Below are 91,159 nucleotides of genomic sequence, written 5' to 3'. Positions count from 1 at the left end.
AACTACTCGCCGGCATCCGTTGAAATCAACGGCAGCAAGCGCGCGTCTTCGAGCGCCGCAACGCGATGACCGATGCCGGCCAGATACGCCTCATGCGACGCGAACGCCATGAACGATGCGACGCTTTGCTGCCGCACCAGCATCACCATGTCCCATTGCTCTTCCGGCGGACCGATCAGAAAGTGGCCGCCGTAGCCAAGAAACAGCAAGTCTCCGCCGCTTTCGCGCAAGTACGGCAAGGTGTGTTCGATATAACACTGAAAGGCTTGCGCACCGCTGATCGCTTTTGCAGGCGCAAGATGCGGCGTGCTGGAGTAATCGGCAATATCGCGAAAGCGCAGCAGATTGAGCATCACCACACTGCCCTGCAGTGATCGCGCCATGAAGGCTCGCCCTGCTTCCCAGGTCGGTTCCAGGTAATTCGTCATGATGAATCCCGTCACTCGCCGAACGCGAGCTGCATGGCGTAATCGCGAACGTCCGCCGGCCATGCGGCAATCAATGCGCTGAATGTCGTGCGGTCGTTTGCGAACAAGGCACGTGTTGCTTCTTCGAAGCCGGGCATATCGCCCGCCATCGCCGACATGAAGTGATACGCACGTTCCTGTGCATCGCGCGTTCTGTCGCGCTCACTGTGTGCGCGGCGCGCTTCTTCCACCAGCTTGCGCAGCGTGACGGACGGTCCGCCCGGCTGGGATTCCAGCCATTCCCAATGGCGCGGCAGCAGGGTTACTTCGCGCGCCACTACGCCGAGTTTCGGACGACCGCGACCACGCGAGGGCTCGGTCGCTTCGGTATCTCGAGCAGACGCGGCACCGTAACGGGCCAGCACGTCTTCATCGCTGCCACGTGTGTCGAGGTCGATGGCACGACCGGTGCTGTCGTCGAAGACCAGGACGGGCTTGGCGCCGTCTCGTTCGGCAGCCAGCTTCACCGCCAGGGCAACGACGTGCGGGGCTCCGGACGCCAGGCGCCGGTGGCCCTGGAAACTGGTGTAGGAAACGGATGGCGGAACGGTCATGGCAGGCACCTGGCGGAGGGTGCCAAATAATACCCGGATAAAAATACGCTTCGCAATATTACCCGGGTAAATATTTTCCATGTTGCATAAAAAACGCCGGGCCCTTAGACCCGGCGTTCGCGACACTCAAAACTGGCTTAGATCCGGCTCTGCGTGGCGGGGTCACCCACCTTCGCGCCGGCATCGCCCCCACGCGGCGGCGGCGGCGGCACCGACTGCCCCATCGACGAGGTCTTGGACCAGTCCGCCGGCGGGCCGGGAATACGGCCGGCCATGATGTCATCGATCTGGCGCGCATCGATCGTTTCGTACTGCAGCAGGGCGTCCGCCATCATGTGCAGCTTCTCGATATTCTCGGTGAGCAACTGCTTGCTGCGCCCATAGGCGCGGTCGAGGATCTCGCGCACTACTTCGTCGATCTTGCGCGCGGTCTCGTTGGAGACGTTCTTGTGCTGCGTCACCGAGCGGCCCAGGAAGACTTCATCCTCCTCCTCGCCGTAGGTGACCGGGCCGAGCTCGTTCGACAGGCCCCACTTGGTGACCATGTTGCGCGCCATCTTGGTGGCGCGCTCGATATCGTTGGACGCGCCGGTGGTGACCTTGTCGGTGCCGAAGATCAGCTCTTCCGCCACGCGGCCGCCATACAGCGAGCACAACTGCGATTCGATCGCGGTCTTGTTCATGCTGTACTTGTCGCCTTCCGGCAGATACATGGTGACGCCGAGCGCGCGGCCGCGCGGAATGATCGTCACCTTGTAGACCGGGTCGTGCTCCGGCACCAGGCGGCCGACGATGGCGTGGCCGGCCTCGTGATAGGCGGTGAGCTTTTTCTCATCCTCGCTCATGGCCATCGAGCGACGTTCGGTACCCATCAGGATCTTGTCGCGCGCCTTGTCCATGTGTGTCATGCGCACTTCGCGGGCATTCTCGCGCGCGGCGAACAGCGCCGCCTCGTTGACCAGGTTGGCGAGATCCGCGCCGGAGAAACCGGGCGTGCCGCGCGCGATCACCATCGCGTCGACGTCGCTGGCGATCGGCACCTTGCGCAGGTGCACCTTCAGAATCTGCTCGCGGCCTTTCACGTCCGGCAGACCGACCACCACCTGGCGATCGAAACGGCCCGGACGCAGCAGCGCCGGATCGAGCACGTCCGGACGGTTGGTGGCGGCGATGACGATGATGCCCTCGGTGCCTTCGAAGCCATCCATTTCGACCAGCAACTGGTTGAGCGTCTGCTCGCGCTCGTCGTGGCCACCGCCCAGGCCGGCGCCGCGATGGCGGCCGACCGCATCGATTTCGTCGATGAAGATGATGCACGGCGCGTGCTTCTTGGCTTGGTCGAACATGTCGCGCACGCGCGAAGCGCCCACGCCGACGAACATTTCGACGAAGTCGGAACCGGAGATCGAGAAGAATGGCACTTTGGCCTCGCCGGCGATCGCCTTGGCGAGCAGGGTCTTGCCGGTGCCGGGCGGGCCGACCATCAGCACGCCGCGCGGAATCTTGCCGCCGAGGCGCTGGAACTTGCCCGGGTCGCGCAGGAATTCCACCAATTCGCCGACTTCTTCCTTGGCTTCGTCGCAACCGGCGACGTCGCTGAAATTGACCTTGACCTGGTCCTCACCCTGCAACTTGGCGCGCGAACGGCCAAAGCTCATCGCGCCGCGTCCGCCACCGCCCTGCTGCATCTGGCGCATGAACCAGATGAACACGCCGACGATCAAAATGACCGGCAGCCAGTTCACCAACAGGCCAATCAGCGAGAAGCCGGTGCCGGAATCCTGCGTGACGGTGACGTTCTTGTCCTGCATCTGCTTGACCACCGAGTTGGTGGAGAAGCCGAGCACCGGCGCGACGGTGCGGTAGTTGCTGCCGTCCTTCAACTTGCCGGTGATGGTGGCGGGGTTTTCCGCGCTGATGTTGGCGGTGGCGACGTTGCCGCTGTCCACACTCTGCACGAAGCTGCTGTAGGGCAGGTCCGAAGAGGCGCCACCGTGCGGATTGAAGCTCTGGAACACGGTGATCAGCACTACCGCGATCACCAGCCAGAGCAACAGAGTTTTCCATGTTTCGTTCATGCGCGGTTCTCGCCAGTTTGCGGGCCGGCCGGTCGAAAGCCGGTGGCCAGCGCGTACACCTCACGCGAACGCGCGCGGGAGGCCTTGGGTTTACGCATACTTACGCGCGAGAACTCAACGCGCAAGGTACGCAGGTAATCGTCGAAGCCGGTGCCTTGGAACAGCTTGATTAGAAATGCTCCGCCCGGTTTGAGCCAGTGCCTCGAGAAATCAAGCGCCAGTTCCGCCAGGTCCATCGCCCGGATCTGGTCGGCCAGTGCCACACCGCTCATATTGGGGGCCATGTCCGACAGCACAAGATCGAGCTTGCGGCCATCCAGGCGTGCCTCCAAGGCTCGCAGAACGGTTTCTTCACGGAAGTCGCCCTGCAGGAAATCGACACCGGCAATCCCCTGCATCGGCAGGATATCCAGCGCCACCACAGTACCACTATCACCCAGGCGTTGCCGGACCAGCTGCGACCAGCCGCCCGGCGCGGCTCCCAAGTCGACCACGCGCATGCCCGGCTTGAGCAGGTGATCGCGCTCGATCAGTTCTTCCAGCTTGAACACCGCACGCGAACGCAGGCCCTCGGCCTGGGCCTTCTTCACGTAGACGTCGTCGAAATGCTCCCGTAGCCAGCGGGAACTGCTCTTGCTGCGGGGCATGGGTCAGTTAGCGGACCGGGAACAGGGGTGGGCATGATACCCTTTACGGCTTACTTGCAGTGCATCCTGGACTGAACGCATGGCCATTTCCCCCTCGCAGCGACGCTATTTGCGAAGCCTCGCACACGACCTCCACCCGGTGATCCTGCTGGGCGCCAAGGGCGCCACCGAGGCGGTGGTGAAGGAGCTGGATCTGGCGCTGTCGCATCACGAACTGGTGAAGGTGAAGCTGTCCGGCGGCGACAAGGACGAGCGCGAGGAGCAGATCCAGTTCCTGCTCGACGGCACCGGCGCGGAAAACGTGCAGCAGATCGGCCACATCGTGGTGCTGTTCCGCCGCAACGAGGACGACCCGCGGCTGGCCCTGCCGCGCTGAGGAGGCCGCCGTGGATCTGTCACTGGACCGCCCTGGAGATTACTTGTTCGTCCGCCGCGTCACCGAGCGCGCCATCACGGTGGTCGATCGTGAATTGACCGCCAGTTTTCTGCTTTCGCCCCAGCGTGCGGTGGAGCAATGGCCCGTCAGCAGTGCCCAGGCCTTGGGCGACGATCATGTGCAGGCCGTGCTGGAGCTGCAACCGGAAGTGGTGCTGCTGGGCACCGGCACGCGCCAGCAGTTTCCGCCGGCGGCATTCATGGCCGGCTTCCTGCGCCGCGGCGTCGGTATCGAAGTAATGGACAACGCAGCGGCTGCGCGCACCTACGACCTGCTCGCCGGCGAAGGGCGGCGCGTGGTGGCCGCGTTCATTCTTCCCGCTGCCTGAGCGCCCTCGCCCCGAAAACGCTGGGGTGAGGGGTCAATCTTGCAAGCGGCACGATCGAGCCAAGACGCGCTCTAGGCAGCCCCTACGCCAGATTGTCCCCTCACCGCAGCCCTCTCGGACGCGGCGCCAAGCTAACGCGACGGCAAATACTCCAGCGGATCGACCGGATTGCCGTCCTTGCGAATCTGGAACTGCAACTCGTCGCGCGAACTGCCGCTCGAGCCCATCTCCGCAATCTGCTGCCCGGCCTTCACCTGCTGCCCTTCCGTGACCAGCCGCTTGCGGTTGTGGCCATAGGCGGAAAGGAAGCTGTCGTTGTGCTTGATGATGATCAGCTCGCCATAGCCCACCAGGCCGTTGCCGCTGTACACCACCGTGCCATCGGCGGCGGCGACCACCGGATCGCCGGCCTTGCCGGCGATGTCGATGCCCGGAATCGCCGCATTGGCCTGGAAGCGCCCGATGATCTGGCCGGAGGCCGGCCAACGCCATTTCACGCCACCTGCGCTGCGCGTGCCTCCGCTGGCGGCTGCTACGGGCGCCGGCGTTGGCGTAACCGCCGCAGGCGCTGGCGATGGACTGGTAGCAGTTGCGGCGACCGGCGCCACATGCGGCGGCACGGGATGCACGGTCGCCGCGGAAACCGCGGCTGCGGAGCTTGCATGCGCCGGTGTCGGCACCGATGAGGGTTTCGCCGGCGCAGGCGTAGTTTCTACCGTCTGGAAGACCGGTGCGTTGGTCGGCGGCGGTGCGGGTGCCTTGGTGGCAGCGACCGATGGCGACGCGTGCGCCGCCGCAGGCTCGGCGCCTGCGCCCCTACCTGGTAGCTTCAATACCTGGCCGGGCCAGATCGTGTACGGCGCATCGATGCCGTTCAAGCGGGCCACTTCGCGAAAGTCGGTGCCATTGCGAAAGGCGATGGAATAAAGCGTATCGCCCTTGGCCACCGTGTAGGAGCCCGGTTGCTGCGGCGGTGCCGGGCGCGAAGTGGCGGCCGATGCGTTCGACGGCGGCTGCACCACCACCGTGCTGCAACCGGTCATGAGTAACGACATAGCGGCAAGTAGTGCGGGCCATCGCATCCATTCATTCATGCGGGCCAGCATAACGGGGCGGCGCAGAGTTTTCATGCGGTGCACACGAAACGATCTCCCGCCATTAATGCTTCAGCAGCCACCAACCCGCCAGTCCTGCAAGCACCACCAGCGCGGCCCAGCCGATCCATTCGATGTGCTTGTGCAGGATGCGCTCGGCACGCTCGCCGAACAGGCGGATCAGCAAAGCCAGTAACCACACGCGCTTGCCGCGGCCGATCAGCATGCACAGCAGGAACGGCAGCACCGGCACGCCGACGATGCCCGAAGCCCAGGTGACGAACTTCATCGGCACCACCGGCTGCAGCGCTGCTAGCGTCAGCACCAGCAGCATTTGCAGCCAATGCTGGTTCATTTCCGTGCGCAGGCTTTCCACGCCACGCTCGATCGAATCGTACAGGTGCAGCGATTGCAGCAAGGGCGTGAGCGCGTGGAACGCCCAGTGTCCTAGCGCGTAACCCACCAGCGAGCCCAGCAGCGAAAAAAGCAGGCTGATATTTGCGTAGAAAAACGCCCGGTGCCGCTTGCCGAGCATCATTGGCGCCAGCATCACCTCGGGCATGATCGGGAAGATGAAGGCTTCCACAAAGCTCAGGCCGCACAGGTAGTACACGGCCCGTCGATCGCGCGCCCACACCAGAACGCGCGCATAGAGTTTTCCGAAGAGCTGCATCAGCCGATGCCGCCCAGCAGAGGTACGAAGCTGACCGCGCCAAGTTCTTCCTGCATGAAATCGCCTTTTCCATCGCCGCGCATGCGGATCAAGGTTTGACTGCTGGGGGAACCCACCGGCGCCACCAGCACGCCATCGGGAGCCAATTGATCGAGAATCTGGGTGGGAATCGCATCGCCCGCCGCGGTGAGGATGATCGCGTCGAACGGCGCTTCGGCCGCCCAGCCGAGCTTGCCGTCGTCATGCCGCGAACGGATGTTCTCCAGACCAAGCTGGCGAAAACGGCGGCGCGCCTGGCGCAGCAGTTCTTCGATGCGCTCCACGGTGTAAAGCTGCGGCACCAGTTGCGCCAGCACCACCGCCTGGTAGCCCGAACCGGTGCCGATTTCCAGCACCTTCTGTGGACGGCCGGATTTGGGAGCGAACGGTTCGAGCAGCGCTTCGGTCATGCGCGCCACCACCCACGGTTGGGAAATGGTCTGGCCGTGGCCGATCGGTAGCGCGGTGTTTTCGTAGGCGCGCGAATGCAAGGCCTGGTCGATGAAGTGATGGCGCGGCAGATTGCGCATCACGTCCAGCACGCGCTGGTCGTGGATGCCCTCTTCCTTCAACTTGGCAACGAGCCGGTCGCGTGCGCGTTGCGAGGTCATGCCCTCGCCCTTCAATGCCGATGGCGGCAACGGATGGATCATGCGGCCTTACCGTTTTCCTGTTGATGCATGCCGTCGCTCAAGCCGCGCACCCAACTGCTGACTTTTTCCAGCGCCTGGAAACGGGTGAGATCGACGTGAATCGGCGTGACCGAAATGTAGCCGCGCTGCACCGCGTCGAAATCCGTGCCGGGGCCGGCATCTTCCACGTCACCGGCCGGGCCGATCCACCAGATCGGCTTTCCGCGCGGATCGGTCTGCTTGATGCACGGCGCGGAGCGATGACGCTTGCCAAGCCGCGTGGTCTCGAAACCGCGGATGTCCGCCCACGGACGATCCGGCACGTTGACGTTGAGAATGGTGTCGGCCGGCAGCGGATCGACCAGCAAGCGCTCCATCAGCAACTGCACGGCCTTGGCCGCCGACTCGTAGTGTTCGCCCTTGTGATCCTTGCTGACCAGCGACACCGCGATCGCCGGCAAGCCCAGGAAACGCCCTTCCATCGCCGCCGACACGGTGCCCGAATAGATCACGTCATCGCCCAGGTTGGCGGAGTTGTTGATGCCGGAGACGACGATGTCAGGCTCGTAGTCGAGCATGCCGGCCAGCGCGATATGCACGCAATCGGTCGGCGTGCCCACCACGCGGTAATAACCGTTGTCCATGCGCGAGACGCGGATCGGCGCATCGAGCGTGAGGGAGTTGCTGGCGCCTGAGCGGTCGCGGTCCGGCGCCACCACCGTAACCTGGCCCACCGCGCCAAGGCGCTCGGCGAGCACGCGGATGCCCGGCGCGTCTACGCCATCGTCGTTGCTTACCAGAACTCGCATCATGATCCGTTCGAGATTGAATTGCCGGCGCGCGTCCGTGTTGGCGAACGCGCGCGCCCTAGACATCGGAGTCTAACCGAGCCGCCCCGCGGTTTCATCGGCGTTTGCCCGATCCTCGCCATGCATACGCCGCTTTCGCTACGATCACGGTCATGAAACGCCGCCATCCTGCCATCGTGAGCGACGAGGACAGCCGCCTGTTCCGCGAGGCGATCGGCGAGATACGCCAGTTCGACCCCGTGGCGCCACCGCCAGAAAGCCCCAAGCCGGAACCGCACCCGCACATGTTCGAAGCGGACGAAGCCGCCGTGCCGCGCGAACTCTTGGACATGGCCTTCGATCCCGGCCTGATGGAAGTGGGCGAGGAACTCAGCTACCTGCGCGATGGCTATCCGCCCAAACTGCTGCGTCAGCTCAAGCGCGGACAGTTCAGCGTGCAGGACGAGATCGACCTGCACCAGATGAACGCCGCGGCGGCGCAAGCGACCATTGCCGACTTTCTTGCGCATGCCGCCGAGCAAGGCATGCGCTGCGTGCGCATCGTGCATGGCAAGGGCCTGCGTTCCAAGGCCGCCGGTCCGGTGCTGAAAGTGTTGACGGATCGTTTGTTGCGCCGTCGCGACGATGTAATCGCGTTTGCTTCCGCGCGTCCCATGCAGGGCGGCACGGGTGCGGTTGTGGTCTTGCTCAAAGGATAGGCTCCATGCCCAAGCTCTTCTCGTACGGCACGTTGCAGCAGGAAAACGTGCAACTTGCGACTTTCGGCCGCCGGCTTGCGGGCCGGGCCGATCAGTTGACCGGATTCGTCCAGACCGAAATCAAGATCGAAGACCCCGACGTGGTCCGCGCCAGCGGAAAGACCCATCACCCCATGCTCGTCTTCACCAACCGGCCGGAGGACTGCGTCACCGGCACGGTCTTCGACATCACCGACACCGAACTGGCGCAGGCGGATGATTACGAAGTGGACGACTACAAGCGCGTCGCGGTAACCCTGAATTCCGGATTACAGGCCTGGGTGTACGTGGATGCGCGTCAGGCTGCTTCGTACGACACATCGCCGGCTCACGCGACGAGCAGCTAGGCGATTTTCATTCCGCGCAAGAAAGGTACGAGATAGCAATGTTGGGGTTTGCACCCCAACCTACGCGATCAGCTCTCGCGCGACGACGGTGGCATACGCGCCCGCGGGCAATTCGAAGCTCAATTCCAGCGCTTCGTCATCCAGCCAGCGCCAGCGAAGATCCTTCGGCAACAAGCGCAGCGGACGGCGTTCCTGTTCCATACGCGCGGCGGCCAGCCCTTCGGCGAGATCGATGTATTGCGCAGCCACTCTGCGTTCCAACTCACCGGCGACTTCGGTGGCGGGCGGTTCGCCCTGCCCCCATAGCGGTCCGGACGGATGAATGTCGCCTTGCGCCAGTCGCGCAGCGAGCACATCGTCGAACGGTTCCGGACCGAACCAAGAGCGCGAACCGGCCAGCGACCAGATCTCGCCCTCCAGCGGTTTGTCCCAGGCATCACGTTCCACGCGCGCGGCCAGCACGCTGTTGAAGATTTGCGAGCGTGCGGCGGAAAGCAATATGGAACGCTTGTCGCGATCCACGCGGCGTCCGGCGAACATCGCCCGCGCCTGCGCCACGTTGCCGCCCTCGCGGCCGAAACGCTGTTCGCCGAAATAGTTCGGTACGCCGCGCGTGGCGATGCTGCCCAGCACGGCTTCCGCCTGCGCGCGATCACCGCGAACGTCGCGCAAAACCAGCACGAAACGGTTGCCACGCAGAGCGCCGCGCTTGAGCTTGCGCTTGTGGCGTGTGCTTGCGAGTACTTTGACCTCCGAATGCGGAAACGCATTCCAATCCGGATCGGCCTTGCCCGGCAACTGCACGGTAAAGGCTTGGCGCGTAACGGCATGGCGATCTTTCAAGCCGGCATAGCCGACGTTCATCGGTGATACGCCGGCAAAACGCGCCAGCTCCCGCGCCACCCAATCGGTATTCGTCTCGCGCTTTTCCACCCACAGCAAGGCGTGTTCGCCTTCACCATCGGCGTCGTAGCCGAGGATTTCTTCCACGCGGAAGTCTTCGGGTGTGCTGCGAAGCGTGGCCGTCAAAGGCGGCGTGCCGTAGGCGCGGGGGAGTTCGGATTCAGGAGAAGTCATTCAGCGCGACGCTTCGCTCCCTCCCCTGCTTGCAGGGGAGGGCTGGGGTGGGGTTGCATGGGCTTGCCGCATTGATTGGACTCGCCGCGAGATTGCTTCACCCCACCCCAATCCTCCCCTACTACACGTAGGGGAGGGGGCAGTTTTCGGCGAGGTAAACATCATCATCAACGACCGCTCGTTCCGGTCGCCGCCGGCACAGCGGTACTCGCCGCCGACTTCGGCACCACCTGATAAAACGTCTCGCCCGGCTTGATTAGACCCAGTTCACCGCGAGCACGCGCTTCCACCGCCTGCTCGCCGTGCTTGAGATCGTTCACGTCCGCGGCCAGCGCCTGGTTGCGCTGGGTAAGCTTGTCGTTTTCGTCCTGTTGCTTTTTTACTGCAGCGCGCAAGCTGGACACCTCGGACATGCCGCCGTGACTGGACCACAGTTCGAACTGCAGTCCAATCAGTATCAACAGCAGGACCAAGGCGACCCAACGCAGCATGATTTAAGGTGCGACCTCAACCGGGCAGGTGGGAGAGGCTGGGGAACGCGTTGCGGCCGGCGTAGACGGCGGACGAACCCAGCGCTTCCTCGATGCGCAGCAACTGGTTGTACTTGGCCACGCGATCGGTGCGGCACAGCGAGCCGGTCTTGATCTGCGTGGCGGTGGTCGCCACGGCGATGTCGGAAATGGTGGTGTCTTCGGTTTCGCCGGAACGGTGCGAGACGATCGCGGCGTACTTGGCGGCGTCGGCCATGGCGATCGCCTCGAGCGTTTCGGACAGCGTGCCGATCTGGTTCACCTTGATCAGGATCGCGTTGGCGATCTTCTTGTCGATGCCTTCGCGGAAGATCGCCGGATTGGTCACGAACAGGTCGTCGCCCACCAGCTGCACCTTATTGCCGATCTTGTCGGTAAGCAGCTTCCAGCCGTCCCAGTCGCCTTCGGCCATGCCGTCTTCGATGGTGACGATCGGGTACTGCTGCGCCCAACTGGCCAGCAGATCAACGAACTGCGCCGGCGTGTAGACCTTGCCCTCGCCTTCCAGATCGTATTTGCCGTCCTTGAAGAATTCGGAGCTGGCGACGTCGAGGCCAAGCAGGATGTCGCTGCCGATTTTGTAGCCGCTCTTGTTGACCGCTTCGAGAATGGTGTCCAGCGCCTCGATGTTGGAGCGCAGGTTCGGCGCGAAGCCGCCTTCATCGCCCACGGCGGTGTTGAGGCCCTTGCCCTTGAGCACGCTCTTGAGCGCGTGGAAAATTTCGGTACCGGCGCGCAACGCTTCGGCGAAGTTCGGCAGGCCGACCGGCAACACCATGAATTCCTGCACGTCGACATTGTTGTCGGCGTGCGCGCCGCCGTTGATGATGTTCATCATCGGAACCGGCAGTGCGCCCGGCTTGCCGTGCGAGAGGTACTTCCACAGCGGTTCCTTGCGCGAGGCCGCGACGGCGTGCGCGGCGGCCATCGAAACGCCCAGCAGCGCGTTCGCGCCCAGGCGGCCCTTGTTCGGCGTGCCGTCGAGCTCGATCAGCTTCTTGTCCAGGCCTTTCTGGTCGGCGGCATCAAAGCCCTTCAGCGTGTTGGCGATTTCGCCGTTGACGTTGCCGACCGCCTTCTTCACGCCCTTGCCCAGGTAACGCGACTTGTCGCCGTCACGCAGTTCCACCGCTTCGCGCGTGCCGGTCGATGCGCCGCTCGGCACGGCCGCGCGGCCGAAGGCGCCGCCTGCCAGAGTTACTTCTGCTTCGAGCGTGGGGTTGCCGCGGGAGTCGAGGATTTCACGGGCGTGGATATGGGTGATCTGCGTCGTCATGGAGGTCGTATCCCTAATCGGTTAGTGCTTGAAGAGCCAAAACATCATGGCCGCGATGGCTGCGAACAGCACCGCGATCACTATGCGGTAGAAGGTCTGGTAGCGCCGGGTCACATCGAGCGCCTGGTCCTGCTTGGCAATGGCCGCTTCGCTGCGTTTCCGGTACAGCTCCAGGTGCTCGCGTTGGATATCGCGAATGTCGGTGAGCAGTCGGATCAGCGATTCGTCTGTGGCCATGCGTATCCTTAAGGTTGCAGCGTGCTCTCGAGGAAACCGTGGCGCTTGGTGACCTGGTCGAGTTCGAGCAGGGTCTGCAGCAGCGCTTCCATTTTGCCAAGCGGCCAGGCGTTCGGGCCGTCGCTCAGCGCCTTGCTTGGGTCTGGATGCGTCTCGGCGAACAAGCCGGCGATGCCAACGGCGACCGCCGCGCGCGCCAGCACCGGCACGAATTCGCGCTGGCCGCCGGAACTGGTGCCCTGCCCGCCCGGCAACTGCACCGAATGGGTGGCGTCGAACACCACCGGGCAGCCGGTATCGCGCATCGCGCTCAGCGAACGCATATCGGAAACGAGGTTGTTGTAGCCGAAGCTGGCGCCGCGCTCGCACACCAGAATGGCGTCGTTGCCCACGTCCTTGGCCTTGGCCACCACGTTCTTCATGTCCCACGGCGCCAGGAACTGGCCTTTCTTGATGTTCACCGGCTTGCCAGCGCGCGCCACGTTCTGGATGAAATCGGTCTGCCGGCACAGGAAGGCGGGTGTCTGCAGCACGTCCACCACCGCGGCCACTTCGTTCATCGGCGTGTATTCGTGCACGTCGGTCAGCACCGGCACGCCCACCTGGCGCTTTACTTCGCCCAGGATGCGCAGGCCCTCTTCCATGCCGGGGCCGCGAAAACTGCCGCCGGAGGAACGATTGGCCTTGTCGAAGCTGGATTTGAAGATGAAATTGACGCCGAGCCTGCCGGTGATTTCCTTCAGCGTGCCGGCGGTGTCGATCTGCAGTTGTTCCGATTCCACCACGCAGGGGCCGGCGATCAGGAACAGGGGCTGGTCCAGGCCGACCTCGAAACCGCACAACTTCATGCGACCGCCCCCTTCGCCGCCAGCTTCTCGCCGTCGCGCACTGCCTTGTATTCGCGCGCGGCGCGCACGAAGCCGATGAACAGCGGATGGCCGTCGCGCGGCGTGGAGGTGAACTCCGGATGCGCCTGGCAACCGAGGAACCACGGATGCTGCTGCAGCGGCAGCTCGACGATTTCCACCAGCAGGTCGTCCATCGACTTGCCGGAAATCACCATGCCCAGATCCTCGAACGACTGGCGATAGCGATTGTTGAATTCGTAGCGATGGCGATGGCGCTCGCGCACGATGTCCTGGCCGTACAGCTGGCGCGCGAGCGTGCCTGCCTTCAGGCGGCATTCCTGCGCGCCCAGGCGCATGGTGCCGCCCAGATCCGAGCGCTCGCTGCGCTGCTCCACCTCGCCGGTGGCGGTGGTCCACTCAGTGATCAGCGCGATCACCGGGTTCGGCGTGTGGCGGTCGTTTTCGCTGGAATCGGCGTCGGTGAGGCCGGCCACGTTGCGCGCGAAATCCACCACCGCCGCATGCATGCCGTAGCAGATGCCGAAGTACGGCACGCCGTGCTCGCGCGCGTATTTCGCCGCCAGGATCTTGCCCTCGAAACCGCGCTTGCCGAAGCCGCCCGGCACCAGGATCGCGTCCATGCCGCCCAGCACCTTGGCCGCGCCTTCCGCCTCGATCTGCTCCGAATCGATCCATTGCAGGTTCACGCGGGTCTGCTGTTTGATGCCGCCGTGGCGCAACGCCTCGCCCAGGGATTTGTACGCATCCTTGTGCTCGACGTACTTGCCGACGATGGCCACATTGACCTCGTCCTTCGGGTGCTCCACCGCCTCGACCGTGCGCTGCCAGCCGGACAGATCGGCCGGCTTGGCATCCAGCCCCATCTTCTTGACGACGATATCGTCCAGGCCCTGCTGGTGCAGCCACAGCGGCTGCTTGTAGATGATGTCCACGTCTGCTGCGCTGATTACCGCCTGCTCCGGCACGTTGGTGAACAGGGCGATCTTGCGGCGCTCGCTGTCCGGCAGCGGCTGCTCGCAGCGGCACAGGAGGATATCCGGCTGGATACCGATCGAGCGCAGCTCCTTCACGGAGTGCTGGGTCGGCTTGGTTTTGATCTCGCCGGCGGCCTTGATGTACGGCACCAGGGTCAGGTGCATGAACAGGCACTTCTCCGGGCCATGCTCGATGCGCAGCTGGCGGATCGCCTCCAGGAACGGCTGGGATTCGATGTCGCCGACCGTGCCGCCAATCTCGACCAGGGCCACGTCGAAGCCCCGGGTGGCCTCGTGGATGCAGTGCTTGATCTCGTCGGTGATGTGCGGAATCACCTGCACGGTGGCGCCCAGGTAGTCGCCGCGGCGCTCCTTGCGGATCACCGATTCGTAGATCTTGCCGGTGGTGATGGAATTCTTGCCGGTCAGGCGGGTGTGGACGAAGCGCTCGTAGTGGCCCAGGTCCAGGTCGGTTTCCGCGCCGTCGTCGGTCACGTAGACCTCGCCGTGCTGGAAGGGACTCATCGTGCCCGGATCCACGTTGATGTAGGGATCGAGCTTCATCATGGTGACCGAAAGGCCGCGTGCCTCAAGAATGGACGCAAGCGACGCCGCTGCGATGCCCTTGCCGAGAGAGGACACCACACCGCCAGTGACGAAAATCAGGGGGGTCATGGAAAGCAGCCGTGCTGGAAATCGGCATTTTAGCGGCAGATCGCTCCTGCCGCGAGATGGCTGCGCCGAGAAAGGCTGAAAAATGTTGCGGCGCGCTGGGATGCCAACCGTAGATGGGGGTGCAAACCCCAACATTGCCATACCTATCGCGCCCAGCTGTTGGGTTTTCACCTCAACGGTATTGCTGCCGGGAGCCGAAAACGAAAAAGGCCCCCATGCGGGGGCCGTGATCCGGCCCGCCATGCCGGCGGGCAGCATGGCGGGCAAGCGCGTCAGCCTATACTCGAAGACATGGACTGGCTCGCCGGGTGCATCATGTACAGGTTCATGTTGTGCATCACCCACAGCGAACCCACCACCACGATGGCGATGATCAGCAGGGTGAACACGCCAATCGACAAATTGTCGCGCTGGCCCGGCGCAGCGCTCATGTGCAGGAAGAACACCAGTTGCACCAGCAACTGCGCCACGCAGAACACCACGATGCCAGGCACCACCAGGTGCTGCGGCACCGCCCCGCTCATCACGCAGCCGAACGACAGCAGCGTAAGGATCAGCGACAGCGCAAAACCGACGACGTAGCTCTTCAGGCTGCCGTGCGCGTTGTGCGCGTGCGCATTCGAATGACCATGCTGGCTCGACATCAGAGCACCCCGAACAGATAGACAAAGGTGAACACGCAGATCCACACCAGATCCAGGAAGTGCCAGAACAGGCTCAGGCACGACAGGCGGCGCTGCACTGCATCGTTGAGGCCGAACTTGCCGACCATGTGCATCATCGTCAGCAGCCAGATCAGGCCGGAGGTGACGTGCAGGCCGTGCGTACCGACCAGGCCGAAGTACGCGGACAGGAACGCGCTGCGGCTGGGACCGGCGTGCTCGGCCACGATCAGGTGGTGGAATTCGTAGACTTCCATGCCCACGAAACCCGCACCGAACAGGAAGGTGACGAACAGCCAGGCGATCACCTTGTTGCGATGGCCCGCATGCATGTTGAGCATCGCCAGGCCGAAGGTGAAGCTGCTGATGAGCAGCAGCATGGTTTCGCCGAACACGAATTTCAGATCGAACAGCTCCTTGCCGCTCGGACCGCCGGCGGTGGCGTGTCCCAGCACGGCGAAGGTGGCGAACAGGCCCGAGAAGATCAGGCAGTCGCTCATCAGGTAGATCCAGAAACCCAAGAGGGTCTTGGAGCCGTCGTCGTGATGCTCGTGGGCGCCGCCGTGCGCGACGACGCCGTGGTTTGCGGTGATAGCAGTCATGGAGAACCCACCCCCGCCATCCGCATAGTCCGCGTTGCCCCTGAGCGGTCGTCAGGTGGTAGCGCGTGGCGCAGCGCCAGACTGGCCGTCTGGTCAAGCCGCGCGCTGCCGCATGACGGCCGCTCAGCGGCAACCCGAAGGGCCGCATCTATTTGCGCGCATTGCTGCGTCATCACTCGTTTATGTATCGACATACACTTCTCTCGTTCTTCCTTGCCCTGCACGCAAATAGATGCGGCGCGGGCTATGCGGATGGTGGGGGCGGGTTCTTACGCCACCTTCTCGCCGGCCGAGGCCGGACCCACGTTTTCGATCAGCTTGTTGAGCGGCACCAGGCGTGCGCGCTCGATCTTCTCGACCTCGGCACCTGGCACGTAGTAATCCACGTCGGTGTCGTAGGCGCGCACGATGAACGTGCCGATCATGCCGAGCAGGCCAGCGGCGGCGAGCCACCAGATGTGCCATACCATGGCGAAGCCCAGCACGGTGCCGAAGGCCGCCATCACCACGCCGGCGCCGGTGTTGCGCGGCATATGGATGTCGTCGTAATGCGCGTGCTGCGGGTAGGCGCGCTTGTGTTCCTTGTCGGCCCAGAACTGATCCAGCTCTTCCACCTTCGGCAGCACCGCGAAGTTGTAGAACGGCGCCGGCGAGCTGGTCGCCCATTCCAGCGTACGGCCGCCCCATGGATCGCCGGTGAGATCGCGGTTCTCGGCACGATTGCGGATGCTCACCACGAACTGCAGCAGCATGAAGCCGATGCCGAGCGCGATGATGCCGGCGCCGACGGCGGCCACGATCAGGTACGGCTGCCAGGCAGGATTCGCATAGTGGTTCATGCGGCGCGTCATGCCCATCAGGCCCAGCACGTACAGCGGCATGAAGGCCATATAGAAGCCGACTACCCAGCACCAGAACGATGCTTTGCCCCAGCGCTCTTCCAGCTTGAAGCCGAACGCCTTCGGGAACCAGTAGTTCATCGCGGCGAACAGGCCGAACAGCACGCCGCCGATGATCACGTTATGGAAGTGCGCAATCAGGAACAGACTGTTGTGCAGCACGAAGTCCGCACCCGGCACGGCCAGCAGCACGCCGGTCATGCCGCCGATGGTGAAGGTGACCATGAACGCCACCGTCCACATCATCGGCAAGGTGAAGCGGATGCGGCCGCGATACATGGTGAACAGCCAATTGAACAGCTTCACGCCGGTCGGGATCGAGATGATCATGGTCGAGATGCCGAAGAAGGCATTCACGTCCGCGCCCGAGCCCATGGTGAAGAAGTGGTGCAACCACACTACGAACGAAGCCACGCCAATGCCCGCGGTGGCGTACACCATCGACTTGTAGCCGAACAGCGGCTTGCCCGAGAACGTGGCCACCACTTCGGAGAACACGCCGAAGCACGGCAGGATCAGGATGTAGACCTCCGGGTGGCCCCAGATCCAGATCAGGTTGACGTACAGCATGGCGTTGCCGCCAAGCTCGTTGGTGAAGAAGTGCATGTCCAGGTAGCGGTCGGCCGCCAGCAGCGCCAGCGCCACGGTCAGCAACGGGAACGCCGCCACGATCAGGATGTTGGTGACCAGCGCGGTCCAGGTGAACACCGGCATCTGCATCAGCTTCATGCCCGGCGTGCGCATGCGCAGGATGGTGACGATGAAGTTGATGCCGCTGAGCGTGGTACCCAGGCCCGACAGCTGCAGCGCCCAGATGTAGTAATCCACGCCCACGGTGGGACTGAAGCCGGGCTCGGACAGCGGCGGATAGGCCAGCCAGCCGGTGGCGGCGAAATCGCCCACGAACATCGAGATCATCACCAGCACCACGCCCGAAGCGGTAAGCCAGTAGCTGAGCGAGTTCAGGAATGGATAGGCCACGTCGCGCGCGCCGATCTGCAGCGGCACCACCAGGTTCATCAGGCCCACCACGAACGGCATGGCCACGAAGAAGATCATGATCACGCCGTGCGCGGTGAAGATCTGATCGTAGTGATGCGGCGGCAGGTAGCCGGCCGCGTCCGAGGCGGCGACCGCCTGCTGGGCGCGCATCATGATGGCGTCGGCGAAGCCGCGCAGCAGCATCACCAGCGCGAGGATCACGTACATGATGCCGATGCGCTTATGGTCCACGGTGGTGAACCACTCGCTCCACAGGTAGCCCCACTTGCGCTGCAGCGTCACCCAGCCGAGCAGCCCGGCACCGCCGAGGCACACCATCAACAGGGTGCCCATGATGATCGGCTCATGGAAAGGAATGGCCGATAGAGAAAGTTTTCCGAACATGGCCTACTCCGCAGCCTTGGCGTGATCGTTGTGCGAGGGAATGGCGCTGGCCTGCGCAGGGGCGGTGCCGATCTTGTCCATGGACATGTCGCCCATGTACTGATTGATGATGCTGTCGAACATGCCCGACTTGACGTTGCCGTAGTAGCTCACCGGCACCTTGATGCTCGGCTGCGCCAGCGCGTGATAGGCCACATCGTCGAGCTTGACCGGGCTGGCCTTGGCCTTCTTGATCCAGTCCTCGAAGCCCTGCTGCGAAGTCGCGATCGCAGTGAAGTGCATGTCGGAGAAGCCAGCGCCGCTGTAATTGCTCGACAGGCCCGCGTACGTGCCCGGCTCGTTCGCGATCAGGTTCAACTGCGTCTTCATGCCCGCCATGGCGTAGATCTGGCTGCCCAGCTGCGGAATGAAGAACGCATTCATCACCGAATCGGAAGTGATCTCGAAATGCACCGGCACGTCGGTGGGCATGGCCAGCTCGTTGACGCTGGCTACGCCGTACTCCGGATAGATGAACACCCACTTCCAGTCCATCGATACCGCCTGCACGGTGATCGGCTTGGCGTGGTGATCCAGCGGCTTATAAGGATCGAGCGCATGCGTGGTGCGCCAGGTGATCGTGCCCAGGACCGCAATGATGATGCACGGAATGATCCACACCACCGCTTCGATCGCGGTCGAATGCGACCACTTCGGCGCGTAGGTAGCCTTGGTGTTGGAGGCGCGGTAACGCCAGGCGAAAATCAGGGTCATCGCGATGACCGGGACCACCACCAATAGCATCAATCCAGTGGCAATCAGGATCAGCGACTTCTCCTGCATACCGATATCGCCTTTGGGCGAAAGGACTTCCATGTTGCAGCCGCTGAGCAGCACAGCAAGGCTAGCGCACGACCAGCGCGCAGCCGAAACGAAGGAACGATAGTTCACGATCGACTCTAAAAGTACTGACGGGGACGTTGTCGGGGCAGACAACCGGCATAGCATATCGCGCTGCAGCAAGTCGTGACTAGTCTGAGGGCTGCCGCAGCGGTTAGACAGAATGTCGCGGGCGTCGCGTAGGTCGGGTTAGCGCAGCGTAACCAACACAATATTCGAGGCGGCCCCGTTGGGTTACCCCCGGATCAAGTCCGGGGCAACCCAACGTACAATGCGCCGATGAGCACTCCGATTTCCGCCCGCATTGCCGCGTTGCGCGACACCATGGCCAAGCACGGCGTCGCCGCGTGCATCACGCCGACTGCCGATCCGCATTTGTCCGAATACCTGCCCGCGCACTGGAAGGCGCGCGAATGGTTTTCCGGCTTCGACGGTTCTGCCGGCATCCTGGTGGTCACCGCCAAGCAAGCCGGGCTGTGGACCGATTCGCGCTATTTCTCGCAGGCCGAACAACAGCTTGCCGGCACTGGTATTGCGCTGATGAAGCAACGACCGGGACAGGCGAACGAACACCTGACTTGGTTGCAACACCATCTACATAAGAATGATGTGGTGGCGATCGCCGGTGACAGCGTGGCGGTATCGGCAAAGCGGCAGATCGAACGCCAGCTTGCCGCGGTCGGCGCGAACGTGCGCGTCGACCTCGATATCCCGGGCATGGCCTGGCGCGATCGCCCCGCCCTGCCCCACGCGCCGGTGTACGAACATCCGCTCGACTACGCTGGCACCTCGCGCGCGGGAAAACTCGGCAAGCTGCGCAACGCGATGCGCAAGCAGCACGCCACGCATCACCTCGTCTCCAGCCTGGACGACATCGCCTGGCTTACCAACCTGCGCGGCAGCGACGTGGAATGCAATCCGGTGTTCCTGGCGCACTTGCTGGTGGAAGCGTCCGGGCAGGCCACGCTGTTCGTCGATCGGGACAAGCTCAAGGACAATGTGGTCGCCGCGCTCGACGCCGACAGCATCCGCATCGCCAACTACGCCACGCTGGGTGACAGCCTTGGCGAGTTGAAGGCCGGCGACACCTTATTGTTTGACCCCGCCCGTGTCGTGAGCGATGTGCTCAAGGCCGTCGCCGCCGACGTGACGCGCATCGAGGGCTCGAACCCCTCCACCGCCTTCAAGGCGGTCAAGACCGAGAGCGAACTGGCACACATCCGCGAAGTGATGCGCCGCGATGGCGCCGCGCTGGTGCGTGCCTTCCGTCGGCTGGAAGAGCGACTCGCCGCTGGCATGACCCAAACCGAACTGGATGTGGATGCCTTGCTGCGCGACGAGCGCTCCGCCCAGCCCGAATTCGTTGGCGAAAGTTTCGCCACCATCGCCGGCTATATGGAGAACGGCGCACTGCCGCACTATCGCGCCACGCCCGGGGCCCACAACACCTTGCAGCGCCACGGCCTGCTGCTGGTCGATTCCGGCGGACAGTACTTGGGTGGCACCACCGACATTACCCGCGTGCTGGCGCTGGGACCGACCACCACCGAGCAACGGCGCGATGCCACGCTGGTGATGAAAGGCATGATCGCGCTCTCCCGTGCCCGCTTTCCCAGGGGCGCAAGCGGTCCGCAACTGGACGCCCTGGCCCGCGCGCCGCTGTGGGCTGCCGGCATGGATTACGGCCACGGCACCGGCCATGGCGTGGGCTACTTCCTGAATGTGCACGAGGGCCCGCATAGCGTACGGCCGCCCGTTTCCGGCGGCACGCTGGTAGCGCTCGAACCCGGCATGATCACCTCGATCGAACCCGGCTTATATAAGCCTGCACGCCATGGCATTCGCCACGAGAACCTCGCCGTGGTGGTCGAAGCCGACCAGACCGAATTTGGCGAGTTCTACGCCTTCGAAACGCTCACGCTGTGCCCGTTCGATCGCCGGGCGCTGGAATCGGGCCTGCTCAGCCCCGATGAGCGCGCGTGGCTGGACGATTACCATGCCACCGTGCGCGCCGCGCTATCGCCGCTGCTGGAAGATGCGGATCTCGCCTGGCTCGAAAAACACTGCGCGCCGCTTTAATTTTTTTCTGCATAGGTCGGGGTGCAAACCCCAACATGGATGGCGACGTTGGTGTTTGCAATCTACGGTGGCCACTGTTGCGCACCGTGCAGCACGCGGAGGATCTCCATGCGCTTTGCCAGCGATCGTTCGCGATAGAGCACAATAAAGGGCGTGCCCGCAATCACCAGCTCGCGCGTCCCGCGTACTCGTCCCTGTCTTCCCATGCGCGGATGATTCGATAAACCGGCGATCGTCTCATCGAGCAGATCGCCCTGCTCGATGGCCGCGTGTGGATTGCGTTCGGCGAGGTACTCGATCTGAGCATCACGGTCCTGCAATGCCCTGGGCAACCAGACAAGTATCAAGCATCCGTTCCTTTATGCCTTTTTTGCACGCTTCAGCAGTTCGGCACGTTTTTTCGCCCAGCTTAGCTTGGCGTCTTCGAGCGAAACCCACGGCGTCGCCGGATCGTTCGCGTCAGCCAAGCCCTGCTCCACTTGCGCGCGAAACCAGGTGTCGTGCTCCATCGCTTCACGCGCGCGCTTCATGGCTTCGGCGCGATCGGGGCGAACGCGCACCGCGCGCTTTTGCTCCGGCTTCCACTCCGTGAGATCGAAGGTGCCGGCGTCGATGCCCAGACTGTGCAGTTCCTTCATCGCCAGCATCAGGTTGGAAAAGGCGCGCGGTTCGGTGCTGCGCGCCCGCGCCAGCACGGCGTCGGCGCGTCCCTTGGTCTTGACGTGCAGGAAGAACTCGCCGCCCTTCGCCTGTAAGCTCACGGCCGATACCCCGCCGGTGGCTACCGCCGTGCGAAGCTGTTCGAGCGTAAGCGTCTGCATGGACCTGCCTTTCGGATACCTGAACCAATGATATGATTGTGCATAACTAACGTTATCTCTGCAAACGGAGCCTGCCGTCTTGACCTCCCTGGCTTCACCACCCATTCTCCCGCGCTCACTTCCGCAGCAAGCATCCACATGAGCAGTCGCTATAACGCCGCCGACATCGAAGTCCTCTCCGGCCTTGATCCCGTCAAGCGCCGCCCGGGCATGTACACCGACACCACTCGCCCGAACCATCTGGCGCAGGAAGTGATCGACAACTCCGTCGACGAGGCGCTGGCCGGACATGCCAAGTCGATCGAGGTGGTGGTGCATACCGACGGCTCGGTGGAAGTGTCCGACGATGGCCGCGGCATGCCGGTGGACATCCATCCGGAAGAAGGCATTCCCGGCGTCGAGCTGATCCTCACCCGCCTGCACGCGGGCGGCAAATTCTCCGGCAAGAACTACAACTTCTCCGGCGGCCTGCACGGCGTGGGCGTATCGGTGGTGAATGCGCTGTCGAACCGGGTGGACGTGACCATCCGCCGCGACGGCAACGAATATCGCATGAGCTTCGCCAACGGCGACCGCGCCAGCGAGCTGGAAGTGATCGGCACGGTGCCCAAGAAGAAGACCGGCACCACCGTGCGCTTCTGGCCCGATCCGAAATACTTCGACTCGCCGAAGATTTCGCTGCCCAAGCTCAAGCACCTGCTGCGCGCCAAGGCGGTGCTGTGCGCCGGTCTCAACGTGAAACTGTTGGACGAAGCCAGCGGCGAAACCAGCGAGTGGTACTACGAAGACGGCCTGCGCGATTACCTGCGCGGCGAACTGGATGGTGCCGAATGCATTCCCGCCGACCTGTTCGTGCATCACGTTGCGCGCGACACCGAAGGCCTGGATGTCGCCCTCACCTGGCTGCCCGAAGGTGAGCTGGTGCAGGAAAGCTACGTCAACCTGATTCCTACCGTGCAGGGCGGTACGCACGTCAACGGTTTGCGCACCGGTCTCACCAATGCCGTGCGCGAGTTCTGCGATATCCGCAACCTGCTGCCGCGCGGCGTGAAGCTGGCGCCGGAAGACGTGTGGGAACGCCTCGCTTTCGTGCTTTCGGCGAAGCTGCAGGATCCGCAATTCGCCGGCCAAACCAAGGAACGCCTGTCCTCGCGCAACGCCGCCGCGTTGGTGGAAAGCGTGGTGCACGATGCTTTCAGCCTGTGGCTCAACCAGCACGTCGATCTCGGCGAGCGCATCGCGCAACTGGCGATCGAACGCGCTAGTGCGCGCCTGAAGGCCGCCAAGCAGGTGGTGCGCAAGAAGATCACGCAAGGCCCCGCCCTGCCCGGCAAGCTGGCCGATTGCACCGCCACCGATCTCACCCGCACGGAGCTCTTCCTGGTAGAAGGCGATTCGGCCGGCGGCAGCGCCAAGCAGGCGCGCGACAAGGAATTCCAGGCGATCCTTCCGCTGCGCGGCAAGATCCTCAACACCTGGGAAGTGGAATCCACCTCGGTGCTCGCTTCCGAGGAAGTGCACAACCTGGCGGTGGCGATCGGCTGCGATCCGGGCAAGGACGATCTTTCCGGCCTGCGCTACGGCAAGGTCGTGATCCTGGCCGACGCTGATTCCGACGGCCTGCATATTGCCACCCTGCTCAGCGCGCTGTTCCTGCGCCACTTCCCTGCACTCGTGCGCGAAGGCCATGTGTTCGTCGCGATGCCGCCGCTGTTCCGCGTGGATGTGGGCAAGCAGGTGTTCTACTGCCTGGACGAAAACGAAAAGCAGGCCATGCTGCAACGCATGGAACGCGAAAAGATGAAAGGCCAGGTCACCGTCACGCGCTTCAAGGGCCTGGGCGAGATGAATCCCGCGCAGCTGCGCGAATCCACCATCTATCCCGATACGCGCCGCCTGGTGCAGCTCACCGTGGATGACAGCGAAGGCACCACCAAGCTGATGGACATGCTGCTGGCCAAGAAGCGCGCCGGCGATCGCAAGAGCTGGCTGGAAGAAAAGGGCGACCTGGCTACCCTGGAAGTGTAGGTTGGGGTGCAAACCCCAACGTGGAATCTTCACACATCGCGACGTTGGGGTTGCACCCCGACCTACCGACCGAGCGGCAGTCCGATCTTCCCACTGGCGCCATGCCGGCGTTATGGTGACGCCCTGCCCCAAGCCGGACTTGCCGCATGTCCCTGCTGACGCCCATCGACCTGCAACGCTGGATCGCCGAACACCGCCACCTGCTGAAGCCGCCGGTGGGCAACAAATGCATCGTCGATGGCGATTTCATCGTGATGATTGTCGGCGGTCCGAATGCGCGCACCGATTATCACTATGACGAGGGCCCGGAGTTTTTCTACCAGCTCGAAGGCGAGATGGTGCTGAAGGTGCAGGATGATGGCGCCGCTCGTGATATTCCCATCCGCGCCGGCGAACTGTTCTACCTGCCGCCGCGCGTGCCGCATTCACCGCAGCGCATGCCCGATTCGATCGGACTGGTGATCGAGCGCCGCCGCTTGCCGCACGAAAAGGATGGTTTGCTGTGGTTCTGCGAAAACTGCAACCACAAACTTTACGAGGAATATTTCGTACTGCAGAGCATCGAGACCGATTTCCCTCCGGTATTCGATCGCTTCTACACGTCAAAGGAAATCCGCGCGTGCAAGGTGTGCGGACACCTCAATCCCGCACCCGCACGCTACGGCTAGCGCATCGTAGGTTGGGTTAGCGCAGCGTAACCCAACGATTGCCAACGGCAGTTGCTGGATTTGTTGGGTTACGCTGCGCTAACCCAACCTACTCCGCTACGGTTGAGCAGGTCGCGCCAGCCATTTGCGCGCCATGCGGCGCATGGATTCATCCGTATCCGGCGCGTCGGCCAGCTGCCGAATGGACACCCACGCCAGCTCCAATGATTCGTCGCTGATCGCGAACTGCTCGCTGCCGCCCGTGCGCACGACGTAACGCACGTCGTAATGCCAATGGCCGGGTTCGTTCTTGCGCTCCGGAATCCAATGCCGGTCGACGTCGAAGATGTCCGGCTCGACGCGCAGGTCTGCAAGCCCCGATTCCTCGCCCGCTTCACGCAAGGCGACGGCCGCAAGGTCGCTATCGCCATCCGCATGGCCGCCCAATTGCAACCATCGCTGCAACTTGCGGTGATGCGTGAGCAAGACGCGCTCGCCGCTGCCATCGACCAGCCAGGCCGATCCCGTGAAATGGCCGGCCAGGGTTTCGCGATGGAATGGCCGTTCGACTTCATCGAGGAATTGCATGCATGCAGCCACGTGCATGTCATCGCCATGGTTTTGTGCGTACCGGTCCAGCGACATTCTCAACATCATTCATCTCACTCCGTTGTCCGACTTTTCCAAGTTATACGATGGATCGCAGGAAAGCCCGCCGATAGCTTGAACGCTCTCCTTTTCCGGCGCGCGTCCGATGATCTATTCCAAGCATCGTCTCGGCTTTCTTGCTGCTTGTACATTCGGCCTCGTCCTGTGTGGGGGCCAGGCCAGTGCGCAGGATGCGTCCGCCAATTTTACCGGTCCGCTGCTTACTGCGAATGCCGTGACACTTCCCGCTGGCACCTGGCTGGTCGAGCCGTATCTCATCTATTACAGGAGCAACGCGTATTACGACGACCAGGGCAAGCGTCACGCGCAATCGCCGGGCACTCGCCAGTGGCAGACAACCATACCGATCTTTTACGGCGCCACCGACCGCCTGCAGTTTCGCTTGGGCTTGGGCGGCGCACACGCCATGTCCGGCGGTGCGCATACCGATGGCCTGCGCGCCACCGACACCACACTGGGCGCGCAGTACATGCTGCTGGCGCCGGGCGCGGACAAGAAAAAGCCTGCCGTGTCGCTGGCCTATACGCACCGCTTTCCTACCGGCGTCTACGACCGGCTGGACCAGAATCCATTGAACGCGATCGGCAACGGCGCCAATGTCGATACGTTCTCCGCCCTGCTGCAACAATACGTATGGCTGCCGAACGGCCGGCCGATGCGTTTTCGCGCCACGGCTTCCTACAGCCTTCCGCCGAGCCGCGTGGACGTGCGCGGGATCAGCGCCTACGGCACGCCGCGAGATTTCCGTGGCGGCGTGCGGCTGGGCAACTCGCTGGGCATTTCCACCTCCGTCGAGTACAGCATCAACCCGCAATGGGTACTGGCGATGGATCTGGCGTACGACCGCAACGCAGCGTCGCAGCTCAAGGGCATCGCCGGACAAGGGTTTGATGTCACGCCGTTCGCGCGCCGCGATGCCTCGCGCGACGTTTACAGTCTCGCGCCGGCGGTGGAATACAACTTCAACGGTCGCATCGGCATCTTGGGCGGCGTGCAATTGAGCTTCGCCGGACGCAACAACAGCGCGTTCGTCACACCCATGGCCGCCATCAACATCGTCCTTTGATGCAATCAGCAAAAGTCGCCGTCCAACGCAAGTGCCATCTGCCAGCACGGACACACCCGCAAACCCTTCGTGCAACGGCAAATTCAGCCGCAATGCAGCTTGTACCGTCGCCCTCCGCTGGGCTATGGTTCGCGGATGCCTCGGGCCCTAGGGTCTATTCCACAGCGCTTTCGATAAACGAGGCATTCGTTTTCACGGGGAGCATTCAATGCTATTCAAACGCGTCAAGCCACTCGACCAGATTCTAGCCACCGCGGAAAAAAAAGGCCTCACGCGACAGCTTGGCGCATTCCAGCTCACCATGCTCGGCATCGGCGCCATCATCGGCACCGGCATTTTCGTACTCACGGCGGAAGCCGGACAGAAATCCGGTCCCGGCATGATGATCGCATTCGTGATCGCTGCAGTGGTCTGCGCGTTCGCCGCATTGGCCTACGCGGAACTGGCATCGATGGTGCCGGTCGCAGGCTCGGCATATACCTACACCTATGGCGTGCTCGGCGAAGGCACTGCCTGGGTGGTGGGCTGGGCACTGGTGCTCGAATACACCATCGCTGCGAGCACGGTCTGCGTCGGTTGGGCCGGTTACGTCAACGGACTCCTCTCGCGTGCAGGATTGGGCTTACCGCATTTCCTGCAGGCGGGTCCGATGGACGGCGGCAGTTTCAACTTGCTGGCCTGTCTCATTGGCCTGGTCATTACCGGCCTGCTGGTCATCGGCACCTCGAAGTCGGCCAAGGTCAATACGGTATTGGTGCTGATCAAGATCGCCGCCCTCACCGCTTTCATCTTCATCGCGCTGCCGGCAGTGAAGGATCAGAATTTCACGCCCTTCGTGCCGAATGGCTGGGGTAGCCCGATGGGCGGCATCGGCGTACTGGGTGCGGCGGCTTCCATCGTGTTCGCCTACATTGGCTTCGATGCCATTTCCACCGCGTCGGAAGAAACGAAGAACCCGAACCGCAACATCCCGATCGCCCTGATCGCCTCGCTGACCGTATGCACCATCTACTATCTGTTGGTGAGCTACGGCGCCGTGGGTTCGATAGGTGCGCAACCCATTCTGGACGCGAACGGTGTGGCGCTTGAGCCCGGCACGCCGTCGTTCGCCGCAGCCTGCAATGGTTCGGAGGCCCTGGTGTGCAGCAAGGAGGCGCTGGCCCACGTGGCAAATGTGCTCAACCACCATACCATCGGCGGCTTCATTGCCTTTGCCGCCGGCATCGCACTGCCGTCGGTGATCCTGACGATGACGTACGGCCAGACCCGCATCTTCTTCACCATGTCGCGCGACGGCCTGCTGCCGACCTCGCTGGCCAAAATCCATCCGCGCTTCCACACGCCGCACGTGATCACGCTGATCACCGGCACCTTCGTGTCGCTGTTCGGCGCTCTGTTCCCGGTAGGCATCCTTGCCGACATCACCAACTCCGGCACGCTGTTCGCATTCATCATGGTGGCCTTGGGCGTCCTGATTCTGCGTCGCACCCAGCCCGAGCGTCCGCGCCCGTTCCGCACCCCGATGCCGTGGCTGATCTGTCCGCTGGCGGTGATCGGTTGCGTACTGTTGTTCCTCAACTTGTCGAAGGAAGCCAAGATCACCTTCTTCGCGTGGGGGCTGATCGGCCTGGCGGTATATTTCCTGTATGGCTACCGTAGGAGCCATCTGGCTCGCGGTGTTGAGGTGGACTGATTCGCGCACCCGCGCATCCCATCCAAAACGTTACGCCGCCGGCACGACGATCTCGTGCCGGTTTCACGTCAGGAAGCCCTATGCTCAAACAGTTGTTCGCCCGCAAGACCGATTTTTCCGAAGACGAAAACGCGCACGGTCCCAGCCTGCGGCGTACGCTCGGTCCCTGGGGCATTACCGCATTGGGTATCGGAGCCGTCATCGGCACAGGCATTTTCGTGGTGACCGGGCAGGCCGCAGCCGAGAACGCCGGGCCGGCGGTGCTCATCTCGTTCATGCTTGCAGCGATCTGCAGCGGCTTCACCGCGCTGTGCTACTGCGAATTCGCCACGCTGATTCCGATTTCCGGCAGCTCCTATTCCTATGCCTACGCCACGCTGGGCGAACTGGTGGCCTGGTTCATCGGCTGGAACATGGTGCTGGAGTACGCCATCTCCGCCTCGGCCGTCGCAGTGAGCTGGACTGGCTATTTCACCAGCCTGCTCGATCACGTCGGCCTCCATCTGCCCGCCGCGCTGACCGGCGCACCATTGGAATTCAAGGACGGCCACCTGGTCGCCACCGGCACGCTGTTCAACATGCCGGCGGTCGCGATCGTGCTGGCGCTTACCTGGGTCTGCTACATCGGCATCAAGGAATCGTCCGGCATCAATTTCCTGATGGTGCTGCTCAAGGTAGGTTTGATCGTGGTGGTGGTGGTGGCCGGCTATCGTTACATCGACCCAGCCAACTGGCATCCCTTCATTCCCGAATCGCAGGGCGGCCACAAATACGGTTGGGCCGGCATCATGCGCGGCGCCGGCATGGTGTTCTTCGCCTATATCGGCTTCGAGGCCACCTCCACCGCCGCGCAGGAATGCAAGAATCCGCAGCGCGACCTGCCGTTCGGCACGCTCGTTTCACTGGTGATCTGCACCGTGCTGTACCTGGCGATGGCGGCGGTGCTGACCGGCCTGATCTCGTACACGCAACTGGGTACGGACGAACCGGTGGTTACCGCCATCAAGGTGCACCCCGAACTCGGCTGGCTGCGCCTGATCGTGGAAGTTGGCGCGATGATTGGCCTGTCGTCGGTGATCCTGGTGATGATCATTGCGCAGCCGCGCATCTTCATGATCATGTCGCGCGACGGTCTGCTGCCGCCGGTGTTCAGCCGCATCCATCCGCGCTACCGCACGCCGCACTTGAACACCATCATCACCGGCTTCGGCATTGCGGTACTGGCGGCGGTGTTCCCGCTCGGCGTGCTCGCCGACCTCACCTCCATGGGTACGCTGATCGCCTTCGCGGCCGTATGCGTGGGCGTGCTGATCCTGCGCTACACCTCGCCGGAACTGCCGCGCACGTTCCGCGTACCGTGGGCGCACTTCGTGTGCATCGCCGGCGTGCTGAGCTGCGGGGCGCTACTGGCCACCATGGGCTGGTACAACTGGGCGCTGATGGTGGTCTGGACCCTGCTCGGCTTTGCGATTTATTTCACCTATGGCCTACGCCATAGTCACCTGCATACCGCCAATGGCTCGGCAAAGCGTGGAACGCCCGCGACCTCCGGCGAACTTCCTTGAATAGCGATAAATTGAACGGAACTCGCCGCTAACGCCCTTTTAATGTATCGAAGGTGATGCTTTCAGTTTTGAAAGCATCCTTTTGATTCACAAGGGAAAATATTTTCAGGGAGATAAATTTCCGACCCCGGCCCGCCGTATTTCGATCAACCGGAGTATCATCGGTGGCCCGGGTTGATCACTTGGCAGTGGGCCCCGGATCGCGACCCGGCGCGTCAGGCCAGCTAGCTCCTCGACCTGACGCGTCCGGGTAGCACTTTTCGGTAACACCCCTTCGTTTCTTTTATAAACGCCTGTCTCGTACAGGCGTTTTTTTATGCACGCGCCCTGCGCAAACAAAAAGGCCGGCGCAAGGCCGGCCCTTCATGCAACGATTTAAGGCAACACTGATCAGGCTTGCTTGGTCGTATGCGAGATGCACCAGCCTTTCGCGCTCACCGCTTTGCCGGGGAACAAGTCGCACGGTCCGTAACCTGTCGCCGCACCCGAGTAGAACTTGCAGTTGGCGCAGGTATCGCCAGGTTTGTAGTTCTTGGCCGTGGCCTTGCTGGCGTCTTCGACGTATTGCAGCGCCTTGGCGGTGGGATCGGCTTCGGAAACATGCGGCAGATCATCCGCACGCGCTACGCGCGGCAATCCGCTCACCAGCGCGGCGGCGGCAGCGGTGCCGGCAGCGAGCTTGAGGAAACGACGACGTGACTCGATCTTCTCTTGTCCTGACATAACCACCCTCATCGTTGTTTTCGCCGCGGGAGCTGCGGCGACGCAGCGCGCATCCTAGCGCGACGCCGTGCGGAGAGGCCTGTTCGCGAATAACTCGCATTTAGCGCTTTCCCCGCCGTGCTATAGTCCCGACTCGTTTGGACGTCCATTTGCCATGAGCCAAAACCTGCCCGCCTCCATTCCCGCAGCACTGTTTTACGAGCGCGCCGATGCGATCGCCGACGCCGCGCGCGAACTTGCGCAACATGGCTGGACGCCAGCCACCAGCAGCAATTTTTCAATGCGCGTGGACACCGATCACGCCGCCATAACAATTTCCGGCCGCGACAAAGGCAAGCTCGGCCGTGACGACATCATGCTGGTGGACATGCACGGCAAAGCCGTTGGTACCAGCTCGCGTCCCAGCGCGGAAACCGAATTGCACACGCAGGTGTATCGCCGCTGGCCGGAAGTGAACGTTGTATTGCACACGCATTCGCGCACGCAGAGCGTGGCGTCCCGCCTGTTCGCCGCCGATCGCCTGATCCGCCTGCAAGGCTGGGAACTGCAGAAGGCGATCCGCGGCCACACCACCCACGAAAGCACGCTCGACATTCCGGTGTTCCCCAACACCCAGCACATGCCCGAGCTGGTGGACCAGGTCGACAGCTGGATCGATTCGGGCAAACCGCTGCATGCGTACTTGATCAACGGCCACGGCATCTATACCTGGGGTCATGACATGGCCGAAGCGCGCCGTCACCTGGAGGCGCTGGAGTTTTTGCTCGGCTGCGAACTCGATCTTAGGGTCTGCTTAGGGTCCCAGCGTGGCCCGCGTCGGGATCTGTTTGCCTGACGGGCAAGGAGGAACGAAGGCGTGTATGTCGATACACAACTGAGTGAGGACGCCGCCCGGCGGGCAAACAGACCCGACCCTTCGGGTTGCCACGGTGCGTCCACCATGCGGCAGCGCGCGGCTGGGTTTGCCAGCCAGGCAAGCGCTGCGCCGCGCACTACCACCTGGCGGACGCACCGTGACAACGCGGGCTACGCTGAGACCCTAAGCAGACCCTGAGGACTGAACGCATGAGCCGCCTGCGCATCTTCGACGAACAGCGCCCGCACAGCCCGCTCTCGATGCATGAGGATCATGCCGGCATCGCGCGCGAGCTGGCCAAGGTCGGCGTGCGCTTCGAGCAATGGGCGGCCAGCCAGCCGGTGGTGCCCGGCGCGAGCCAGGATGAAGTGATCGCTGCCTATCGCAGCGACATCGATCGCCTGATGCGCGAAGAAGGTTACCAATCGGTCGACGTGATCAGCCTCAAGCCCGATCATCCCGAGCGCGCCGCGCTGCGCCAAAAATTCTTGAGCGAACACACCCATAGCGAGGACGAAGTGCGCTTTTTCGTCGCCGGCGCGGGACAGTTCACCCTGCACATCGATGGGAAGGTTTATGACGTGCTGTGCGAACAGGGTGACCTGATCGGCGTGCCGGACGGCACCCGCCACTGGTTCGACATGAGCGAGGCGCCCTACTTCGTGGCGATCCGCCTGTTCACCAACAAGGACGGCTGGGTGGCGAATTTCACCGGCTCGGATATCGCGCAGCAGTTCCCGCGCATGGAGCCGCTGGCAAGCACAGCTTAGCCTCGGTTGTAGGCTGGGATGAAATCCCAGCATTCACATATGCTTGGCAATGCTGGGATTTCATCCCAGCCTGCAACGCTACGGACCCTTGCACCCGCCCAGGTGCACGCTAAGCTTGAGAGCCCCTTACCCCATCGGCTCCCATGACCGCCATCCGCGCCATCGTCACCGACATCGAAGGCACCACCAGCTCGATCAGCTTCGTCAAGGAGGTCCTGTTTCCTTACGCCCGCGAGCGCCTTCCGGCTTATATCGAAACACACGGCGACCAGCCGGAAGTACAGCACTGGTTGCATGAGGCGGCGAAAGAGGCCGGCATCGTCGAAGCGAGCCGGCAGGAAGTGCTGGAGCTCTTGCTGCGCTGGATCGACAAGGACCGCAAGTCCACCGCTCTCAAGGCCTTGCAGGGCATGATCTGGCAGGAGGGTTTCGAAGCGGGCGACTACCGCTCTCATATGTATCCCGAAGTCGCCGGCCGCCTGCACGCGTGGCGCGGCGAAGGCTTGCATCTGTACGTGTATTCGTCCGGTTCGGTGCAGGCGCAGAAGCTGTTCTTCCGCTACAGCGACGCGGGCGATCTTTCGCCCTTGCTCGCCGGCTATTTCGACACCGAGACCGGCCCGAAGCGCGAGCGGGTTTCCTACGAGCGCATCCTGGAGGCGATCGGCGAACGCCCCGAGCATGTGCTGTTCCTCTCCGACGTGGTGGAGGAACTGGACGCCGCCCGCGCCGCCGGCCTGCATACCGGCTGGCTGCTGCGTCCGCCGCTGGAAATACCGCCCCAGCCGCGGCACCCCGCCTACGCCAGCTTCGACGCCATCTCGCTCTGAGTCCGCCCATGCGCACCACACTGACCGCCCTGCTCTCGTTCGCCGCCGGCGTACTGCTGATGCTGGTGGTGACCGGGCATCGGCCGCCTCACAACGACGAAGTGCCGAGCGCGATGAACAACACTTCGCCGGCCGCTTCCGCCTCCACCACCGACGCCGACGACAGCGAAAGCGGCGACAGCTGGCCTGGCCAGGGCCCCTCGCCCGAACAAGTGATCTACACGCAGCCGGCCATGGTGCATAAGGCGCTGGCCGCGCTCACTCCGCGGGTCGCGGACAAGCCCAACCTCTACCTGGTGGCCTTCGCAGGCGATGGCGGCGAAGACGTGTTCCGCAACGAAGCCGAATATGCAGCGCAGCTTTTCACCAGGCGTTTCGGCCCCAGCGCGCATGCGCTGGTGCTGGAAAACAATCCCACCACCTTGCAGGCGCATCCGCTGGCAAGCTGGAGCAACCTGGAAGACACGCTGGATCAACTGACCAAGGTCATGAACCCAGAGCAGGACATCCTGGTGCTCTACATGACCTCGCACGGCGACGAAGACCACAACCTGCTGGTCGACTTGGACCCACTGCCACTGGACCAGATCGGCGCACCCGATCTCGCCGGCATCCTGAAGAAGCGTCCGTTCAAGTGGAAAGTAGTGGTGGTGAACGCCTGCTATTCCGGCGGTTTCGTGCCGGACTTGAGCGGCCCCGGCACACTGGTGCTGACCGCCGCGCGCAGCGATCGCAGCTCGTTCGGCTGCGGCAGCGATTCGGATATCACCTACTTCGGCAAAGCCTGGCTGGTGGATGCGCTGAACAAGACCGACAACTTCGTCGATGCGTTCCATCTGGCCAAGAACGATATCGCCAGCTGGGAACGGCAGGACAAGCTCACGCCTTCCGAACCGCAGATCGATATCGGCGCAGGCATTACGCAGCAGCTTGCGCAATGGCGCAAGGATGTGAGGCCGGGGCCGGCCGTGCCGTTCGCGCCGCCGGCATCGGCAAGCAGCACAAGTTCGGCAACGCAATAACGTAGGTTGGGGTGCAAACCCCAACACCGTCATCCATACGTGCACCACGATGTTGGGGTTTGCACCCCAACCTACGATCGATCAACCGTGGCGCGCCACCAACACCTTCGCGACATCGGCAAGCCCGTATCCACGCGCACGCAGCAACACGGCCAGGTGAAACACCAGATCCGCCGCCTCGCCCAATAACTCTTCGTCACCCTGCGCGACGGCTGCGAGCGCGGTTTCCACGCCTTCCTCGCCCACCTTCTGCGCAATCCGCCGCGTGCCGCCATGAAACAGCTTGGTGGTGTAGCTGCCTTCGGGGAGTTCGGCCTTGCGGCTTTCCACCAGTGCGTCCAGTTGCGCCAGAAATCCCAGCGGCGGCCGCACTTCGTTACCGAAACAGCTGCGCGTTCCCAAATGGCAGGTCGGGCCGTGCGGATCGGCCAGCACCAACAACGTATCGCCATCGCAATCGACGCGGATCGATTTCAAATGCAGCACGTGGCCCGAGCTTTCACCCTTGGTCCACAAGCGTTGCTTGCTGCGGCTGAAAAACGTCACCCGGCTGCTGGTCTGCGTCAAGGCCAGCGCGCGCTCATCCATATAGCCCAGCATCAGCACTTCGCCCGTCAGCCAGTGCTGCACGATCGCGGGCACCAGCCCTTCCGTCTTGACCCAATCGATCTGGCTGAGATCAAGCGCGTTGAATCCGGCCACTGTTTCACTCATGACGGGCTGCCTCTTGCAAGCGAACGGTTATGCCTTCGTGCTGCAGGTAACGCTTCAAATCGGGAACCGCGATGGTGCCGCTATGGAAAACACTGGCCGCCAAGGCACCATCAACACGAGCGCGCGTGAATGCGTTGCGAAAATGCTCCATCGTGCCCGCCCCGCCGGAGGCGATCAGCGGCACCGTGCAAATTGCCCGCGCCGCAGCAAGCTGCGCCAGATCATAGCCTTGGCGCACGCCATCGGTATCCATGCAGTTGAGCACGATCTCGCCGGCGCCGCGGCGTTGCGCTTCGGCCATCCAGTCCAGCGTACGGCGCGCCAGCGAGCGCGTCTTGGAAGGATCGCCGGTGTATTGGCGCACGCGCCATTCGCCATCGGCGTCGCGCATCGAATCGATGCCGACCACCACGCATTGCACGCCGAAGGCTTCAGCCAGTTCATCGATCAGGTCCGGGCGCTCCAAGGCCGGTGAGTTGATCGATACTTTATCCGCGCCCGTATGCAGCACCTCGCGCGCATCGCTGACCGAACGGATGCCGCCGGCCACGCAGAACGGAATATCGATCACGCGCGCCACACGCTCCACCCAGCCGCGATCCACGCTACGTCCTTCCGGGCTGGCGGTGATGTCATAGAACACCAGTTCGTCCGCGCCTTCGTCGCGGTAGCGCAAGGCCAGGTCGACGATCTCGCCCATCACCACGTGATCTCGAAAACGCACGCCCTTGACGACCTTGCCGTCGCGCACGTCCAGGCAGGGAATGATGCGTCGACTCAGCATGCCAGTGCATCCTCCAGCGTAAAGCGGCCTTCCAGCAAGGCGCGGCCCAGAATCACGCCACGCGCGCCGGCCTCGCGCGCGCCGCGGATATCTTCCACCGAACGCACGCCGCCGGAGGCCTGCACCGCCAGTTGCGGCACCGTTTGCGCCAGGTGCCGGTAAAGCTCGAGGTTGAAACCGGCCAGCATGCCGTCGCGCTCGATATCCGTGCACAGCAGATGGCGTGCGCCATGCGCGGCATACCACGGCGCCAGTTCGTCCAACGTGCGTGCTTCGTCTTCGGTCCAGCCGGCGCTGGGCAGCGTCCACGTGCTGTCGCGGCGACGCGTATCCAGCGCAATGGTGAAGCGTTCGGTACCGTGCTTGGCCAGCCACTGCGCCACCTGTTCCGGCTCCCGGATCGCAACGCTGCCTACGACGACGCGGCTTACGCCCGCATCGAACAAACGCAGCACATCTTGCTCCGCGCGCACGCCACCGCCGGCCTGCACCTGCATGCCGGCCTTCACCAGCGCTTCGATCACGGCAAGGTTCGCCAGATCGCCCGCACGTGCACCATCAAGATCGACGACGTGCAACCAGCGCGCGCCGGCCTGCGCGTAACGCGCCGCGAGTTCGGCGGGCGCATGGGCATATTGCGTTTCCTGCGCGTAATCGCCTTGCTTGAGGCGGACAACCTGGCCACCGCGCAGGTCGATGGCAGGTATGACTTCAAAGTTCATGGCGTTCCAGAATTACTCCCTCCCCTGCTTGCAGGGGAGGGTTGGGGTGGGGTTGCACGCGCTTGCCGCGAGGTTGAAGGCTGGCCCAGCGCACATGGCTCAAAGCTCAAGAAAATTCTTCAACAGCTTCGCGCCCACTTGCGCCGAGCGCTCCGGATGAAACTGCATGCCGTGGAAATTCCCCCGCGCAATCACCGCAGAAAACGCGCCGCCATAATCGCAGCTCACCAGGGTGTAATCGCCCACCGGCACGGCATAGCTGTGCACGAAGTAAGCCCAGTCGCCTTCCGTCAGATCGTTCAACAACGGATGCGCGCCCGCCGGCGACAACTGGTTCCAGCCCATATGCGGCACGCACAATTCCGGCGTCTCCTCGAAGCGGCGCACCTTGGCGGGGATCACGCCCAGGCATGGGGTATCGCTTTCCTCCGAATGCTCGCACAAGAGTTGCATGCCCAGGCACACACCGAGCACCGGTTGCGTCAAGGAACGAATCACATCGACGAGCTGCAATTCCCGCAGGCGCGTCATGCCCGGCGAGGCAGCGCCGACGCCCGGCAAGATGACCTTGTCGGCGCCACGAATGCGTTCGGCATCGGCAGTCAAGGCCGCATCCACACCCAGCCGCTGCAAGGCGTAACGCACCGAGCCGATATTGGTACCGCCGGCATCGACCAGAACGACGCTCATTACAATGCTCCTTTCGTGCTCGGCAATTCGTCACCCTCGCGGCGAATCGCCTGGCGCAAGGTTCGCGCGGTCACTTTGAAGCAGGCTTCCACCATGTGGTGCGCGTTTTCGCCCCTCACCGCAAGATGCAGATTGGCGCCCAGCGTGTCGCACAGCGAGCGGAAGAAATGCGGCACCAATTCGGTTGGGATATCGCCCACCCGCTCGCGCGGAAACTGGCCTTCGAACACGAAATACGGGCGGCCCGAAAGATCCAGCGCGGCGCTGGCGTAAGATTCATCCATCGGCAAGGTAAAGCCATATCGGCCGATGCCGCGCTTGTCGCCCAAGGCCTGGCGCAAGGCCTGCCCCAACGCGAGCGCGCAATCCTCGATGGTGTGATGTTCGTCGACGTTGGTATCACCATCGCAGGTGATGCTGAGCGCGAAACCGCCATGCTTGCCGATCTGCTCGAGCATGTGGTCAAAAAAGCCCAGCCCGGTGTGCGCGACCGGTTCTGCTTGCGCGTCCAGATCCACGCGCACCTTGATGCGGGTTTCCTTTGTATTACGCACCACTTCGGCCACGCGCGGACGATCGAGCAATTGATGGGCAACCTCTTCCCAACTGATGCCCTTCGGCCCGACCTTGAAACCGCGCACGCCCATGTTGGCGGCGAACTGCAGGTCGGTGTCGCGATCGCCCACCATGGCCGAATCCGCACGCGTCCAGCTGTCATCGGCCAGATACTGCCGCATCATGCCGATGCCGGGTTTGCGAGTATCCCGGCCTTCGTGCGGAAAACTGCGATCGATCAGCACCTCGCGAAAGCGCACGCCCTGCGAGGCGAAGATGCGCATCAACAGATCGTGCGGCCCTTCAAAATGCGCTTGCGGAAAGCTGTCCGTACCCAGGCCGTCCTGGTTGGTGACCATGACCAGCTCGTAGCCGGCCGCGACGATACGTTGCAAGGCGGCCATCACACCGGGCAGCAAGGACAGTTTCTCGAAACTGTCGATTTGCTCGTCGGCGGGCTCTTCGATCAGGCAGCCGTCCCGGTCGATGAATAGTATCTTGCGTCTCATGCCTGTACCTTGTCCGCCGTCATTTCGTTCAGTACGGCAAGCACTTTTGCGTTCTCCTCCGGCGTGCCGATAGTGATGCGCAATGCATCCTGCAAGTTGGGATAACGACGTACATCGCGCACCACGATACCCGCCTGCTGCAGACGCTGATAAACCGCCCCGGCGTCATCAAACCGCACGGCCAGGAAATTGGCATCGGACGGCAGCACTTCACGCACGCCCAGCACCGCAGACAACGCGTTGCGCATGAACGCGCGTTGCTCGCGCACGACGGCGATATGCTCGCGTGCGGCCAGCTGGCCGGATGGCGACAGGGCGGCCAGCGCCGCGGCGACGCACGGCGTCGGCAGCGGATACGGCGGCATGATGCGCCGGATCAGGCCGATCACGTCCGGATGGGCGATCAAGGTACCGATACGCGCGCCGGCCAAAGCCCAGGCTTTGGACAAGGTACGCAGCACCGCGACGTGCTCATAGCGCCCGATGAGTTCGATCGCGCTGGGCTGCTCGGAAAATTCGATATACGCCTCGTCCACCACCAGCAACGCCTTGCCCGCCAGCGCCTGCGCCACGCGCTCGATATCGTCGCGCCCAATCGACTTGCCGCTCGGATTGTTGGGCGTGCACAGGAATACCAACTTCACCGCCGATGTGATCGTCGCAAGCAAGGCATCACAGTCGAGAGCGAAATCCTGCGCCAGCGGCACTTCGATCACCGCCGCATTCTGGATGCGCGCCGACACCGCATACATGCCGAATGTCGGCGGCTGGATCACGATCGCATCCTGGCCTGCGCGGCAGAACGCGCGCACCAAAAGGTCGATCGCCTCATCACTGCCGCGGCCTACGCACAATTGCTCACGTTGAACGCCGTAGAGTTTCGCCAGGGCCTGCAACAACGGTGCAGGCTGCGGATCGGGATAACGATTGCAGCCAGATCCAGCATCACCGGCGGGTTCCCACGCCGATTCATTGGCATTGAGCATGATCTGCCCACCGCCGGCCTCCATGCGCGCCGACGAATACGGCTGCAGCGTGCGAATTTCCGGCCTGGCCAGATCGAGCACGCTCATAGCTGTGTCCCCAGCGCGGCCAGACGCAAGATCACCGCACGACGATGCGCTTCGAGTTGTTCGGCCGCCGCCAGCGTGGCGGTGCATGGGCCGATCGCGCGCAGGCCGTTGGGATCCAGTTCCTGCACGGTGATCTGCTTCTGGTAGCTGGCCACCGATACGCCGCTGTAGCTGCGCGCGTAACCATACGTTGGCAGTACGTGGTTGCTGCCGCTGCAGTAATCGCCCACCGATTCGGGTGTCCACGCACCGACGAAGATGGAACCGGCGCTCTCGATGCTGGCCACCAGTTCGCGCGCGCCGCTGACCTGAAGGATCAAATGCTCCGGTGCGTAGCGGTTGCTCACTTCGACCGCCTGCGCCAAAGACGTCACGGCAATCAACCGGCTTTGCGCGAGCGCCTGCTCGGCAATCGCGCCGCGCGGCAATTGTGCGCACTGGCGATCCACTTCCGCAGCGACCTTATCGAGCAAGACCGTGGAATCGGTAACCAGCACCACTTGCGAATCCGGACCGTGCTCGGCTTGCGACAGCAGATCCGCCGCCACGAACACCGGATTGGCTTGCGCATCCGCAATCACCAGCACTTCGGAAGGGCCCGCCGGCATGTCGATCGCCGCGCCATCGGGATCGGAAGATACCTGCAGCTTCGCTTCAGTGACCCATGCGTTGCCGGGGCCGAACAGCTTGTCGCAACGCGGCACGCTTTCGGTGCCATAGGCCATGGCGGCGATCGCCTGCGCACCGCCCAGCTTGAATACGCGATGCACGCCCACGAGCCGCGCGGTAAACAGCACGGCTTCATCGCAACTGCCGTCGGCACGCGCCGGCGAGCACAGCACTACTTCGCGGCAGCCCGCGATGCGCGCCGGCACGCCCAGCATCAACGCGGTGGAAGGCAGCGGCGCACTGCCCGCCGGTACATATAAGCCGACGCGCTGGATGGGACGCAGCACGCGCTCCACCCGCACGCCCACCGCCGTGTTGACACCCACTGGCTGCGGCGCCGCGGCGCGGTGGAAGGCCTCGATACGTTCGGCAGCCTCGCGAATGGCGGTTTTCAGTTCCGGTGCAAGTTTGGCTTCGGCGGCCTTGAACTCCGCTTCGGTGACTTCGATGGCGTCCAGCGTGCAGCGATCGTAGCGCGCGGAAAGTTCGCGCAAGGCCGCGTCGCCGCTGGCGCGCACTTCGGCAATGATGCGCTCAACGCCGGTGCGCAAGGCTTCGGCACGCGATTGCGCCGGTCGCGCCAGCGCTTCGTTGCGCTCCGCTTCGCTCAATGTGTTCCAGTCGATTCGTTTCATGGACGTCTCAGGCCAGCATTTTTTCGACTGGCAACACGAACATCTCGCGTGCGCCGGCTTTCTTGATTTCTTCCAGCTGCCGCCAGCTCACCTCGCCGGCGCACAGCGCCTGCAACATCAGCTGATCGGGCTGTCCTGCCACCGGCAACAGCGTGGGCTGCGGGCCACCGGGCAGCAGGCGCGTGACCGCCTCCAGCGAGGTGCGCGAGGTTTGCAGCAGCAGCAGGCGCGATTCGCGCACCTGGATCACGCCGTCCAGGCGCTTGAGCAACAGCTCCACCATGTCGCCGCGCTCATCGATCGGCAGCGTTTCCGGACCGGCCAGCACCGCTTCGCTTTCCAGCAATACATCCGTTTCGCGTAGCTGGTTGGCCACCAGCGTGCCACCGCTTTGCACCAGATCGCAGATCACGTCGGCGGTGCCGAGCTTAGGTGCGATTTCTACGGAACCGGCCAGCGTGATGATGCTCGCGTTCACCCCCTGCCCGCGCAGCCAGCCGCCGAGCAGGCCCGGATACGAAGTGGCGATGCGCAGGCCGGCCAGGTCTTCCGGCCCGTTGTAAGCCATGTCCTGCGGCACTGCGACAGACAAGCGGCAACGCCCGAACCCGAGCGAACGCCATTCGGTGAGCGGCGCCGCGGCTTCGCCGGCGCCATTCTTGAATTCATTGAGCACGTTGCGGCCGACGATGCCCAGGTCGCAGACGCCCTGGGCGATCAACCCCGGAATGTCGTCATCGCGCACCAGCAGCAGGTCCACCGGCTCGCCTTCGCCGAAGCAGAACAGCTTGTCGCGGCTCTGGCGGAAGGTGAGCCCGCAACGGTTGAGCAGATCCAGCGCCGGCTCGGTCAGCCGGCCGGATTTCTGCATGGCGATACGCAAACGATCCCTGGGTTTCATGCCCGTGCCCTTTTTGCCGCTGCGCGGGCACGCGTCGCGCGCGCAGCCGCCGCGAGGTACCCCCCGCTGCCCTGGTTCAGATAGCGCGCCACGCGCCCGATGGTGGTGATGCTGACGGCCGTGCGCTCGTGAATTTCGCGGTAGGACACGCCTTCGAGCAGATACGGCACCACCCGCCAGCGATCCACCAGCACTTCCAGCTCGGCCGGCGTGCACAGGTCGTTGAGGAAGGCGTTCATTTCCTCGGCGTTCTTCAACGAAAGCAAGGCCCGGCACAGGCTGAGCCTGGCGGATTCTTCCGGGGTTTCGGGGTCGATCGATCGGCGCTTCATAATGTACTAACGCGTTAATACAGTGGAGCGCATTGTAGAGGGTGGTTGCGGTTTGCGCAACCTGGCGGTTTTTAGCGTAAACGGGGCTATCCGGGACGCTGGGTTTTGGCTGCGGCTCGCACTCTACGCTGCGGGTTGGGCCTCGGGCACGATCCAGGCAGATCTGCCCCGGGGTGCGCATGGCAACGCTGTCTTTCAGCTGCGCGAACGATGGCTCCCTCCCCTGCTTGCAGGGGAGGGCTGGGGCGGGGTCAGGCAACCTCGCGATGAATCGTGTCCCGCGGCAAGCTCGTGCAAAACCCCACCCTGACCCTCCCCTACTTCGCAGGGAAGGGAACACCTTCGGGCACGCTGAGATTCGACACTAGGTCCCGAAGAGCGAAGGCGTCACGAAGCGCGCTAAACGCCCGCAAACGCCCGCTGCTGCACCAGCTCGCACACCGTGCGCACGTCGCCATCCATTGCACGATCGCGATGAATGAAGCTGATCCGTTCACGCAGGACGTCATAGGCCCTGCGCACGGCTTCACCGGCGTGGAACTCGCCCACTTGCGCCAACGCGGCGGTGAGCTGTTTCACCTCGTCCACGAATTGCGCGTAATGCGGATGGCCTTCGCGCGGCGCATTGGTGACCTTCGACGCTAGCGCCTGCCAATCGCCGCGTGCAGCGAGACGGCGCGCGGCGTTGAGCATTTCCTGGCGGTAATCCAGCGCCTGCGCGGCGGTGTACAGCTCCAGCGCCAGCACATGGCTCAGGTCTTCGGTCATTTCCAGCACGTGGCGCGCTTCGTTGGCGCCCATGGAAACGTGGTCTTCCGCGTTCGCGCTGGTCGGCACCGAATACACGCTGGCCGGATGCGCGCGTGTGGCCAGGTCGTTCACCAGCGCCGCCGCCGTATACTGCACGATCATGAAACCGGAATCGGTACCGTCTTCGTTGCCGGTAAGGAACGCCGGTAAACCATCGTTGGTGGCCGGATCGACCAGCTTGTTGAGGCGGCGCTCGGAGATCGACGCCAGCACCGGAATGGCCGCCTTCACGTAGCTCATCGCCAGTGCCAGCGGCATGCCGTGGAAATGGCCGGCGGAGATCACCTGCTCCTCGATGTGCTGGGCTTCGGTGTTGTCCGGGAAAATCAGCGGGTTGTCGGTGACCGCGTTCAATTCGATATCGATGATGCGGCAGGCCTGCGCCCAGGCATCGCGCACCGCGCCGTGCACCTGCGGCATGCAGCGCAGGCAGTAGGCATCCTGCGGCTGATGTTTCTTGCCGCCCTTGAACGGCAGGAAACGGCTGTAGAACGCTTCGCGGCCATGCCGCTGGTTGGCCGGCACCCAATCCCAGCCGATGTCGAAGCTGAGTGCCTGGTCTTCCGGCGTGCTCCATGCGTCCGCGCTCCATGGGCGGAAGCGCGGCACCAGGTGATACGGAATATCGACCAGGGTGGAACCGGTGAGCAGGCTGCGCACATGATCGGCCGCCTGCACCTGCCCCGGATGCGGACGCAGCGCGTGCACTTCCGGCCGCAACGCGCCGCTGCGGCCGGCGAACGCATCCAGCGTCATCGATGCGGCGAGATCCGCCACGTGGAGCAGGTGCTCCAGCGTATCCAGCGCCAGCACGGCCGTGGCCAGCATCTGCGCGGTGCCGTTGTTGAGCGCCAGGCCTTCCTTGAAGGAAAGCCGGATCGGCGTGAGGCCCGCGCGCTTCAGCGCTTCGGCGCCCGGCAACCGCTCGCCTTTGTAGAACGCCTCGCCGCCGCCGAGCAGCACGATCGCCAGATGCGACAGCGGCGCCAGGTCACCGCTCGCACCGACCGAGCCTTTTTCCGGCACCACCGGGATCACATCGCGGTTGAGCAATTCGGTCAGCGCTTCCAGCGTCTCGACGCGAATACCGGAATGGCCGCGCATCAGCGTGTTGATGCGAATCACCAGCAGCGCGCGCACCACTTCCGCCGAAAACGGCTTGCCCACGCACACCGCGTGCGTGGTGATCAGGTTGTGCTGCAATTCTTCCAGCAGCGTGCCTTCGGGCTTGTGCGGATTACCGCCGGGCAATTCGTCGCGCAGACGATAGGCGCCCAGCAGCTTGTCCGCATTACTGCCGAAGCCGGTGGTGACGCCATAGATCGGCTCGCCGCAGCTCACCTTCTCCGCCAGGAAATCCGCCGCGTGCTTTACGCGCGCCAGTTGCCCGGCATCGAGCCGCACGCCATAGCCCTGGCGCGCCACGGCGACGAGTTGCTGGCGGCTGAGGCTGTTGCCATCGAGAAGAATGGTTTGGTTCACAAAGGCTCCACGTGTTGTCATGCCCGCATATGCGGAAACCACAATTCAATCCTGCAAATTTTCCCAGAGATCGCGCCATGTGGGGTTGGCTGTTTCGATCAGCTCCAGCTTCCATGCACGAGTCTATTTCTTTAGTTCTTTTTTCGCGGGCGATGGCAGAAGGGAAATCGAGGTGATGTTCGAACCACACCAGATGTTTCACGCCATAACGTCTCGTAAAACCATCGGTCAATCCCTCGCGGTGTTGCCATACGCGAAACTTAAGATTTCCTGTCACACCGATGTACAGCGTGCCGCGTTCGCAACTGGCCATGATGTAAACGGCAGGTTGTTTCGAAACCATCCCTGCTTCCTTTCCTCCCTGATGTACGGCGCTGCCGATCAACCTGCCCCTCCTCAAGGCCGTCATTCCCGCGAAAGCGGGAATCCATCTTGCTCTTCGCACATCCTTAAAATGGATTCCCGCTTTCGCGGGAATGACGACCAAAGGGTTGAGGCGTATTCCAATCTCACCCCATCACCGCCGCCTGCTCCAGCTCCACCCGCAGCGTCTTTACCAGTTCCGTGCGCGCCACTTCGAACTGGTCTTCGCGGCGCAGATCCTTCACCGTCACCACGCCCTTGGCCAGCTCGTCCTCGCCCAGCACGATCACGAAGCGAATGCCCGCGCGATCGGCATATTTGAACTGCTTGCCGAGCTTGCCGCCGTCCAGCACCACTTCGGTGGCGATGCCGGCCGCGCGCAGCTCGCTCGCCAGCGCCAGGTAGGCCGGCAACTGCGCGGCATCCATCTGCGTGACCAGCACATCCACCGTGCTGCGCGCCGTGCTGATCAGGCCAGCTTCGCGCAACTGCCAGTAAAGACGCGTCAAGCCGATGGAAATGCCTACGCCCGGCAGGTGCGACTTGGTGTATTGCCCGGCCAGGTTCTCGTAGCGGCCGCCCGAGCAGATGGAGCCGATCTGCAGGTGATCGTTGAGCGTGGTCTCGTAGACCGTGCCGGTGTAGTAATCCAGGCCGCGCGCGATCGACAGGTTCAGTGCGTAATGCGTTTCCGGCACGCCAAAGGCGTGGATCAGGCTCAGCACTTCCTTCAGTTCCGCACGCCCTTGCTCCATCGCCTCGGGACCCTGACCCAGCGCATCGAGCTTGGCCAGCGCATCCTGCAGCGAGGTGGAACGCACCTGCACGAAATCCAGGATCTTCTGTGCAGCCTGCGCACTCAGGCCGAACGCCGCACCCGTCAAGGTATCGCGTACGTAATCGGCACCGCGCTTGTCCAGCTTGTCCACTTCGCGCAGCACCAGCGTCTGCTGCTCCGGATCGGTCACGCCGAGGCTTTCGAAATAGCCGCGCATCAGCTTGCGATTATTGAGCTGGATGGTGAACGCGCCGATGTCCAGCTCGCGGAAAACGCTGTAGATCACCGCCGGGATCTCGGCGTCATAACGAATCGACAGGCTGTCCTTGCCGATCACGTCGATGTCGCACTGGTAGAACTCGCGGAAGCGTCCACGCTGCGCGCGTTCGCCGCGGTACACGCGCTGCATCTGGTAGCGGCGGAACGGAAAGCTCAAGTCGTGCTCGTGCTCGGCCACGTAGCGGGCGAGCGGAACGGTAAGGTCGAAGCGCAGGGCCAGTTCCGGCTTCTCCCCCTGCTCCAGCGAGCCGGTCGACTGCACGAAATACACCTGCCGCTCCGTCTCCCCGCCGGTCTTGGTCAGCAGCACGTCCGAATGCTCGATCGCCGGCGTCTCCACCGGCAGGAAACCGAAGCGCTCATAGTTGCGACGGATCACGTCGAGCATGCGCTGGAAAGCAATCTGGTCGAGCGGCAACAGCTCGAGCACGCCGGGCATGGTGCGGGCCTGGGTAAGCGCCATGGAATCCTCTGCTTGGGGTGGAAAACGGCAGCCCAATAGGGTAACAGATGCAACCGTTCGGCCCTGCCCCATCGAGGTGCGAAATCCACATCCGCAACCACTCCCGGCCTGTTGCCAACCTCACCCGTCCCCGTTAAGATACGCGGCTCCCGCGGGGTGTAGCTCAGCCTGGTAGAGCGCTACGTTCGGGACGTAGAAGTCGCATGTTCGAATCATGTCACCCCGACCAAAGTTCCTGAAGAAAGCCGGCCTTGCGCCGGCTTTTTTCGTTTGGCATTCGAACTAAAGCTGAGCAATCGGCAGCGCGGCGGCGTCTCCCAGCCAGTTGGCGAGGGCAAGCGCGTGCTGGCGCTTGGCCTCTTCCGTATGGCCCATCGCCTGTTGGCAATCGGCCAGGATGCGCAAACTCTGTGGATCCAACGGCCAGCGCGCGAGCGCCGCATTCACCTCAACTTCCGCAGCCCCCGGATCGCCCTTGGCCAGCAGCGCGGCGGCGACGCTTCTGCGCACCGGATACCACCAGGTCGGCGGATCGTTGAACACGCCCAGCTTCGCATCCTGGATATCGGCAGCCTTGCGGTAATCGGCTTCGGCGTCGCTCCAGCGCTGCTCCATCATGGCGACGCGGCCATTCAGTACTAGCCGAGCAATGTCGACCATTGCCTGGGCTTGCGCGGCGGAGTCACCGAATTTGGCCAGGCCGTCGTGATCGATCGCGATGCCCTGGGCTTCCCGTTGAACGCCCTTGACATCACCACTGCGCGCATCGGCCTCTCCTCTGGCGTAGTGCCACATGGCCACGGCGTACGGAAGCGTTTTGTCCGGCTGCGGCAAGGAGTCCACCGCCTGCAATGAAGCAAACCGGCCGAAGACGAAATACGCCGTAGCCAATCCAAACTGATGCAGGAAGCCAGCGGAACTGGCCGATGACAACTGCTGCAACTGCGCTGACGCCAACACCAGCCCTTGCTTCGCATCGCCGTCCATCAGCGTGGCGGCCTCGCCGTACTGGACGTTGTGCCCGTGGTACGGCAGTCCGAAAACGCCATCCTTTGGCTTCAGTCGAGCGGCGTTTTCATTATCGACTTTCACCGCGGCGAGATTCGCGTCTTCCGCAGCCCGGTATTGTCCAATCCAGAAATAAGTGTGGGACGGCATGTGCAGCAGGTGGCTGGCAGCGGGCGCCAGCGCGGGCAGTTTCTGCGCATAGGGAAGCGCCTCCCCTGCGACGCCTTCCATCTCAGTGGCGTGAATATAAAAATGGATGGCGCCGCTATTGTCGGGTGCACGGTGCAGCACCTGCTCGAGAATCTGCACGGACCGATCCAGATGGTCGCGATTATTCGCCTGCGAAGCGGGAATCATCCAGGCATCGGCCGTCAATACCGCAACCTCATCATCCGAAGGGTCGCTTTCGTACAAGGCATCCATAGCCTGCGCAAACGCCTTGTCACCGGGACCATTGCCACCGCCCTGGTGATAGCGCTTCTGCAATGCGGCGATCAATGCCCGCTCCTTGGGTGGATTGTCTTTCGCGAGCGCAGCCGCGCGATCGGCCAAACTGGCCAGCTGCGCTTGCACCGAATCGCTGATCGGGTAATTGATCGTGGGCCCGCGAGCCCATGCCTCACCCCATACACACATGGCGCAATTAGGATCGAGCTGCTCGGCTCGCCGAAACGCCGCGATGGATGCCTTGTGCGCGAACGCATGAGCAAGCTGCATGCCATTATTGAAATACGCCTGCGCTTCCTGGCTGGAGGTTTTTATCGGAAACCCTCCCGCGCCATAGCCCGGCAAAAGAGCCGTCGCCGCCGGCACCGAACTGGCGGGAGTCATAGCCATCATATGCCCCGCCGATTTCATCGGCGAAGCTGTCGCAGTATGGGTATCGGCAAATGCCAGCGACGAAACAAGAAGCAGAAGCGATGGCGCAATCAAGCGCATCCGCGCTGCCCTTGACAGGACTGATTCGACGGCCTTCATAGACTGCATTTCACACTCCAAGTGCGCCTGGCAAACGGAAAGTGGATAGCTACGCCTGATAATGGTGACGCGGCGTTAAACACTCGCATCATTAAGCATGAGCAAAAAATATCGTCGCCAGCAGAACGACGATGCGATGCAACGTAGGTCGGCATGCCACCTCGAACCAGTGCTGGACGTCATGGCAAAACAAGTTCATTGCTTGAACCGGGAACAGTCCGGCGGCGCCCGCCCGTAACCAACCTACTTGCCCAGCTTCAACGATAGCGGCAACTCCACACCTTCGATCACGCTGTTACCGGCTTCCTTCGGCGCCGGCCCATGCAGGCGGACACGCAGGGCGAGGTCCGTGCGCGAATCGGCGTGTTCCAGCGCTTCGGCGTAACTGATGGTACCGGCGGCATAAAGCGCGTACAGCGACTGGTCGAAAGTCTGCATGCCGACCTCATTGCCCAGCTTCATGGCTTCCCGGATCGTCGCGATCTCGCCCTTCTCGATCAGGTCGGAGATGTAGGGGGTAACCAGCAGCAGTTCCACGGCGGGTACGCGGCTGCCGTCCAGGGCGTGCAGCAGCCGTTGCGAAACCACCGCCTTGAGATTGAGCGAAAGGTCGATCAGCAACTGATGCCGCGCCGTGTCGGGAAAGAAATTAAGGATGCGATCCAGCGTCTGGTTGGCATTGTTGGCGTGCAGCGTCGACAGGCAAAGATGGCCGGTCTCGGCATAGGAGATCGCCTGCTGCATGGTTTCGCGATCGCGGATCTCGCCGATCATGATCACGTGCGGCGCCTCGCGCATGGCGTTGCGCAATGCATTGGCATAACTCAGCGTGTCGATGCCCACCTCACGCTGGTCAATCACCGATTTACCGTGCTGATGCAGGTATTCGATGGGATCTTCGATGGCGAGAATATGCCCGCCGCGCTGGTGGTTGCGATAATCGAGCATCGAAGCCAGCGTGGTGGACTTGCCCGAACCGGTCGCCCCCACCACCAGCACCAACCCGCGCGGCAGCATCACCAGATCACGCAGGCGCGACGGCAAACGCAGTGTGTCGATATCGGGAATGTCGGTGGTGATATACCGGATGGCAATCGCCACTTCGCCGCGCTGTCGATAGATATTCACGCGAAAGCGACCAATGCCCGCCGGCGCAATGGCCAAGTTCATCTCCAGCGTGGATTCGAATTCCTTCTGCTGCCGGTCGCTCATCAGTGAATACGCGATGGAATACGTATCCGAAGGCGCCAACACCCTGTCCCCGATATAGCGCGGCACACCGGCCACCACCATCAAAGGCGCCGCGCCATGGCTCAGGTAAAGATCGGAGGCATGCTCTCTCGCCATGTCTGCGAGCAGATTGGAAATCTCCATGTGTTTCACCTCTTTCGTAGGAAGAGAAACTGGCACATACACGCGGGTCATTGAAGCAGCAGGCGGGTTACTCCACCAGGTGATACGCGACGGCTCGACTCCCAGGCCCCTCGGCGTGCCAGCCGCGCATGGGCGAAGTGTAATCCACAGCCTTCGGCGACTCAGGCCCGTTCATCGTGAATTCGCAAGTCATAAATCACGAAATTTGCAATGAATTGCACGCTCCCAAAAGGGTTGCGTTATGAGCATAAACACGCCACGGAAACGAATTACTAACATTAACGCACGCATAAGTCCGGCGTTATGAAGCGCTCACCAGTACGGCAAGGCAAGCGTCGCCCTCGCTGCGAATACCGTTGTGTCAGGACGCGTCGAAAAAGGATGTCATGTTATGGATACCAGCGGATTTCTACGTCGAGTTTCGCAATGCGCCGGTCTTGCCATCGCTGTTTCCGCAGTAATGCCTGTGCACGCTCAAGCTTCAACTGAGTACCTATGCATCCGTGAAGGGAGTATTGCTGGGAGACGGCAGGCCTGCTGTAAGCAATAAAGTCAAACTTCAAGCCCGATTTCCGGGGGCTTCGGACAGCACATGGGCTGAGGGCACTACCAACTCCAAAGGAATTTTTAATTTGACGGGCCACCGTGTGAATACAGGCCAGCCCGATATTGTGGTCGTTATTTTTACTGATGAGTACGACGGAATCAAACCGTGTCAAAGGAAAATCAGACTCAACGTACCGCCCGATTACGTAACTTCTGGCACGTCTGAAGCGCCCACTTACAATATGGGAAATATCGACTTGAGCAAGATGTTTCCTGATGAAGAGCGAGATTGCGTTCATTAGGGCAGTTCGCCGTGCCGGTGGGCGGACGCACTGCCCATTTTGGATACGGTCTTTGCCAGTAAGGACCTGGGAACACCCCAAAGCACATAAACGTTTTAATCGTTGCGCTACTCAAAAGTGGGGGGACGTCAGTCACCGCGTAAGTGGGATGCATATACATGCCACGCTGAGCCTCGTAGTTGAGGCGGCACAGACCTTGGATGTTTTGGCCGTTGAAATCCTACTCGGTGGTGTCTTGGATGCATAGCACCAACGGTTGCTCCGCCATGCGTTGCGCACTCGCCCGCCAATGCGGCGCCAGAATATCCTGCCAATCGATAGCTTCATGCGCGAAGAAGCGATACGCACCCTGCGTGTCACCCCAGCCACCGCACGCCGCCGGGATACTCGCCATCGTTTGGCGTGCAGAGCACTCGGCCAACTTGCGCAACCGCCGGTTGAGGCGTTCGTCGCCAAGATCCAGATCCACGAATTCTTCCGCTGCCCAGCCCATCAATGACCAACATCCGTCGATAGATCTGTACATCACGGCATGCTGGTCGAGATGCTAGAGTTGAGTGTAATCGGAAGGCTTCAAGGCAGGCGGATGCAGCGTTAATGCATAACAGCTTCGAACGAGCCATTGAGCAGTGTGATACTGCCATCTCTAATATCTTCTTTTCTTGGTCTCCACGATTTGAGGGGCTATGAATGTTCAAGCGGCTCAACGGTTCGGCCTTGACTTTAGGTGATTCGAGCAGGATCAGGCTTGAAATCGTGAAAGCGAAAATGGCGGCGCGAACGATGGGGTGCATGGTTATTCTCCTGCGGATATATTTCGAGATGATCTCTGGTTAAAACTCGTATCCACATGCTTTAACTCAGTTCGAGCTTGTTCGATGGCAGCCGCGTCGATGATTACGCCGCACACGGAAGCTGGAAATTCACGGCGTCGTTTCGCCAGCTCCGCCAGCTTCTGCCATGTCGCTGTCAGCCCACGCAAGTTCAAGGATTGAACGAAGATGTTGGGGAGCTGCATCGGCTAATGGGCGGCGCCTGAACCTTGCACGCGGATGCCAGCGAGAGCGCGCGCGCCGGATCTATAGGGATGCCTGTAGGAGAGCCGTTTGCGCCAAGGGCCTGGCACAAACACTGTGGGTCCCCATTGACGATTTTTTTTAAATTCGCACAAGCATTCGGAGGCGGCGAGCCCTTCGCATCGCTTGACGTGCTCATCCATATCAATGCTGGACTGAGACTGACAACTACGCTGGTACAACCGCCATAGCCACAAGCTAACGCGGGAAGCCCAAGCAGCGCAATCAGCATGCAGGCCTGGATCACACGCGAGCGTCGGTAGCTTGGGCAAGATGGCCGGTTTGCAAGCAATGAGGATGAGCGCGGTGCCATGGTTGATCTCCTTGGAGGGCTTGTCAGCGATGCCTCGCATCTGTATTTCGAATGGGGTCCACCGGTAACGAAAGCACTACTCGTGCTTGATGCATAGATCAAGGAAGCGATGCCTCAACGGCATGCGAGCCGTGGCCGGCCACTTCGCTGCGGCCGACCGCATAAGCACCGCTGGGCGATTCCGCGACAAAACCATCATTGCTGCCTCCCGGCAAAGGAGCATCGTCTACGGGTGACGCCCCCTGCAATGAATGAAAGCCGTTGGCATGGCCGTCGCGCGTTTCCGAGATGCCCACTATCTCGCCGTTGTTGCCGATCGCCACGGCCTCCGCCGTCGATCCGTCCGTCAACGGGGTTATGTCGACAGCATCGGTACCGGTGGACGGATCCCACTCGCACGCACGGTTGAAACCGTTACCGTCCGAATAGTTACAGGCTACCTGGCCGCTTGCATTGATGTCGACGCCGCTGTTGTGAGAGTTGGCAATGCCTGAAATCGATTCAAGCACTATCGGCGTACTTGTCCACGGATAGGCCCAGCGCACTGTTTTGTTGACATCATTGGCATAAAGGCACGAGCCCAGGACGTCGCCTTCGCCATTGATCTCATCGGCCGAGCAATACTGCGCATCCGCTGGCACAGAGAGCACTACCGAGGTTGTTGGGCTCGTCCAGAGGATAGGCACGGGTTTTCCGGTATTGCTGCCATCATTGGGACAGCTGCCGACGATGACGGCCCTGGCGCCAGGATTGGCGGGGGTGTTGATACTTGTCGGTATGCAATTGGTGGACGCAAGCCCGAGCAGGCCGGCACCCAGTTCGGTCGGGGTGGTGGAGCCGGCGGCCCAGAACACAGGCCGGCCAGTGCCATTGCTGCTGAAGCTTTCTCCTACCACCTCACCAAGATCATTTTGGGCTGTGGCAACGGTACGCACGTCGGCGCCGATACCCAAAAGACCGCCGAGCGCGCCTAGCTGGGCAAGTGCCACAGCCGGTTCGCTGATGCTCCAATCATTCGAATTCCATCGTACGGCTTGACCTACCCCATGGGCGTCATCGCAGCTGCCGAGAATCTGCGATGTCTTGCCCGTATTGGTAATGGCACTCGCCGAACAGGCGCCATCGGCCAGCGCTGGCAATACCCGCTCATTGCCCATGCCTGCGTCAAAAAAAGCGATGGCCTTGTTCGTTGCAGACAACCCATCGCCAATAACTATGCCGGCATCGTTGACCCCAACAGCGGTGCTCTGCGTGCCGGCGCCCTGGCCTTCGTCCACTACCGAGGCATGGGCCGCCGAAATGAAGATCATGCCAGCGGCCAGGCCTAGCGGCGTACAAAAATAGGCGGAAAGCTTCATGAACGTTTCTCCTTGTTCGCAAAGGCACCGCCCGCGGGCGTAACGTGTGCGCCACGCGGTGCGACATGGCGCAACGGCGATAAAAAATTCCCGTGTTGCGAGAACGGATCTAATCGCGTTGGACGTTGGTGGCGCGTTGTTTAAAAAAACGTGTGGATCATGGCTATCAGGCGCGATGGGCTAAGGGCATCTGGATGCGTCATGCGTTTTTGCCCGGTAAGAATGACAAACACTTCCGCAGCATTCGGCTTGCGCGCCTGGGTTAATACTCTTCGTTTGGATTGTTCGCCATGAAGAATGCGCCATGTGCGCACCATATTTTCACCTCGCATCAAGTTTCCGGCCTACTTGTTTAACTTGCCTCCGGCTAGGGTCCGCTCATAGGTTGAGCCACATGGATCGCCTAGGCTGTTCCTGCAAGAAGAGCCGCGCGATGTAGGGGGAAAGGGTGAGGCCTTGGAGCATTCGATCGAGATCGTGGCAGTTTTAGTAGCGCTCCAATCCACGCAAATTTTCTGCTCAACAAGTCCCTTACCGAGGTCGCTAGAGCGGATGGGAGTTGCGGACGATGTGTGCATGCCAAAAAGCATGAGCACCGTTGCACTGGCGGTAATGATCAGATAGCGCCTGTGAATTGTGAACATAGGTGGCCTCCTTTCTGTGGCTGTAATGGGTAAAGGTCATGCTCGCCCATGTCGAGCCAAGCCTTTGCCGACGTTTTCATCGCATCCGTGGACAGACCGTAATCAGCTGCGACTTACTAAGATTTTCGTTAGTAAGGTCAATCGATCTTGCTCGAATCGCCTGGAAAACAGCTGTTTTTGGCTCTACAGAAAGAAACTTTAGTAGTACCCGACCCGTCACCTCGGCTGCACTGTTCCGCTCAGTTGGATGTCTCAAGCGCGTCCTCGTTCCCCGCACTGTCTTCGCCAGTGCCGGCTGCGTAATTTCCACTTGGCGATATCGTGGTGACGCCGCTTTGCAGGCCCCCGCCAACATCGCCATAAGGAACTGTACCTGTGGCTACCGTCCATTTGGCGGCCTGAACACGCTGGCCCCCGTCCTCGCTATTTAGGATGACGGTGTCATTATTAGCTAATCCGTAAACTGCGGTCCGTGTTCCGCCCGGCACGGGCGAAATCAGATAAAGCAAGCCGGCGCCGGTATTCCAGAAGGCTGATTGTTGTTTGCCAGCGGCGTCCGTGTATTGCACAACGACATTGCCATTGTTGTTTAGGAACGTTCCTTCCGTGTGCGTTCCGGCCGGTAAGCCGCCCCCGCTCAGCAGTGTGGGTGCGCTGGTTGAGTTCGGCCAGAATGCCGCCTTTTCGCCGTCAGAGAAGAGACAGACGCCTGCCGCTTGGACGCTATCGTTGATGGCAGTCACAACGCAGTGGCCTCCGGACGGTGAGGGCAACTGTGTTTCAACGAAGCGATTGTACTGTGTGTTGTACTGCGCAATATAGCTGGTTTTTTTTAGACTGCAGGACATGGCCACGCTCGGGAAACCATTAACATCACTGTTGTTGATGTCACGGGGCCAGCAGTCCTCTACGTCTATCGGAACTACCCCGATTCCTTCTCGCCAGATCAGGGGCTGGCTGCTTGACTTAACAGTCTTTACACCTGTGACGACGCCGGTCTGATTGTAGCTGGTGAGAATGTTTAAGGAGCCCAATTCCCGGATCGAGTTCGGATTGCTTAGCGACCAGGTCACTGTTGTATCCACGTCGACCGTATCCAGGCAATGACCGATGATGGTGCCACTATTGGTAACCGCCTCTGCAGTGCACGGTTGTCCGGACACTAAAGCAGGTAAACGAACGTAAGAATTGTTGGCCACCCAAGCGAACTTCGGTTGTCCGGCATTGGCGGGAGTGCAGTACCCCACCACGACTCCGTTGTCGTTAACGCCGGTGGAGACGCATTGGTCGCCTGCCTCCGACCCTACGTTGATCCAGCCGGCATGCGCCACGTTGGGCCGGCCAAAGCTGGTCAGTGCAACCGCGCCCACGGCAAGAAACAGGAGGTGACGCGAATGGCTCGTCGTTGAATGCATGATCGTTTCCTCTTGCATAAGGTCGATGGACGTAAGCGCTCCGTTTTGAGCACTCAGTTGGGGCTGACTAGCGCGTTCTCGTTCTCCGCACTGTCTTCGCCATCACCCGCCGTGTAGTTGCCGGTCTGCGATATATCGATCGCCACGCTTTCCTGGCCGCCGCCGTAATCCTCATAAGCTTCGGTCCCGCCGCCTATGGTCCATTTGGCAGCCTGGACATGCTCATTGCCGTCCTCGCTGGTCAAAATGACGGTGTCATCGTCGGCCAGTCCGGCTGCCTCAGTCTGCGTGCCGCCGGGAACAGGAAGAATCAAGTTGAGTTGAGCAGCGCTGGTGTTCCAGAAGGCTGATTGCGTTTTGCCACTGGTGTCTTGATATCGCACGACCACATTGCCGTGGTTATTGAGAAAAGCGCCTGCTGTACGCGTGCCGTCCGGCAAACCTCCTTCGCTCAGCAGGGTGGGCGCACTGCTGACGCTGGGCCAGAAAGCCGCTTCCGGCGAGCTACCTGGGAAATAGCAGGTGCCCAGTGCTTGGACGCTGTCGTTGACGGCTACCACTTCGCAGTCGCTGCTGCCAGATGGCAGGGGCAACGGCGTTTTGACGTAGGCGCGCAACAAACCCGTGCCCAGCAACCCTCCCGTGGCTTGCGCGATGTAGGGTGTCGTAGTGCCGGAGTCATTGGGGCAGTTCAATGCAATGCTGGGCGCCCCATTGACATTGCTGTTGTTGATATAGGCGATATCACAATTCTCGCCACGCTCCGATACGGCCACTGCAGTGCTGCTGCCAGGCGTCCAGAGTGCGGCCGTACGACCGCCATTGGCATTAAAACTTACGCCACCGATGAAGCCGCTCTGATTGAAGCTGGTTGCTATTGTTGATATGTCGGGATCGATCTGAATAATGCCGAGCAAAGTAACAGCCGCCAGCGGCTGCAGGACCGTGGCCGACCCCGGATTATCGATAGTCCAGAACGTCCCGAAAGCGTTTTCGTCATTGTCCACGCAATTGCCAATGACGTCGCCGCTATCGGAGACTCCTCCCGCCGAGCACGGTTGTCCTGCAGCCAGGGAGGGTAACGGGGTCTGCACGCCATTTATCGCCACCCAGGCGGTGAGCTGCCCGCCTGGGTCGATGGACGTGCAGGTACCCGCCGCGACACCGTTGTCGTTAACGCCACTTGTTCCGCACTGAGCACCTGCCGCATGCCCTTCGCTGGACCAGGAAGCATGCGCGACATTGGGCCGGCCAAAGCCGGCTAATACGACGGCGCCGATGGCAAGAAACAAGAGGTGGTGCGAGGTTTTTGTCATGGGACGCATGATCGTTTCCTCTTCTCTGGATAGATGAAAGGGACCGCTGTCGACCTATTCCGCGCCTCGGCGCAGGCCCGACAGAAAAGCTGGACAAAGCAACGCGATGCCCTCCGAATACTCGGAGCGAGCGGGTGCGCGTTGGATGCAACATGACAGCGTTGAAACAGCTTCCCCAATGAAGCGAAACCATGAAGCAAGTACTGACGTGGAGCGAAAAGCGTTGCGGCGGAAAAAAACGTTCGCTGGCACGGCGTGGGACTATATAAATCCGGACGTATAAAGAAGGGATGAAGAAAGCAGGCCATTTTCTGTCATTTAACCTGTCCCCGTTTTTTTTGATTTGATTCAACGAGCGCGTACGTTAAATCGAAGGGCGCTTGGCAGGTGGTAATGCCACGGAAGCGAGGCTCACTCACGGCCTTATGCTCTCGCGAAAGCGGGCATCCATCTTGCTCCGCTGCGTAATGAAAATGGATTCCCGCTTTCGCGGGAATGACGGCGAGGAAAAATTTGACACTACGGAATTTGAGTCACCAAAGTACTTTTAAAGGCAGGACCTGAGCTTCCGCACCCCATCCCGAATCTCCGCCACGCTCGCTCCCGAATAACCAAGAATCACCCCGCCCCGCTTCGGCGGCTTCGCGTAGCAAATGGACAACGGCCTGGTGGAAACGCCCAGCTTGGCGGTCTTGATGGAGAGCGCGACGTCATCCACGCCGCGCGCCAATAGCGCGGTGAGCTGCATGCCGGCGTGGGTGCCGATCACTTCGAGCTTGCCGTCCATGTGTTGATCGATCGCATCGAGCAGTGCGGTGCGCCGTTCCAGGTACAACGCGCGCATGCGGCGGATGTGCCGGGCGAATTGGCCTTCGGTGATGAAATCGGCGAGTGCGGCCTGGTAGAGCGTGGAGGAGAACGTGTCGAAGGCGTCTCGGACGGTGGCGAAGGCTTCGATGAGGTCTTTCGGGGCGACGATATAACCGACGCGCAATGCAGGGAACATGACTTTGCTGAAAGTGCCGACGTAGATGACGCGGTCGTCGGCGTCCATGCCCTGCAACGATGCGAGCGGGCGGCCGCCGAAGCGATATTCGCTGTCGTAGTCGTCCTCGATGATCCAGGCGCCGGTGCGTGCGGCCCAGCTCAGGAGTTGCATGCGCCGCGCGGCGCTCATGGTGACGCCGAGCGGGAATTGATGCGACGGGGAGATGTATATAGCGCGTGCGTTTTTGCCCAAGCGAATGCCAGCGTCGACGTTCAGGCCTTCGTCGTCGACGGGTACCGGCACGATCTCCGCACCGGCGGTGCGCAGCGCTTGCCGCGCGCCGGGGTAGCCGGGGTCTTCCATCCATACGCCATCTTTCGCTTCCAGCAGGGCGTGCGCGCAGATCTGCAAGCCTTGTTGCGAGCCGGTGGTGATCAGCACCTGCGATGCATCGCAACGCACCGCGCGCACAGTGCTCAGGTATTCGGCAATCGCTTCGCGCAACGGCAGGTAGCCCATGGGGCTGCCGTAGACCATATGGCCGATCGGCGGGTTGCGCGCGTGACGATGCAGAAGCTTGGACCATGCCGTCGAGGGAAAATGATCGAGCGCCGGCAGGCCGATACGGAACGCGCCCTGGTTGTCCGCCCAGGTTTGCGGGGCGGTTTTCAACGCGGCGACGCGGCGGGAAATTCTGCGCGGCGCGCCCTGCGATTTTTTCGGTTGCGTGGTGCGCTGGGCTGGCGCGAATGCTTCGCCCGGAATGGCGCGCGCGACGCAGGTGCCGGCGCCGACGAAAGTTTCCAGATAGCCCTCCGCGTACAACTGCTCGTACGCGCTCAATACCGGTATGCGCGAAATGTCGAGCTCCTTCGCCAGGCTGCGGGTGGAAGGCACACGCTGCCCCGGGCGCAGGCGGCCATCCATGATCGCGCGGCGGAACCATTCGGAAAGCTGGTCATACATCGGCACGCCGCTGGCGGCATCCAGGGCAACCGGAGGAAGGAAACCAGCGGATAGTCGTTTCATGGCGCAAGCCCTAAAGTCACCGGGTGACCGCCGAAGTGGTCATATCGGATCATACCCAAGTGGCTATTCCTGCGAACCACTGACGAAGGTACTTTTTGCCTCGCACGGCCGGGCCGCTGGGAGGCTTTTCCCAGCCACTTTTCGACGATAACGGCGATACATGGAAATCGAATTTCGTAGTGAATCGCACCCGCATCAGCTTCCTATGACCAATGCATGGCGACGCGCCAGCCTAGGCGCGCTGCTCGGCATGCTTGGTTGCCTGATGCACTCCACCCCTGCACATGCGCAGACGACGCCAACCCCGCCGCAGGAGTCGATGAGCGATGCCTGGTGGACCGGCCCGATGCTGGCGAACTCGGCCGAAACCTTGCCGCCCGGGCATTTCCTGTTCGAGCCTTACCTTTATGACGTTCGCCATGCGCACACCAGTACGTTCGGCTCGAACACCTACATGCTTTACGGCCTGGCCAACCGGTTATCGATCGGGATGATTCCGGTGATCGGTTACAACCAGGTCAGCCATGGACCGAACAGCTCCAGCATCGGCGTGGGCGACTGGACCTTGCAGGCGCAATACCGGCTGACCGAATTCCGGCAAGGCAGCTGGATGCCGACCACGGCCATTCTGTTGCAGGAAACCTTGCCCACCGGCAAATACGATCAGCTGGGTAATCGTCCTGGCGACGGCATGGGCAGTGGCACCTACACCACCACCCTATGGCTCAATTCGCAGATGTACTGGTGGTTGCCGAATGGGCGCATCCTGCGCACGCGCTTCAATATATCGAAGTCGTTTTCGCGCAGCGCACGCGTAAGAGGCGTGAGCGTGTATGGCACGGATGAAGGTTTTCGCGGCAGGGTGAAGCCCGGCAACGGTTTCTTTGCCGACCTGGCTTTCGAATACAGCCTTACGCAGCGGTGGGTGCTGGCGACGGATTTTACGTATAGCCACAACAGCAATACGCGCCTGGCGGGGTTGGATTTTGTTGATCCCGGCAATGTGCTCGTGCCGCAGAACGTGCGCTCGAATTCGGGTTCCAGCACGTCGTTCGGCGTGGCGCCGGCGATCGAATACAACTGGTCGCCGGCGATCGGTGTGTTGCTGGGGACACGGGTGATTTTTGGTGGGCGAAACAGTAGCGGGAGCGTGACGCCGGCTGTGGCGATCAATTATGTGTATTGAGCGCCGTTACACAGGTTAGGGTGCAAACCCCAAAATGACGTGATGACAGGCATCACGATGTTGGGGTTTGCACCCCAACCTACGCGAGCGCCAGTGCAGTGAGCTGATCGAGCTCGGCATCGTCGAACCCTGCTTGCAAGCGCGCGGGACGATTGAACGGGCCGCGCAGGTTGCGGCCCATATAGTCGCGCACCAGGTCGAGGAAGGTTTCGCGCGGGTCCACGCCGTCGCGTTCGCAGCACCAGCGGAACCAGCGCGTACCGGCGGCAACGTGGGCGACTTCTTCGCGCAGGATCACTTCCAGTATCGCGATAGTGGGTTCGTCGCCGACGCCGCGCAGGCGCTCGATCATGCCCGGCGTGACGTCCAGCCCGCGCGCTTCGAGCACGCGCGGTACCAGGGCCATGCGTGCGGTGTCGCAATGGGCGGTTTTTTCGGCCATTTCCCACAAGCCGTTGTGCGCGTCGAAATCGCCATAGGCATGCCCGAGCTCGGCGAGGCGCTGCGACAGCATGGCGAAATGACGCGCTTCATCGTTGGCGCAGCTGGCCCAGTCGCGGTAGTAATCCGAGGGCATGTTGCGGAAGCGATAGACCGCATCCCACGCGAGGTTGATCGCGTTGAATTCGATATGCGCGACGGCGTGGACGAGTGCGGCGCGGCCTTCGGGCGTGCCGAGGCCGCGATGGGGCACCCGGCGTTGCGGTACCAGTTGCGGGCGTGCCGGGCGGCCGGGTGCGCCGATCGATTCTGGCGGGGGAGACGTCGAATCCGGATGCAGTTCACCGGATTGCAGGGCGTTCCACGCTTCTTGCGTGAGCCGCAGTTTTTCGACGGGATCGGTCGCGTCAAGGCAATGTTTGGCGACGGCGTACAGATCATTCATGGCTGAAGTCACCCCCGCCCCTGCTTGCAGGGGAGGGCTGGGGTGGGGTTGCACGAACTTGCAGCATTGTTTGAGTTCAACGCGAGATTGCTTCACCCCACCCCAACCCTCCCTACTACACGTAGGGAGGGAGCAGACCAGGCACCATTACATTAAGCGCTACGGCGTGCCGCCTTCGCATCATCCGAACGCAGCATTTCGATCTGCTCCAGGTAATGCTGGTCCAGGCCGGTGATGTATTCGCCGGAGAAGCACGAGGTGTCGAAATGCTTGAGGCTTTCGTTGCCGTCCTGCACCGCCCAGATCAGGTCTTTCAGATCCTGGTAGATCAGCCAGTCGGCGCCGAGCATCTTTTCCACCTCGCCTACGGTGTGGCCCGCTGCCACCAACTCGGCAGCCGCGGGCATGTCGATGCCGTACACGTTCGGATAGCGCACCGGTGGCGCGGCGGAGGCGAAAAACACGTTCCTGGCGCCGGCGTCGCGCGCCATCTGGATGATCTGGCGCGAGGTGGTGCCGCGCACGATGGAATCGTCCACCAGCAGCACGTTCTTCTTGCGGAATTCCAGCTCCACCGCGTTGAGCTTGCGGCGCACGGATTTCACGCGCTCGCCCTGCCCCGGCATGATGAAGGTGCGGCCAATGTAGCGGTTCTTGACGAAGCCCTCGCGGAACGGCACGCCCAGCATTTCGGCCAGTGCGCTGGCCGCGGTACGCGCGGTATCCGGAATCGGGATCACCGCGTCGATGCCGTGATCGGGACGTTCGCGCAGGATCTTCTCGGCCAGTTTCTGGCCCATGCGCAGGCGCGCCTTGTACACCGACACGTTTTCTATCATCGAATCGGGGCGTGCCAGATATACGTATTCGAAAATGCACGGCGCGTGCACCGCGCCTTCCGCGCACACGCGCGTGTGCAGCTGGCCGTCGTTGGTGATGAACACCGCCTCGCCCGGCGCCACGTCGCGCAGGCGCTTGAAGCCAAGGATGTCCAGCGCCACCGATTCGGAAGCGAGCGCGTATTCGCGCCCTTCGGCGGTGATGCGCTCGCCCAGCACCAGCGGGCGGATACCGTTGGGATCGCGGAAACCGAGCAGGCCGTAACCCAGCAACAGTGCAAGGCAGGCGTAACCGCCGCGCGCACGCGCATGCATGCCGGCCACCGCCTTGAAGATGTGATCCGGCGTGAGCGCCATGCGGTCCTGGATCTGCAGCTCGTGCGCCAGCACGTTGAGCAGCACTTCGGAATCCGAATCGGTGTTGATATGGCGGCGGTCGTCCTCGAACATCTCGCGCCGCAGCGTTTCGGTGTTCACCAGGTTGCCGTTGTGCGCGATGGCGATGCCGTAGGGCGAGTTCACGTAGAACGGCTGCGCCTCGGTGGCGCCTTCGGAACCGGCCGTGGGATAGCGGCAATGCCCGATGCCGACGCGTCCGCGCAGGCGGTTCATGGCAGTCTGGTTGAATACGTCGCGCACCAGGCCGTTGTCCTTGTGCAGTCGCAGGCGCGCACCGTCCACGGTGGCGATACCGGCTGCATCCTGCCCGCGGTGCTGCAAAACGGTAAGGCCGTCATAAAGCGCCGATGCCACCTCGGTGGTACCGACGATGCCGATGATTCCGCACATGGTGTTGCTACCCGTTAGTGTGATGCGTTGTGCCGGTCGCGCTCGAAGCTGCAGCCGGAGAAGAGGAACCGTGCGCCGGCGCGCTGCCGGGCAGGTTGGGCAAATGCAAGGGGATGTTTTCCGGATGCAGATGCTGGCGTACGTTCGGCGGCATTTCGCGCTCCAGCCAGGCCGCCAGGTTGTTGAATTGCGGCAGCAGCGTCGATTGCTGCCACATCGGTTCGCGCGCGAATGGTGTCTGGTCGACCAGGAACACCAGCAGCGCCACCAGCAACAGCCCGCGCACAAAACCGAAAATCATGCCAAGCAGACGATCCGTGCCGCCCAGCCCCGTGCTGTCCACCAGCGTGCGGATGGCAAATCGCACCAGTGCGCCAAGAATCAGCACGCCGATGAAGCACAAGCCGTAGCCGACCAGCAAGCGCAACAGCGGCGTCTGGATCGAGTGCTCGAAATGCGCCGATACGTCCGGCCCGTACGTCCAGGCCACCCAGAACGCCGCAATCCACGTCGCCAGTGCCAGCACCTCGGATATGAGGCCGCGCCACAAACCCACAAGGACCGACAATGCCAGTACCGCGATGATGATGAGATCGACCGCGTTCATGGCGTCGTTTCCGGCGTCGATGGATTCAATGGGCGCTCACTACGTTGCCGTCGAGGCCCAGCTTGGCCTTGATCTGGTCGCGCAGCGATACCGCATCGGCGCGCTGGGTCTGCGGCCCCGCGCGCACGCGCCACAGCTGGCGGCCGCCGGCGCTGACCGAATCGACGAAACCGTCGAAACCATTGGCGCGCAGCTTGTCGCGCAAGGCCAGCGCATCGGACTGGCTGCCCATGGCCGCCACCTGCACCGCCCAGGCGCCTGCCTTGGCGGGCGTGCCTGCGGCCGGCGCCGGCACATCGCCCTGCGGCGTGGTGGCGCCGCTTTCCAGGCGCGCCGGCACGCTGGGCATGGCCTGGGCAATCTTCAAACGGGCAGCCTCGGCCTGGGCGCGGGTTTCGAACGGGCCGGCGCTTACCAGCGTCAGCGACTTGCCGGCGCGTTGAATGCTCTGGCCGCGCACCGGATAGCCCATCGCGCGCACCTTCTGCATCAGGCGGTTGGCGCCGTCCGTTGCATAGGCGCTGAGATTCACCGCATAGATGCCGCGCGCGGCGGTGGCGGGCGGCGTATCGGGAATCACCGGTTGCGGCGGCGACTGAACCTGCGGCGCGGCCGGTGGGCGGCTGGTTGCGGCGGCCGTCTTGGGCGGCGTGGCGGGAATCACCGGTTGCGGCGCCGGCTGTTGCTGCGGCGGGGCCTGGACGACCGGCGTGGCGGGACTTGGCGCGGCGGTGTTCACCGGCGTCATGCCCTCCACGTTGGCCGCCGTGCTGGCGGGCGTCGGCGCCGCGCTGGTGGCGGGGGCCGCGCCGGAAAGGCTCATGGTCTTGGTTTGCAGGTCGCGATCGGGCGCCGGGGGAATGGCCAGGCTTACCGATTGATCCGCGCTCGCTGTGGACGGCGGCTTGCTCGAAAACATCATCGGCACGAACAGGATAGCCAACGCAACGAGTACGGCAGCTCCCAACAGGCGTGTGTTCAAGACGGACTCCAGACGACCAACTTGTGCGTGACGCGGCGGATTATACCCGCCCGTGCCGGGTTACATGACAGATGGATGATTTGGAATGGGCCTGCGGGAAATTGCCCTCCCCTGCATGCAGGGGAAGGTTGGGGTGGGGTTGCGCGAGCTTGCCGCACCATTGAAATCCATCGCGAGGTTGATTACCCCACCCTAGCCCTCCCCTACTACGCAGGGGAGGGGACAGATCGCGGCACGCCGATCTTCTCGCTGAGTGAGAGTCAGGCATCAACTTCCCTCAACACCGCCGACGCCACAAAGAACGAGCCGAACGCCAGCATGCACTCGCCGCGCCGTGCCGAAGCGCGCGCCGCCACCAGCGCCTTGTGCACGCTGTCGTGTGTATCGAACGCGGCGCGCGGCAGTGCCTGGTGCAGCACGCCGGCGAGCACGGCAGCGGGAAGTCCGCGCGGGGTGTCCTGTTCCAGGCCAGCCAGATGCCAATGGCCGATGCGCGAACCCAGCGCCGTCATCACGCCGCCCACATCCTTATCCGAGAGCGCGCCGTATACCGCATGCACGCGGCGGGCGGGCTGCGCATCCAGCCACGCGGCCAGTGCGCGCGCGGCCTGCGGGTTGTGGCCCACGTCGACAATCAATTCCGGATCGCCGCCCAGCGATTGCAGGCGCGCCGGCGCGCGCGGAAAGTGCATGCCCACCGCGGCGATGCGTTCCAGTTCCACCGGATTGACCATCTGCAAGGCGTGCAGCACCGCAATCGCCGAGGAAGCGTTCGCGTATTGCACCGGCGCCGCCAGTTCCGGCGCGGGCAGATCCAGCAGCGTGCCGTCGCGGTGATGCCAGCGCCAGCGATGCGCTTCGCGCTCCACGTAGAAATCGCGCCCGGCCCGCTCGATGTGCGCGCCTTGCGCGGCAAGTGCATCCAGCAAGCCCTGTGGCGGTTCGGCTTCGCCGACGATGGCCGGACGATCGCGCCGTGCGATGCCCGCCTTCTCGCGGCCGATGGCATCGCGATCCGGCCCCAGCCATTCCACGTGATCCAGGTCCACGGTGGTGACGATCACCGCATTCGCATCGATGATGTTGACGGCATCCAGCCGTCCGCCAAGGCCCACTTCGAGCACGGCGGTATCCAGGTCGCTGCGCGCGAACAGATCGAGCGCGGCCAGCGTGCCGAATTCGAAATAAGTCAGCGAGATGTCCCCGCGCGCCAGCTCGATGCGTTCGAAGCTCTCGATCAAGGCCGTGTCGTCGGCATCGACGCCGGCGATGCGAATGCGTTCGTTGTAGCGAAGAAGATGCGGCGAGGTGTAGCAACCCACGCGCTGTCCCGCCGCGGCCAGCATGGCTTCGAGAAAGGCCACCGTGGAACCCTTGCCATTAGTGCCGCCCACCGTGATCACCTGCCGCGCGATCTCCGGCGCGCCCATACGTCGCCACACGGCACGCACCCGATCCAGTCCCAGATCCACGCCGAGCGCGTGAACACGTTGTTGGTAGTCCAGCCATTCGGCAAGGTTGGTGGGTTTCACGCGCAGCTCCGGGCTCAGGCCCGCGGACCATAAAGGGAGTGGTGTGTTTGCACAATCCTCAATGTAGGTTGGGTTAGCGCCAGCGTAACCCAACGATCCCCGCCGCGATTAGATTATGTTGGGTTACCCCCGGATCAAGTCCGGGGTAACCCCACCTACAAAACATGTATGCCGCTCGCGTGCAGCGCCCAATACATGCCAAACGCCATCCAGAACATGCGCTTGAGCGCCTTGCCGGCCAGGAACGCGCCCAGCAGGGCGAGCATCCAGGGCATGTATTTATCCAGCGTGCTGCGCGTGTCGTTGATGGTGTTCATGGCGTGTTCCTCCCGTTGGTGTGGGAGGAATCATCCGCGGTAGGCGCAAGCGGCGGCAGGCGCAGGCGTCACGGGTCGTATCTGACATCCGTCATGCCGATTTATCGAGCAACGGCTTCAACAGGTCCAGCGGCAGCGGAAACACGATCGTGCTCGATTGCCCGCTGCTGGACATGCTCGCCAGCGTCTGCAGATAACGCAATTGCAGCGCCTGCGGTTGCTCGGCCAGCTTGGAGGCGGCGTCGCGCAATTTTTCGGCGGCCTGCAGTTCGCCCTCGGCATGGATCACCTTCGCGCGGCGTTCGCGTTCGGCTTCGGCCTGGCGGGCGATGGCGCGCACCATGGTGTCGTTGAGGTCCACGTCCTTGATCTCGACGTTGGTGATCTTGATGCCCCAGGGGTCGGTGGCTTCGTCCAGGATCTGCTGCAGGCTGTGATTGATCGAATCGCGCTGCGAAAGGATTTCATCCAGCTCGTGCTGACCCAGCACCGAGCGCAGTCGCGTTTGCGACAACTGGCTGGTGGCCTGGTAGAAGTTTTCCACCTTCAGCACCGATTTGTCCGGCTCCATCACGCGGAAATACACCACCGCGTTGACGCGTACGGAGACGTTGTCGCGGGAGATCACGTCCTGCGGCGGCACGTCCATCACCGTCACGCGCAGGTCCACGCGCATCATCCGCTGCACCATCGGCACCAGGATCACCAGGCCCGGCCCCTTGGCGCCGGTGTAGCGGCCCAGGGTGAGCACCACGCCACGCTGGTATTCGGGCAGCACCTTGATCGAGGACGACAGCAGCGCAATCAGGAAGATCACGATGACGCCAGCAAAACCGATCATGACGTTTCTCCTTCGCCTTTTTGAAATGCAGTCACGCGTAGCAACAAGCCGTCGCGGCCGGTCACCCGCACCCGCGCGCCAGCCGGAAGCGCCGCCTCGCTTTGCACGCGCCAGCGTTCGCCGCCGATGCGCGCCCAGCCTTCGCCACCGGCCGCCACTGCCTGCAGCAGTTCGCCGGCGTCCTGCAGCATCTGTTCCTTGCCATTGAACGCACGCGTGCGACGCGCGCGCATCACCAGCCGCAGCAGCATGGCGAGCAGCGCCATCGCGCAAAAGCCCAGGCCGGCAATCACGCCCAGGTTCACTGTATAGCCCGGCACGTCGCTACGAAACAGCATGATCGAACCCAGCACGAACGCGATCACGCCACCCACTCCCAGCACGCCGGCCGTGGGAATGAACACCTCCGCCAGCAACAAGGCCACGCCCAGCGCCATCAGCGTCAGGCCGGCGTAGCTCACCGGCAGCAGTTGCAAGGCGTACAAGCCGATCAACAGGCAGATGCCGCCGGTGACGCCCGGATAGAACGAACCGGGATGGAACGCTTCCAGGATGAGGCCGTAAATGCCGGCAAGCAGCAACAGGTAAGCAATGGTGGGATTGGTGATGATGCCGAGAAAACGCGCGCGCCAGTTCGGCGGATAGTCGTGCAGCGGCAAACCGCGCAAGGCCAGCGTGAGCGTGCCGCCATTGACGTGCACGGCGCGTCCATCGGCCTGCGCCAGCAGTGCTTCGCTGTCGGATGCAACAAAGTCGACCACGTGCTGCGCCGCCGCTTCGCTTGCGGTCAAGGTCGCCGCACCGCGCACCGCCTGTTCGGCCCACGCCGCGTTGCGTCCGTGCAGTTGCGCAAGCGAGCGAATGGTGGCGATCGCATCGTTGAGGATCTTGTTGCTTTCCGCATCCGTGCCGGAACGTGTGTCGGCCTTGTCGCTGGACTTACTCGATGAAGGCGCGCTGTCCAGCGGCGACGGCATCGGCGTACGTCCACCCATTTCGATCGGTGTGGCGGCACCCAGATGCGTGCCCGGCGCCATTGCCGCAATCGGGCACGCATAAAGAATGTACGTGCCGGCCGAAGCGGCGCGTGCACCGCTCGGCGCCACATAGCCGAGCACCGGAATTTTCGCCGCCAGGATGCCGGCGATGATGTCGCGCATCGATTCCAGCAAACCGCCGGGCGTATCCATCTGCAGCACGATCGCTTTGGCGCCATCGTCGGTGGCGCGGTGGATGGCGCTGGTTACGTATTCGGCGGCGGCCGGGCCGATCGGGCCATTCAATTCGATGCGCGCGACGAATGCCTCGCTTGCCGGCGCCTCGACGGTCGAGCGCGTCCAGGCCAGGGCCAGTGCGGCGCACAAGATGGCTCCCCACACGATCCATGCTTTGCGTGACATGACGCAGGCTCCCGGCCGACGTGCTCACTAGGCAGCCGTCGCGTGTGGCGGCTGTGGCACGGATATTACGCTGATGCGTGAGGCAATGCTCGCGAGCACGTAGGTTGGGGTGCAAACCCCAACGTCGCCATGCATGCGTGGATCGCCATGTTGGGGTTTGCACCCCAACCTACGTTATTGGCCGACGTAGTCGACGCGCCAGATCGAATTGGAGCCGTCATCGGTCACCAGCAAGGAACCATCCGGCGCCGTGGCAAGGCTTACCGGCCTGCCCCACACGCGTCCATCCGGTAATACGAAACCGGTGAGGAAATCCTGGTAATCGCCGCTTGCCTTGGGCGTGTGATGGCGCGGTATGCGGATCACCTCGTAACCCACGCGCGTGGCCTTGTTCCAGGAACCGTGTTCGGCGGCGAACAGATCGCCCCGGTATTCGGCGGGAAAATGGCCGGCTTCGTAGAAGGTGATCTGCAGCGATGCGTTATGCGGCTGCAACAGCACGTCGGGCGTGATCACCTTGTCCTTCAATTCCGGATGCTTGCCCTGGTGGCGCGGATCCTGATGGCCGCCCATGTACCACCACGGCCATCCGTAGACCCCCCCTTCGCGCACGCTGGTGATGTAGTCGGGCACGAGGTTGTCGCCCAGGCCGTCGCGTTCGTTGACAGTGGTCCACAGCTGGCCGCTCTTCGGATCGATCGCGATGCCTGAAGGATTGCGAATGCCCGAGGCATACACGCGCATGTGGGCGCCGTCCGGATCGAACGCGAGAATGTTCGCGCGATGTTTTTCCTCCGGCGTGGTATCCGGATCGTCGACGTTGGATGCCGAACCCACTGCAACGAACAGGGTTTTGTTGTCGAGCGAAAACGCTAGGTCGCGCGTCCAATGGCCGCCGGTCGGCAGATCAGCGATGTGCTCGGCCGGGCCGCGCGCTTTCAGGTCACCGTTGCGATAAGGAAAGCGCAACACGGCATTGGTGTCGCCGATGTAGATCCATTGCGGGTTCGATCCATTGGGGTAGAACGCAATGCCGTACGGCCGCTTCAGATCGCTCGCGAATACGGCCGTCTGCGCCGGTTTGCCGTCCGCCGTCATGCCGCGATACACGCGAATCTGGCCGCTGCCGCTTTCGGCGAGAAAAATGTCGCCGTTGGGCGCGGTGCGAATCACGCGCGGCGTATCCAGGCCTTCCGCATACAGGTTTACCTTGAACCCCGGCGGCGCCTTGGGCAGCGCGCCTTCAGGACGCGACACCATGTCAGGCCCATTGCCGGCCGAATGCGTGGCATAAGGCGCGGGCAGATCGGCGACGGTGATCTTACGTGTCGCGCCGGGTATTTCGTAACGGAAATCGGTGAACGGCGGCGTGGGTGGTGGCGTGGTGATGGTCGACGCGGTCGGCGCCGCCGTTTGCGCCGCGGCCAGTTTCGTCGCCGGCAATGTTTTCAGGTAGGTAACGATCTGCCAACGCTGTTGCTCCGGCAAGCTCGCCCAGGACGGCATGCCGTTGTTCACCGCGCCCTTGGTGATGAACCAGAACAGCGCGCCTTCCGTTGCCTGCTGCGCAGGCCCTTGTCGCAACGCCGGAATATTGCCGCTGCCCTGCCCCGCCGCGCCATGGCAGCTGGCGCAATCGGTGGCATACAAACTGGCGCCGGCGCGCGCCGCATCGGCCTGGCCGTGATACGGATTGGCCACCGACGCCGCGGCGCTCGGCGCGTCATGGAAGGTTTGCTGCGCCGTGGCCGAAGGCGTACCGCCGGCACCGGCAAGACACGCCATAAAAACAAGTAGCGACGACATCGAAGAGTGCTTCGCCATGAGCTGCCTCTGATCGCGATGAACGGGAGCGCTGCAGCGCGCGCCATGCGTTGCAAGCCGCCATGGATTGTCAGATGTCTGGTGTGGCGGGGAGATGCACGATGCTACGAAAAGCTTGCCCGATCGCGTGACCCTGCCATCAGTCATGCTTCCGGATCATGCTTCCGAATCGTCGTCGGGCTCGACGTCGATTTCACGGAAGTACTGATCGATCTGGCTTTTCGCCTCCGCTTCCCAGCGTGCGGCACCGCCGCTCGCAATAACATGCTGCCGGGGATCTTCCGGAAAATAGATCACGCCACTGCGCGCATCGGCATCGCCATGGGAAGCGTGCTCGAACTTGATGCCGCGATACTCGCCCTGTTGCTGCTCGGAACTCATGCATGCCCGCCGGTAGATTGTCGGCGCAGGAGTGTAGCGCGTCGGCCGGGCGGGTTGTCCCCGCCGACAACTATTTCTGGTCAGCCGAAGGTGCGGCGGGTGACGCTGGGCGCCAGCGGACGATGGTCAGAAATTGACACACTGAGCGCGCCAAGGGCGATGCCGAGCAAGGCCAGCGCCAGGCCGGAAGGCACTTCGGAGAGCACGCGAACCACCTTGGCCGCGCCGTACCAGGAATGCGGGTTGTCCACGAAGCTGCACATATCCGGACACACGCCGCGGATCCAGTTGAGCACCGGCGGCTGGTTGGTCCAACGGCCATCGTGCAGCCACTGCAAGCCCTGGAATCCCAGCCATAGCACGGAGACCATGTTCAACAGCACCGCCGACAGCCATAACGAAAACGCCACGCCTTCCCGGGCCAGCTCTTCAACGCGCATCGTGGTCATGACGGTTACCTGCAAAATCGAAGGTTCGGACAGGCAGCAGCATGCATATCCCATGCCCGCTTTCGCACTGGGCGCCTTCACATATGTGAGCGAACGGGTAGCCAGTTCACGTTGCGCAGACCGGCCTTTCGCCGACGATCGCTCGCGATGCATCGCGCTGCTTCGCCATCGCTGTTGATCGGTTGCGCCGGCTGGAACATTCCGGCGCAGCACGCGCATCTTTTTCGCGTCCAGGGCACGCATCTGGAGCGCTACGCGCGCCGCTTCAACGCGGTGGAGATCAACTCCTCGTTCTATCGCGCGCATCGCCCGGCGACCTATCGCCGCTGGGCGGCATCCGTGCCGGATGCGTTCCGCTTTGCGGTGAAGATGATCAAGACCGTCACGCACGTCCAGCGCCTGCGCCAGGCGGAATCGGCGCTCAAGCAGTTTCTGGATGAAGCAATGGAACTGGAGCGCAAGCTCGGTTGCGTGCTAATCCAATTGCCGCCCAGCGCCGCCTGCGAACAGCCGGTAGCCGATGCGTTCTTCACCCTGCTGCGCGCGCATTACACAGGGCCGGCGGTGTGCGAGCCGCGGCATGCCTCCTGGTTCGAACCGGCCGTGACCGAAATGCTGAAGCGCCATGCGATCGGCCGCGTGGGCGCCGATCCGCCGCCATACGCCGATGCGGACGAGACCGCCGGCGACGATGCCGTGCATTACTTCCGCCTGCACGGTTCGCCGCGCATGTATTACGACGCCTACGACGACGCCTTCCTGCAGCGAATGGCCGAGCGGTTGCGCGCAAGCACGGTGTCGGGCGCGCAGGGCTGGTGCATCTTCGACAACACGGCGCTGGGTCACGCCATCGACAACGCATGCACGCTGATGGAACGGTTGGACATGTCGCCCTCGATCGACTCAAGTTGCGCCATCACACGCCGATAGCACTTACGACCCGTCCGTTCAACGCTGCAGGGGAATCGGCCATGACCCAATCGGTAGTCCACGACCTGATGCTGCACAACCTTTCCTGTCCCCAATGCCGCGCCAGCGAACCCTGCCTGGTGGCCGAACACATCGAGGACAGCTGGCCGCGGCGCGTCGCGCTGGAAGCCGCTGCCAGCCTGCGGAAAATCAGCACGCTCGATGAGGCCTTGGCCTCATGACGCCAGCGCCGAACAATGGCCCGGCAGGACAGTCGATTGGCACTGTCCGGATAGAGCCGGGTGTTCGCGGCCGCCGTACACTGCCCGAACATCCACCCTTGACATTAGTCATCCGACTGATGGCGCTGACGTGATTTTCCGCTTCCACGTCAGCGCTTTCTTTTTTTGCCGCCGCGCAAGCCCTCAGAATTCACCCGATGAAGACGCCGCCGGCAGTGTGCGATCGCCCGCCAGCTGCTGCGCCGTGGCGCGGGATTTTTCCCAGGAATCGGTCTGCCCCAGCGCCTGATACACGCGCGCTTCGACCCACGCGGCACGCCAGTCGGTGGCGCTCCAGGCAGACAGCCGCCCGCTTATCGCCACCGCCTGGTCCACATGCCCGGTTTCCAGCAAGGCCAGCGAGTAGGCCTGGCCGACGCTCACGATCACTTCCGGCACGCCCAGCTTGTCGGCCAGGTTCATGGCCCGCTTCAGCTGCTCGATGGATTGGTCGCGGTGGCCGTCGATCCACGCCTGCGCCGCCTGGACGCGGAGCGCGTAGACATGGGTCCAGTCGTTCTTCACCGACAGGCCCGCTTCCCACGCCAGCATCGCGACGATCTGCTGCCGCGCCTGGTCGGTCTTGCCGGCGCGCTGCAAGGCGGTGATGCGTGTCAGCCATACCTCGGCGTAGTCGCGCTGATCGTCCTCCTCCAGCGCCGGCGTCATGGCGTCGGCCGCCAATGCCGCGGCGCGATCGTTGTCGCCGCTGTCGAGCGCCAGCGCAGCCAGCGATTTGCTCACTTGCGCACGCAGGCCCGGCTCCTTTTCGGCGTCGGTTTCATTGAGCACACGCTCGAACAAGGCTTTCGCTTCGGCGGTGCGTCCGTTGTCGGCCAGCGCGGTGGCGCGTACCGAACTCAGTTCGCGCCGCATATCATCGCCGACGAAACCGAAATCCTTGGCTTTGTCATCCAACGGCCAGAAATGGTCGGTGGTGGCCAGCTCGTCCGGAAATTTCAGCAACATCTGTTGCGCGTAAGCCAAGGCATCCAGCGTGGACGGCAGCATTGAACGCATGCCCATGCTGACGAACTGATCGTAGGCATGCTGCAGCAAGGTCGCCGCCGCATCGGGCTGCGAACGGCGCAAGGCGAGCACGCCCATGGCGAAATCCGATTTGGCCACGCCGACCAGTTCGCCCGCCAGCGAATAATTGACGCGCGCGCGGCCAAGATCGGCGGTGGCTTCTTCCAGCTTCCACAGGTTCTGGTTGAGATAGCCGCGGCTGAGATACGCGGTGGCCAGCGCGCCGAAATTCTTGTCTCCCTGCAGAACGTGTATGGCCTCATCGAGCGCGCTGGTGGCCTGCGCCCATTCGCGACGGTTGGAATGAAGCGTGCCCAGCACGGTAAGGACCTCGCCACGCAGCACGTTTTCCTGCTTGTCGGGCAGTTGCTTCAGCAACGCCTCCAGTTGTTGCTGACAGACGTCGGCATGCCCTTCATCGCATTCGAGCGAGGCGCGGAAGTAAGTGATTTCATGATGGTTGCGCACGTCCGGCGGCGCTTGGTCGATCAGCTCGCGTGCCGTTTGTGGCTGTCCGGCAAGGCGCGCGGCATCGATGCGCTGCAGGTATTCCTGCACCGTGCCACCCGTCAGCGACAAACCGCTGCTGCTCGAGGTATAGCCCAATTGCGCCAGCAAGAGATCGCTGGCCGTGCGTGCGGCCACCAGCACGTCGCTACCGGTCGCTTCGGCTTTCCAGGTGCGGCCGTCCTTGCTCTTGGCATCCAAATCCACGCGCCAGTGGTCGCCGGAAAGTTCCGCACTCGCGTGCACCACCAGCGCGTACGACGAAAACCTGGCACCTGACATATCGTCGGTGTCCTTGAGCAAGGCCAGCACTTCCTGGCTGCTTTCGGTGGGCACTTTCGCATCGCGCAGGCGTGTGGCGATCATGTCCATCATCCCCAAGTGCAACCATTTCCAATCGTCCGGCGCCACCACTTCCACCGGCAACACCACCGCGGCGCTCTGATGGAACTGGAAGTTCGCCTTGGCCGCACGGTTGCCCTGCATCTGCCATCCGGCATAGACCAGTGCGAGCGCCAACGTGACGAACAAGCTGATCCACAGCGAGCGGCGAATCGGCAACGTTTTGCGCCGATCGCCGGCATCCGGCGCTGCCGCTGCAGGCGGGGGCGTCACCTCGGCGGCGGCTTGCACCACTTGCGTGTCCAACGCCCAGCGATAACCCACGCGCGGCACCGTCTTGATGCAACGCTGTTCGGTGCCGGCATCGCCCAGCGCGCGGCGCAGACGCACGATGGTCTGCGCCAGCAGGTTGTCGCTGACGTCGGTGCGTCCCCATACCGCTGAAATGAGCTCGTCCTTGCCCACCGGGCGTTCGCGATGTTCCACCAGGTACACCAGGCAATCGAACGCACTCGCCGCCAACTCCACCGGCTCGCCGTTACGGCGCAACTCGCGCCCAAGCGGATTGAGCTGAAAATCGTCGAATCGGTAGATGGTCGCCCCCGTGCTCGTCATGGTCCTGGTCTGTATCGAGCCGTTCGAGACGGATGATACATGTCAGCCAATCGCCTGGCTGCGCGGTAGGTGGCAATGTTGGCCATTGAATGCATCGGCGGGGCGCACATGACAACGTCCGGTTGCGCCGGCATCGTTATCCGTACTGCGCGAGATTCCTACAACATGCCATCCGCACTGCTGGGCAACGATCGATCGCCGGCAAGTTGTTGCGCCTTGCTGCGTGCCTTGTCCGCCGCGGCGCCCTGCCCCAGCGCCTGCAATACGCGCGACTCCACCCATGCTGCGCGCCAGTCGACGCCGGCCCACTCGGACAGCCGGCCGCTGATCGCCACCGCCTGATCCACATGCCCGGCCGCAAGCAATGCCGATGCGTAGGAACGGCCGACGTCGACGATGGCTTCCGGTTCGCCCGATGCATCCGCGGCGGTCATCGCTGTCTTGAGTTGCTGCAGCGCCTGGTCGTGTTGTCCTTCGCTCCAGGCCTCGATAGCTTTGGCGCGCAACAGCCACATCGCGACTGCATCGTTTTGCTTGGGTAAGCGCTCGCTCCACGCCTGCATCGCGGCTATCGCGCGCTTGAGTTCGTCGATCTTGCCGGCACGTTGCGCGGCGACGACGTTCACGTACCCGGCTTCGGCGTAGTCGCTCGGATCGCCGTCGTCGGCCAGCGCATTGCCGGCCATGGCTTTGCCGATCCACTGCAATGCGCCGGGCGTATCGTCACGATCCAGTGCGAGCTTGGCCAGATGCATGCTGATCAGCGCGCGCAACGAAGCTTCCTCGTCACCGCTTGCCGCCGCCAGTGTGCTTTCGAGCAAGCTGACGGCGTCGGCGCTGCGGCCGTTGTCGGCCAGCGCCACCGCGCGCGTGATGCTCAGCTGGTGGCGCACGTAGTGGTCGAGAAAATCCATGTGCTTGCGCTCGAACGGCCAATACTGATCGGTAGTGGCCAGTTCGTCGGGATAGCGCAACGCAAGTTTCTGCGTGTTCGCCAAGGCATCCAGCGCCGAGGAAAACAGTTGCCGCATGCCCATGCGCTGGTATTGCTCGTAGGCATGTTGCAGCAGCGTCAGCGCGGCGTTGTACTGCCCACGGCGCAGCGCGATTTCGCCCATGGCGCGATCGACCTTGGCCTGGCCGACAGTATCGCCGGCCAACGCGAAATTGACGCGGGCGCGACCCAGGTCCAGCGTCGCTTCGTCCAGCTTGCCCTGATAGAACTCCAGGTGCGAGCGATCCAGGTAGGCGTTGCCCAGCGCTTCGTTGTCCTTCTGCCCTTGCAGCAGGCGCACCGCTTCGTCGAGCGCGGCCACACCTTCGGCGTACTGGCCCTTGCGCCGGTAAGGGAACCACAGCGAGGTGAGTATTTTTCCGCGCAGCACGGGCTTGTCGGTGGCCGACACGCGCGCGCGCAGATCGCCCAGCGATTGCTCGCACGCATCCAGCTTCGCTTCAGCGCAATACAGCTCGGCCTGTGCGTATTCGAGTTCCGGCGTGTGGCGCATGGCAGGCGGCGCGTCGTCGATCAGCCGGTGTGCAACCTCGGGCTGTCCGGCAAGCTGCGCCGCTTCGACACGCAGCAGATATTGCAGCAGTGAATCGCCGCCGGCCGATGGGCTTGCGCCGCTGGCGTAGCCAAGCTGCACCAACAGCAGATCGCTCGCCGTGCGCGCCGCCGCCAGCACATCGTCGGAAGAGGATTCCGCCTGCCAGCGCCGCCCGTCCTTGGCCTTGGCATCCAGTTGCACATGCCAGCGGTTGTCGGACAGCGCCACGTGCGGCGTCACCACCAGCGCAAACGACGCCAGTTGCGCGTTGCCCGATTGATGCAGCAGATTGAGTACGTCGCGGCTGCTTTCGGTGGGCACTTTCGCTGCGCGCAGTTGCGTGGAAAGCATGTCCATCAAGCCCAGGTGCAGCCAGTTCCAGTCGTCGGTCGCGCTCACCTCGGCCGGCAACACCACCGCCGTGCCGTCTTTGAAATGCATGGGCGCGGCAGCAGGATGGATGTTCGCCAGCTGCCAGGCCATGTAGCCGATGGCCACGGCGATGGTGAGCGCCAGCGCGATCAGCAGCGGACGACGAACGCGCATGGAATGCGCAGGACGTTCCTGCGTATCGCGCGCGCCGCGGTGCTCGCCTTGCGCGATGCCCGCTTCCGGCAGCGACGAGGACAGCACCGTCGTCTCCGGCATCCATCGATAACCCACGCGCGCCATGGTCTTGATGCAACGCTGTTCGCCGCTCGCATCGTCCAACGCCCGCCGCAGCCGCACGATGGTTTGCGCCAGCAGGTTGTCGCTGACGTCGGAGCGGCCCCACACCGCGGCGATCAATTCGTCCCTGCCCACCGCGCGCTGGCGATGCTCGATCAGATACACCAGGCAATCGAAGGCGCTGGCGGCAATCACGACCGGCTCGCCAAGGCGGCTCAACTCCCGGGCGCGAGGGTCGAGGCGGAAGTCACCGAAGGCGTAGATTGGGCTCCCCATGGGGGCACTTTAGCATCCGCGGGTGGCTGTTTTTGCCATCGCTGACGGGGGCTAACGTCGCGTTTTTGGTGCCGCTTCGGATGTGCTGGGTTACGCTGCGCTAACCCAGCCTACTGGGTTACGAGACTCTGCCAACCCGAGCTACGAGACTGTCCTGTAGCTTACGGGCAGCTATGGCAACGGAACATTGAAGGCCTCCCCGGACGCCACGTTGACGTCGAGCGCCGCCTGCGAGCAGGAGAGATTGCTCACCGTGGTGACCAAGGCTACGCCGTGCGTGTTGTAAGCCACGCACTGGAAAGGAATGTTCGTCAGCGTCAGTACGATCGACGCGTCGGCAGGCACGGGCCGTGCCCACTCAGCCTTGGCATCGCAGGTCGCACCTTGCGGCTTGCTTGCCACCACTGCCAATTTTCCGCCTGCAAAGCACACGGCCGCGGCCGGCAGGGTTTGGTCGGCCGATGCTTGTCGATTGCGCAGGGCGAGGCTTTTTGCGCGCCCCAGCGCTTCGCTCAACAGTCCGGCGGCTTCGCGCTGATGCGCCGACTGCAGCCACGTGCGCAACAGCGGAACGCCCAGCGTCACCAGAAACGCGAGCATGCCGATGGTGATCATCGTTTCGATCGCGGTGAACCCCGGCGTGCTGCGATTACCGCGCATGATCGTGCGTCACCACGTGGTGACCGAGCCGCAGTTGCCGGCGATCGCGCCGGTGGTATCGCTGCGCAGTTCCAGCACGCAGGTGGATAAGGGGCCGCCGAGTCCCTCCGCCCTCAGGTCGTAATAGGTGGCGCCGGAGGTAAGCACATAGCGGAAGGTGTTCGATTGCGACGGATGCCAGCCTTTGTACGCCTTGACGATGTCGTCGGTCTTGATGCCGTCGTGCACGCCGTAGGTCAGCTGCCGCTGCAGTTCGTTCTCGAGGTTGAGCGACAACGCGACCAGGTCAGCCTTTGCCGCCTGCACCTTGTTGCGCGTCATGTAGTTGCCGTAGGCGTTCATCGCGATCACCGAAAGAACGGTGATGATCACCATCACCACCACCCCTTCGCTCAACGTGAAGCCGCGCTGCAAGCGCGCGCATTTCATGGTTGCTCTCCCCGGTCGTCGTTTCGAGCCGGCCATACCGTCGAAGGGAGGTATGTCGGTGCCGTGCGCTTGCGCAAAGGACGGCTTGCGCGGTTTTTCCTCGACGTGCCGGCGCTGCGTTGGCTCGAATGCGTTTCAAAAAAATGGTAGGCCGCCGCCGCCGGGCGAGCCATGGCATCACACAGCCCAATCTCTGTCACAGTGGGACATGGCGCACAGTGCGTGCCGGTGGTTTGGGGCCATCCGCACAAGAATGACCTCAACTGACAGCTAATCGACCCGCAAAGGCGATGGCTGTTGCGCGCGCGTGAGGCCATCATGCGCACCAACAAACTACGATCGCGATGCCTGTGCATCATCAGGCGCACGACGCGTTCGTGACGATTCACCACAGTCACGCCGCCTGGTTGAACCTCATGTCCGAAACCCAAGCAGTCACTACCGCCTTCAAGCGCATGGCGGAGCTTCGCGCTATCTGCGACCGGGAGCTGGCCGAGCTTTGCGCGCATTATCCGGAGATCAGCCTGGCGGTGGTGACGACCGCCGATGCGCGGCTGCTCAGCGTGCGCTCCTCTATCGTGCAGGAAGGCCATCGCGTGGCCGCGATGACCGGTACGCTGCTGGGCCTGTGCGAGACGCTGGCGCGCGAGTTGTCCGGCGGCGCATGCCAATCGACCGTGGTGTCGATGACCGATTACACCTGCATCTTCGTGCGCATCGCCGATCCGTGTCATCCACTGGCGCTGGCCATCGGCGTGGGCCACAACGTCATGCTGGCGCTGTCGCGGCGCGTGGCGCTGGACTTGGCCGCGCGCATTTCCTCGCACGTGCAAAACCTTCCTTAAGCGACCTTCATGCCGGACGAAAACATCAAGCACATCAAGATGGGCCTGGCCGGTCTCTCCGAAGAGATCGAGCTGCGCCTTTCGCTCGCCTGCGGTTTGCTGGCCGCCTCGCAGATCGATATCGAGATCCAGGACTGGCAGGGCAACGAAAGCGACATCCTGATCGTCGACATCGACAGCGGGCATGGCCGCCTGGCGTATGAAATGGCCCAGCGGCGCAACCTGCCGGTGCTGGTGTTTCCGCGCAGCGGCGACAACGAGACCCAATACGCCTCGAAACTGGACCGCGACGCGCCGGCCGCCGCGCTGGCCCGCGCGTTGCAGGAAAAACTGCAGCCCTCCTCGGAAGTCTCCTCCGACGACGTGCAAGGCCTGCTCGGCATCTGCATTCGCGAGGCCGGCTGCAGCCAGGATCTTTTGGTGAAGCGCGGCGGCATCGCGATGATCCTGCGCCACTCGGCCGGACGCATTCTGGCGCGCTCGGTCAGCGACCTGACCATTGCCGAGGCACGCGTGCTCGACGGCACCTGGCTGTGCATGACGCGTCCGGCGAAAGATCCGTATCAAAACGAATGGCTGGTATCGCGCAGCCTGGATGGTTTCCTGATCAAGGCGTGCGTGAAATACCGCGACGGCCTGCCGCGGCTCGGCGGCAAATTGTTCCGGCTCACGCGCTGGCCCGACCTGGGCAGCGTCACCGAGGACATGGATGCGCTGCGCCTGTCGGCGCTGCTGCAGCGTTCGGCCTGGTCGGCCGAGGCGTTGGCGCAGCACACCCAGCTCAGCGCGGACATCATCAATGCCTTCCTGTGGGCGACGCTGGCCAGCGGTGCGCTGGCGCGCGCGGACGGCACCACGCTCAAGCCAGATGCGACGCAAGCGCCGGCCGCCCCTTCCTCTCTCATCCAACGCGTTGCACGGCACTTCGGGCTGAAGCTGGGTTACTCGCATGCTTGATTCTGAAAAGACCATCAAACTGCTGTTTCTGGGTCCATCCGGTGCCGGCAAGACCACGGCCATTCGCGCCATATCCGATATCCCTCCTGTGTCCTCAGAGGTGTCCACAATGGATGCTGCATCGGACGCAAGCGTCAGCACGACGGTGGCGTTCGACTACAGCACCATCCAGCTCAATCCGAACGAGATCCTGCACGTGTACGGCCTGCCGGGACGCGAGCATCTGGACTTCATGGCGGCGATCGTCGGCCCCGGTGCGCTCGGCGCCGTGCTGATGCTGGATGCATCCTCGCAAACGCTGGCGCAGGATTGCCGCACGGCGGTCGAACAGGCTGCGCGCATCGATCCGAACCTGCGCTTCGTGATTGGCTTGAGCAAAACCGATCTCGCGCCCGAGTTCTCGATGGAAACGATGTACGCGCTCGCCCGCCGCATGAGCCTGTTCGTGCCGATCTTCAGCATCGATCCGCGCGATCCGGCACAGGCCACGCAGTTGGTGCGGGCGTTGTTGTATTTGCTCTGAGGTGTCGCGTCGCACGGCGCGCATCGTCCAACGGGAATCGCAAGCGGGGAATACAGGGCGCACGCAAAGCATCGCATGCGCGTCATCCGCGATTCCCGATTGACGATTGACGATTCCCGCTATCACCACATCACGCCATCTGCGCCGCCGCCACACCCTGCGCCGCCGCACCGCGTTCCAGCTTGTACGGCAGCTTGGAGCGGTACTGGCTGGGCGATTCGCCGGTCCAGCGGCGGAACGCGCGCGTGAGGTTGGCCGCATCGGAATAGCCGCGGCGGTTGGCGATCTCGTCGATCGTCATGGTGGTGTTGAGCACGTCACGCAGCACTTCCTGCTTGCGCGCCTCGTCCACCAATTGGCGGAAGTTGAAACCCAGGTGACGCAGCTTGCGCTTGAGCGTGCGGCTGGACATGCACAGGGCCTGCGCCACTTCTTCCATGCCCAGGTACGTACCGTCTTCGAGCGGCAGCAGACCCTTGATGCGCGCGATCAGGCAGTTGTTCTGGCCCAGCGCGATGCGTTCGCGCTCGCATTGCTGCTTCACCTGGGCGAGCACCAGCGAGTGCGCGGTCGGCAGCGGCAGGTCGAGGTAGGCGCTGGGCATGCGCACCTGGCACAACCCGGTGGAGAAACGCACCTTGGGCAGGCGGCTGACGTAGGCCGCGGCGTAGGCCGGCTGGTCGTCCTTGAACCACATCTCCACGTCCGCCAGTTCACTCTGCGTGAGCTGGCTGGCAAGGCGGGCCGTCATGGTGGCCAGGCGCTCCAGCGAGGCGCTGCGCAACAGCGCGCCCGGGGCCAGATCCTGGATGTTGAGCTCAGCCAGGCCGTCGTGTTCGTGCAGGTAGATGCAGAACCCGGTGGTGCGCACGTCCAGGTAGCCGGTCCACAGGCGCAGCGCTTCGCGCAGGGTCTGGCAGCTCATCAGCCCCAGGCCCAGGATGCCGTGCCAGGTGAGCGCGCTGCGCAGGCCCAGTTCGAAGCCCAGGCCGGCGTCACCGGTCAGGCGCAGGGCGTTTTCCAGCAGGGCGGCGTCTTGCTGCGTCGTGAGACGCAGATCTCCTTCCAGCTGGGCCGAGCCGATGCCCGTATCCGCCAGCGCCTGCTCCCGGCTGATACCTAACTGCTCGAGGTATTCGAGCAGGCCAATTGCATATTCCGCGGAGACGTCGCCCCGGTACCACTCGTTCATGTCCAACCCTCGTCGTTCAAGTTCCGAGGGCGGCCGACCCAGTCTCGACCTGTCACCCCCGAAGGCGAGGTGGATCATCGGGACGGGCTCGTCCACACGCATGCGGTTTGCCTGCGCGGGCCATGCTTTTGCTATGACAAGCTTTCGAATCAGATAGTTAGACGCGAAAAATCTGCTTGTGAATCGCGGTTTCAGGGATGAAAAATGTCCTCAGTCATCACTGGTGATGTCCCGTGAGGACAGATGGCAGGTCCAAAGAGGCCTGTCATGCGGGGTGAGGTGGGCGTAAATGTGGACAACTTAGGTGGCGGGGAGGAGGTGGCCCGGTGGGGACAGGCAGATGGTCGGTCGGGATATCCGACCGCTCGCTCCCCTGCGTGCAGGGGAGGCCGGGGCGGGGTTGTCCGAGCTTGTCGCATGGTTGAAGCGCATCGCGAGCTTGCTTCACCCCACCCCAACCCTCCCCTACTACACGTAGGGGAGGGAGCAGATCCCCGCCAGGCAGAACCGCTCTGGGGTCTGCACATCACATACATATATATGTGTGACACCGACCTGCCTTCCCTCTCCATAGAAAGGCCCGACATAACAGCAAAACGTCCCACCAGGCTAATGGCCGCTCCGGCGCCCGCTTTTACACTGGCCCGATCCAACCGCTTCCCTGCATCCACTCCGGCACGGTGTTTTCGCGGACCCGTACCACGAGCCGCAGGGAGCAGCCGCAAGCGCTACATGATCTCCCCTCAGAGCCGGTTGGACTGGCGGGGCTGGCGAAGGGTTTCCTACTTTCGCCAGCCCCGTTTTTTTTCGCCATAAAAAGATTCCCTCCCCCGCTGGCGCGGGAGAGGGAAACGACACATCGATCTACGCCTTAGAACGGCGCGTTGGGCGACACAGTGCTGTAGGTGACGAACGCGTTGCTGCAATCCACAGGCGCCGGATTCTGCGTGATGCCATCGACGAAGCTCACGCCGCCGCCATGCTGCTGTTCCAGTTGCTTGGCGAGGCTCACCGCACCCGGGCCGAAGGTGAATGCCACGTTGGCCGGCAACACGCTGGGGCTGCCGTTATGGCCCTTCATGGAGGTGGTCGGCTGGGCGCCGTCGAACTGCACGTTGTTCAGCGCGATCTGCAACGGATACTTGCTGTAGGCCGCGAACACCGCCAGGCCGCCGCCATAGGCGGTGCTGCCGGTATCGTGGAAGTTGCTCACGCTGATGTTCTTGAACGAGGGGTACTTCGTCTTGCTCTTGGCGGTGCTGTAGAACGCGTCGAACACCAGCGGCTGGCGCACGTTGCGCATGCAGACGCCCTGATAGGTCACGCCATTGACCAGGCCGCCGCGCGTCGCGTCCGACTTGATGCGGATGCCCACGCTCTGCGCGCTGTCATGACCGTCCATCACCAGATCGCTCACCGTCATGTCGCTCACGCCGGTATTGGTTTCGCTGCCGATCGACAGGCCGTGCCCGTAATACAGATGATTGTGCGCAAACATAAGGTGCTGCGAGCCCGAACCGGAGCCGGCCTTCACCGCCACATGATCGTCGCCAGTGCTGATGTACGAATAGGCCAGCAACACGTGGCTGGACTCGCCCGGGTCGAAGCCGTCGGTGTTCTTCACCGTCTCGGGCGTAAAGCAGGTGGCGTAAGCGCCCGAGACGGTATCCGGCGTGGTGCCCTTGGCGCAGGCATAGCCCGGTTTGCTGTAGGCAAGGCTCGGCGAAAGAATCTTGATGCCCCATGCGGTGATAGTGTCCAGGCCATCGAGCACCACGTGGAAGTTCGGCGAGTTCTGCAGCGTCACGCCGTACAGGGTGAAGTTGCTGCCGCCGTTGATGTTCAGCAGGCGTGGATTGTGCTGCGTGACCTTGGCGATCTTGGTCTGGTAGGCCACATCCCACCAGGTGCGGATGCCGGCGTTGGGGCCTTTGCTCAATACCGCGCCGCCGCGGCCGTCGATCACGCCGCCACCGATGATGCCGCTGTTGGTGAGATGGTTGCCATTGAACAGCGCATAGCAAGACGAAGCGCCATTGGTATTGGCCACGCCGCAGATGCCTAAGCCACTGTCGTAGTCGGCCGGGTTGCGCGAACCGAACACGGTAATGCCGGTATCGATCCATAGCGTCACGCCGGACTTCAAGGTGATCGGTCCGGTCAGGAAACCGCTCTGGCCGTTGTTGCCGGCGATCAGCTTCACCGTTTCGCCGACCGGACAGTTGTCGATGGCGGTCTGAATGCTCTTGGTGTCCGGCGCCGACTTGGACGAATCGGCATCGACCGATGCATCGAGTAAACCGTTGACCGGCTTCTGCGTTGCCGGGACCTTGGCGCACACCAGGCTGTCATCAGGCAACGTGGGCTCGCTGATCGTGCCCCACGAAGTCTGCACGCCGAGCGACGAGACGGTGGTGGCGGCGAACGCCGTGGCGAACATCATCGTGCCCAAGCTGGCGCACATGGCGCGGGCTAACAACTTCTGCGAGAAGGATTTTGCGTTCATGCAATGCTCCGTGGATAAAACCGTTGATCAAAGAATGCCTGCGCTTGCGGCGAATTTCGGCCAAAGCAAACCGTCACTCCGGCGTCTGCCGGAATGCGCTAGAGCGAAAAAGTCGTATGGCAGGCTTCTTACTCGAAGCACTGCCGCGTCCCCTTCTGCATGCGTATCGCCACGTGCGTTTGCGCAACGTGCCGACCTGTCATGGCGAGCGATGTTAAGTACAGTGAAGCGGACGATTGTTGATGTCTCTCATAAATCCAACAACCTCATCATCATTGTTTGTCACAAGCCATGTGCATGGCATGCGCGCGACTTGTCATGAACGACCACGCAGGCCTGTCGAAACAAGTCGCGTGTAAATCTCTTCATACCTGCTCGATCAAAATGGAAATACGTGCGCGATTTTGCGTTTGCGCGCTAAACCAGTTTGCCTTTCACGGCGCACACACGGGCGGCCATCCGACAGAGACCACGCTATGCCGACCGGCACATCCTTCGAACGCCAGGCAAACGATCCATCCGACGGCAGCGCAGCTTCCTCGCACACGCAGGAGTCGTTGCTGGCCGAAGCGGCTCGCGCGCTCGAAGCGCACGGGAACCATGCCGCCGCACTGGACGGCGTCCTTGCGGCAACCTTGCGATATCTGCAATGGAACGATGGATGGCTGCTTGGCCGGAAAGAACGGGAATGGCGCGTACTGGCCAGCCGCGGTGGTGGATTGCCAGCGGATACGCCTGTCATGGATCCGGCTGCGCTGCGCGCCATCGACGATGACACGGGCATGCCGAGCATGCATTGGCGCCCGCCAGGCTTCGATGTCTTCGTTCCATTGCGCTTCAACCGCCGCACGAACGGCTTGCTGGTGCTGATGAGCGATACCGATGCAAACGCGCCCAGTCCAACACAGCTCGCTTCGTTGCATACAGTTGGCGTCATGCTGGCCGCCGCACTGCTCGCACCCGCGCAAGCGATCATCCCTGCTGGCAGCATGATCGAGCGGCTTACGCCGCGGGAACGGCAAGTCTTTGCGCTACTACCACATGGCATGACCAATATCGCCATCGCCAAGCGCCTGAACATTGCGCCCGGCACAGTGAAAAGTCATATGGAGCGCATTCTGCACAAACTGGAGCTTGCCGATCGAACGCAGGCGGCGGTGCATGCGGCGCGCCATGGATGGGATGATGCTTGAGCAAAGTGTTCCCTGGTTAGTGCCGCGTGTACGAAGCGAAATGCAGCTTCCTCCCCTGCATGCATAGGAGGGAAAGACCGGCGCCATCGCCAAAGCGCGTCGCTCGGCCGCTTTTTCTGCGATGCAACAAACACTTGCCTGATAAATTTTGTAATCCCCCTTCATAGCTAAAGTAACCGCGCTTTTGCTATACGTGCCCGCTGCCAAGACCACATGGGAGGAAGGGCATGCGTCGTAACGTATTGAAATGGGTGTTCGCCAGTTCCGTTTGCGCGGTCGCGACCTGCGCGATGGCTGCCGCTGCGGATCAGCAAGCGTGGGTGGATACCTGGGCGGCGGCGCCGGATACCACCGGCCCGGTGCTCAATGCGCAGACGGTGCGGCAGATCGTGCGCACCAGCGTCGGCGGCACGGAGGTACGCGTTCGTCTTTCCAATCTGCTCGGCAACGTGCCCGTCACCCTGGGGCCGGTGCACGTGGCCTTGAGTGCGCAAGGCGCGGATACGGTGCCCGGTAGCGATCATGTGCTGCTGTTCGACGGCAAGCCCACCGTGACCATTCCCAAGGGCGAAAGCGCGCTGAGCGATCCGGTGAAGATGGACGTGAAGGCGCTGCAGCAACTGGCGGTGAGCCTCTACGTGCCAGCCGACACGCAATACCATCCAGCCACGATGCACAATGCCGCGATCGCCACCAGCTACATCACCGAAAGCGGCGACGCCACGGCGGCCGTGCATTTTCCGCGCGAAGAAGTGAGCGGCAGCCGTTTCTACCTTACCGATGTCCAGGTGTCGGGCCCTGCCGCAAAACATACGCTCGTCACCTTCGGCGATTCGATCACGGACGGCGTCGGTTCCAAGGAGAACAAGAACGAACGCTGGCCGGACTACCTGGCAGCGCGTCTGCAGGCCGATGCGAAGCTTTCGTCGATCGGCGTGGCCAATGCGGGCATCGGCGGCAACCGCATCCTGCACGACAGTTTCGGTCCCAGCGCGCTGTCGCGTTTCGATCGCGATGCACTGGATAAACCAGGCGTGCGCTGGATCATCCTGCTGGAAGGCATCAACGATATCGGCGGCTCGGGTTATGCGTGGGAAGCGAAGGACAAGATCACCACGCAGCAATTGATCGACGGCATGAAAACGCTGGTCGCCCGTGCGCATGCCAAGCATGTGAAGATCTATGGCGCCACCTTGACGCCATATGGCGGCAACGGCTGGCCGTATCACAGCGTGGCGGGCGAGAAGACGCGCCAGGAACTCAACACCTGGATTCGTACCTCCGGCGCGTTCGATGGCGTGGTGGATTTCGACAAGGCGGTGCGCGATCCGGCTGCGCCGGAAAAGATTCTGGCCGCGTACGACAGCGGCGATCATCTGCATCCGAGCAGTGCCGGTTATCGGGCAATGGCCAATGCGGTGGATTTGAAGCTGTTTGCGGATAAGCCGTAATCGCCCTTTTAGGTTTGCACCTTTAGCGCAATTTTTTAAATTACCTCGCCGTCATTCCGGCGAAGGCCGGAATCTATCCCCAGTACGGAGCATGGATTCCGGCCTTCGCCCGGAATGACGACGAGGCAGCATCACCACATGCAAGAACCGCCGCACCCCGCATGGCAGGAAGCGGCCGCTAATCTGTCCTTTCGGGACAATTTCGGCTGATTTTTGGCGCCTCGCGATATTGACCTCATCTGACAGTTAATCGACCTAAGTAGCGATAGCGGTTATGTGCATTAACCGCGATGATTTCCTTGCGTGTTGTATGTGCCTAAGAACGTTAGGCGTGATGTTGTCGCAGACCCGGATATACGAGCTCAAGGTTCTTTAGGGGAGTGCCTGAAGTTGTCGCGTCCGGGAGGAAATCCTCCATGAAAGTGCATATCGGTTTGGCTGGCCTTCCCTACGAAGTGGAACTCAGGTTCTGGCTTGCCTGCAAACTCCTGATGTCCTCCTCCACACCTGTTCAACTGCAAAAGTGGGACGGCAAACCCTGCGACATCCTGGTCGCCGACCTGGACAGCGAGCAAGGCCAGGTGGCCTATGAACTGGCCATGCACAGCGATACGCGCGTGCTTTTCCTGAGCAAGGACGAGCGCACTGATCACTTGAACGGCACGCGCGTGGACAAGCATGCCGCCGCGTCGGCAATCGCCAAGATGCTCGAGCACCTGCTGCAGGACGCATCCGGCAGCGCCGACGACAACGCGGTCAAGGGGCTGCTGGGCATATGCCTGCTGCAAGGCGCAAACGGGCATGAAGTGCTGGTACGCAACGGCACTGCATCGGTGGTGATTCGTCATGGCACGCGGCGCATCTACGCCAGTTCCAGGGAAGAACTAGAAGTCGCTAAACAGCAATTGCTCGACGCCACCTGGACCTGCATGGCGATCGCCGCCCCGTGCGAGCATCAATACGAAGGCCTGGTTTCCGAAAGCCTGGATAGTTTCCTGGTATCGGCCTGCCATCGCCATCAAGCCAGCCTTGCGCCGATCGGCGACGCCACCTATCGGCTCGGCGCATGGCCGGACCTGATCGCGTTTCCAGACAACCGCGAAGCGCTGCGCTTGTCGTCGGCGCTTTATCGCAAAGGCTGGCGCGTGCAGAACCTGGCCGAGCATTGCGGCGTATCCACGCAAGCCGTCAACGCCTTCTGCTGGGCCATGCAGGCCAGCGGTGCGCTGAAGCTCGATGATGATGCGGACGAAACCGCTCTCGCACCTGTCGAGGAAACTCTGGCGGTACCGCTGGTACAGCGAATGGTGCGTCGTTTCGGCTTGAAAGCCCGGCAGCTGCATGCGTGATGGTAGGTTGGGTTACCCCGGACTTGATCCGGGGGTAACCCAACGATGTTGCTCCGTAGACGTTGGGTTACGCTGCGCTAACCCAACCTACTCCTGCGGTCATCGCCACCGCAGTTGCATGCATCAGTTCACCGTGATCGGGTGATACCGTCCACCGGCATGGCCTCACTGCTCAGCTGTTCGACCAGCGCATCGGCGCCTTTGTCGATGCCGACGCGCGCGGCCTTCAGCGCACCGAAGCTGGCGCCGATGTTCATTGCGTTGGGATACTGCTTGGTGATGTAGGCGCTGAGCAGTTGCCGCGACAGCGCATCATAGATTTCCACCGAATAGATCACCGATCCGTTCATCGCGCCCTCCTTGCCGCGTATCGCCTGCACGCTGTTGTACAAGCCGCCGCCGATATCGAACTTCGTTACCGTGCCGAGCACCGCCTTGGTGGTTTTCGCGCCGGTCAAGGTGAGCTTCACCTGCAACGTACCGGGGCCAGGCTCGTTCACCAGTTCGAAGCGCGTGGCCAGCTTTTGCCCGAACGTGTTTTGCATGTAACTGGCCAACGCGTTGCGGTCTTCATTCGACATGGCGCCGAACTGATTGTCGACGCCCTGATATACCGCGACGGGTTCCAGCATGATTTTCCGGTACGAACGCCAGTTCACCGGCGTGTCATAGCGATACGGCACGCGGCTGTTGTGGGTATCGGGACTCAACTGCGGCGAGGAGGCAAGACCGGAATACTGCACCGGTTTCACGCCCGCGCAACCGGCCAGGGCCATGCAAGCGGCAACAGCCAGCCAAGGCCGACCGTGGATCGACTTTTTCATGGGGATATCTCGAGTGTGGTTTTGAAGGGACACCCGCCGCCCAAGGGAGGGCAGCAGCTACGTCTGGGATGGAGCGGGATACAGGCTAGCAGCGGGCCGTTGGATTTGCAAACCGTCTGGACGGTTTTTATCGTGTACGCAATTTATCGTTCATAAGCCGCCACTCCACGGAAATGACGACCACGTGCGGGACTGTCCTTATTACTTGCGGGTTTTACGCAGCTTGGCGGCGCTTTTCGCTTCGCCGGCAGCACCCCATTTACCGTCATCCATCAGCCGACGGAACAACCGTTCCCGCTCCGCTTCGGAAAACGGGCTCATGCCGAACATGGCCGAGAGCAGCAAGCCTTGCGCAGCCATCCAGCGCAGCAGCGCCAGGTCCGTATCGGCGGCTTCGGCCTTGATGCGTTCGGCGTGGCGTCGCGATGTTTCCCGGCTCACTGCCAGCAGTTCGGGTTCTTCCACCAGCGCCGCGACGATGGCGTGCGCCACCGAATAAGGCTGATGCGATACATCCCTGAGCCTGGCGATTTGTTCGGCCAGGGCGCCTTTTTTTTGCGGCGCGCCTTCTTTCGCCGCGCGCAACGATGGAGTGTCGTCGAAATATTGGATCTGGTATTCCAACAGGGCGCGCAGCACATCCACCTTGGTAGGAAACTGATGCATCACTCCACCCTTGCTGACCCCGCTTTCACGTGCAATGGCGTCGAAGGTAAGGCGCCCGGGGCCATCACGGGCGATGATGGCAAGTGCAGCCTGGATCACGGCCTGGCGGGTGCGTTCGGAGCGTGCGGTGTTGTCCATGGAAGACCGATACGGCGGCGTTATGTGAAGCGGATGTCACGCCACTATAGCTCAGCGCCCGACACATTCCCGCAAAACGCCGCTTATGTGCGGCAGATCAAACCCGGACGCGCCGTTTGCGCTAAGGTACGCGATGCGTCAGCCGCGCGATGGCCAATGCGTTCCACACCATCGCTATCCAAGCGCAAGTTCTGTGCTGCATCCGCGCTTGACCATCAGCTCCGTTACATCCCTTCGAGACGGTGCCTGAAACTATGTCACAAAACGCTACTGCAAGCCCATCCCATGCGCCCGACAAGCGGGACATGGAAACGCTGGCCAGCCTGATCCGACAGCGCCAGTCGATTCAGGCCGAAGCGATGGCGCGCGAGCTGATCGCCAGCTGTCCGTCGCATGCCGTGTTGTGGCAAGGCCTGGGCGCGGCATTGCATGCGCAGGGTCGCTTTGCCGAAGCGGTGGAAGCGCAGCGCCAGGCGGCCACATTGTCGCCGTGGGATGCCGTTGCGCATTACGTGCTGGGCGAAAGCCTGCTGGCATTGCAGCAACCGGTGCTGGCGGCGGAAAGCTATCATCTCGCGCGCACCATCAAGCCCGATTTCGTCGATGCGCATTTCAAGCTCGGCCATGCGCTGGCCGTGCAACATCGCTTCGAGGAAGCGATCGACGCCTACCGCAGCACGCTCGCCCTTCGTCCTGATTTCTACCAGGCACATGCGCACCTGGGTTTGAGCTTGATGAGCATTCATCGCCACTCCGAAGCCGAGCCGCATCTGCGCGAAGCCTTGCATGCGCAACCCGGCAACGCGCATCTGCTCAACGCGCTGGGTTCGGCGCTGTACGGACAAGGGCGCATGGCCGAAGCCGCCGAACGCTTTCGCCGCGTGCTCACGCTCACGCCGAACAGCGCCGAGGCGCACCTCAATCTGGGCAATGCCTTGCGCGAAGATGGCGCGTTCGAGCAGGCCGAAGCGAGTTACCGGCGCGCCCTGGCGCTCGATGCGGGGCTCGCGCGTATCCATTTCGAACTGGGCGGCCTGATGTACGTGCAGGAGCGCCACATGGAAGCCGAGCAGTATTACCGCCGCGCGTTGGAACTCAAGCCCGACTACGTGGAAGCCTGCAACAACCTCGGCCGCAGCATTCGCCGGCAGGGCCGTCTGGATGAAGCGCGCGAACATTTCGAAGCGGCGATGGCGATCGATGACGAATCGGTGGAGGCGTACTGCAACCTGGCGTCGCTGCGCACGTTTACGCCCGACCATGCCGAACCCGCACGCCTGGAGAAGCTTGCCTACAAGCTCCCCACCCAGTCCAACCATATGCGCGTGCGCTACTGGTTTTCGCTGGGCAAGATGCGCGAGGACATCGGCCGTTACGATGATGCCTTCGCCGCCTATGCGGAAGGCAATCGGCTCAAGCGCAGCCAGCTCGCGCCCGACGAGGCAACCCAGGTCGCGTTGGTCGAAAACATCCGCACTGTTTTCGACGAACGCTACTTCGCCACTCGGCCGTTACCTGCCTCGACCGGCAAGGGGCCGATCTTTATCGTAGGCATGCCGCGCTCGGGCACCTCGCTGATCGAGCAGGTTCTATCGACACATCCGGACATTCATGGCGCAGGTGAATGGCCGGAGCTGGAAAACATGCTGTTCGCATTGGCGGCGGAAGCGGGCAAGCCCGCCTACACGTATCCGGAAATGGCGTCGCGCCTGTCGATCGAACAGATGCTTCAACTCGGCAATACGTACATCGAACACCTGTGGAAACAGGCGCCGCAGGCGACGCGTATCACCGACAAGCTGATGGCCAACTTCGCCCACGTCGGCATGATCCGCCTGATGCTGCCTAACGCGAAAATCATCCACGCCATGCGCGATCCGATGGATTCGTGTTTTTCCTGCTATGCCACGCTGTTTTCCAAAAACAATCTCGACTTCACCTATGATCTTGGCGACGTAGGGCGCCACTACGTGCGTTACATCGAGCTGATGCGGCATTGGCATCGCGTGCTGCCGTCCGACTCCATCCTGGATGTGCGCTACGAAGACATGGTGGCGGATACCGAAGGCCAGGCGCGGCGGTTGTTTGCGTACCTGGGAATGGATTGGGATCCGCGCTGTCTGCGTTTTCATGAGAATACGCGGGTTGTGAAGACCGCCAGTGCGGTGCAGGTGCGGAGGCCGGTGTATCGGTCTTCAGTGGCACGGTGGAGGCATTTTGAGGCGCACGTGGGAACGTTGTGGGATGTCGTGAAAGATTATCGGTGACGGCATTGCCCCTTCCCTCCTCTCCGTCGTTCCGGCCGTCGCCCGTAAGAAGGGAGGCTATGGCGAGCGGCCCTGCCAGATGGACAATCCCCCCAACAAAAAAATGGGGCGCGCCCAGGCGCCCCCAAGACTGTGGAACCCGCAAGCGCGTTCATGCCGCTGGACG

Annotated in this window: 84 protein-coding genes, 1 tRNA gene and 2 pseudogenes; 25 read left to right on the top strand and 62 right to left on the bottom strand. The window is 62.6% G+C overall.

Annotated elements, in window-relative coordinates; genetic code table 11:
* Positions 1–2: 2 nt before the first annotated feature.
* The 4 genes from ACTHNE_RS10155 to rlmE all read right to left on the bottom strand — a co-directional run bounded on the left by ACTHNE_RS10155 (position 3) and on the right by rlmE (position 3,746).
* Positions 3–428: a DUF1330 domain-containing protein gene (locus ACTHNE_RS10155; protein WP_440269189.1), complete on the bottom strand. Its 426-nt coding sequence runs from the start codon at positions 426–428 to the stop codon at positions 3–5.
* Between the two features lie 11 nt (positions 429–439).
* Positions 440–1,030: a DUF2239 family protein gene (locus tag ACTHNE_RS10150; RefSeq protein ID WP_440269188.1), complete on the bottom strand. Its 591-nt coding sequence runs from the start codon at positions 1,028–1,030 to the stop codon at positions 440–442.
* Between the two features lie 128 nt (positions 1,031–1,158).
* Positions 1,159–3,099, bottom strand: coding sequence for an ATP-dependent zinc metalloprotease FtsH (gene ftsH / locus ACTHNE_RS10145; protein WP_440269187.1), 1,941 nt, complete (start codon positions 3,097–3,099; stop codon positions 1,159–1,161).
* Positions 3,096–3,746 carry a 23S rRNA (uridine(2552)-2'-O)-methyltransferase RlmE gene (gene rlmE, locus ACTHNE_RS10140; protein ID WP_440269186.1) on the bottom strand — a complete coding sequence of 217 codons (651 nt, stop codon included), beginning with the start codon at positions 3,744–3,746 and terminating at the stop codon, positions 3,096–3,098. The genes ftsH and rlmE overlap by 4 nt, the downstream gene beginning before the upstream one ends.
* A 79-nt stretch (positions 3,747–3,825) precedes the next feature.
* On the opposite strand from rlmE, the gene yhbY reads away from it, so the two are divergent.
* Both yhbY and ACTHNE_RS10130 read left to right on the top strand, forming a co-directional pair.
* Positions 3,826–4,122, top strand: a complete 297-nt coding sequence (gene yhbY / locus ACTHNE_RS10135; protein WP_440269185.1) for a ribosome assembly RNA-binding protein YhbY — start codon at positions 3,826–3,828, stop codon at positions 4,120–4,122.
* Between the two features lie 10 nt (positions 4,123–4,132).
* Positions 4,133–4,510, top strand: coding sequence for an Mth938-like domain-containing protein (locus tag ACTHNE_RS10130; protein ID WP_440269184.1), 378 nt, complete (start codon positions 4,133–4,135; stop codon positions 4,508–4,510).
* A gap of 131 nt (positions 4,511–4,641) precedes the next feature.
* Here ACTHNE_RS10130 and ACTHNE_RS10125 read toward each other — a convergent pair whose 3' ends face one another.
* The 4 genes from ACTHNE_RS10125 to surE all read right to left on the bottom strand — a co-directional run bounded on the left by ACTHNE_RS10125 (position 4,642) and on the right by surE (position 7,757).
* Positions 4,642–5,553 (bottom strand): peptidoglycan DD-metalloendopeptidase family protein, encoded by a 912-nt coding sequence (locus ACTHNE_RS10125; RefSeq protein ID WP_440269183.1) that lies wholly within the window; start codon positions 5,551–5,553, stop codon positions 4,642–4,644.
* Between the two features lie 115 nt (positions 5,554–5,668).
* Positions 5,669–6,277: a YqaA family protein gene (locus ACTHNE_RS10120; RefSeq protein ID WP_324942396.1), complete on the bottom strand. Its 609-nt coding sequence runs from the start codon at positions 6,275–6,277 to the stop codon at positions 5,669–5,671.
* Complete coding sequence (locus ACTHNE_RS10115; protein ID WP_324942400.1) at positions 6,277–6,969, bottom strand: protein-L-isoaspartate(D-aspartate) O-methyltransferase; 693 nt, start codon at positions 6,967–6,969, stop codon at positions 6,277–6,279. Before ACTHNE_RS10115 ends, ACTHNE_RS10120 begins: the two co-directional genes overlap by 1 nt.
* Positions 6,966–7,757, bottom strand: coding sequence for a 5'/3'-nucleotidase SurE (surE, locus tag ACTHNE_RS10110; protein ID WP_324942431.1), 792 nt, complete (start codon positions 7,755–7,757; stop codon positions 6,966–6,968). Before surE ends, ACTHNE_RS10115 begins: the two co-directional genes overlap by 4 nt.
* Before the next feature lie 152 nt (positions 7,758–7,909).
* On the opposite strand from surE, the gene ACTHNE_RS10105 reads away from it, so the two are divergent.
* Positions 7,910–8,455, top strand: a complete 546-nt coding sequence (locus ACTHNE_RS10105) for a Smr/MutS family protein (protein ID WP_324942403.1) — start codon at positions 7,910–7,912, stop codon at positions 8,453–8,455.
* Between the two features lie 5 nt (positions 8,456–8,460).
* A complete protein-coding gene (locus tag ACTHNE_RS10100) occupies positions 8,461–8,841 on the top strand; it encodes a gamma-glutamylcyclotransferase family protein (RefSeq protein WP_324942406.1) in 381 nt (126 codons plus the stop codon).
* A gap of 60 nt (positions 8,842–8,901) precedes the next feature.
* Here ACTHNE_RS10100 and truD read toward each other — a convergent pair whose 3' ends face one another.
* The 10 genes from truD to cyoA all read right to left on the bottom strand — a co-directional run bounded on the left by truD (position 8,902) and on the right by cyoA (position 18,883).
* Positions 8,902–9,918, bottom strand: a complete 1,017-nt coding sequence (gene truD, locus ACTHNE_RS10095; RefSeq protein ID WP_324942407.1) for a tRNA pseudouridine(13) synthase TruD — start codon at positions 9,916–9,918, stop codon at positions 8,902–8,904.
* Between the two features lie 167 nt (positions 9,919–10,085).
* Complete coding sequence (gene ftsB / locus ACTHNE_RS10090) at positions 10,086–10,409, bottom strand: cell division protein FtsB (protein WP_324942410.1); 324 nt, start codon at positions 10,407–10,409, stop codon at positions 10,086–10,088.
* A gap of 16 nt (positions 10,410–10,425) precedes the next feature.
* The gene (eno, locus tag ACTHNE_RS10085; protein WP_324942412.1) at positions 10,426–11,724 is read right to left on the bottom strand and encodes a phosphopyruvate hydratase; all 1,299 of its coding nucleotides are present in this window, start codon (positions 11,722–11,724) and stop codon (positions 10,426–10,428) included.
* A 21-nt stretch (positions 11,725–11,745) separates the two neighbouring features.
* The gene (locus ACTHNE_RS10080; RefSeq protein ID WP_324942414.1) at positions 11,746–11,961 is read right to left on the bottom strand and encodes a hypothetical protein; all 216 of its coding nucleotides are present in this window, start codon (positions 11,959–11,961) and stop codon (positions 11,746–11,748) included.
* Between the two features lie 8 nt (positions 11,962–11,969).
* Positions 11,970–12,809: a 3-deoxy-8-phosphooctulonate synthase gene (kdsA, locus tag ACTHNE_RS10075; RefSeq protein ID WP_440269182.1), complete on the bottom strand. Its 840-nt coding sequence runs from the start codon at positions 12,807–12,809 to the stop codon at positions 11,970–11,972.
* Positions 12,806–14,479, bottom strand: coding sequence for a CTP synthase (locus ACTHNE_RS10070; RefSeq protein WP_324942419.1), 1,674 nt, complete (start codon positions 14,477–14,479; stop codon positions 12,806–12,808). Before ACTHNE_RS10070 ends, kdsA begins: the two co-directional genes overlap by 4 nt.
* Before the next feature lie 272 nt (positions 14,480–14,751).
* A complete protein-coding gene (gene cyoD, locus ACTHNE_RS10065; protein WP_324942422.1) occupies positions 14,752–15,123 on the bottom strand; it encodes a cytochrome o ubiquinol oxidase subunit IV in 372 nt (123 codons plus the stop codon).
* Positions 15,123–15,743, bottom strand: a complete 621-nt coding sequence (gene cyoC, locus ACTHNE_RS10060; RefSeq protein ID WP_324942425.1) for a cytochrome o ubiquinol oxidase subunit III — start codon at positions 15,741–15,743, stop codon at positions 15,123–15,125. Before cyoC ends, cyoD begins: the two co-directional genes overlap by 1 nt.
* Positions 15,744–16,012: 269 nt before the next feature.
* Complete coding sequence (gene cyoB, locus ACTHNE_RS10055; RefSeq protein ID WP_440269181.1) at positions 16,013–18,028, bottom strand: cytochrome o ubiquinol oxidase subunit I; 2,016 nt, start codon at positions 18,026–18,028, stop codon at positions 16,013–16,015.
* Positions 18,029–18,031: 3 nt separating this feature from the next.
* Positions 18,032–18,883 (bottom strand): ubiquinol oxidase subunit II, encoded by an 852-nt coding sequence (gene cyoA, locus ACTHNE_RS10050; RefSeq protein WP_414649777.1) that lies wholly within the window; start codon positions 18,881–18,883, stop codon positions 18,032–18,034.
* A gap of 303 nt (positions 18,884–19,186) precedes the next feature.
* Between cyoA and ACTHNE_RS10045 the strand changes: the two genes are divergently transcribed.
* Positions 19,187–20,986, top strand: a complete 1,800-nt coding sequence (locus tag ACTHNE_RS10045; RefSeq protein ID WP_440269180.1) for an aminopeptidase P family N-terminal domain-containing protein — start codon at positions 19,187–19,189, stop codon at positions 20,984–20,986.
* A gap of 62 nt (positions 20,987–21,048) precedes the next feature.
* Here ACTHNE_RS10045 and ACTHNE_RS10040 read toward each other — a convergent pair whose 3' ends face one another.
* Positions 21,049–21,333, bottom strand: coding sequence for a type II toxin-antitoxin system RelE/ParE family toxin (locus tag ACTHNE_RS10040; protein WP_440269179.1), 285 nt, complete (start codon positions 21,331–21,333; stop codon positions 21,049–21,051).
* Between the two features lie 12 nt (positions 21,334–21,345).
* Positions 21,346–21,807 (bottom strand): hypothetical protein, encoded by a 462-nt coding sequence (locus tag ACTHNE_RS10035; RefSeq protein ID WP_324946757.1) that lies wholly within the window; start codon positions 21,805–21,807, stop codon positions 21,346–21,348.
* A gap of 138 nt (positions 21,808–21,945) precedes the next feature.
* Between ACTHNE_RS10035 and parE the strand changes: the two genes are divergently transcribed.
* Both parE and ACTHNE_RS10025 read left to right on the top strand, forming a co-directional pair.
* Positions 21,946–23,835 carry a DNA topoisomerase IV subunit B gene (parE, locus tag ACTHNE_RS10030; RefSeq protein WP_440269178.1) on the top strand — a complete coding sequence of 630 codons (1,890 nt, stop codon included), beginning with the start codon at positions 21,946–21,948 and terminating at the stop codon, positions 23,833–23,835.
* A 146-nt stretch (positions 23,836–23,981) separates the two neighbouring features.
* Entirely contained in the window at positions 23,982–24,503 is a 522-nt protein-coding gene (locus tag ACTHNE_RS10025) for a 3-hydroxyanthranilate 3,4-dioxygenase (RefSeq protein WP_440269177.1), read from the top strand.
* Positions 24,504–24,599: 96 nt separating this feature from the next.
* Here the strand turns inward: ACTHNE_RS10025 and ACTHNE_RS10020 are convergent, their stop codons facing one another.
* The gene (locus tag ACTHNE_RS10020; RefSeq protein ID WP_414649776.1) at positions 24,600–25,139 is read right to left on the bottom strand and encodes an NUDIX hydrolase; all 540 of its coding nucleotides are present in this window, start codon (positions 25,137–25,139) and stop codon (positions 24,600–24,602) included.
* 226 nt (positions 25,140–25,365) lie between these two features.
* Here ACTHNE_RS10020 and ACTHNE_RS10015 point away from each other — a divergent pair, with 226 nt between their 5' ends.
* The 3 genes from ACTHNE_RS10015 (at position 25,366) to ACTHNE_RS10005 (ending at position 29,475) form a co-directional block, all read left to right on the top strand.
* Positions 25,366–26,217 carry a hypothetical protein gene (locus tag ACTHNE_RS10015; RefSeq protein WP_324946751.1) on the top strand — a complete coding sequence of 284 codons (852 nt, stop codon included), beginning with the start codon at positions 25,366–25,368 and terminating at the stop codon, positions 26,215–26,217.
* A gap of 208 nt (positions 26,218–26,425) precedes the next feature.
* Entirely contained in the window at positions 26,426–27,910 is a 1,485-nt protein-coding gene (locus ACTHNE_RS10010; protein ID WP_324946749.1) for an amino acid permease, read from the top strand.
* 80 nt (positions 27,911–27,990) lie between these two features.
* Positions 27,991–29,475 carry an amino acid permease gene (locus tag ACTHNE_RS10005; protein WP_440269176.1) on the top strand — a complete coding sequence of 495 codons (1,485 nt, stop codon included), beginning with the start codon at positions 27,991–27,993 and terminating at the stop codon, positions 29,473–29,475.
* A 390-nt stretch (positions 29,476–29,865) separates the two neighbouring features.
* Here the strand turns inward: ACTHNE_RS10005 and ACTHNE_RS10000 are convergent, their stop codons facing one another.
* Positions 29,866–30,198, bottom strand: a complete 333-nt coding sequence (locus ACTHNE_RS10000; RefSeq protein WP_324936911.1) for a high-potential iron-sulfur protein — start codon at positions 30,196–30,198, stop codon at positions 29,866–29,868.
* 154 nt (positions 30,199–30,352) lie between these two features.
* Between ACTHNE_RS10000 and ACTHNE_RS09995 the strand changes: the two genes are divergently transcribed.
* From ACTHNE_RS09995 to ACTHNE_RS09980, 4 genes are all read left to right on the top strand, one after another.
* Positions 30,353–31,033 (top strand): methylthioribulose 1-phosphate dehydratase, encoded by a 681-nt coding sequence (locus ACTHNE_RS09995; RefSeq protein WP_324936912.1) that lies wholly within the window; start codon positions 30,353–30,355, stop codon positions 31,031–31,033.
* A 230-nt stretch (positions 31,034–31,263) separates the two neighbouring features.
* A complete protein-coding gene (locus tag ACTHNE_RS09990) occupies positions 31,264–31,824 on the top strand; it encodes a 1,2-dihydroxy-3-keto-5-methylthiopentene dioxygenase (protein WP_324936914.1) in 561 nt (186 codons plus the stop codon).
* A gap of 143 nt (positions 31,825–31,967) precedes the next feature.
* Positions 31,968–32,654 carry an acireductone synthase gene (mtnC, locus tag ACTHNE_RS09985; RefSeq protein ID WP_440269175.1) on the top strand — a complete coding sequence of 229 codons (687 nt, stop codon included), beginning with the start codon at positions 31,968–31,970 and terminating at the stop codon, positions 32,652–32,654.
* Between the two features lie 8 nt (positions 32,655–32,662).
* Positions 32,663–33,676, top strand: coding sequence for a C13 family peptidase (locus ACTHNE_RS09980; RefSeq protein ID WP_324936918.1), 1,014 nt, complete (start codon positions 32,663–32,665; stop codon positions 33,674–33,676).
* Between the two features lie 81 nt (positions 33,677–33,757).
* Here the strand turns inward: ACTHNE_RS09980 and hisIE are convergent, their stop codons facing one another.
* The 12 genes and pseudogenes from hisIE to hisS form a co-directional block, all read right to left on the bottom strand.
* Positions 33,758–34,390, bottom strand: coding sequence for a bifunctional phosphoribosyl-AMP cyclohydrolase/phosphoribosyl-ATP diphosphatase HisIE (hisIE, locus tag ACTHNE_RS09975; protein ID WP_324936920.1), 633 nt, complete (start codon positions 34,388–34,390; stop codon positions 33,758–33,760).
* Positions 34,383–35,174, bottom strand: a complete 792-nt coding sequence (gene hisF / locus ACTHNE_RS09970) for an imidazole glycerol phosphate synthase subunit HisF (protein WP_324936922.1) — start codon at positions 35,172–35,174, stop codon at positions 34,383–34,385. The genes hisIE and hisF overlap by 8 nt, the downstream gene beginning before the upstream one ends.
* The gene (gene hisA, locus ACTHNE_RS09965) at positions 35,168–35,896 is read right to left on the bottom strand and encodes a 1-(5-phosphoribosyl)-5-[(5-phosphoribosylamino)methylideneamino]imidazole-4-carboxamide isomerase (RefSeq protein WP_324936924.1); all 729 of its coding nucleotides are present in this window, start codon (positions 35,894–35,896) and stop codon (positions 35,168–35,170) included. The genes hisF and hisA overlap by 7 nt, the downstream gene beginning before the upstream one ends.
* A gap of 99 nt (positions 35,897–35,995) precedes the next feature.
* Complete coding sequence (hisH, locus tag ACTHNE_RS09960) at positions 35,996–36,586, bottom strand: imidazole glycerol phosphate synthase subunit HisH (protein ID WP_324942860.1); 591 nt, start codon at positions 36,584–36,586, stop codon at positions 35,996–35,998.
* Positions 36,586–37,650, bottom strand: coding sequence for a bifunctional histidinol-phosphatase/imidazoleglycerol-phosphate dehydratase HisB (hisB, locus tag ACTHNE_RS09955; RefSeq protein ID WP_440269174.1), 1,065 nt, complete (start codon positions 37,648–37,650; stop codon positions 36,586–36,588). The genes hisH and hisB overlap by 1 nt, the downstream gene beginning before the upstream one ends.
* The gene (gene hisC / locus ACTHNE_RS09950) at positions 37,647–38,723 is read right to left on the bottom strand and encodes a histidinol-phosphate transaminase (RefSeq protein ID WP_440269173.1); all 1,077 of its coding nucleotides are present in this window, start codon (positions 38,721–38,723) and stop codon (positions 37,647–37,649) included. Before hisC ends, hisB begins: the two co-directional genes overlap by 4 nt.
* Entirely contained in the window at positions 38,720–40,027 is a 1,308-nt protein-coding gene (hisD, locus tag ACTHNE_RS09945; protein ID WP_324942851.1) for a histidinol dehydrogenase, read from the bottom strand. The genes hisC and hisD overlap by 4 nt, the downstream gene beginning before the upstream one ends.
* A gap of 7 nt (positions 40,028–40,034) precedes the next feature.
* Positions 40,035–40,928: an ATP phosphoribosyltransferase gene (gene hisG, locus ACTHNE_RS09940; RefSeq protein WP_324942848.1), complete on the bottom strand. Its 894-nt coding sequence runs from the start codon at positions 40,926–40,928 to the stop codon at positions 40,035–40,037.
* A complete protein-coding gene (locus ACTHNE_RS09935; RefSeq protein WP_324942845.1) occupies positions 40,925–41,260 on the bottom strand; it encodes a YerC/YecD family TrpR-related protein in 336 nt (111 codons plus the stop codon). Before ACTHNE_RS09935 ends, hisG begins: the two co-directional genes overlap by 4 nt.
* A gap of 399 nt (positions 41,261–41,659) precedes the next feature.
* Positions 41,660–43,552 carry an HAL/PAL/TAL family ammonia-lyase gene (locus tag ACTHNE_RS09930; RefSeq protein ID WP_440269172.1) on the bottom strand — a complete coding sequence of 631 codons (1,893 nt, stop codon included), beginning with the start codon at positions 43,550–43,552 and terminating at the stop codon, positions 41,660–41,662.
* 190 nt (positions 43,553–43,742) lie between these two features.
* Positions 43,743–43,865: pseudogene (locus ACTHNE_RS09925) on the bottom strand (GIY-YIG nuclease family protein); the annotation flags it as partial.
* Between the two features lie 196 nt (positions 43,866–44,061).
* Positions 44,062–45,435 carry a histidine--tRNA ligase gene (gene hisS, locus ACTHNE_RS09920; protein WP_324942838.1) on the bottom strand — a complete coding sequence of 458 codons (1,374 nt, stop codon included), beginning with the start codon at positions 45,433–45,435 and terminating at the stop codon, positions 44,062–44,064.
* Between the two features lie 152 nt (positions 45,436–45,587).
* Here hisS and ACTHNE_RS09915 point away from each other — a divergent pair.
* Positions 45,588–45,664 (top strand) — tRNA-Pro (locus tag ACTHNE_RS09915).
* 53 nt (positions 45,665–45,717) lie between these two features.
* Here the strand turns inward: ACTHNE_RS09915 and ACTHNE_RS09910 are convergent.
* The 9 genes and pseudogenes from ACTHNE_RS09910 to pdxR form a co-directional block, all read right to left on the bottom strand.
* The gene (locus ACTHNE_RS09910) at positions 45,718–47,421 is read right to left on the bottom strand and encodes a hypothetical protein (RefSeq protein ID WP_440269171.1); all 1,704 of its coding nucleotides are present in this window, start codon (positions 47,419–47,421) and stop codon (positions 45,718–45,720) included.
* A 243-nt stretch (positions 47,422–47,664) separates the two neighbouring features.
* Complete coding sequence (locus ACTHNE_RS09905) at positions 47,665–48,795, bottom strand: PilT/PilU family type 4a pilus ATPase (protein ID WP_324942832.1); 1,131 nt, start codon at positions 48,793–48,795, stop codon at positions 47,665–47,667.
* 978 nt (positions 48,796–49,773) lie between these two features.
* Positions 49,774–50,136 (bottom strand): annotated as a pseudogene (locus tag ACTHNE_RS09900) (IS4/Tn5 family transposase DNA-binding protein); the annotation flags it as partial.
* A 491-nt stretch (positions 50,137–50,627) separates the two neighbouring features.
* Positions 50,628–50,951, bottom strand: a complete 324-nt coding sequence (locus ACTHNE_RS09895) for a hypothetical protein (protein WP_414649744.1) — start codon at positions 50,949–50,951, stop codon at positions 50,628–50,630.
* Positions 50,952–51,130: 179 nt separating this feature from the next.
* On the bottom strand, positions 51,131–52,390 hold the full coding sequence (locus ACTHNE_RS09890; RefSeq protein ID WP_324942829.1) for a hypothetical protein: 1,260 nt from the start codon (positions 52,388–52,390) through the stop codon (positions 51,131–51,133).
* A 140-nt stretch (positions 52,391–52,530) separates the two neighbouring features.
* Complete coding sequence (locus ACTHNE_RS09885; protein WP_440269170.1) at positions 52,531–52,707, bottom strand: hypothetical protein; 177 nt, start codon at positions 52,705–52,707, stop codon at positions 52,531–52,533.
* 566 nt (positions 52,708–53,273) lie between these two features.
* Positions 53,274–54,467, bottom strand: coding sequence for a hypothetical protein (locus ACTHNE_RS09880; RefSeq protein WP_440269169.1), 1,194 nt, complete (start codon positions 54,465–54,467; stop codon positions 53,274–53,276).
* 35 nt (positions 54,468–54,502) lie between these two features.
* Positions 54,503–55,774, bottom strand: coding sequence for a hypothetical protein (locus ACTHNE_RS09875; RefSeq protein ID WP_440269168.1), 1,272 nt, complete (start codon positions 55,772–55,774; stop codon positions 54,503–54,505).
* 538 nt (positions 55,775–56,312) lie between these two features.
* Positions 56,313–57,782 carry a MocR-like pyridoxine biosynthesis transcription factor PdxR gene (gene pdxR / locus ACTHNE_RS09870; protein WP_440269167.1) on the bottom strand — a complete coding sequence of 490 codons (1,470 nt, stop codon included), beginning with the start codon at positions 57,780–57,782 and terminating at the stop codon, positions 56,313–56,315.
* Positions 57,783–57,987: 205 nt separating this feature from the next.
* On the opposite strand from pdxR, the gene ACTHNE_RS09865 reads away from it, so the two are divergent.
* Positions 57,988–58,968: a transporter gene (locus ACTHNE_RS09865; protein ID WP_440269166.1), complete on the top strand. Its 981-nt coding sequence runs from the start codon at positions 57,988–57,990 to the stop codon at positions 58,966–58,968.
* Positions 58,969–59,047: 79 nt separating this feature from the next.
* Here ACTHNE_RS09865 and ACTHNE_RS09860 read toward each other — a convergent pair whose 3' ends face one another.
* The 11 genes from ACTHNE_RS09860 to ACTHNE_RS09810 form a co-directional block, all read right to left on the bottom strand.
* Positions 59,048–59,854: a ferritin-like domain-containing protein gene (locus tag ACTHNE_RS09860; RefSeq protein ID WP_440269165.1), complete on the bottom strand. Its 807-nt coding sequence runs from the start codon at positions 59,852–59,854 to the stop codon at positions 59,048–59,050.
* Positions 59,855–60,006: 152 nt separating this feature from the next.
* Positions 60,007–61,482: an amidophosphoribosyltransferase gene (purF, locus tag ACTHNE_RS09855; RefSeq protein ID WP_324943702.1), complete on the bottom strand. Its 1,476-nt coding sequence runs from the start codon at positions 61,480–61,482 to the stop codon at positions 60,007–60,009.
* A gap of 7 nt (positions 61,483–61,489) precedes the next feature.
* Positions 61,490–62,089: a CvpA family protein gene (locus ACTHNE_RS09850; protein WP_324943705.1), complete on the bottom strand. Its 600-nt coding sequence runs from the start codon at positions 62,087–62,089 to the stop codon at positions 61,490–61,492.
* A 25-nt stretch (positions 62,090–62,114) separates the two neighbouring features.
* Complete coding sequence (locus ACTHNE_RS09845) at positions 62,115–63,071, bottom strand: SPOR domain-containing protein (protein ID WP_324943709.1); 957 nt, start codon at positions 63,069–63,071, stop codon at positions 62,115–62,117.
* 260 nt (positions 63,072–63,331) lie between these two features.
* On the bottom strand, positions 63,332–64,603 hold the full coding sequence (gene folC / locus ACTHNE_RS09840; protein ID WP_440269164.1) for a bifunctional tetrahydrofolate synthase/dihydrofolate synthase: 1,272 nt from the start codon (positions 64,601–64,603) through the stop codon (positions 63,332–63,334).
* A gap of 155 nt (positions 64,604–64,758) precedes the next feature.
* On the bottom strand, positions 64,759–64,920 hold the full coding sequence (locus tag ACTHNE_RS09835) for a hypothetical protein (RefSeq protein WP_440269163.1): 162 nt from the start codon (positions 64,918–64,920) through the stop codon (positions 64,759–64,761).
* Positions 64,921–65,011: 91 nt separating this feature from the next.
* Positions 65,012–65,761: a slipin family protein gene (locus ACTHNE_RS09830; RefSeq protein ID WP_440269162.1), complete on the bottom strand. Its 750-nt coding sequence runs from the start codon at positions 65,759–65,761 to the stop codon at positions 65,012–65,014.
* On the bottom strand, positions 65,758–67,161 hold the full coding sequence (locus ACTHNE_RS09825; protein WP_440269161.1) for an NfeD family protein: 1,404 nt from the start codon (positions 67,159–67,161) through the stop codon (positions 65,758–65,760). Before ACTHNE_RS09825 ends, ACTHNE_RS09830 begins: the two co-directional genes overlap by 4 nt.
* A 174-nt stretch (positions 67,162–67,335) precedes the next feature.
* The gene (locus ACTHNE_RS09820) at positions 67,336–68,985 is read right to left on the bottom strand and encodes a PQQ-dependent sugar dehydrogenase (protein ID WP_440269160.1); all 1,650 of its coding nucleotides are present in this window, start codon (positions 68,983–68,985) and stop codon (positions 67,336–67,338) included.
* 156 nt (positions 68,986–69,141) lie between these two features.
* Positions 69,142–69,366: a hypothetical protein gene (locus ACTHNE_RS09815; RefSeq protein WP_324943725.1), complete on the bottom strand. Its 225-nt coding sequence runs from the start codon at positions 69,364–69,366 to the stop codon at positions 69,142–69,144.
* Between the two features lie 80 nt (positions 69,367–69,446).
* The gene (locus ACTHNE_RS09810; RefSeq protein ID WP_324943728.1) at positions 69,447–69,815 is read right to left on the bottom strand and encodes a hypothetical protein; all 369 of its coding nucleotides are present in this window, start codon (positions 69,813–69,815) and stop codon (positions 69,447–69,449) included.
* A 147-nt stretch (positions 69,816–69,962) separates the two neighbouring features.
* Between ACTHNE_RS09810 and ACTHNE_RS09805 the strand changes: the two genes are divergently transcribed.
* Positions 69,963–70,745: a DUF72 domain-containing protein gene (locus ACTHNE_RS09805; RefSeq protein ID WP_324943731.1), complete on the top strand. Its 783-nt coding sequence runs from the start codon at positions 69,963–69,965 to the stop codon at positions 70,743–70,745.
* A gap of 41 nt (positions 70,746–70,786) precedes the next feature.
* The gene (locus ACTHNE_RS09800; protein WP_324943734.1) at positions 70,787–70,966 is read left to right on the top strand and encodes a hypothetical protein; all 180 of its coding nucleotides are present in this window, start codon (positions 70,787–70,789) and stop codon (positions 70,964–70,966) included.
* A 183-nt stretch (positions 70,967–71,149) separates the two neighbouring features.
* Here the strand turns inward: ACTHNE_RS09800 and ACTHNE_RS09795 are convergent, their stop codons facing one another.
* The 4 genes from ACTHNE_RS09795 to ACTHNE_RS09780 form a co-directional block, all read right to left on the bottom strand.
* Entirely contained in the window at positions 71,150–73,498 is a 2,349-nt protein-coding gene (locus ACTHNE_RS09795) for a winged helix-turn-helix domain-containing protein (protein WP_440269159.1), read from the bottom strand.
* 158 nt (positions 73,499–73,656) lie between these two features.
* Positions 73,657–75,993: a transcriptional regulator gene (locus tag ACTHNE_RS09790; protein ID WP_324943740.1), complete on the bottom strand. Its 2,337-nt coding sequence runs from the start codon at positions 75,991–75,993 to the stop codon at positions 73,657–73,659.
* A 171-nt stretch (positions 75,994–76,164) separates the two neighbouring features.
* Positions 76,165–76,608, bottom strand: coding sequence for a pilus assembly FimT family protein (locus ACTHNE_RS09785; RefSeq protein ID WP_440269158.1), 444 nt, complete (start codon positions 76,606–76,608; stop codon positions 76,165–76,167).
* Positions 76,609–76,662: 54 nt separating this feature from the next.
* Positions 76,663–77,082, bottom strand: coding sequence for a type IV pilin protein (locus ACTHNE_RS09780; protein WP_440269157.1), 420 nt, complete (start codon positions 77,080–77,082; stop codon positions 76,663–76,665).
* Between the two features lie 416 nt (positions 77,083–77,498).
* Between ACTHNE_RS09780 and ACTHNE_RS09775 the strand changes: the two genes are divergently transcribed.
* The 3 genes from ACTHNE_RS09775 to ACTHNE_RS09765 are packed head-to-tail and all read left to right on the top strand — an operon-like array spanning position 77,499 to position 79,407.
* Positions 77,499–77,927 (top strand): roadblock/LC7 domain-containing protein, encoded by a 429-nt coding sequence (locus ACTHNE_RS09775; protein ID WP_440269156.1) that lies wholly within the window; start codon positions 77,499–77,501, stop codon positions 77,925–77,927.
* 9 nt (positions 77,928–77,936) lie between these two features.
* Positions 77,937–78,884: a hypothetical protein gene (locus ACTHNE_RS09770; protein ID WP_440269155.1), complete on the top strand. Its 948-nt coding sequence runs from the start codon at positions 77,937–77,939 to the stop codon at positions 78,882–78,884.
* Positions 78,877–79,407: a GTP-binding protein gene (locus tag ACTHNE_RS09765; protein WP_324938415.1), complete on the top strand. Its 531-nt coding sequence runs from the start codon at positions 78,877–78,879 to the stop codon at positions 79,405–79,407. The genes ACTHNE_RS09770 and ACTHNE_RS09765 overlap by 8 nt, the downstream gene beginning before the upstream one ends.
* A gap of 130 nt (positions 79,408–79,537) precedes the next feature.
* On the opposite strand, the gene ACTHNE_RS09760 is transcribed toward ACTHNE_RS09765, so the two are convergent.
* Both ACTHNE_RS09760 and ACTHNE_RS09755 read right to left on the bottom strand, forming a co-directional pair.
* On the bottom strand, positions 79,538–80,599 hold the full coding sequence (locus ACTHNE_RS09760) for an AraC family transcriptional regulator (protein WP_324938418.1): 1,062 nt from the start codon (positions 80,597–80,599) through the stop codon (positions 79,538–79,540).
* A gap of 871 nt (positions 80,600–81,470) precedes the next feature.
* Positions 81,471–83,105: a glycoside hydrolase family 28 protein gene (locus ACTHNE_RS09755; RefSeq protein WP_440269154.1), complete on the bottom strand. Its 1,635-nt coding sequence runs from the start codon at positions 83,103–83,105 to the stop codon at positions 81,471–81,473.
* Positions 83,106–83,581: 476 nt separating this feature from the next.
* Here ACTHNE_RS09755 and ACTHNE_RS09750 point away from each other — a divergent pair, with 476 nt between their 5' ends.
* From ACTHNE_RS09750 to ACTHNE_RS09740, 3 genes are all read left to right on the top strand, one after another.
* Positions 83,582–84,298: a helix-turn-helix transcriptional regulator gene (locus ACTHNE_RS09750; RefSeq protein ID WP_324938422.1), complete on the top strand. Its 717-nt coding sequence runs from the start codon at positions 83,582–83,584 to the stop codon at positions 84,296–84,298.
* Between the two features lie 227 nt (positions 84,299–84,525).
* On the top strand, positions 84,526–85,749 hold the full coding sequence (locus ACTHNE_RS09745) for an SGNH/GDSL hydrolase family protein (RefSeq protein ID WP_324938427.1): 1,224 nt from the start codon (positions 84,526–84,528) through the stop codon (positions 85,747–85,749).
* A gap of 416 nt (positions 85,750–86,165) precedes the next feature.
* Complete coding sequence (locus ACTHNE_RS09740; RefSeq protein WP_324938430.1) at positions 86,166–87,098, top strand: hypothetical protein; 933 nt, start codon at positions 86,166–86,168, stop codon at positions 87,096–87,098.
* Between the two features lie 128 nt (positions 87,099–87,226).
* On the opposite strand, the gene ACTHNE_RS09735 is transcribed toward ACTHNE_RS09740, so the two are convergent.
* A complete protein-coding gene (locus ACTHNE_RS09735) occupies positions 87,227–87,922 on the bottom strand; it encodes a DUF3313 domain-containing protein (protein ID WP_324938433.1) in 696 nt (231 codons plus the stop codon).
* A gap of 201 nt (positions 87,923–88,123) precedes the next feature.
* Positions 88,124–88,726, bottom strand: a complete 603-nt coding sequence (locus ACTHNE_RS09730) for a TetR/AcrR family transcriptional regulator (RefSeq protein WP_324938437.1) — start codon at positions 88,724–88,726, stop codon at positions 88,124–88,126.
* 305 nt (positions 88,727–89,031) lie between these two features.
* On the opposite strand from ACTHNE_RS09730, the gene ACTHNE_RS09725 reads away from it, so the two are divergent.
* Entirely contained in the window at positions 89,032–90,993 is a 1,962-nt protein-coding gene (locus ACTHNE_RS09725) for a sulfotransferase (RefSeq protein ID WP_440269153.1), read from the top strand.
* Positions 90,994–91,159: the final 166 nt, after the last annotated feature.

Origin of the sequence: Dyella sp. (assembly GCF_051954575.1) — a bacterium.
Lineage (GTDB): Bacteria > Pseudomonadota > Gammaproteobacteria > Xanthomonadales > Rhodanobacteraceae > Dyella_B.
Note: the sequence above shows the minus strand (reverse complement) of the source record. Positions and strands in the feature narration are given on the sequence as shown.

Coding starts and splice junctions, on each gene's coding strand:
- ACTHNE_RS10155 (WP_440269189.1), bottom strand. CDS start 428: ATGACGAATTACCTGGAACCGACCTGGGAAGCAGGGCGAGCCTTCATG.
- ftsH (WP_440269187.1), bottom strand. CDS start 3,099: ATGAACGAAACATGGAAAACTCTGTTGCTCTGGCTGGTGATCGCGGTA.
- rlmE (WP_440269186.1), bottom strand. CDS start 3,746: ATGCCCCGCAGCAAGAGCAGTTCCCGCTGGCTACGGGAGCATTTCGAC.
- yhbY (WP_440269185.1), top strand. CDS start 3,826: ATGGCCATTTCCCCCTCGCAGCGACGCTATTTGCGAAGCCTCGCACAC.
- ACTHNE_RS10125 (WP_440269183.1), bottom strand. CDS start 5,553: ATGACCGGTTGCAGCACGGTGGTGGTGCAGCCGCCGTCGAACGCATCG.
- ACTHNE_RS10120 (WP_324942396.1), bottom strand. CDS start 6,277: ATGCAGCTCTTCGGAAAACTCTATGCGCGCGTTCTGGTGTGGGCGCGC.
- ACTHNE_RS10115 (WP_324942400.1), bottom strand. CDS start 6,969: ATGATCCATCCGTTGCCGCCATCGGCATTGAAGGGCGAGGGCATGACC.
- surE (WP_324942431.1), bottom strand. CDS start 7,757: ATGCGAGTTCTGGTAAGCAACGACGATGGCGTAGACGCGCCGGGCATC.
- ACTHNE_RS10105 (WP_324942403.1), top strand. CDS start 7,910: ATGAAACGCCGCCATCCTGCCATCGTGAGCGACGAGGACAGCCGCCTG.
- ACTHNE_RS10100 (WP_324942406.1), top strand. CDS start 8,461: ATGCCCAAGCTCTTCTCGTACGGCACGTTGCAGCAGGAAAACGTGCAA.
- truD (WP_324942407.1), bottom strand. CDS start 9,918: ATGACTTCTCCTGAATCCGAACTCCCCCGCGCCTACGGCACGCCGCCT.
- ftsB (WP_324942410.1), bottom strand. CDS start 10,409: ATGCTGCGTTGGGTCGCCTTGGTCCTGCTGTTGATACTGATTGGACTG.
- eno (WP_324942412.1), bottom strand. CDS start 11,724: ATGACGACGCAGATCACCCATATCCACGCCCGTGAAATCCTCGACTCC.
- ACTHNE_RS10080 (WP_324942414.1), bottom strand. CDS start 11,961: ATGGCCACAGACGAATCGCTGATCCGACTGCTCACCGACATTCGCGAT.
- kdsA (WP_440269182.1), bottom strand. CDS start 12,809: ATGAAGTTGTGCGGTTTCGAGGTCGGCCTGGACCAGCCCCTGTTCCTG.
- ACTHNE_RS10070 (WP_324942419.1), bottom strand. CDS start 14,479: ATGACCCCCCTGATTTTCGTCACTGGCGGTGTGGTGTCCTCTCTCGGC.
- cyoD (WP_324942422.1), bottom strand. CDS start 15,123: ATGTCGAGCCAGCATGGTCATTCGAATGCGCACGCGCACAACGCGCAC.
- cyoC (WP_324942425.1), bottom strand. CDS start 15,743: ATGACTGCTATCACCGCAAACCACGGCGTCGTCGCGCACGGCGGCGCC.
- cyoB (WP_440269181.1), bottom strand. CDS start 18,028: ATGTTCGGAAAACTTTCTCTATCGGCCATTCCTTTCCATGAGCCGATC.
- cyoA (WP_414649777.1), bottom strand. CDS start 18,883: ATGGAAGTCCTTTCGCCCAAAGGCGATATCGGTATGCAGGAGAAGTCG.
- ACTHNE_RS10045 (WP_440269180.1), top strand. CDS start 19,187: ATGAGCACTCCGATTTCCGCCCGCATTGCCGCGTTGCGCGACACCATG.
- ACTHNE_RS10035 (WP_324946757.1), bottom strand. CDS start 21,807: ATGCAGACGCTTACGCTCGAACAGCTTCGCACGGCGGTAGCCACCGGC.
- parE (WP_440269178.1), top strand. CDS start 21,946: ATGAGCAGTCGCTATAACGCCGCCGACATCGAAGTCCTCTCCGGCCTT.
- ACTHNE_RS10025 (WP_440269177.1), top strand. CDS start 23,982: ATGTCCCTGCTGACGCCCATCGACCTGCAACGCTGGATCGCCGAACAC.
- ACTHNE_RS10020 (WP_414649776.1), bottom strand. CDS start 25,139: ATGATGTTGAGAATGTCGCTGGACCGGTACGCACAAAACCATGGCGAT.
- ACTHNE_RS10010 (WP_324946749.1), top strand. CDS start 26,426: ATGCTATTCAAACGCGTCAAGCCACTCGACCAGATTCTAGCCACCGCG.
- ACTHNE_RS10005 (WP_440269176.1), top strand. CDS start 27,991: ATGCTCAAACAGTTGTTCGCCCGCAAGACCGATTTTTCCGAAGACGAA.
- ACTHNE_RS10000 (WP_324936911.1), bottom strand. CDS start 30,198: ATGTCAGGACAAGAGAAGATCGAGTCACGTCGTCGTTTCCTCAAGCTC.
- ACTHNE_RS09995 (WP_324936912.1), top strand. CDS start 30,353: ATGAGCCAAAACCTGCCCGCCTCCATTCCCGCAGCACTGTTTTACGAG.
- ACTHNE_RS09990 (WP_324936914.1), top strand. CDS start 31,264: ATGAGCCGCCTGCGCATCTTCGACGAACAGCGCCCGCACAGCCCGCTC.
- mtnC (WP_440269175.1), top strand. CDS start 31,968: ATGACCGCCATCCGCGCCATCGTCACCGACATCGAAGGCACCACCAGC.
- ACTHNE_RS09980 (WP_324936918.1), top strand. CDS start 32,663: ATGCGCACCACACTGACCGCCCTGCTCTCGTTCGCCGCCGGCGTACTG.
- hisIE (WP_324936920.1), bottom strand. CDS start 34,390: ATGAGTGAAACAGTGGCCGGATTCAACGCGCTTGATCTCAGCCAGATC.
- hisF (WP_324936922.1), bottom strand. CDS start 35,174: ATGCTGAGTCGACGCATCATTCCCTGCCTGGACGTGCGCGACGGCAAG.
- hisA (WP_324936924.1), bottom strand. CDS start 35,896: ATGAACTTTGAAGTCATACCTGCCATCGACCTGCGCGGTGGCCAGGTT.
- hisH (WP_324942860.1), bottom strand. CDS start 36,586: ATGAGCGTCGTTCTGGTCGATGCCGGCGGTACCAATATCGGCTCGGTG.
- hisB (WP_440269174.1), bottom strand. CDS start 37,650: ATGAGACGCAAGATACTATTCATCGACCGGGACGGCTGCCTGATCGAA.
- hisC (WP_440269173.1), bottom strand. CDS start 38,723: ATGAGCGTGCTCGATCTGGCCAGGCCGGAAATTCGCACGCTGCAGCCG.
- hisD (WP_324942851.1), bottom strand. CDS start 40,027: ATGAAACGAATCGACTGGAACACATTGAGCGAAGCGGAGCGCAACGAA.
- hisG (WP_324942848.1), bottom strand. CDS start 40,928: ATGAAACCCAGGGATCGTTTGCGTATCGCCATGCAGAAATCCGGCCGG.
- ACTHNE_RS09935 (WP_324942845.1), bottom strand. CDS start 41,260: ATGAAGCGCCGATCGATCGACCCCGAAACCCCGGAAGAATCCGCCAGG.
- hisS (WP_324942838.1), bottom strand. CDS start 45,435: ATGGCGCTTACCCAGGCCCGCACCATGCCCGGCGTGCTCGAGCTGTTG.
- ACTHNE_RS09910 (WP_440269171.1), bottom strand. CDS start 47,421: ATGAAGGCCGTCGAATCAGTCCTGTCAAGGGCAGCGCGGATGCGCTTG.
- ACTHNE_RS09905 (WP_324942832.1), bottom strand. CDS start 48,795: ATGGAGATTTCCAATCTGCTCGCAGACATGGCGAGAGAGCATGCCTCC.
- ACTHNE_RS09895 (WP_414649744.1), bottom strand. CDS start 50,951: ATGCTGATTGCGCTGCTTGGGCTTCCCGCGTTAGCTTGTGGCTATGGC.
- ACTHNE_RS09890 (WP_324942829.1), bottom strand. CDS start 52,390: ATGAAGCTTTCCGCCTATTTTTGTACGCCGCTAGGCCTGGCCGCTGGC.
- ACTHNE_RS09885 (WP_440269170.1), bottom strand. CDS start 52,707: ATGGTGCGCACATGGCGCATTCTTCATGGCGAACAATCCAAACGAAGA.
- ACTHNE_RS09880 (WP_440269169.1), bottom strand. CDS start 54,467: ATGCAAGAGGAAACGATCATGCATTCAACGACGAGCCATTCGCGTCAC.
- ACTHNE_RS09875 (WP_440269168.1), bottom strand. CDS start 55,774: ATGCGTCCCATGACAAAAACCTCGCACCACCTCTTGTTTCTTGCCATC.
- pdxR (WP_440269167.1), bottom strand. CDS start 57,782: ATGAAACGACTATCCGCTGGTTTCCTTCCTCCGGTTGCCCTGGATGCC.
- ACTHNE_RS09865 (WP_440269166.1), top strand. CDS start 57,988: ATGACCAATGCATGGCGACGCGCCAGCCTAGGCGCGCTGCTCGGCATG.
- ACTHNE_RS09860 (WP_440269165.1), bottom strand. CDS start 59,854: ATGAATGATCTGTACGCCGTCGCCAAACATTGCCTTGACGCGACCGAT.
- purF (WP_324943702.1), bottom strand. CDS start 61,482: ATGTGCGGAATCATCGGCATCGTCGGTACCACCGAGGTGGCATCGGCG.
- ACTHNE_RS09850 (WP_324943705.1), bottom strand. CDS start 62,089: ATGAACGCGGTCGATCTCATCATCATCGCGGTACTGGCATTGTCGGTC.
- ACTHNE_RS09835 (WP_440269163.1), bottom strand. CDS start 64,920: ATGAACACCATCAACGACACGCGCAGCACGCTGGATAAATACATGCCC.
- ACTHNE_RS09830 (WP_440269162.1), bottom strand. CDS start 65,761: ATGATCGGTTTTGCTGGCGTCATCGTGATCTTCCTGATTGCGCTGCTG.
- ACTHNE_RS09825 (WP_440269161.1), bottom strand. CDS start 67,161: ATGTCACGCAAAGCATGGATCGTGTGGGGAGCCATCTTGTGCGCCGCA.
- ACTHNE_RS09820 (WP_440269160.1), bottom strand. CDS start 68,985: ATGGCGAAGCACTCTTCGATGTCGTCGCTACTTGTTTTTATGGCGTGT.
- ACTHNE_RS09815 (WP_324943725.1), bottom strand. CDS start 69,366: ATGAGTTCCGAGCAGCAACAGGGCGAGTATCGCGGCATCAAGTTCGAG.
- ACTHNE_RS09810 (WP_324943728.1), bottom strand. CDS start 69,815: ATGACCACGATGCGCGTTGAAGAGCTGGCCCGGGAAGGCGTGGCGTTT.
- ACTHNE_RS09805 (WP_324943731.1), top strand. CDS start 69,963: ATGCATCGCGCTGCTTCGCCATCGCTGTTGATCGGTTGCGCCGGCTGG.
- ACTHNE_RS09800 (WP_324943734.1), top strand. CDS start 70,787: ATGACCCAATCGGTAGTCCACGACCTGATGCTGCACAACCTTTCCTGT.
- ACTHNE_RS09795 (WP_440269159.1), bottom strand. CDS start 73,498: ATGACGAGCACGGGGGCGACCATCTACCGATTCGACGATTTTCAGCTC.
- ACTHNE_RS09790 (WP_324943740.1), bottom strand. CDS start 75,993: ATGGGGAGCCCAATCTACGCCTTCGGTGACTTCCGCCTCGACCCTCGC.
- ACTHNE_RS09785 (WP_440269158.1), bottom strand. CDS start 76,608: ATGATCACCATCGGCATGCTCGCGTTTCTGGTGACGCTGGGCGTTCCG.
- ACTHNE_RS09780 (WP_440269157.1), bottom strand. CDS start 77,082: ATGAAATGCGCGCGCTTGCAGCGCGGCTTCACGTTGAGCGAAGGGGTG.
- ACTHNE_RS09775 (WP_440269156.1), top strand. CDS start 77,499: ATGTCCGAAACCCAAGCAGTCACTACCGCCTTCAAGCGCATGGCGGAG.
- ACTHNE_RS09770 (WP_440269155.1), top strand. CDS start 77,937: ATGCCGGACGAAAACATCAAGCACATCAAGATGGGCCTGGCCGGTCTC.
- ACTHNE_RS09765 (WP_324938415.1), top strand. CDS start 78,877: ATGCTTGATTCTGAAAAGACCATCAAACTGCTGTTTCTGGGTCCATCC.
- ACTHNE_RS09760 (WP_324938418.1), bottom strand. CDS start 80,599: ATGAACGAGTGGTACCGGGGCGACGTCTCCGCGGAATATGCAATTGGC.
- ACTHNE_RS09755 (WP_440269154.1), bottom strand. CDS start 83,105: ATGAACGCAAAATCCTTCTCGCAGAAGTTGTTAGCCCGCGCCATGTGC.
- ACTHNE_RS09750 (WP_324938422.1), top strand. CDS start 83,582: ATGCCGACCGGCACATCCTTCGAACGCCAGGCAAACGATCCATCCGAC.
- ACTHNE_RS09745 (WP_324938427.1), top strand. CDS start 84,526: ATGCGTCGTAACGTATTGAAATGGGTGTTCGCCAGTTCCGTTTGCGCG.
- ACTHNE_RS09740 (WP_324938430.1), top strand. CDS start 86,166: ATGAAAGTGCATATCGGTTTGGCTGGCCTTCCCTACGAAGTGGAACTC.
- ACTHNE_RS09735 (WP_324938433.1), bottom strand. CDS start 87,922: ATGAAAAAGTCGATCCACGGTCGGCCTTGGCTGGCTGTTGCCGCTTGC.
- ACTHNE_RS09730 (WP_324938437.1), bottom strand. CDS start 88,726: ATGGACAACACCGCACGCTCCGAACGCACCCGCCAGGCCGTGATCCAG.
- ACTHNE_RS09725 (WP_440269153.1), top strand. CDS start 89,032: ATGGAAACGCTGGCCAGCCTGATCCGACAGCGCCAGTCGATTCAGGCC.